A 114,204-nucleotide genomic window follows, 5' to 3' on the forward strand; every position below is an offset into this window, starting at 1 on the left:
AACGGCCGGTCTTCGGCGTGAGGAGCAGGATCGCGCCGCCTTCCTCGATGTACGTGGTGGCATCCACCAGCGCATCCGTAAGGTCGCCGTCGTCGTCACGGAACCACAGCACAACGGCGTCGGCCACGTCGTCAAAGTCCTCGTCCATCAGGTCGCCCTCGATGGCTTCCTCGATGGCCTCGCGGAGGTCCTGGGCGACGTCGTCGTCGTAGCCGATCTCCTGGACCACCTGCCCGGGCTGGAACCCCAGCCTGGCGGCAGGGTTCGTCCGCTCCTCCGCGTGGTCCGCGGTCGCGCTCACGGGTTGCCTCCTGATCATGTTTCGGATTGGGGGTACCCCCCTGCTCGTCAAGAGCTCGGGGGAGTCTCAGCCACGCGCGTGCGCGAAGCATTGGCCGTAGTCCACACGGGCGGGGCGGATCGCGCAAGTACCCGGCGGTTCGGACCGCCGAAACGGTGACGATCCGGGCCGTGTCGCCGCAACTCCAGGCATGCCGCCGAGAGCGATGGTGACCTACACCACACCTTTCTGCCCCGTATGTACGTTTGGGAATCATCCATGGGTACGAGATTCGCACGGCTCCGCGCCATCGGCTGACCAAGGAGTATTCGTTACCTCACGGTAGAGGTGACGTTTGCGGCCCCGAGGTACACGATGGTGAACGGTGCAGGCATACCGAAAACCCTCGATAATCGGCCCTCCGACAGGTAAGGAACAGCGTGGCTTCCGGATCCGATCGCAATCCGATCATCATTGGCGGCCTTCCGAGTCAGGTTCCTGACTTCGATCCCGAGGAGACGCAGGAGTGGCTCGACTCGCTCGACGCCGCCATCGACGAGCGCGGCCGTGAGCGGGCCCGCTACCTGATGCTGCGCCTGATCGAGCGGGCCCGCGAGAAGCGCGTGGCCGTGCCCGAGATGCGCAGCACGGACTACGTCAACACCATCCCCACCAAGAGCGAGCCGTTCTTCCCGGGCAACGAGGAGATCGAGCGCAAGATCCTCAACGCCACCCGCTGGAACGCGGCCGTGATGGTCTCCCGGGCCCAGCGCCCCGGCATCGGCGTCGGCGGCCACATCGCCACGTTCGCCTCCTCGGCCTCCCTCTACGACGTCGGCTTCAACCACTTCTTCCGCGGCAAGGACGAGGGCGACGGCGGCGACCAGGTCTTCTTCCAGGGACACGCCTCACCGGGCATCTACGCACGCGCGTTCCTGCTCGACCGCCTCTCCGAGCAGCACCTGGACGGCTTCCGGCAGGAGAAGTCCAAGGCGCCGTACGGCCTGTCCAGCTATCCGCACCCGCGGCTGATGCCGGGCTTCTGGGAGTTCCCGACCGTGTCGATGGGCCTGGGCCCGATCGGGGCGATCTACCAGGCGCGGATGAACCGCTACATGCACGCGCGCGGGATCGCGGACACCTCGAAGTCGCACGTGTGGGCGTTCCTCGGCGACGGCGAGATGGACGAGCCGGAGTCGCTCGGCCAGCTGACCATCGCCGCGCGCGAGAGCCTGGACAACCTCACCTTCGTCGTCAACTGCAACCTCCAGCGGCTCGACGGCCCGGTGCGCGGCAACGGCAAGGTGATCCAGGAGCTGGAGTCGGTGTTCCGGGGCGCCGGCTGGAACGTGATCAAGCTCATCTGGGACCGCACGTGGGACCCGCTGCTCGCGCAGGACCGCGACGGGGTGCTGGTCAACAAGATGAACACCACGCCGGACGGGCAGTTCCAGACGTACGCGACCGAGACCGGCGCCTACATCCGCGACCACTTCTTCGGCGACGACCACCGGCTGCGCGCGATGGTCGAGAACATGACCGACCACCAGATCCTGATGCTGGGCCGCGGCGGTCACGACCACCGGAAGATCTTCGCGGCGTACAAGGCGGCCGTGGAGCACAAGGGCCAGCCGACGGTGATCCTCGCCAAGACGGTCAAGGGCTGGACCCTCGGGCCGAACTTCGAGGGCCGCAACGCCACGCACCAGATGAAGAAGCTGACGGTCGACGACCTCAAGGGCTTCCGGGACCGCCTGCACCTGCCGATCTCCGACCGGGACCTGGAGTCCGGCGCGCCGCCGTACTACCACCCGGGCCGGGACTCGGAGGAGCTCCAGTACATGCACGACCGCCGCAAGTCGCTCGGCGGTTACGTCCCCACCCGCGTCGTCCGCTCCGAGCCGCTCGCGCTGCCCGGCGACACGACGTACGCGACTGTGAAGAAGGGCTCGGGCCAGCAGTCCATCGCGACGACCATGGCCTTTGTCCGGCTGCTCAAGGACCTCATGCGGGACAAGGAGATCGGCAAGCGTTTCGTGCTGATCGCGCCGGACGAGTACCGCACGTTCGGCATGGACTCCTTCTTCCCGAGCGCGAAGATCTACAACCCGCTCGGCCAGCAGTACGAGTCGGTCGACCGGGAGCTGCTGCTCGCCTACAAGGAGTCGCCGACCGGGCAGATGCTGCACGACGGCATCTCCGAGGCCGGCTGCACGGCGTCGCTGATCGCCGCGGGCTCGGCGTACGCCACGCATGGCGAGCCGCTGATCCCGGTGTACGTCTTCTACTCGATGTTCGGTTTCCAGCGCACCGGCGACCAGTTCTGGCAGATGGCCGACCAGCTGGCGCGCGGATTCGTCCTCGGTGCGACCGCGGGGCGTACGACGCTGACCGGTGAGGGGTTGCAGCACGCGGACGGGCACTCACAACTGCTCGCCTCGACGAACCCGGGCTGTGTGGCGTACGACCCGGCGTTCGGTTTCGAGATCGCCCACATCGTGCAGGACGGGCTGCGCCGGATGTACGGCGGATCTCAGGAGCACCCGCACGGCGAGGACGTCTTCTACTACCTCACCGTCTACAACGAGCCGATCCAGCACCCGGCAGAACCCGCGGACGTGGACGCCGAGGGCATCCTCAAGGGCGTGTACCGCTTCGCCGAAGGCACCTCGGGCTCGATCCCGGCGCAGATCATGGCGTCGGGTGTGGCGGTGCCGTGGGCCGTGGAGGCGCAGCGCCTGCTCGCCGAGGAGTGGGACGTGCGCGCCGACGTGTGGTCGGCGACCTCCTGGAACGAGCTGCGGCGGGAGGCCGTGGCGTGCGAGGAGCACAACCTGCTGCACCCGGAGGAGGAGCAGCGGGTGCCGTACGTCACGCGGAAGCTGAGCAGCGCGGAGGGGCCGTTCGTGGCCGTCTCCGACTGGATGCGGTCGGTTCCGGACCAGATCGCCCGGTGGGTGCCGGGGACGTACCAGTCGCTGGGTGCGGACGGGTTCGGCTTCGCGGACACCCGCGGTGCGGCCCGGCGCTTCTTCCACATCGACGCGCCGTCGATCGTGGTGGCGGTGCTGGCCGAGCTGGCGAGGGAGGGGAAGGTGGACCGGTCCGTGCTGAAGCAGGCGATCGACCGGTACCAGCTCCTCGATGTCGCGGCGGCCGATCCGGGGGCCGCGGGAGGCGACGCGTAGGCGTAGGCGTACGCCGGCTGCCACAGCCGGTTTCGGTCGCTTCGGCCGGTTTCGAGGGCGGTGAGGCCCGGGCCTCACCGCCTTCGCGCGTTCCTTACGATGCGGGCATGAAGGAGCAATCGGCACAGGTGCGGTGGGAGCGGCGTACTCAACGGCCGCTGCTGGCGCTGGCCGTCATGTTCGCCGCCGCCTATGCGGTGCCGATAGTGGACGGTTCGGCGGGGCGGACTCTGACGGCGGCCTGTCTGGTCGTGGAGTGGGTGGTGTGGGCGGCGTTCGCCGTCGACTACGTGGTGCGGCTGTGGCTGACGCCGGACCGGCGGGACTTCGTACGGCGGCACTGGCTGGACCTGTGCGCGGTGGCGCTGCCGCTGCTGCAGCCGTTGCGGCTGCTGCGGCTGGTGTCGACCCTGCTGCTGGTGGGGCGGCGGGCCCGGATGGCCTCGCAGATACGGCTGACGACGTACGTGGCCGGCGCGGTGGTGGGACTGCTGATGTTCGGGTCGCTGGCGGTGCTCTCGGTGGAGCGGGACGCGCCGGGCGGGAACATCCGGACGCTGGGTGACGCGGTGTGGTGGTCGTTCACGACGATGACGACCGTGGGGTACGGGGACCACGCGCCGACGACCGGGGTGGGGCGGTTGCTGGCGGTGGGGCTGATGCTGTCGGGGATCGCGCTGCTGGGTGTGGTGACCGCGAACATCGCCGCGTGGTTCATATCGCGGTTCGAGAAGGACGACGCGGAGGAGCGGCGGCAGACGGAGGCCATCACCGCGCTGACCGAGGAGGTGCGCGCGCTGCGGGCACAGGTCGCCGCGCTGTCGGGGCCGGTGGTGGTACCGGGCCCGGCGGAGGAGCAACGCACGTGACGGACACCGCCGTCGAGGCCCCCGACATGAGTGTGGGCCTCCGGCGGGACGCCGGAGGCCCATCCTCACTCCCCCCGGCTCAGAACATTCCGTAGCCCGGGGACATGGCCCCGGTCAGCCAGACGAGGGCCAGGAGGGTGTCGATCGCACCAAGGACAAGGGCTATGAGGGCCGGTACGGAGCGGGTGCCCGCCCAGGTGCGGCCCATGGCCAGCCAGCCGCATGCGATGGCCACCGGGCCCAGGACCATGCCCAGTACGAAGAAGCCTGCCACCGCGCAGATGGCGCCGATGATCCCGAGTTGCGCGCGATCCGGCCCGGTCCGTGACCACGTCCGGCCACGTGAGCGGGGGTACTTGCGCGTTCCTTGCCCAAAGCTCGCCATCATCAATTCATCAACTCCCTGAACCTCTCGGTTCTTTCGGGTCGATGTGGCGAGTACCCCCGCTGCGCGTTCCATGCCTGACGGCCTGCCGGCGCGCCGCCCCCCTCCGGCAGCGCGCCGCAGCCCTGGTCGCCCTCGTCGTCGTACGCGCGTGCCACGCGGACATGTCGTACGGAGGGCTTGACCCAATGTGACCTGCGGCGCGTGCCGGATGGGAGGGATCTTCGGGACTGTCACCCTGATAGGTGAGTTCCCGTCAGGTGTGCGCCCCGAGATGTGTTACTGGACGTGCGCCTAGATGTGCGCCGCTCCCGCGCCCGCCTCCGCGTTCTCGCCGCGCTTGGTCAGGAACGCGACGAGCACCGCCACGGCCGCGACGCCGGCCGCGACCAGTGAGGCCAGGCTCATGCCGGAGATGAAGGTCTCGTGGGCGACGTCCGTGATCTTCGCGGCGACGGCGTCCGGCGTGCCCGGCGGCACCGGCGCGACACCCTGCTGGACCGCCTCGGCGGCCTGCCCCTCCTGCGCCGGGGTGAGCGGCGGAAGTCCCGCGTCCGTCCAGTTGCCCGCCAGGTCGCCGTCGACCTTGGAGGCCATCACGGCACCCAGCACTGCCGTACCGAGGCTGCCGCCGATCTGCATCGCCGCCTGCTGAAGACCGCCGGCCACCCCGGAGAGCTCCATCGGCGCGTTGCCGACGATGACCTCGGTGGCGCCGACCATGACCGGCGCGAGGCCGAGGCCGAGCAGGGCGAACCAGAGCGACATGACGGCGCTGCCGGTGCCCTTGTCCAGCGTGGACATGCCGTACATGGCGAGCGCGGTGCAGGCCATGCCGAGGGCCAGTGGCAGCCGCGGGCCCGTCTTGGTGATCATCGCGCCCGCGAGCGGCGAGCCGACGATCATCATGCCGGTGAGAGGCAGCAGGTGCAGGCCGGCGTCCACGGGGCTGAGGCCGTGCACGTTCTGCAGGTAGAACGTCACGAAGAACAGGCCGCCCATGAACGCGATGGCCATGAGGACCATGAGGACGACACCCGCGGACAACGGGACCGAGCGGAACAGGCCCAGCGGGATCAGCGGCTCGCGGACCCGCTTCTCCCAGAGGGCGAAGAGCGCGAAGCCCACCACCGAGACGGCGATGAAGGTCCACGTCCGGCCCGCGCCCCAGCCCCACTCGGGCGCCTTGATCAGGGCCCAGACCAGGCAGAACATCGCACCCGACAGCAGGCCGACACCCAGCAGGTCGAAGGAGCGCGGGGCGTTCTTCGCGCGGTGGTCGGTGAGGATCACCATGCCCAGGACGAGGGCGAGGACGCCGACCGGCACGTTGATGAAGAACACCGACTGCCAGTTGACGTGCTCGACCAGCACGCCGCCGAGGATCGGGCCGCCGGCGGTGGAGGCACCGATGACCATGCCCCAGATGCCGATCGCCATGTTGAGCTTCTCGGCCGGGAAGGTCGCCCGCAGCAGGCCGAGCGCGGCCGGCATCAGCAGGGCGCCGAACAGGCCCTGGAAGACACGGAAGACGATGACCGCGGCGATGCTGTCGGACAGGCCGATGGCGCCCGAGGCCGCGGCGAAGCCGACCACGCCGATCAGGAAGGTCTGCCGGTGGCCGAAGCGGTCACCGAGCTTGCCCGCGGTGATCAGGGAGACCGCGAGGGCGAGGAAGTACGCGTTGGTGATCCACTGGACCTCGGCCCAGCTGGCCTTCAGGTCGGTGGCGATGGCCGGGTTGGCGATGGCGACGATGGTGCCGTCGAGGGCCACCATCATGACGCCCACGGCGACGGTGATGAGGGTGAGCCAGGGATGGCCGCGCAGGCCCTTGACCGGCGCCGGCTCCGACACGGCGGCTGGTGCCTCGTCCCCCGGCCCCGTCTTGTCGATGGTGGTCTGACTAGTCATACCTTCGAGGCTAATGACAGCCACTGACAGTTGACAAACCAATTCACAAGTCGGTAACTGTCACGACACTCACATATAGCCTGATCAGGCAGAACAGTTCGCGGGAGAGGCGCCATGGACACGGTCGGCAACACACGGTCAGGGCCGCGGCCGGGCCTGCGCGAACGCAAGAAGCAGCGCACCCGGGACGCGCTGCTGCGCGCGGCGGTGGAGTTGTTCACGACGCGCGGCTACGACCACACCACCGTCGACGAGATCGCCGCGGCCGTCGACGTCTCGCAGCGCACCTTCTTCCGTTACTTCTCCGGGAAGGAGGAGGCCGCCCTCGCCCTGGAGACGATGACGGTGGCGCACTTCGTGGAGGCGGTGCGCGCCCGCCCGCCGCACGAGCCGCCGATGGAGGCGCTGCGCCGCGCGGTGCTGGACGGCTGGGACCGGATCAGCGAGGTCATCGAGGCGGTCGTCCCGGTCGAGCAGTATCTGCGGATGTACCGGGTGATCGAGTCGACGCCCGTCCTGCTCGCCGCGCATCTGCGCCGGTCGGCGGAGACGGAGGAGCAGATGGCGCGGCTGATCGCCGAGCGGGAGGGCCTGGACGTGGACGCCGATCCGCGGCCGCGGGTGGCGGTGGCCGTCTTCGGCGGGGTCATCCGGGTGACCGAACGGCTCTGGAGCACGGGCCCGGACGTCAGCCTGGAGGCCATGCGGACGCTGGCGGCCGCGTACCTCGATCAGGTGGGACCGGTACTGGCGGGCGACTGGCGCAAGCGCTGAACCGGGCCCGGGCGACGGGCGGCACGGGGCCGTGCGGGGAGGCGGAACAGGCCCGCACAAAGGGGAGCAGTGGGGTCATCGCGCCTTGCGATCAGGTGACTTTCGTCAAACGTGATCCGCGACACACGGTTCACGCGAGACCCTCTCGTTCTCCTAGTGTGTCCTCCCAGTGACTTCCTTCGACGCCTCCCCCTCACTCAGCGTCTGGCGCGCCCTGCTCGCGCTGGCCGTGGTGTTCGTGATGCTGGCGACCACCGGCTGGACCGCCCTGCGCAACCAGCGGTCGGACACGCCGCTCCAGCTCTCCCTCTCCGCCTGGGAGCGCGGCCGTATCGACGGACACCGGCTGCCGGACCCGGACACCACGCCCGGCCGGCTCGCCGCCTTCTTCGCCACGCTCAGCGACGGGCAGCGCGCCCACCTGGCCCGCCGCTATCCGCTCGCGGTGGGCAACATGAACGGCGCCCCCGTCGAGCTGCGTTACCGGGCCAACCGCATCGCCCTCGACCAGGCCCGCACGATCGAGCGCGAACGTATGCACGACAGCCGGCTCAGTCCCACCGGACAGCACGAGGCGGGCCGCCGTATGCACCGCTTCGAGTCCCTGATGCACGCGGACCGGCACATCCTCGCCTTCGACCCCGACGGCTCGGGCCGGGTCGCCGAGGTCTTCGGCGACCTCGACCGCGCCGAGCGGGTCTCCGTCGTGGTCCCCGGCGTCGACACCGACCTGCTCACCTTCCAGCGCACCAACCGCCGCTACGCCGCCCCGGTCGGCATGGCGAAGTCCCTCTACGCCGCCGAGCGCGCCGCCAGCGCCTCGACGCGTACGGCCGTGATCGCCTGGGCCGACTACACCGCGCCCGGCGGACTCGGCATGGAGTCGGCCACCGCGATGCGCGCCGAGGACGGGGCGATCCGGCTGAACGCGCTGGTGCGCGCGCTGCCCGGGAAGGCGCCGGTCTCGCTGTTCTGCCACAGCTACGGCTCCGTGGTCTGCGGAGTCGCCGCGGGCGCCCTGCCCGCCCGGGTGTCCGACATAGCGGTGGCCGGGAGTCCCGGGATGCGCGTCACCAACGCCGTGCAGCTGGGTACTTCCGCGCGCGTGTGGGCGATGCGGGACGCCGACGACTGGATCCAGGACGTGCCGTACATGGAGTTCGGCGGCTTCGGGCACGGGGCCGATCCGATGTCCGCCGCGTTCGGGGCGCGCCTGCTGTCGGCGCGCGGCGCCCAGGGACACGCCGGGTATTTCGAACCGGGCACGGGCAGCCTCGCCAACTTCGCCCAGATCGGGGTTGGCGCGTACCGCGCGGTGGACTGCGCCGACGATGCGGGCACGTGCCGGGCGGGTTTGTCCGGCACGTCCACGGCCGGACGCGCGTAGAGGCGCAGAAACTGCGGTCTGCCCAGGGAGGGGACGAAAGAGAGCGTGCCGCATACGATGAGCCGCATGGGTGACGTACTGGCCGGATTTCATGCCGCCTGGGAGTTCGAGTCCGACTCCGTGCTCATCCGCTACGAACGGGGGATTCGAACACCCAAGCTCTTCCAGACGCTCGGCGAGCGGCGGGTGCCGCTGTCGGCGCTGCAAGGGGTGACGCTCTCCCCGGGGCGGCGCGGGACCGTCGTCCTGCGTGCGGAGCCTCGGCCGGGGGCCGATCCGCTGATCGAGGCGGCGGCGGGGCAGTTGAAGGAGAGCAGCGATCCGTATCGGCTGGTGCTGCCCGCCGAACGGGAGACGCTGGCGGAGTACTACGCGGACGAGCTACGGACGCTGTTGACCGAGGCGGGGCCGGTGGACCGGCATCTCGTGGCCGCGCCCGAGGTGCCGTTGCAGTTCAAGGCGTACGACGGGAAGGCCTCGTTCGACGGGACGTCGGTGGCGTTCCGGTGGTTCTGGACGGGGGCGTCGTCGGCGAAGTGGAAGGCCGGGGACCAGAATTTCGCCGTCGAGGATCTGAGCGGCGTGGAGTGGCGGTCACCGGAGGTGTTCGAGGGGCATCTGCGGCTGCTGCCGCGGGACGCCGGGGAGCAGCCGGCGCAGGCCGACCAGGATCCGGCGGCGGTCGTCTTCGGGCTGGGGTACGGGCCGGTGCACGAGTCGTTGCCGTTCGCGGCGGCGGTGCTTCACGCCGTGCGCTCGCGCACCGCGGCGTCGGCGGTGACCGTGGCCGCCGCCCCGCGGCGGGATCCGGCGGACATCGCGGAGCGGATCCGGCATCTGGGCGAGCTGCACCAGGCCGGGCTGGTGACCGATGAGGAATTCTCCTCGAAGAAGGCCGAGTTGCTCGCGGAGCTGTGATCGCGGGTGCGGGTTCGTGGCTGTTCGCGCAGTTCCCCGCACCCCTTGGAGACGTCTACTCCCGGCCCGCCGACGCGAACGTCATGTCCGCGTAGCGCGTGCCCGACACCTTCGCGGCCACCGGGTCGAGCAGGGCCAGTTGCTCCGGCGTCAGGGTGATCCGCAGTGCCGCCGTGTTCTCCTCGACGCGGGCCGGCCTGCGGGTTCCCGGGATCGGGACGACCGGGAGGTCGTGGACGGACGTCCGCTGCTGGACCCAGGCCAGGGCGATCTGGCCGAGGGTGGCCTCGTGGGCGGCGGCGACCTCGCGGATCGGCTCCAGGAGCGCCGCGTTCGCCGCCGCGTTGTCGCCGGTGAAGCGGGGCTGCTGGCGGCGGAAGTCGTCGGCCGTGAGGTCCTGGTCGGCGTTCACGAAGGAACCGGTGAGGAAGCCGCGTCCGAGCGGGGAGTACGGGACCAGGGCGACGCCCAGATCACGGGCGGCCGGCACGACGTTCGCCTCGATGTCGCGGCTGAACAGCGACCACTCCGACTGCACGGCGGCGACGGGGTGCACGGAGTGCGCGGTGCGCAGTTCGCCCGCGGTGACCTCGCTGAGGCCCAGGTACTTGACCTTGCCCTCGCGGACCAGGTCGGACATCGCGCCGACCGTCTCCTCGATCGGCACGTTCACGTCCCGGCGGTGCATGTAGTAGAGGTCGATGACGTCGACGTCGAGGCGCTTCAGGCTGGCCTCGACGGCCTGGCGGATGTACGGCGGGTCGTTGCGGACCACCCGCCGGGTCGGGTCGTCCGGCGGGATCGCCAGGGCGAACTTGGTCGCGATCACGACCTCGTCCCGGTGCGCCCGGAAGAACGGCGACAGGAACCGCTCGTTCTCCCCGGCGCCGTACGCGTCCGCCGTGTCGTAGAGCGTGACGCCCCGCTCCAGCGCCCGCTCCAGGGTCGCCCGGGACTCGTCCGCGTCGGCGGGGCCGTAGGCGAAGCTCATGCCCATGCAGCCGAGGCCCTGCACGCCGACCTCGGGTCCACCCTCGCCGAGCCGTGTCGTCGGGATCGTGGTGTCGGTCATCGGGCGCTCTCCCCTTCGTGCGAAGCGTGCGGCACGTGCGCGCGGCCGCGGTCGCCGTAGAAACTGATCTTGCGGTCGAGCACGGCGAGCGTGTCCCGTAGTTCGGCGATCCGCTCCAGGACGTCCTGGCGGGTCGTCTCCAGCAGCTCGCGGCGCTCCTCGTAGGTGGTGTCGCCCGCGCGCACCAGCTCCGCGTACCGCACCATGTCGGCCACCGGCATGCCGGTCAGCCGCAGCTTGCCGACGAGGTCCAGCCAGTCCAGGTCCCGGTTGCTGTAGCGACGCTGGCCCGTGTGCGAGCGGTCTATGTGGGACATCAGGCCGATCCGCTCGTACCAGCGCAGGGTGTGCGCCGACAGGCCGGTGAAGGCGACGACCTCGCTGATCGTATAGCGGTCCTGGCCGTCGGGGCGCGGGTGCCGGCGGGGCGCGGCGGAGCAGATGTCGGTGCGGGTGGCGCCGTCTTCGGGGGCCGCTTCCGGAGCCCGTTCCAGTGCCCGCTCGGTGGCTGCTGCCGTGGTCTGCATCACCGTCATGCGTCCCACGCTATGACCTTGGAGTGCACTCCAAGCAAGGGGGTCCGGAAAGAGGCGGTAAGAAAACGGCAGGACCGACGGGGGGTGCGGTCGTTAACGTGCGGGCCATGAGTCTCGTACGCCGTGCCCTGCCGGACGACGCCGGTGAAGTGCTGCGCCTGCGCCAGGTGATGATCGACTCGGTGCACCCGGGGAGCTCGTCGGTCACCGGGTGGCACGCCGAGTCCCTGCCCGTGCTGCGCGCGCGGCTGGCCGAGCCGGACGGGGACTTCGCGGCGTTCGTGGTGGACCATCCGGACCGGCCGGGGGCGCTGGCCGCGCTGGTGGCCGGGACGCTGGAGTACCGGATCGGCAAGGCGGGCAATCCGCACGGGCGGGTCGGCTTCGTCTTCAGCGTGGCCACGGACCCGGACGCGCGCAGGCGGGGGTACGCGCGCGCGTGCATGGCGGAGCTGCTGGAGTGGTTCCGTGAGCGGGAGGTGGGTCAGGTCGACCTGACCGCGTCCGCGGACGCCGAGCCGCTGTACGAGTCGCTGGGCTTCGCGCGGACCGGAGACCCCTTGATGCGGCTGATGCTCTGAGCGGGATTAAGGTCGAGGGCATGTCCTTGCAGAGCTTGGCGTTGATCGACAACTGGCCGGTGCCCACGGCCGCGGCGGGGGTCGTACGGGCCGACGGTGCGGTGCCGGGGGTGCGGGGGCCGGCCGATCGGCGGTTCCCGCTGGCCTCGGTGACCAAGCCGCTGGCCGCGTACGCCGTGCTGGTGGCGTACGAGGAGGGTGCCGTCGAGTTCGAGGAGCCGGCCGGCCCGCCCGGGTCGACCGTCCGTCATCTGCTGGCGCACACCTCGGGGCTGGCCTTCGACGAGCACCGGGTGACCGCGCCGCCCGGGAAGCGGCGCCTGTACTCCAACGCCGGGTTCGAGCAGCTCGGCGACCATGTCGCCAAGGCGACCGACATCCCGTTCGCGGAGTATCTGCGGCAGGCGGTGCTGGAGCCGCTGGGCATGACATCGACGTCCCTGGAGGGCTCCCCGGCGAAGGACGGCGTCTCGACGGTCGAGGACCTGCTGCGGTTCGCCGCCGAGGTCCAGGCGCCGCGGCTGCTCGACCCGCGCACGGTCGCCGGGGCGATGAGCGTGCAGTTCCCGGGGACGAAGGGCGTGCTGCCCGGGTACGGGCTCCAGAACCCCAACGACTGGGGGCTCGGCTTCGAGATCCGGAACTCCAAGTCGCCGCACTGGACGGGGGCTTCCTCGTCACCCCGTACGTTCGGGCATTTCGGGCAGTCCGGTACGTTCCTGTGGATCGACCCGGACGCGCAGCTGGCCTGCGTCGCCCTGTCGGACCGGGCCTTCGGGCCCTGGGCGATCGAGGCGTGGCCGCCGTTCACGGACGCGGTGCTGGCGGAGGCACGGGCGGCCTGACGGCCTGCCGTCCCTCAGGTCATCTCCCACATCAGCAGCTCCGCCCGCGTCACCCCCACCACCTCCACGTCCTTCGCGTCCGTGACCCGGGCCGCGTCACCGGGGCCGAGGCGCTCGGCGTCCAGCGTGACGTCGCCGTGGACCACATGGACGTAGACGTGCGGGGCGTCGGGGACCGCCGTGCGTTCGCCCGGCGCCAGCCGGCGCACATGGAGCATCGCGCCGGCCTCCGGGACCGCGTACGGCGTGGCGTCCGCGATGCCGTGGACGATCTCGTACGCCGGGTCGCCGCCCGGCGCGAGCGGAGCCAGCCACATCTGCACGAAGGTCAACGGGCCCTCGCCGTCGTTGCGTTCGACGTGCCGGACGCCGGACGCGGCGCTCAGCCGCTGTACGTCACCGGCGCGGACCACCGTCTCGTGCCCCGCCGAGTCGCGGTGCGTCAGCTCACCCTCGGCGACCCAGGTGACGATCTCGGTGTGGCTGTGCGGATGCTCCGCGAACCCGGCGCCGGCGGCCAGGCGCTCCTCGTTGCAGGCGATCAGGGCACCGAAGCGCAGGTTGCCGGGGTCGTAGTGGGGGCCGAAGGAGAAGGCGTGCCAGGACTCGATGCCGGCCTCCGCGTCGCCCCCGGGGTAGCGCTCACCGGCGCGCCGTACGTCCGTCACGGTCACCACCGTAGACCCGCGGGGACCGGCCGCGGACCGCACCGCGCAGCGCGGTGGCACACCGTCGTGATCGTCGCCGCCGAGCCGGCCCGGCCCGCCCCGGAGCGGGCCGGGCACCCCCTCGCACGGCGCGGCCGCGGACCCCGAGGCCGGCGGCCGCGCACCTCATCCCCACCCGGCGGCACGTGGCCGCGTCCGGATAAGGCAGTCTTGTCCCGTGCCCGAACCCGAAACCAGCAACGCCAGGACCACCACCCACGGCGTGCATCCGCACTCCGCGACCCTGAAGCGGCTGGAGAAGTCCTCCGGCAGTCTCGCCGCCCAGGCCATCGCGCGGATGGACGAGACGCTGCCGTGGTACCGGGCCATGCCCCCGGAGAACCGCTCCTGGATCGGGTTGGTCGCGCAGGCCGGTATCGCGGCGTTCACCGAGTGGTTCCGGCGCCCGGACGCCCCCCAGGCGATCTCCACGGATGTGTTCGGAACCGCCCCGCGCGAGCTGACCAGGGCGATCACGTTGCGGCAGACCGTGGAGATGGTGCGCACCACTATCGAGGTCATGGAGAGCGCGATCGACGAGGTCGCCGCCCCCGGCGACGAGCGGATCCTGCGGGAGGCGCTGCTGGTCTACGCCCGGGAGATCGCCTTCGCCACCGCCCAGGTGTACGCGCAGGCCGCCGAGGCACGCGGTGCCTGGGACGCGCGGCTGGAGTCGCTGGTCGTGAACGCCGTGCTGAGCGGCGAGGCGGACGAGGGCGCGGTGTCGCGGGCGGCGGCGCTGGGCTGGAACTCGCCGGAGCATGTGTGCGTGGTGCTGGGCACGGCACCCGACGGTGACTCCGAGCTGACCGTGGAGGCCATCCGGCGCGCGGCCCGGCATGCCAAGCTCCAGGTGCTGACCGGGGTGCTGGGCGACCGGCTCGTCGTCATCGCGGGCGGCAGCGACAATCCGCTCGCCGTCGCCAAGTCGCTGATCGGGCCCTTCGCCGCGGGTCCGGTGGTCGCCGGGCCGATCGTGCCCGACCTGCTGGCCGCGACCCGGTCCGCCCAGGCCGCCGCCGCGGGGCTGAAGGCGTGTTCGGCCTGGCAGGACGCGCCCCGGCCGGTGCTGGCGGACGACCTGCTGCCGGAGCGCGCGATCGCCTCGGACCCGAGCGCGCGTGAGCAGTTGGTGGAGGAGATCTACAGACCGCTGGAGGAGGCCGGCTCCGCGCTCCTGGAGACGCTCAGCGTCTATCTCGAACAGGCGAGCAGTCTCGAAGGCGCCGCCCGGATGCTCTTCGTGCATCCCAACACCGTGCGCTACCGGCTTCGACGTGTGACTGACGTCACCGGTTGGTCGCCATCCGATGTACGTTCCGCGTTCACGTTGCGGATCGCGCTGATCCTGGGGCGTCTGGCCGATGGGGATCTCCAGCTCTAGTCTTTTGTCGGGGGCCCACAAAACCCCCTGCCGTTCTTCGTCCTTGTCCCCACGGGCGGCCGTGCCCGTAACCAAGAGAGAGTGTGAGAGTGCTCGTACTCGTCGCTCCCGGCCAGGGCGCTCAGACGCCCGGCTTCCTGACCCCCTGGCTCGAACTGCCCGGTGCCGCAGACCTGGTCGCCTCCTGGTCGGACGCCATCGGACTGGACCTCGCCCACTTCGGCACGCAGGCCGACGCGGACGAGATCCGCGACACGGCCGTGGCGCAGCCGCTGCTCGTCGCCGCCGGGATCCTCTCGGCCGCGGCACTCGGTGACATCTCGCCGGGCGCGGTGGCGGGCCACAGCGTCGGTGAGATCACCGCCGCCGCCTTCGCCGGTGTGCTCGACGACACCGCCGCGCTGACCCTGGTGCGCAAGCGGGGCCTGGCCATGGCCGAGGCCGCCGCGGTCACCAAGACCGGGATGTCGGCACTGCTCGGCGGCGACCCCGAGATCACCGTGCCGCACCTGGAGAAGCTGGGCCTGACCCCGGCGAACGTCAACGGCGCCGGGCAGATCGTGGCCGCCGGCACGCTGGAGCAGCTCGCCGCGCTGAACGAGGACAAGCCGGAGGGTGTGCGCAAGGTCGTCCCGCTGAAGGTGGCCGGCGCGTTCCACACCGAGCACATGGCACCGGCGGTCGACAAGCTGGCCGCCGCGGCGCGGGAGCTGACGCCCTCCGACCCCAAGCTCACCTATGTGTCGAACAGCGACGGCCGCACGGTCGCGACCGGCGCCGGGATCCTCGAGCGGCTGGTCGGCCAGGTCGCCAACCCGGTCCGCTGGGACCTGTGCATGCAGACCTTCCAGGAGCTGGGCGTCACCGCGCTGCTGGAGGTGTGCCCCGGCGGCACCCTGACCGGCCTCGCCAAGCGCGCCCTGCCCGGCGTGAAGACGCTGGCCCTGAAGACCCCCGACGACATCGACGCGGCCCGCGAGCTCATCGCCGAGCACGTCTGACGCCCTGCTGACGCCTTAAGGAGCCGACTGCAACATGGCGAAGATCAAGCCCAGCAAGGGTGCCCCGTACGCGCGGATCCTCGGCGTGGGCGGCTACCGGCCCACCCGGGTCGTACCCAACGAGGTGATCCTCGAGACGATCGACTCCTCCGACGAGTGGATCCGTTCGCGCTCCGGCATCGAGACCCGGCACTGGGCGAACGACGAGGAGACGGTCGCCGCGATGTCGATCGAGGCGTCCGGCAAGGCGATCGCCGACGCCGGGATCTCCGCCGAGCAGGTCGGCGCGGTGATCGTCTCGACCGTCACGCACTTCAAGCAGACCCCGGCCGTCGCCACCGAGATCGCCGACAAGCTGGGCACGGCCAAGGCCGCGGCCTTCGACATCTCGGCCGGCTGCGCGGGCTTCGGCTACGGCCTGACCCTCGCCAAGGGCATGATCGTCGAGGGCAGCGCCGAGTACGTGCTGGTCATCGGCGTCGAGCGGCTGAGCGACCTGACCGACCTGGAGGACCGCGCGACGGCCTTCCTGTTCGGCGACGGAGCCGGCGCGGTCGTCGTCGGTCCCTCGACGGAGCCCGCGATCGGCCCCACGGTGTGGGGCTCCGAGGGCGACAAGTCCGAGACCATCAAGCAGACCGTGCCGTGGAACGAGTTCCGGGTCGGCGATGTCTCGAAGCTCCCGCTGGACAGCCAGGGAAACATCAAGTTTCCCGCCATCACGCAGGAGGGCCAGGCGGTGTTCCGCTGGGCCGTCTTCGAGATGGCCAAGGTCGCGCAGCAGGCGCTGGACGTGGCCGGGGTCGACCCGGCCGAACTGGACGTCTTCATTCCGCACCAGGCCAACGAGCGGATCATCGACTCGATGGTGAAGACACTCAAGCTGCCGGAGTCCGTCACGGTCGCCCGTGACGTCCGCACCACCGGCAACACCTCGGCCGCCTCGATCCCGCTCGCGATGGAGCGGCTCCTGGCGACCGGCGAGGCGAAGAGCGGCGACACCGCGCTCGTCATCGGATTCGGGGCGGGTCTCGTCTACGCAGCGACGGTCGTTACTCTCCCCTAGGCACTCCGTGAACGGATCTCACCGATCCGGCACGGAAGCAGCACCGCCACACCCTCTGGAACACTACGAAGGAGCGCCTGACATGGCCGCCACTCAGGAAGAGATCGTCGCCGGTCTCGCGGAGATCGTGAACGAGATCGCCGGGATCCCCACCGAGGACGTCCAGCTGGACAAGTCCTTCACCGACGACCTGGACGTCGACTCGCTGTCCATGGTCGAGGTCGTCGTCGCCGCCGAAGAGCGCTTCGACGTGAAGATCCCGGACGACGACGTCAAGAACCTCAAGACCGTGGGCGACGCGACCGAGTACATCCTCAAGCACCAGTCCTGAGGCCCCTTGGGCCGGGTGTCTCCGGCCCCGCCACCCGGCGGTGGCGCCGCTGAATCCTCGTATCCGTTGGAGAAAGAATTCCCGTGAGCCCGACCAATCGCACCGTGGTCGTCACCGGTATCGGCGCAACCACACCGCTGGGTGGCGACGCAGCCTCGACCTGGGAGGGCCTGGTCGCCGGACGTTCCGGCGTCAAGCCCTTGGAGCAGGAGTGGGCCGCCGAGCAGGCGGTCCGCATCGCCGCGCCGGTCGCGGTGGAACCCACCGAGTCCATCCCGCGGCCGCAGGCCCGCCGCCTCGACCGCTCGGCGCAGTTCGCGCTGATCGCCGCGCAGGAGGCGTGGGCCGACGCCGGCTTCACCGCCAAGGCCGGTGAGGATCCCGAGATCGACCCGGACCGGCTCGGCGCGGTCATCGCCTCCGGTATCGGCGGCGTGACGACGCTGCTCGACCAGTACGACGTGCTCAAGGAGAAGGGCGTACGCCGCGTCTCCCCGCACACCGTCCCCATGCTGATGCCGAACGGCCCCTCCGCGAACGTGGGCCTGGCCGTGGGCGCCCGGGCGGGCGTGCACACCCCGGTCTCCGCGTGCGCCTCCGGCGCCGAGGCGATCGGCTACGCCATCGAGATGATCCGCTCCGGCCGCGCCGACGTCGTCGTCGCGGGTGGCACGGAGGCGGCGATCCACCCGCTGCCGATCGCCGCGTTCGGCAACATGATGGCGATGTCCAAGAACAACGACGACCCGCAGGGCGCGTCGCGTCCCTACGACGTCGCCCGCGACGGCTTCGTCCTCGGTGAGGGCGCCGGTGTCGTCGTCCTGGAGTCCGCCGAGCACGCCGCGAAGCGCGGGGCGCGGGTGTACGCCGAGGCGGTCGGTCAGGGCATCTCCGCCGACAGTCACGACATCGTGCAGCCGGAGCCCGGGGGCCGTGGCATCGCGGCCGCCCTGCAGAACCTGCTCGACCGGACCGACCTGGACCCGGCCGAGATCATGCACGTCAACGCGCACGCGACGTCGACGCCGGCCGGTGACATCGCGGAGCTGAAGGCGCTGCGGAAGGTGTTCGGAGACGACGCCGACCACATGGCGGTGTCCGCGACGAAGTCGATGACCGGGCATCTGCTGGGTGGTGCGGGCGGTGTCGAGACGGTCGCGACCGTGCTCGCGCTGTACCACCGGGTGGCTCCGCCGACCATCAACGTCGAGAACCTCGACCCCGAGGCCGAGGCGAACGCCGATGTGGTGCGGGGCGAGGCGCGCAAGCTGGCCGTCGAGGGGCGGATCGCGGCGCTGAACGACTCGTTCGGATTCGGTGGGCACAACGTGGTGCTGGCGTTCCGGACGGTTTGATTCCTGCCTTACGGCGATGGCCCGAACCCCTTGCGGGGTTCGGGCCATCGCCGTTCGTGGTGCGTGATGTGCCGGGTGCGGGTTGTGGGTGGCGGGTCGCGCAGTTCCCCGCGGCCCTTCAGGGCGTCACCTGAGGGCCCCTCAGACCACCTGGTGGAGCCAGCGGACCGGGGCGCCCTCGCCCGCGTGGCGGAAGGGCTCCAGTTCGTCGTCCCAGGGCTTGCCGAGGAGTTTGGCGATGTCGGCCTCCAGGTCCGTCTCGCCCCGCTGGGCGCGGACCAGGGCCGCGCGCAGGCGGTCCTCGGGGATGAGGATGTCGCCGTGCATGCCGGTGACGGCGTGGAAGATGCCCAGGTCGGGGGTGCAGCTGTAGCGCTCGCCCTCGGCGGTGGGGCAGGGCTCGGCGGTCACCTCGAAGCGGAGCAGGTGCCAGCCGCGCAGCGCCGAGGCGAGTTGGGACGCCGTGCCGGGCGCGCCCTGCCAGGAGAACTCCGAGCGCCAGGTGCCGGGCGCGGCGGGCTGCCGGATCCAGTCGAGGTTGACGCGCGTGCCGAGCACCCCGGCGACGGCCCACTCGACGTGCGGGCACAGCGCGCGCGGCGCGGAGTGCACGTACAGGACTCCACGTGTCGTCACCGGGACCTCCGGGCTGAGCGGGCGTGTTGCGGCTGGCAGGGCGGTCGTGGCCGGTCGGCCTCGTTGATGGCGAGGCTACCGTGCGGCGGGGCGAGGAGTGTGACGTACCGTCGGTCCCAGGGCCCGGAAACTCCCGCCATTCACCCATGGGGACGCTTGTACGGGCGTAACCCGTTGCCCAGCGCGCGGGCGGGGACCCTCCCGGTTGTCATGGAGGGGAGAAGGAGAGCGAGGGGGAAGGCGGATGATGCGCAATACCGGACAGCGGTTGCGGACGATGACGGCCGTGCTCACGGCAGCTGTGGTGGGACTGAGCGGCTGCACCGTCGTGGGCGGCGACACGCCGGACGAGGCCGGGCTGGGCCGGCATCGGAAGGCGGCTCCGAAGGTGGTGTGGGACGCCGGTCCCGCCTCGATCGCCGCCGTCGGTGACTCCATCACCCGGGGTTTCAACACGTGCCTGGTGCTGTCGGACTGCCCGGAGGTGTCCTGGGCGACCGGCAGCAGCGCGGAGGTGAACAGTCTCGCCGTACGGCTGCTGGGGAGCGCGCGGGTGGCCACGCACAGCTGGAACTACGCGGAGAGCGGCACCATGATGACGGACCTGCCGGCGCAGATGGAGCGGGCGGCGGCGCGTGGACCGGAGCTCGTGACGGTGATGACGGGGGCGAACGACGCCTGCCGGTCCTCGACATCGGCGATGACGCCGGTCGACGACTTCCGGGCCGACTTCCAGAACGCGCTACGCACACTGCGCAAGGCTCTGCCCAAGACCCAGGTGTATGTGGCGAGCATTCCGAACTTGATGCGGCTGTGGTCCGAGGGCCGTACGAATCCGCTCGGCAAACAGGTGTGGAAGCTGGGCATCTGCCCGTCGATGCTGGGCGACGCGGACGCCCTGGACGCGGCGGCCAACGAGCGGCGGGCGACGGTGCAGCAGCGGGTCGAGGACTACAACGCGGTGCTGGCGGAGGTCTGCGGGGCGGACGACCGGTGCCGCTACGACGGCGGCGCGGTGTACGAGTACCGTTTCGGCACCGCGCAGTTGAGCCACTGGGACTGGTTCCACCCGAGCACCGACGGTCAGGCGCGGCTGGCGGAGATCGCCTACCGGAAGGTCACCGGCAACAAGCCTTAAAGTTCCGCTCATGAGCGAACACTTCGGGACACTTTCCGACGGTACGGCCGTGCATCGCTGGACCCTGGAGCGCGCGGGCGTACGGGTGCGGGTGCTGTCGTACGGCGGGATCGTGCAGTCGGTCCAGGTGCCGGACCGGGACGGGCGGACGGCGGACGTGGTGCTCGGGTTCGCCCGGCTGGACGGCTATCTGGAGCACCCCGGGCCGTACTTGGGCGCCCTGGTCGGGCGCTACGCCAACCGGATCGCGGGCGGCCGCTTCCCGCTCGACGGACTGACGTACGCCCTCGCGCAGAACGACGGGCCGAACTCGCTGCACGGCGGTGAGCGCGGCTTCGACAAGCGGGTGTGGGACGTGACGCCGGTCGAGCACGGCGTACGCCTCAGCCGGGTCAGCCGGCACGGCGAGGAGGGCTTCCCGGGGCGGCTGGAGGTCTCGGCGACCTACCTTCTCGACGCCACCGGCGCGCTGCGGATCGCGTACGAGGCCGTCACCGACGCCCCGACCGTGGTGAACCTGACGAACCACTCCTACTGGAACCTGAGCGGGTCCGGCAACGCGGGCGGGCACGAGCTGCGGATCGCCGCCGGGCGCTACACACCGGTGGACGGCGACGCGATCCCGACGGGGATCGCCCCGGTCGAGGGGACCCGGTTCGACTTCCGGTCGGTCCGCAAGACCGGCTCCGGCTACGACCACAACTTCGTCCTCGACAAGGGCGTGACCGGCACGCCGGTGGAGGTCGCGGAGCTGTCCGACCCGGCGTCCGGGCGGGTGCTGACGGTGGCGACCACCGAGCCGGGGCTTCAGCTCTACACCGCCGAGCACCTGAGCGGGCCGTTCGCGCCCGGGGACGGTGTCGCGCTGGAGACGCAGCACTTCCCGGACTCGCCGAACCGTCCGGAGTTCCCGAGCACCGTGCTGCGGCCGGGTGAGGTGTTCCGCTCGGAGACGGTGTACGGCTTCTCGGCGCGCTGAGCCCGCGGGGGCCCCTGAGCCCCGGCCCGGATGTCAGGTCCCGGACCGGGGCTGCTCTGCGGGACGAATCGTCCAGGATCAGACAGTAGTCGTCAGCGTGATCCTGCGGTCCGCGATCGAGCGGCCCGCCTGGATCTCGTACGAACCCTTCACAAAAGACCACGCGCCCCTCGCCTCGTCCCAGATCTCGAACGCCCGGCGCGGGAGCTCGACGACGGCCTCGGCGCTCTCCCCCGGCCCCGCCTCGACGCCCGCGAAGCCGGCCAGCCAGCGCGCCGGTCGCTCGGCTCCGGCGTCGGCGCCGGGACCGCGGGGGGCGACGTACAGCTGCACGACCTCCCGGCCGGGGCGCTCGCCGGTGTTGCGGACGCGGACCCGCACCGTCGTACCGTCGATCTCCAGGGACTCGTACGTCCATCGGGTGTAGCCGAGGCCGTGGCCGAAGGGGTACGTCGGTGTCCTGCCCGCCTTCTCCCAGGCGCGGTAGCCGATGAAGACGCCCTCCGCGTAAGGGAGTTCACCGTCGACGGGGACGACCTGGGTGACCGGGGCGTCCGCCAGCGGGCCCCAGGTGGTGGGCAGCCGGCCGCCCGGCTCGTGCGCCCCCGTGAGCACGTCGGCCAGGGCGGCGCCGCCCTCCTGGCCGGGGAACCAGGTCAGCAGCACCGCCGCCACCTGGTCGCGCCAGGGCAGTTCCACCGGGGAGCCGACGTTGACCACCACGACCGTGTGCGGGTTGGCGGCCGCGACGGCGCGCACCAGGTCGTCCTGGCGTCCGGGCAGGCGCAGGTCGGCGCGGTCGAAGCCCTCGGACTCGACGCGTTCGGTGGTGGCGACCACGACGACGGCCGTGTCGGCGGCGCGGGCGGCCCGGGCGGCCTCGGCGATCAGCTCGTCGGGGTCGCGCCGGGGCTCCTGGTGGGCGAGGGCGAAGGTGACGGCCTTCATGGGCACGCCCTCGGGGAGGTCGATGACGTGGGTGAGGGAGACCTCGACCGGCTCGCCCGCGGTGAGTTCGGCCCGGGCGCGCGGGACGGGGGCGCCGAAGAAGGCGCCGAAGGGGTCGCCGTCCTTGGCGGGGCGCTGGACGTCGTCGTAGTACGTGGTGCCGTCGACGGTGAGGGTGAACGCGCCCACGCCCTTCAGGCCGAACGTGTGCGTGCCGGTGTCGCGCGGGGTGAAGGTGCCGGTCAGTTCGACGGTGCGCAGGCGGTCGGGGGTGACGCCCTCGGGGAGGTCGGTGCCCATCCAGTGGATCTGGCCGTCCGGGGCGAAGGCCGTGCCGATGATCTCGCCGTCCGCGTCGCGGCAGATCGCGCGCAGGGTGAAGCCCTTCGAGGCGACGGCCAGTTCGGTGTTGGGGTCGGCGCCGACGGCGTAGCGCACCGAGCCCTCGGGGAGGGCGGCGGTGAGGCCGTCGAGCGGGGAGACGACATGGTCGGGGAAGACGGTGGCGGAGCCGCCGCCGAGCACGCGGGCGTCGCGGGCGGCGGCGCCGATGAGGGCGACCGTGCCGGGCCGGAGCGGCAGCGCGCCCTCGTTGCGGACCAGGACGAAGGAGCGGCGGGCGATCTCGCGGGCCAGGGCCGTGCCGTCGACGGGGGCCGGAAGGTCGGCGACCACCGGGTCGGCGCCGTCCAGGACGCCGACCCGGGCGGCGAGGCGCAGGACGTTGCGCACGGCGTCGTCGACCTTCGCCTCCTCGGCCCCGCCGTCCCGCACGGCCCGCGCGAGGGCCTCGCCGTAGACGGTCCGCGGGCCGGGCATGGCGATGTCGAGGCCGCCCCCGATGGCACCTGTGGTGGAGCGGGCGGCGGTCCAGTCGGAGACGTTGATGCCGTCGAAGCCCCACTCGCCGCGCAGGACCTCGTTCACGAGGTGGTGGTGCTCGGTCATCGTGGTGCCGTTGACCGAGTTGTAGGCGGTCATGATGCCCCAGGGGTGGGCGTTCTCGACGATCGCCTCGAAGGGCGCGAGGTAGAGCTCGCGCAGGGCACGTGCGCCGATGACGTTGTCCACCGTGAAGCGGTCGGTCTCGGCGTCGTTGGCGACGAAGTGCTTGACGGTGGTGGCCACGCCGCCGGACTGCACCCCCTGGACGTAGCCGCCGCCGATCCGCCCGGTGAGGTACGGATCCTCGCTGTATGCCTCGAAGTGGCGGCCGCCGAGCGGGGACCGGTGCAGGTTGACCGTGGGGGCGAGCAGGACGTGGACGCCCTTGCGGCGGGCCTCCTGGGCGAGCAGGGCGCCGGCCCGTCGGGCCAGGGCGGGGTCCCAGGTGGCGGCGAGGGCGGTGGGCGAGGGCAGGGCGACGGACGGGTCTCCGGCGGTCCAGTGCACACCGCGTACGCCGATCGGGCCGTCGGACATGACGAGGGAGCCGAGGCCGATCTCGGGGAGGGCGGCCAGGGTCCAGGAGTCCTGGCCGGCCAGGAGGCGCGCCTTGGCGTCGAGGTCCAGCTTGCCCAGGGCGGCCTCGACGGCTGCCTCACGGGCCTGGTCGGCCGGGGTGGTGCGCGGGGATCCCGCCATGGGGTGTGCCTCCTCGTTGAAGTCCGTGCGGTGGCTGACGTCCGTGCAGTGCCTCCATCGTGCATCGGTCACCTGGCGACCGGTAGGTTTTGTTATCTCTCCGTTATCTTAGGGCGGGGTCCATGTCGTACGGTGACGCCATGAGCGGTCGGGTCAGGAGCGAGGAACGGCGGGCCGAGATCGTGCGGGCCGCCCTGGAGGTGATCGCCGAGCGCGGATACCGGGGCGCGAGCCTGGCCGCCGTGGCGGAGCGGGTGGGGCTGACGCAGCAGGGGCTGCTGCACCACTTCCCGACCAAGGACGCGCTGCTCGTCGCCGTGCTGGAGGAGCGGGACCAGTGGGACGCGGTGCCGGACGGCCGGTGGCGGGTCGAGCTGCTGGCGTCGCTGGTCGAGTACAACGCGATGCGGCCCGCCATCATCCAGACCTTCTCCGCGCTGCTCGGCGAGAGCGTCACGGAGGGGCATCCGGCGCGGGCCTACTTCACGGAACGGTACGCACGGGTGCGGGAGAGCATGGCGGACGTGCTGCGTGCCGAGTACGGCGACCGGCTGCCGAACGGGCTCACGCCGGAGCGCACCGCGCCGCTGCTGGTGGCGGTGATGGACGGGCTCCAGTACCAGTGGCTGCTGGACCCGGAGTCGGTGGACATGCCGGGGGCGTTCCGGGACTTCCTGGCGATGCTGGGCGAGAAGTGACGGCGTGACCGCAGCCGCGGGCGCCCGTCGCGTCACACACCATGGCGTGGACCTCTTCCGTCACGGGATACTGCGACCGTTCCCGCACCCCACTGCGACGGAAGGACCCAAGTCCCCTTGAAACCCATACGTGTTGGTATCGGCGTTCTCGGATGTGCGCTCGTGGCGGGGCTCGTGGCCCCCGCCTCCGCGTCGGCGCGGCCGGCGGTCACGGTCGAGGAACAGCGGCTGGAGCGGGCCGCGCCGCAGGAGATCCTGCGGCGGTCCGGATTCGACGCGGTGGCACCGGAGTTCGCCGAGGCGCTGAACGGTGCCCGGTCCTACGGGCAGGCCCGCCGGATCGTCGTACGGGACGGGGCGGCGCTGTGGCGGCGGGCGGTGGAACGGGCGCAGGGGCGGGGGCCGGCCGCGGGGGATCTCAGCCGGGACGACGACCGGCCGCTGTACTGGGCCCGGTTGGGCATGACGCGGGAAGTACGGGGCTGGGAGCCGGCGTTCGGGCTGGGTGAGCGGCAGCGGACGGCGCTGCTGGACGCGCTGGAGCGGACTTCGCGCGGGCAGGACGACATCGCCTACCCGTCGCGCGGCAAGGGCATGAAGCGGATCCTGGTCACCGGGTTCGACCCGTTCACCCTGGACCGGGACGTGCGGATCTCCAATCCGTCCGGCGCCACCGCACTCGCCCTCGACGGCACGGTGATCCGGACCGCGGACGGGCCGGCGCGGGTGGAGACCGCCGTGTTCCCGGTGCGCTGGCGGGATTTCGCCGGGGGCACCTCCCAGGCGTTCGGCTCTGGGGAAGGCGTGGTGGAGCGGACGCTGCGGCCGTACCTGCCGAAGGTCGATCTCTTCACGACGGTGAGTCAGGGCCGGGTCGGGCGCTTCGACATCGAGCGGACCAACGGGGCCTGGCGGGGCGGCTTCGCGGACAACGAGAACATCGGCCGGACGGAGACGATCCCCGTCACCGACCCGGCCTCGCAGCCGCAGTGGACGTCGACGACGCTGCCGTACGCGGCGATCGTGGCGGCCGGCACCGGGCGCTTCCCCGTGTACGACAACACCTCCGTGACCGAGATCCCGGCGGGCGGCACCGAGGCCGTCGTACGGCCGGACGGGCCGACCCCCGGGTCGACGGCACGCGCCGGGGGCGGCGGAGACTACCTCTCCAACGAGATCGCCTACCGCGCGACGCTGCTGCGGGACCGGCTGGGGCTGCACGGCACGCTGCCGGGCGGGCATGTGCACACGCCGGTGCTCCAGTTCGCCGCGGACAACACCACGGAGGTCACCGACCCCGAGTTCGTCCGCAACCGGCTCGACATCATCGCGCAGGTACGGGCGATCGTGACCGCCGCCGTCGACGCTAGTGCGACGGGGCGAACGCGAGGCTGACGCCGAGGCCGGCCAGGGCGGCTCCGATCACCTTGTTGAGGACCTTCTGGCCGCACAGCGTCAGGGTGCGCATCCGGTCCTGCGAGAAGAAGACGGCGACGACGCCGAACCACAGCAGGTGGGCCAGCGACATGAACAGGCCGTAGCCCACCTGCTGGGGGATCGGCGTGCCGGGGCCCACGACCTGGGCGAAGGTCGAGACGACGAAGAGGGTCGTCTTCGGGTTCAGGACGTTGGTGAGGAAGCCGGCGCGCAGGGCCGCGAACGGGGTGAGGCCACCGGCCTGCTCGAGGTCGACCTGGAGCTCGCCCCGGCTGCGGAAGGTGCGCACGCCGATGTGGACGAGGTAGGCGGCGCCGACCAGCTTGATGACCGTGAAGAGGAAGGTGGACGAGGCGATCAGCAGACCGACGCCGAGCATCGTGTAGGTGACGTGCACCAGGACCCCGGCGGCGACGCCCACCGCGCCGAGCAGGCCGGTGCGGCGGCCGTGCAGATAGCTGTTGCGGACGACCATCGCGAAGTCGGCGCCGGGGCGATCACCGCGAGGACGGTGATGACGGCGACGGCGAGCACCTCGGTCACCGGGTGACCTCCCGGTCACCGTCCTTCTTCAGGGCCACCTCGGCGATCTCCTCGCCGCGCAGGTCACGGGCGAGCAGGGTGGCGCCCGCGACCGCGCCCGGCATCAGGAAGACGGCGACGAAGGGGACGAGGAAGGCGAGAGCGAGGGGTGTGCCGAAGCCCCAGATCAGGGTCTTGCGGGAGCGCAGGAGGGCGAGCCGGTCACGGAGTTCGACGCCGCGGCGCTGAAGGGCGACGGAGGTGAGTTCCTCGGTGAGGAAGAAGCCGGTGACGAAGAGGCCGATCACAGGAACGGCGGTCTGGCCGGCCACCGGGACGAAACCGAGGGCGAAGAGCAGCACGCCCCACATGGCGGCGCGGGCCAGGACGCGCAGGCTGTCGCGCGCCGAGATCCACAACTCCCGGTACAGGGGCAGGCCGGAGACGGGCGCGGTGCCGTCCGGGGAGACGTCACGGTCGACCGACTCGGACAGGGCCTCGTAGAAGGGCTGGCCGACCAGGAGCGTGACGGCCGTGAAGGTGATGACGGCCAGCAGCAGGGCGAGGGCGAACAGGACGGCCGTGAGGAAGCCGCGGAACAGGCCGAGCCAGGGGCTCGACCAGTCGTCGGCGAACGGGGTCGACCAGTCGACGAAGTCCTCGCCCCACCACGCCAGCGCCACCAGGGCCGCCGCGTAGAGGACGAGGGTGATAAGGCCGGGAAGCAGCCCGAAGCCGTACTTCTTGCCGTGCCGGGCCACCCATCGCTGGCCCTTCAGGAGATAACCGAAACCCACCCCGAGATCGCGCATGGGGGGAACTTTATCGGGGCGTGCGCCATCCGGGGCAACGGCGGGCATCGGCGACACCAAGACCCTCTTGTTGCGGTTGAGTCGAACAGGTACACCTCGCCGTACCGATCTCAGGAACCCCGGAGGAGGTACGCGTGCGCATCACGAGAACGACCTCTGCGAGAACCGTCCTGATTGCCGCTCTCGCCCTCGGCACGGCCGGCTCGCTCCTGCTGGCCGTCCCCGGCCCGGCAGGCGCGGACGACGACGCCGTCACCAGGGCGGACACGGAGGCCCCCGCCCTCGACTCCAGCCCCGCCAAGTCCCCGGCGAGCGCCGCCCGTCAGGCGTTCGCCGAGCCCGTTCCCGATCTGTCGGACACCTCCCGTGGCTACCCGCGCGAGCAGCAGCTCCCCGCGGACCCCGTGAACCCGGGCGACAAGTCCCTCAAGCTGGGCCTCATCCCGTACCACGCCATCGCGCCGAAGCTGAACGCGCTGCAGCGCCTGGGCGACCGGGTGAGCGTCGAGGTCGCGGGGCGCTCGGCCGGCGGCCACCGGCTCTATCTCGTCACCGTCACCGCCCTGGAGACGGCCCCTCAGACCCGCGAGCAGACGCGGCTGCGCGAGCTCATCGAGAACGCGCCGGCCACGGCCGCGAAGGACCCGCGCGTCAAGTCCTCCTACAAGACGCCCGTGTTCTTCAACAACAACATCCACGGCAACGAGTGGGAGGGCACCGACGCCTCCCTGAAGCTCGTCGAACGGCTCGCGACGGCGGACGACGCGCGCACCAGGGATCTGCTCGCGCACAGCCGCCTGTACTTCAACATCACCGCCAACCCGGACGGCCGGATCGCCGGAACCCGGACGAACGCGAGCGGGTTCGACCTCAACCGGGACCTCGTCACCGCCTCCCAGCCGGAGGCGCGGGCGATGCGGCAGATCATGGTCGACAAGCAGCCGGCCGTCCTGCTCGACCTGCACGGCTACGTCAACGGCACCCTCATCGAGCCCACCACCCCGCCGCACGGCGAGAACTACGAGTACGACCTCTTCCTGAAGCACACCTACGCCAACGCCCTCGGCATGGAGGCCGCCGTCAACGGCCTCGGCCACACGCCCGCGAAGGACGGCGTCGAGCCCGCGCAGATCCCGTTCCGGGACCAGGAGGAGGGCTGGGACGACTGGCCGCCCGTCTTCACCCCGCAGTACGGGGCCTTCCACGGCGCGGTCGCCGCGCACACGGTGGAGATCCCGCTCCAGGTGAACAACAGCGCCTACGACTCCCTGCCGCAGGCCGAGTTGCGCCGCCGGTCCGAGATCAACGTGGCCGTCGCGGGTGCCGCCCTCGACGCGACCCTGGACTACGTGCGCGACAAGCACCGCACGCTGGTCGCCGACCAGATCGAGGTCTTCCGGCGCGGCTTCGCCGGGGCCGCGCAGGTGCCGGTGTCCGAGGAGACCGTGCCCGGGGTCCCCGGCATCGGTCCCGAGGACGTCTACACCACCACTTTCCCCCGCGCCTACGTCATTCCGGTGGGCGGCGGCCGGCGCTCCCCCGCCGCCGCCTCCCGTCTGGTCGGCCATCTGCTCGCGGGGGACGTCCGCGTGGGCCGCGCGACGCACTCCTTCCGGCTCTCCGGCCGCTGGTACGCCAAGGGCTCGTACGTCGTCGACATGCGCCAGCCCAAGCGCGGTCTCGCCAACGTGCTGCTGGCCGACGGGCGGGACATCAGCGCCGAGGTGTCGACGATGTACGACATCTCCGGCTGGAGCCTCGGCCGGCTGTGGGGCGCCACCGTCGAGCCGGTGAGCGAGCTGTCCGCCGTACGGCTGCAACCGGTGCGCGAGGCAGCGCGCGTGGGGTACGTCGCCCCGCGCGGCGACCTGCGGCTGCGCCTCGACGATCCGCGCGAGGTCGCGGCCCTCAACTCCCTGCTCGCCCAGGGCGTAAGGGTCCGGCAGGCGGCCGACGGCAGCGCGCTCGTGCCGGGTTCGGCCCGGCGGCGGGCGACGGCCGCGGCCCGCGCCCACGACGTCGCCTTCGACGCCACACGGCTGACCGGCGGCACCCCGCTGACGCGGGTACGGGTGGCGGCGGCCGTCACCTCGGGTGAGCTGTTCGCGCTGCGCGAGATGGGCTTCGAGGTGACGCCGGTGTCGGCCGGGGTGCTGAACGCCGGCTTCGACTGGTCGGTAGTGAACGTGCTGTTCGTGTCCGCGGGGCTGGCGTACGACGACCTGAACCCGGCGGCGCGGCAGGCTCTCGGCCGCTTTCTCGACGGTCACGGTCTGGTCGGGCGCGGGGCGGCCGGGGCGGAACTCAACGCCGGGGCCGGGCTGCTGCCGGTCAAGCCCGTCGAGGGCAACGGGGACGCCAACGGGGTGGTGCGGGTGGTGAACGCGGGAGGCCGGATCACCGCAGGTGCGCCGGAGCACACCTTCGTCTACGCGCCGCTGTGGTTCACGGATCTCGGACCCGGGGTGCGTGTGGAACAGTCGTACGCGACCGGGAATCCGCTCGTGTCGGGTCACTGGCGCGCCCTGCCGGACGGCACCGGCGGCCCCGGGGCCGCGGCGGGACGGGCGTCGGTGATCAGTGGCCCGCACGCGGTGCTCTTCGGGACGGAACCACTCTTCCGTGATCACCCCAAGGGGGAATTCGCTCAGGTCGGACGGGCATTGTTCACCTTGGCGACCAGGTAGGCCACGGCACACACGCGAGCAGCGGACGGCCGAGGAGGCAAAGGGAGATCGGATGACGCAGGAGATCCACGGCACCGTCGCCGACGGCTACGAGGAGGTGCGCGCGGAGTTCGCCGCGTTCGTGGCCCGGGAGCGGGCGGACTACGAGGGGCAGTTGTGCGCCTACGTGCACGGGCGGCGGGTCGTCGACCTGTGGGCGGGTCCGGACGGCGCCTCGGCCGAGTCGCTGCACGGCGTCTTCTCGTCCACCAAAGGCGCCGCCCACCTCGTCGTCGCGCTCCTCGTCCAGGACGGCACGCTCGAACTGGACCGGAAGGTGACCTACTACTGGCCGGAGTTCGGCGCCGAGGGCAAGAGCGCGCTGACCCTGCGCGAGCTGCTCACGCACCGGGCGGGGCTGATCGGGCTCGACGCCGGGTTCACCGAGGAGGAGCTGGCCGACGACCGGATGATCGCCGAGCGGCTCGCGGACCAGCGGCCGTTCTGGCGTCCCGGCACGGCGTTCGGCTACCACGCGCTGGTGATGGGCGCGCTCGCCGGTGAGGTGGTGCGCCGGGCCACGGGCCGCACCCTCCAGGAGGTGTACGAGGAGCGGGTGCGCGCCCCCCACGGGCTGGACTTCTTCCTCGGGCTGCCCGCCGCCGAGGAGGTCCGCTTCCGGTCCGTGCAGCCGATGCTGCCGACGTCCGAACAGCAGGCCGTGCTGGACGCCCAGCCGACCGGGCCGCACACGCTCACCGCGATCGCCTTCAACTCGCATGTGGGCGACCCGGGCGAGCTGGTGGACCACGCCAACTCCCGCCTGGTGCGCGCCAAGGGACCGGCGTCGGCGGGCGGCGTGGCATCGGCGCGCGGACTCGCCGGGATGTACGCGGCGGCGATCAGCGAGGTGGCCGGGCGGCCGCCGCTGCTGAAGCCGGACACGGTCGCCGAGGTCGGCCAGATCCACGCCGTCGGCCACGACCTGGTGGCGCGGACCCACAAGGCGTTCGGTCTCGGCTTCCAGGCGACGGCGGAGAACTGGTACCCGTTCCTGGGCGCGGGCGCCTTCGGGCACAGCGGGGCCGGCGGTTCGCAGGCCTTCGCGGATCCACGCAGCGGGCTGGCGTACGGGTACACGCGGCGGCGCTGCGCGTTTCCGGGCGGGGCGGCACCGGAGAACGAACGGTTCGTCCGGGCGGCGCACCGGGCGGCCCTGTGAGGGTGGCTCCGGCCGCCTGACCCCGGTTCAGGCCGTCCGGCCCCGAAGGAGGAGCGAAGGCCGCACCCCTCGTCCTGGGGTGCGGCCTTCGTCGTGCGCGACGGGTCGCCGTCAGACGAGCGTCACGGTGATGTTCCCGCGGGTCGCCTTGGAGTAGGGGCAGACCTGGTGGGCCTTCTCGACCAGCGCCTTCGCGGTCGTCTCGTCGACGCCCGGGATGTCCGCCGAGATCTCGACGATGATCCCGAAGCCGTCGTCGTTCTTGCCGATGCCGACCTTCGCGGTGACGGTCGACCCGGAGATGTCGGCGTTCTCCTGCCGGGCGACGACGCCGAGGGCGCCCTGGAAGCAGGCGCTGTAGCCGGCGGCGAACAGCTGCTCCGGGTTGGTGCCGGAGCCGCTGCCGCCCATCTCCTTCGGCGGGTTCACCACGACGTCGAGCTTGCCGTCGTCGGTGGCGACCCGGCCGTCGCGGCCGCCCTGAGCGGTGGCGACGGCGGTGTACAGGACGTCGGACTGCTGAATGGGCATGCGGTGGTCTTCCTCCTCGGTCCGCCCGGGACTCGCGCCCACGATCCCTGACGATTTCGGAAAGAAGTTACCGCATATCGGAAATCCAGGGAAGAGTGAGGCGGGGAGGCACCGGCCTGGCTCCCCGGAAGTACGCCGGAGGTACGCCGGGGGTACGCCGGGGGCCGCGTCTCCCCCGAGGGGGTGAGATGAGGGATCACCGCGCAGAGGGACGTGGCCGACGATCTCCGCGACCTAGCCTCGGCTCCATGAATCGACCGCCTCGCGGCGTCGCCGCCGCGTTACTCGGACTGTCCCTCGCGCTGCTCGGCTCGGGGACCACGCACGCCGCGCCCGCACCGCCGGGCGCCTCGGAGCACGTCCGCCTCGAACTGCCGCGTCCCACCGGCCCGTTGTCCGTGGGCCGCGACACCCTGCACCTGGTGGACACCGGGCGGACCGACCCGTGGGTGGCGGAGGCCGGCGCGCGGGAGCTGATGGTGTCGCTGTACTACCCGGCGCGCGCCGGACACGGCCGGACCGCGCCGTACATGACGACCGAGGAGGCCCGGGCCTTCCTGGAGAGCCGGGACCTGGCCGAGGTGGTGCCCGCCCGGACGCTCGCCGGCACCCGCACGCACGCCCGCGCCGGCGCGCCGCCGGTGCGTGGGAAGTTCCCGCTGGTGGTGCTCTCCCCCGGGTTCAGCGTCGGTCGCGCCACCCTCACGCTGCTCGCCGAAGAGCTGGCGAGCCGGGGGTATGTGGTGGCGGCCGTCGACCACGCCTACGAGTCGGCGGGCACGGCGTTCCCGGGTGGCCGGCTGCTTGGGTGCGTGGCGTGCGAGAAGGCACCCGAGCGCGGGTACGCGGCCGTTGCCCGGGGCCGCGCCCAGGACGTCCCCTTCGTGCTGGACCGGCTGACCGACACCCGTCGGCCGGCCTGGCGGCACGCGGGCCTGATCGACCGGACGCGGATCGGCATGGCCGGCCATTCCATCGGCGGCGCGTCCGCCGCCTCCACCATGGCCGGCGACCAACGCGTCCGGGCGGGCGTCGACCTGGACGGCACCCTCTTCGACCCGGTACCGGCCGGCGGTCTGGACGGCAGGCCGTTCATGCTGGTCGGCGCCGACCGCGAGGACGACGCCTCGTGGGTGCGGGACTGGCCGCGCCTGGACGGCTGGAAGCGCTGGCTGACGGTGGCCGGCTCGGGGCACTTCACCTTCACGGACGTGCCCGTGCTGGGCGACCAGCTGGGGCTCCTGTCCCCGCAGGAGCCCCAGTCGGGCGAGCGCTCGCAGCAGATCACGCGCGCCTACGCGGCGGCCTTCTTCGACCTCCATCTGAAGGGCATCGCCCAGCCGCTGCTTGACGGCCCCTCACCGCGCCACCCGGAGGTGGCCTTCCACGAGTGACCGGCGCACGCCACCGGGGCCCTCGGCGCGCGAGCCCGCGCTCAGAGCTTGACGATCATCTTCCCGGTGTTGTCGCCGCGCAGGACGCCGAGGAAGGCCTCCAGGTTGTTCTCGATGCCCTCGACGACGGTCTCGCGGTACTTGAGGGCACCCGAGGCGACCCAGGGGCCGACCTCCTGGACGAACTGCGGCTGGAGGTCGTAGTGGTCGCCGACCAGGAAGCCCTCGATGCGGCCGCGGGTCTGGATCAGGCGGGCGAGGTTGCGCGGGCCGGGAGCGGGCTCGGTGTTGTTGTAGACCGAGATCATGCCGCAGATCGCGATGCGGCCGCCCTGGTTCAGGGAGCCGACGGCCGCCTCCAGGTGGTCGCCGCCGACGTTGTCGAAGTAGACGTCGATGCCGTCGGGGGCGGCGTCGCGCAGCTGCTCGCTCACCGGCCCCGCCTTGTAGTTGAAGGCGGCGTCGAAGCCGTACTCCTCGACGAGCAGTTTGACCTTCTCGTCGGACCCCGCGGAGCCGATGACCCGGGAGGCGCCCTTGAGCTTCGCGATCTGCCCGACCTGGCTGCCGACGGCACCGGCGGCGCCGGACACGAACACCACGTCGCCCTCCTTGAGGGCGGCGGTGCGCAGCAGACCGGCGTAGGCGGTGAGCCCGGTCATGCCGAGGACGCCGAGGTACGTCGACAGGGGCGCCGCCTGCGGGTCGACCTTGACGGCGTTCTTGGCGTCGAAGGCGGCGTACTCGCGCCAGCCGAAGAAGTGCAGGACGTGGTCGCCGACGGCGAAGCCCTCGGCGCGGGAGGCGACGACCTCGCCGACGGCGCCGCCCTGCATGACCTTGCCCAGCTCGTAGGGCGCGGCGTAGGACTTGGCGGCGCTCATGCGGCCGCGCATGTAGGGGTCGACGGAGACATACAGGTTCCGCACCAGGACCTGTCCCTCACCCGGCGTGGGCATCGGGGCCTCGACCAGGGCGAAGTCCTCGGGCTTGGGCCAGCCGACGGGGCGGGCGGCCAGGTGCCATTCGCGGTTGACGTCAGGGAGGGCGGGGGTGTCGGTCATGGGGGCACCTTTCCTGGGCTTCGGGCTCATGCGTCGGCACCGGATACTTCAGTACCTGAAACAACGATGCGCTTTGACATTTCATGCTGTCAAGTAACGGGGTACCCTGGACGGCATGGCCACACCTCACAGCACCCGCCCCGACGCGCTGACCATGGAGGTCGTCGACCTGATCGGCTCGGTCGTGGCCCGGTACCACGAGGAGTACGAGGAGGCGGCCGCCGACCACGCGCTGACCGGCGCCCAGGCGAAGCTGCTCAGCCTGCTCTCCCTGGAACCGCTCCCCATGCGCAAGCTGGCCCACAAGCTCAAGTGCGAGCCGTCGAACGTCACGGGCATCGTGGACCGCCTCGAATCGCGGGACCTGGTGGAGCGCCGCCCGGATCCGGCCGACCGCCGGGTGAAGCTGGCGGCGGCGACCGACGAGGGCCGCCGGGTGGCCCGCAGCCTGCGCGACTCGCTGCGCTTCGCCCGCGAGCCGCTGGCGGGGCTGAGCGAGCAGGAGCGGCGGACGCTGCGGGACCTGCTCCAGCGCATGGTGGCGGTCGACGGCTGAGCCTCGCCCGGCCTCGGGGGGGCGGGCATGGGCCGGGTGCGCTGCGCCATCACGCCTTCCGGGTGGCGGCGGGCGCGAACCGCCGCACGGTTGCTGGGCCGCGGACGCGGCACGTCCTTAGCCTCGGCGCATGGCGACCCTGTGGGACCTCATGCGCGACTGCATCCCCGACGACCACGCCCGTCAGGTCACGTCCCGCTACTACCTGGACGAGGTCATGACCTCGCCGGGCGCGCCGGACCGGGTGGTCGACCTCGGGTGCGGGCGGGGCGCGTCCGTCGCGCTCTTCCGCAGACACGATCCGAAGGTGCGATGGGTCGGCGTGGACATCCGGGACTCTCCGGAGTCCCGGCAGCACCGGCCCGGCGGGGATCCGCTGGTCCACTTCGACGGTGTCCGCCTGCCGTTCCGCTCGGACACCGTGCCGCTGATCTACTCGCACCAGGTCTTCGAGCACGTCTCGCACCCGCGTGAGCTGCTGGCGGAGATCGGCCGGGTACTGCGGCCGGGCGGGCTGTTCATCGGCAGCACGTCCCAGTTCGAGCCGTACCACTCCTTCAGCCTGTGGAACTACACGCCGTACGGATTCCGGGTGCTGGTCGAGGAGGCCGGACTGGCCCTGAAGGAGATCCGGCCGTCCCTGGACGGGGTGACACTGATCATGCGGTCCTACGGCAACGGCCCGAAGCAGGAGTACGGGCGGTACTGGAACGAGGAGTCCCCGCTCAACGTCGAGATCGACAGCTGGGCGGAGCAGACCGGACGGCGCACGGCGCTGGTGAACCTGCGCAAGCTGACGTTCTGCGGTCAGTTCGTGTTCCGGGTCGTCAAACCGGAGCGAGCGGCCTGAACCCGACGGGTCCGGCCGCCCGCCCGGACCCGTCAGCGGGACACCAGCAGCTCCGTCCAGTCCCGGGCGACCCGGCGCAGCGAGAACTGTTCCCGCACCTGGGTGCGGGCCAGTTGCCCGGCGTCCCGCCAGCCCTCCTCGCCCAGCCCGGCGAGAGCGTCCGCCATCGCCTGAGGGTCCTGGTGGATCCACCGCCGGTCGTAGATCTCGTCCGCCCCGGGCCACGGCAGCAGCGCGGGCACCGCGGCGGAGGCCATGCCCTCGGCCGGGGCGAGATGGAAGCTCTCGTCGTCGCTGGTGGACAGCACGTTCCCGACCCGGCGGAGCCAGCCGGCCACGTCCGCGCCGAAGTCGTCGAAGACCACCGCCCCGTCGAGCAGCGGCGAGGTCTGCATACGGCGCAGTACGGCGTCGTAGTGCGCGCGCTCCTCGGGCTTGTTCCAGATCCACCAGTACTCCCAGGGTGGCTTGGACTTGACGGAGAGGTGCCAGCGGCGGTCCCGGGCGCGCAGCGCCTCCAGCACGTCGAGGCCCAGGTCCATGCGCTTGCGGCTGGGCGCGATGCCGATCATGCCGAGCCGGAAGCGGGCGCCGGGCGCCTTGGGGCGGTCGAGCTGGTCGGTGTCCACCCAGTTCGGGATGACCGTCACCTTGGACTCCGGCCAGCCGGTCAGCTCCAGGGTGCGGCGGGCGTAGGAGGAGCTGACGCAGATGACCTGGTCGACGGCGTCGATGTCGACCTGCGCGGGCCACTCGGCGTCCAGTTCGAAGCGGTGCAGCCGGACGATCAGCCGGCTGTCCTGCCGCTTGTGGCGGCTGTACCAGACGGCGGCCGGGCCGCACCACTCGACGACCACGACGTCGGCCCACCCGGCGAGTTCCCGGCTCGCGGCCGGATCGTGCCGGGACAGCGCCGGCCAGGCGTCGACGCGTACGTCGAGACCGGGCACCGTGCGGAAGTGGTCGAGGAGCCGGGAGAGGAACTTCAGGTCGTGGCCCGCGACGCCGACCCGCAGGGGCCGCGGCCGGGCGGTCACGGCGGCCGGCGCCTCGGGGAAGGCCTGGTCGAGCTGGGCGCGCCAGCGTTCGGCGGCCGCCCGGAGCGTGTAGTGGGAGGCGGCCTCCCGGCAGCGTTCGGCGGCGAGCCGCCGGGCCTGCGGCTCGCGCACGGCACGCGCGACCGTCTCCACGGCGTCGTCGAGTCCGGCGTGCCCGGTCACGAACAGCGGATAGTCGCCGCCGAGCAGCGCCTCGTGGGCGGGGGTGCGGTTGAGCACGACGGGCAGCCCGAGGGCGCCGAACTCCAGGACCTTGGTGGACAGTTCGAGGCTCGCGTCCAGCGCGGGCTCGCGCCAGCCGAGGCCGAGGTCGCAGTCGGACGCGATGCGCATGGCCTCCTCGCGCGGCTGCCCGCCGTGGTGCTCGACCCCCGGCGTGACGGCCAGCGCGCGGGCCATGGCGTCCTGGAACTCCGGGTGCGAGGGGTCCTCGTGGATCTTGTCGCCGACGGTGTGCAGCTCGGCCCGGACACCCTGCTCGGCGAGCAGGGCCGGCAGCCGGGTCATGGGCAGGGTGTTCCACAGCGGGGCGAACTTGCCGGTGTAGACGAGCCGGAAGGGGTCGTGGGGGTGCTCGTGCTCCGGCAGCGGGAAGCCCGGCTCGGGTACGGCGGGCGGGCTGAGCACGCACTTGCCGCAGGCCTCGGGCACGGAGGTCTCCAGCAGGCAGCGCAACTCCTCGGTCTGGCACAGCAGACGCTGGGAGGCTTCGGCGATGCGGGTGAGTTCCGCGCGGGCCCCCTCGGTCATCTCGGCGGCCGACTGCGGGATGTCGGTGAGGTAGGCCCAGATCCGTCCCTCGAAGAGGCCCTCGGCGACCATGCGCCCGACCAGGCGCCGTCCGCGCAGCACCAGCAGGTCGCAGGGCTCGTCCTGGTCGAGCTGGGCGAGCGCCTGGGAGGCCTGCACGGGCGACAGCGGCCGGTCCGACAGCCCGGACAGCAGCCGTTCCTCGTGGGGGCGGACCACCGTGACCCCGGGGAGCCCGGCCAGCGGGTCGATCAGCCGGCTGGTGAGCACGGGGGCCTTGAGGACCAGCCGGGTCCGGCAGCCGGCCCGCGACAGTGCCTGCACCGTCGACTGGGCCCAGACGGCGGAACCGTCGATGAGATTGAGGTCAACGTCGCCGTAGACGAGCGCGTTCAGTGTCCGGCTCATGTCGGCTCCTTCCCGCACCAGGCGAACAGGCGGTGTCCCTGGCGCGCCCAGGTCTCGGGCGGCGCGCCGGAGGTAAGCAGCGACCGGCGCACCAGGAGGGGGCGCAGTTCGGGAACGAAGGTGTAGTCGTCGGCGGCGGGCGTGGAGCCCACCGCGTCGGCGCCGGAGTACTCCTGCGCGCACATCAGGTCGAGCAGCAGGGTGTCCGGGCGGTCCTCGGTGAGGTCCGTCCAGTCGGCGACCCAGGGCGCGAGGGGCTCACCGGTGCGTACGGTGACGCCGGCGGCGGCGAGTTCGTCGAGTCCGGTGGGATCGGGTACGACGACCTCGGCGGGCCGGTGGCGCTGGCTCAGCACCTGCTCGGTGAGCCGGGCGATGCCGGCCCGGTCCCGTGGGTCGGCCAGCACGCAGATCCGCCGCCGGTCCAGCGGGTCGGGGGCGCCGATCCGGCGGGCCAGCTGCGACAGGCGCACCCGGGAGCTTTCCGCCCGGAACACCTCGCGCAGCCGCTGGCGGCCGCCGGCTGCCGGGTCGAGGCTGGTCAGCCGCACACCGGCGTCGGCGTCCAGCACGACGTCCCAGGCGAGCCGGGTGAGGCCGGGGGCGGCGGAGACCGGGCCGTCCCGCCACAGCACGCAGCGGCGGCCCGCCGCCCGGGTCTCCGTGAGCAGTTCGGCCAGTTTCCGGTCGAGGTCGGGGGCGAGTCCGGTGCCGGTGAGCGACCAGGGGCCCCCGCCCGTGCAGGCGCTGAGCTGGACGACCAGGGCGTCCGGGTCGGTGCGCTGCACGATCAGCCGGCCGTCGTGCGGCAGCGCCCGGTTGACCACCGCGTCCGCGGCGAGGTCCGCGGCGGTGGCGTCGGTGAGCACACCGGCGATCACCATCCGGTCGCGGGGCGTCGAGGTGAACGCCCGGTGGGCGAGGTGCATCCGCCCGTCGGGCACCGCGATCTGGGGCGCGAGTCCGGACGACGCGGGACGTGACGTCACACGGCTCGCCGTGCCCGGGACCGCGGTGCCGGGCTTGAGCCGCCCGCGCCATCGTCCGTACAGCTCGCGCAGCCCCGCCTCCGTCGCCGCGCGCGAGGACGCGGACAGCGGACGCGACTTCACCCGCCCCCGCCACAGTCCGTACAGCTCGCGGGGCAGGCGTGGCGCCTCCTGCCGGGGTGAGCGTGCGGCCGACACCAGGGCCCGGCCCACCCGCAGGGAGGTCGAGCCCTCCAGCATGGCCACCCGCGCCTCCAGCAGGCCGACGCGGTCCCGTGCCCTGTGCAGGGCGGCCGCCAGCTGGTCCTTGTCGCGTGCGGCGACGGCCAGGCGCTCGGCGAGGCCCTCCTCGTGGACGGGGCCGCGGGCGCGTTCCGCCTCCTCGGCGTCGCGTTCGAGGTCCAGCACTCGGGCCCGCAGCGAGCGGGCGACGAGGTCGGCCAGGACGTACTCGTCGGCGATCCGCAGCGCGGTGGCGAAGCCCTCCGCCGGGACGGGCCGGCCGAACCAGTCGTGCGGCGGCTGGAGTTCGTCGGTGCGCACGAACACCGCGGCCGCGTGCAGATGCACGTAGTCGAGCGGGGCGGCGCGCAGCACCTGGCAGTGGTGGGCCACCAGGGCGTCGAGCACCCGGTGGTAGGGGAGTTCGGTGCCGCGGTGGCCGAAGAGGATCAGACCGCGGCCGCCGGGGCGCATGCGTCGCAGCACGGCGAGACAGTCGGTCTCGGTGCCGTGCAGCGCCGGGTCGGGGCCGAACGACACGATCACCAGCTCGTTCTCGCCGATGTCGCGTTCGCCGTGGTGCACGGCGACGTCGTCGGGCAGATGCAGATAGGGCTCCAGGTCGAGCCCGCCGTCGGTGGCGTCCACGACGGTGGTGACGCCGTCCAGGTGAGGGTGGAGCAGATCGGTCAGGCGCATCAGCGGGTCCTCGTGAAGACGTGGAAGCCGACCTCGTTCTCGCGGAAGCCGTACGGGGTGAACAGGGTGTGCCGCAGGCCGAGGGGTTCGAGCAGCGCGGCGTACTCGTCGGCCGGGCGGTGCAGGATGTAGTCGCCACGCGGCCGGCGGGTGCCGATGTCCTCGTCGGTCAGGATCAGCCGTCCGGTGATCCGCACCAGCGAGGCCAGGTTGCGCAGGCCGGCCGCCCACTCCTCGTCGTCGAGGACGTGGAAGAGGACGTCGAGGCAGAGCACGACGTCGTACGGCCACGGGCTGCGCCACTCGTCCAGGGCGGCGACGGCGTAGCGCGGGCCGCCGCCCTCGGCGTGGGCGTGCGCGACGGCCTCCTCGCTCGTGTCGAAGGCGTCGACGCGGTGGCCGCAGCGGGCCAGGGCGCGGGCGAAGTGCCCTTTGCCGCAGCCCGCGTCGAGCACGAACAGGGGGGCCGACTCGTCGGCCAGGTCGCCGATCAGCGGCAGCAGGGCGCCGAGCCGCCTGGCGTAGAAGATCTCGTTGCCCGCGCGGTCCAGGCCGATGTGGCCGCCCGAGGCGAGGTCGTCGTGCTCGCGGTGGCGGGTGTCCCAGTACAGGCGGGTGAGCTCAGACATGGTGGTCCAGCCGGCGGACGACCTCGGCGGCGATCCGGGCCCCGGCCCGGCCGTCCCACAGGGGCGGTCCCTCCTCGGGCGCCGGCTGCCCGCCGTCCAGCACCTTGCGCAGCGCGGGGACGAGTTCGGCGTGGCCGACGAGCCGGTTGGTGCCGTGGGTGACGGTGACCGGCCGCTCGGTCGTGGTGCGCAGGGTCAGGCAGGGCACACCGAGCACGGTGGTCTCCTCCTGGACGCCGCCGGAGTCGGTGATCACGGCGGCCGCGCCGCGCACCAGGCTCATGAACTCGACGTATCCCAGCGGGTCGAGGACGTGGACGCCCGGTGCGCCGTCGAGGCCGGCCTCGCCGAGTGCCGCCCGGCCGCGCGGGTGCAGGGGGACGGCGAGGTCGAGGAGCCGGGCCGCCTCGGTCAGGGTGCGGGCGGCCGCCTTGGCCGCCTCGGGATCGTCGACGTTGGCGGGGCGGTGCAGCGTGACCACGGCGTAGCGCTCGGGCAGTCCGTGGGCGGCGCGGGCGGCGGCCGGGTCGAAGTGGTCCACATGGGTGAGCAGTGTGTCGATCATGGGGTTGCCGACGAGATGCACCCGGGCGGGGTCGACGCCCTCGCGGGCGAGGTGGCCGATCGCCTCCGGGCTGGTGGCGAACAGCATGTCGGCCAGCTGGTCGACGAGGCGCCGGTTCACCTCCTCGGGCATCGTCATGTCGAAACTGCGCAGGCCCGCCTCCACATGGGCGAGGGGCATCCCCAGCTTGGCGGCGACCAGGGCGGCCGCCAGCGTGGAGTTGACGTCCCCGTAGACCATGACGAGGGCGGGATCGCGGGCGGTCAGCTCGCCCTCCAGGGCGACGAGCAGGTCGGCGGTCTGCCGGGCGTGACTGCCGGAGCCGACACCGAGATCGGTGTCCGGTTCGGGCAGGCCGAGTTGCCGGAAGAAGATGTCCGACATCCGTTCGTCGTAGTGCTGGCCGGTGTGCACGAGCACCTGGTCGCAGCCCGCCGTGCGCAGTGCGGCGACGACCGGGGCGGCCTTGACGAAGTTCGGTCGGGTGCCGACGACGTGAAGTATGCGGCCGTTCATGTCGTACTTTCTCCGCTCTCGCCGCCTAACGTGACGGCATGTCGCGTCATATCCCCCGTGCGCTCAGTCTGGCCGCATCCGTGGCGTGGGGCGAACTGCGCCATGACCCCCTGAGGGCCGCGCTGCTGGGGGTGCGGCTGCTGCCGTCGCCCGTGCGGCGCCGGGTCCGTGAGCTGGAACGGCGGCTCGCCGGCCGGGCCCGGACGGCGGGTCCGGCCGCTGCTCCATCCGGGGTACGGGTGCCCGCTCCGCCCGGTCGTGCGGTCCGGCCGGTGCCGGGCCGGGTGCTTCATCTGGTGACCAACGGACTGCCGTTCAAGCACGCCGGTTACACCGTGCGCACCCAGAAGATCGCCGCGGCGCAGCGTGCCGCCGGACTCGATCCGCATGTGGTGACACGCGTCGGGTTCCCGGTGGCGCAGGGAGTGCTGGACGCCCGTGCGGTGCAGACGGTGGACGGTGTGCCGCAGCACCGGCTGCTGCCGCCGTGGCTGCCGTACGGGCAGGCGGCGGTACTGGCCCGCAACGCCGAGCTGGCCGGGCGGCTGGTGGAGCGGCTGCGGCCCGCCGTGCTGCACCCGGCCACCGACCACGGCAACGGGCGCGTGGCGCTGGCCCTGCGCGCGGCCTACGGGCTGCCGGTGGTCTACGAGGTGCGCGGCTTCCTGGAGGACACCTGGCTGACCCAGGCCCCGGGGCGCACGGCGGCCGACCCGAGCTACCGGGCCCGGCGCGAGCTGGAGACGCACTGCATGCGGGAGGCGGACCTGGTGCTGACGCTGGGCGCGGCGATGAAGGCGGAGATCGTGGCCCGCGGAGTGCCCGAGGAGCGGGTGCTGATCGTGCCGAACGCGGTGGACGAGGAGTTCCTGACGCCCCTGCCGGACGGGGCGCCGCTGCGGGCCCGGCTCGGCATCGCGCCGGACGACGTCGTGGTCGGCACGGTCAGCAGCCTTACTCCACACGAGGGAATCGGCACATTGCTCCATGCGGGTGCCGAGCTGAGGCGCCGCGGAGTGCCGTTGCGGCTGCTGATCGTGGGGGACGGACCGGAGCGCCCCGCACTGCTGCGGCTGGCCGGCCGGCTGGGTCTCGACGACGGGACGGCCGTGTTCACGGGTCGAGTGCCGTACGGCCAAGTCCGGGATTTCCACGCGGTGTTGGACGTTTTCGCGGTGCCGCGCACCGATGCGCGCGTGTGCCGGCTGGTGACGCCGCTGAAGCCGGTCGAGGCGATGGCGAGCGGGCTGCCGGTGGCCGCCAGCGATCTCCCCGCGCTGCGGGAACTCGTCAAGCCGGGAGCGACCGGGCAGCTCGTTCCGCCCTCGTCCGAACAGGCTTGGGCAGATGCGATCGAATTCCTTCTTTACAGTCGAAAGCGGTCCGAATGGGGTACGGCCGCTCGCGAGATCGTGGCACGCGACCGCACCTGGACGCGGGTCGCCGCGACGACCCGGGAGGCGTACCGCGCCCTCGGCTGTCTCTGAGGAGCCGCCCGGCTGTCTCGGAGGAGCCACCCGGCTGTCTCGGAGGACCGGGCCGGACCGCACAACTTCAGATCCGAGTCCGCCCACGGGACGGGAGCAGCCCTATGCAGGTCGACGAGTCCGAACCGCTCGGGGACAAGAACGCACAGCTCGGGGAATCAGAAATGGCCGGCACCGCCGAACTCGCGGTGATCGGGCTCGGCTACGTCGGGCTGCCGCTCGCGCGGGAGGCGGCGGCGGTCGGCCTGAAGGTCGTCGGCCTCGACAAGAACCCCCGGATCGCCGCCGGGCTCAACGCCGGACGCTCCCACGTCGACGACGTCTCCGACGAGGACGTCCGCGGGATGCTGGCGGCCGGCTTCCGCGCCTGCACCGACGACGGCTGTCTCGCCCGCGTCCAGACCGTGGTGATCTGTGTGCCGACCCCGCTCAACGGGGACGGCGGGCCCGATCTCAGCGCGGTCACCGCCGCCGTCCGGGCGGTCGCGGGCCGGCTGCGGCCCGGACAGCTCGTGGTGCTGGAGTCCACCACCTACCCGGGCACCACCGAAGAGGTCGTACGGCCGCTGCTGGAGGAGGTCTCCGGGCTGCGCGCCGGGCAGGACTTCGCCCTGGCCTTCTCACCGGAGCGCATCGACCCCGGCAACACCGGGCACGGGCTGCGCGACACCCCCAAGGTGGTCGGCGGCTGCACCCCCTCGTGCGCCGCCCGCGCGGTCGGCTTCTACGGCAAACTCGTCGACACGGTCGTGCAGGCGAAGGGCACCCGCGAGGCCGAGATGGCCAAGCTGCTGGAGAACACCTACCGGCACGTCAACATCGCCCTCGTCAACGAACTCGCCGTCATCAGCCACGAGCTGGGCGTCGACCTGTGGGACGCGATCCGTTGCGCCGGCACCAAGCCGTTCGGCTTCCAGGCGTTCCGGCCGGGCGCCGGGGTCGGCGGCCACTGCATCCCCATCGACCCGAACTACCTTTCCTACAAGGTGCGTTCGTCGCTCGGCTACGAGTTCCGGTTCGTCGAGCTGGCCCAGGAGATCAACCGGCGGATGCCGGAGTACGTCGTCCGCCGCGCACAGGACCTGCTCAACCACGCCGGCCGGCCGCTGCACGGCTCCCGGGTGCTGATGCTCGGGGTCACCTACAAGCCCGACGTCGCCGACCAGCGGGAGAGCCCGGCCGTGCCGGTGGCCCGGCTGCTGCGGCAGCGGGAGGCCGAGATCTCCTTCCACGACCCGCACGTCGACGAGTGGTCCGTCGACGGTGTGCCGGTCCCCCGCGTCGACGACCCGATGGCCGCCGCCGCCGGGCACGACCTGACGATCCTGCTCCAGGACCACTCCTCCTACGACCTGCCCGCCCTCGCCGACGCGGCCCGCCTGCTCTTCGACACCCGGGGGCGGATATTCCGCCCCGGTGTCGAGGTGCTGTAGCGGGCCGGGCGGAGCCGAAAGGTGCTGCTCTGATGCGGATACTCGTGGTCACCGTCGTCCACCATCCGGAGGACGCGCGGATACTGCACCGGCAGATCGCGGCCCTGGCCGAGCGCGGCCACCGGATCGTGTACGCCGCCCCCTTCGGCGCCCGTGGGGTGGTGCCGCGCCCCGGTGTCGAGGGCGTGGACCTCCCCCGGGCCGCCGGCCGGGATCGCCGGGCGGCGCTGCGTGCGGCGCGCGCCCTGCTGGCGGAGCGCGGCCCGGAGGCGGACGTGGTGCTGCTGCACGACCCGGAGCTGTTGCTCGCCCTGCCCGGCACGCTGCGCCGGTGGCGGCGCGGCGGCCGGGCCCCGGTGACCGTGTGGGACGTGCACGAGGACACGGCGGCGGCGCTGACGATGAAGCGCTGGGTGCCGGCGACCCTGCGACCGCCGCTGAAGCTGGCGGTGCGGGCGGCGGAACGCCTGGCCGAACGGCATGTGCGGCTGCTGCTCGCCGAGGACGCCTACCGGGAACGGTTCCGCCGGCCCCATCCCGTCGTGCCGAACCTCACGGCCGTGCCCGCCGCGCCGCCCGAGCCGCCCGGCGCGGACCGGGTCGTGTACCTGGGGCATCTGTCCCGGGCGCGCGGCGCGCTCGACCTCATCGAGACGGCGCGGCTGCTGGCGCCGGACGTCCGGGTCGAGGCGATCGGCGCGGCCGACGTGGACGTGCGGGGCGCGCTGACCGAGGCCGACCGCGAGGGCGTCCTGAGCTGGCACGGCTATCTGCCCAACGACCGTGCGCTCGCCCTGCTCTCCGGCGCGACGGCGGGGCTGTCCCTCCTCCACGACCAGCCCAACTACCGCCACTCGCGGCCCACCAAGGTCGTCGAGTACATGGCCCACGGCGTCCCCGTCGTGACGACGCCGAACCCGCTGGCGGCGGCCCTGGTGAAGCGGCACCGCTGCGGTCTCGTCGTCCCCTACGGGAACCCGGCGGCGACGGCGGAGGCGGTACGGCGGCTGCGCACCGACGCGCGGCTGCGTCTGGACACGGCCGCTCGCGGCCGCACGGCGGCGCTGGCCGAGCTCGACTGGGCGGAACGGGCGGCCGAGTTCACGGACGTACTGGAGACCTGGGCGAAGGAGGCGGGCACCGACCGGGACAGGCCGGACCTGGGTGCACCACCACAGGAACCGGTCGCACGTCTCGGAAGGTGACGGCTGCGGGGCCGGCTCCGGCGTCGATGTCGATGTCGGGTCCGGGGCGGGCCGAGTCGGTGGGGTGGAGGCCGGCCGGCCCGGAGCGGCGGACCGCGAGAGCCGGTCGCCCGCCACGGCACGACCGGGCTAGTTCTAGGTGCACCACCACAGGAACCGGTCGCACGTCTCGGAAGGTGACGGCTGCGGGGCCGGCTCCGAGGAGGGCGGGTCCGGCGTCGATGTCGGCGTCGGGTCCGGGGCGGGTGGGGGCGCCGGGGCGGAGGCCGTCGGGCCCGGATCCGGGTCCGACGGGGCCGAGCCCTGTTCCTCCGTCGGGCTCGCCGACTCCTTGTCGTCCTTCTCGTCCTTGGCGGACTTGGACGGGGAGGGGGACGTGGAGGCGTCCGCGGAGGCCGTGCCCTTGCCGGGCGTGGCGCCCGCGGAGGCGTCGGTCAGGGGGTCCGTCGACTCGTCCGACTCGACCTCCGCGCCGCCGTCCGCCGAGGCGTCCCCGGCCGCGGCCGGGTTCGGGGCCGAACCGGGGGCGTCCAGGCCGAGTTCGGCGAGGCTGAGGGCACCGGCGGCCAGCAGGAACCCCGCCACGATCAGCAGGGTGCGGCGACGCCGGCGGCGGTGGGCCGCGGCCTTGCGGTCGCGCCGGCTGACGTTCGACTGACGGCGCCTGGACTCCCGCCCGGGGCGGTCGTCGTCGGCGTCGTCGAGGTCGTCGTCGGCATCGTCGTCCTCGGCGCCGTGCGGCTCGCCGGGCTCCGCGGCCCGGACCACCGTGACGACGTCCGTACGCACATCCGTCCGTACGACGGTGCGCACGACGGTTTCCTCCGCGTACGCGCGGAGGTGTTCGGCTGGTGTGCCGCACCCCGGGCAGGCGAGCGCGCCATTCAGGTGCCGTCGGCACGGGTGGCAGTAGTCCATGACGCGGGAAGGTTAAGTTTTTGATCGGTAACGTTCATAGTCGTTGCTGTGAAGGTTCTGTGCGGAACGACTTCTTCCGGCGCGTCGGCTTGAGAGCAACCCGCTCGCATCATCCCGAAACCGGCCAACAAAGGTCTCGAAACCGTTACCCGCCCACCCCATTGACACCCCCGCCGCCGCCTCCTTACTGTCACGCCAGCATTTCGAACGTGTGACGAAATATCGAACAAAGCCGAGCTTCACGAGGGGCAACTGCCGTGCGCATCACAGGAATCAGCACGCACGTGGTCGGGACGCCGTGGCGCAACCTGACCTATGTCCAGGTGCACACCGACGAGGGGATCACCGGAGTCGGGGAGACCCGGATGCTCGGCCGCACCGACGCCCTCCTCGGCTATCTGAGGGAGGCCGAGGGCAACCACATCCTCGGCTCCGACCCGTTCGCCCTGGAAGACCTGGTGCGCCGCATGAAGTACGGCGACTACGGGCGGGCCGGCGAGATCGTGATGTCGGGCATCGCCGTCGTCGAGATGGCCTGCTGGGACATCAAGGGCAAGGCCCTCGGCGTACCGGTGTGGCAGCTGCTGGGCGGCAAGGTCACCGACAAGGTCAAGGCGTACGCCAACGGCTGGTACACCACGGAGCGCACGCCCGAGGCGTACCACAAGGCCGCCCAGGAGGTCATGGCGCGCGGCTACCGGGCCCTGAAGATCGACCCCTTCGGGACCGGGCACTTCGAGCTGGACCACCGGCAGACGCTCTACGCCGTCTCCCTGATCGAGGCGGTCCGTGACGCCATCGGCCCCGAGGCCGAGCTGATGCTGGAGATGCACGGCCGCTTCTCCCCCGCCACCGCCGTCCGGCTCGCCCACGAACTGGCGCCCTTCAGGCCGGCCTGGCTGGAGGAGCCCGTCCCGCCGGAGAACCTCAAGGCCCTGGAGAAGGTCGCCGCCAAGGTGGACATGCCGGTCGCCACCGGCGAGCGGATCCACGACCGGATCGAGTTCCGCGAGCTGTTCGAGAGCCAGGCCGCCGACATCATCCAGCCGGACGTCGGCCACATCGGCGGCATCTGGGAGACCCGCAAGCTCGCCGCCACCGCCGAGACCCACTACACGCTGGTCGCGCCGCACAACGTCGGCGGCTCCGTGCTCACCGCCGCCTCGCTCCAGGTCGGCTTCACCACCCCCAACTTCAAGATCCTGGAGCACTTCAACGACTTCGCGGACGCGGAGATCAAGAAGGTCGTCAAGGGCGCGCCCCAGGTGGACCCGGAGGACGGCTGCTTCCACCTCTCGCACGCCCCCGGCCTAGGCGTCGAGCTGGACACCGACGCGGCCGCCGAGTTCCCGCAGCAGCAGGCCCGCTTCGACCTGTGGGCCGAGGGCTGGGAGCAGCGCAAGCCGAAGGCGACGCAGTGAGCACGGCCGTCGTCGTCGAGGCACCCGGGGCGCACCGGCTCGTCGCGCACACGCCCCGCCCGCCCGGCCCCGGGGAGGCGCAGGTCCGGGTGCACGCCGTCGGCATCTGCGGCAGCGACCGCGAGGTCTATCAGGGAAACCGGCCCGAGGGCTACGTCCGCTACCCGCTCACCCCCGGCCACGAGTGGTCCGGGACGGTCACCGCGACCGGCCCCGGTGTCCCGGCGTCACTGGCCGGGCGCAAGGTCGTCGGCGAGGGCTTCCGCAACTGCCAGGTGTGCGACCGCTGCCACGCGGGCGAGACCACGCTGTGCACGGACGGGTACGAGGAGACAGGCTTCACCCAGCCCGGCGCCATGGCGCCCACCCTCACCCTGCCGGCCCGTCTCCTGCACGTCCTCCCGGACGGCGCCGACCTGACCGCCGCCGCCCTGCTCGAACCCGCCGCCTGCATCGCCGCGGCGGCCCTGAAGGCGGGCGCGAGGCCGGGCGAGAGGGTCGCCGTCGTCGGCACCGGCACCCTCGGCATGTTCGCCGTGCAGTTCCTGCGGGCGGCCTCCCCGGCCGAGTTGTTGGTCGTCGGCACGCGCGGCGACCGCGCCGCCCTGGCGCGGGAGTTCGGCGCCACCGGCTTCCGTACCAAGGACCAGGAACTGCCCGGCGACTTCGACGTGGTGATCGAGACGGCCGGGTCGGCCGACGCCGCCCGGAGTGCGGCCGCGCTGCTGCGGCGCGGTGGCCGGCTGGTGCTGACGGGGATCCCGGCGCCGGGCGCCGACGGTCTGGACCCGACGGACCTGGTGGTACGGCAACTGGAGGTGCACACCGTCTTCGGGGCACCGCCGGGGGCGTGGGCGCACGCGGTGCGGGTGTTCGGTGCCGGGCTGCTGGATCCGCTGCCGCTGGTCACCCACGAGCTGCCGCTGACCGAGTTCTCGCACGCCATCGAACTGGTGGGAGCCGGCGACCCGAAGGTCGGCAAGGTACTGCTCCGCCCCTGACCGTACGCCGGTACGGGGGCGACCCGACGGCCGCCGTACCGGCGTACCCGGCCTCCGTGTCCCCGTCACTGCGAACCTCGTCCGATATACCGAACACTAAGGACAGCTTGTGACCGACGCTTCCGCCACGGCCGCCCGCAGGCCCGGTGAGCAGGCACTCACCGCGCTCGGCCTGGGTGTGCCCACCCCCGACCCCGCCGACGCCTCACCGCACAGCTTCCCGGGCGGTGGCCGCTGGCGCACCGAGATCCCCTCGTGCGAGGGTCCCGAGGCACTGACGGTCGTCCTCAAGGAGGCCTCGCGCCTGGACGTGCCGATCCACCGGATCAGTCAGGGCAGCGGGGTGTGGATGCTGACCGACGCCGAGATCACCGAGATGGTCGAGGCGAGCGGCGAACGGGACATCGAGCTCTGCCTGTTCACCGGCCCGCGCGGCACCTGGGACATCGGCGGCTCGACCCGCAGCGACTCCCGGGGCGCCGGGGCGCGGGCGCGCGGCCACGACGCCGTCGCCGGCTGTGTCGAGGACGCCGTGCGCGCGACCGAACTGGGTGTGAAGTGCCTGCTCGTCGCGGACGAGGGTGTGCTGTGGACGCTGCACCGGGCGCGCGCCCAGGGCATCCTCCCGGCCGACACCACGCTCAAGGTGTCGGCGCTGATCGGGCCCGTGAACCCGGCGAGCTACGCGGTGTACGAGCGGCTCGGCGCCGACTCCGTCAACGTGCCCAGCGACCTGACGCTGGATCACCTCACCGAGATCCGCCGGGTGTCCGGCGCTCCCATGGACATGTACATCGAGGCCCCCGACGACCTCGGCGGCTATGTGCGGATGTACGAGGTCGCCGAGCTGATCCGGCGCGGCGCACCGCTCTATCTGAAGTTCGGCCTCTCCAAGGCGCCCGGGATCTACCCCTACGGGCACCACCTGCGGGAGCTGGCCCTGGCCACCGCCAGGGAACGGGTGCGGCGCGGCCGGCTCGCCCTCGACCTGCTGGCCCGCCACGGAGCGGACGGCGACATGGCGCCGCTCGGCTCCCGACTGCCGGGCGAGCTGCGCCGGTTCGAGATCCCGTCATAACGTTCCGGAAAATTGCTTCTCAAAAGAAGACACAGCCGCGCACAATCCCACACACCTCGTCTCGGTTCCTCACCGCACACATCAAGGATGATGATCATGCGTAACCGCAGAGCCGCACTCACCGCGATAGCCGCGGCCGCCTCGCTCGCCCTGACCCTCTCCGCCTGTGGCCAGAGCGGCGACGGCGGCAGCAAGGAGGACTCGGGCGGCGCCGAGGGCGCCACCATCGGCATCGCGATGCCGACCAAGTCCTCCGAGCGCTGGATCGCCGACGGCAACAACGTCGTCAAGGACCTGGAGTCCAAGGGCTACAAGACCAAGCTCGTCTACGGCGAGGACGACCCCGACCAGCAGGTCTCGCAGGTCGAGAACCTCATCACGCAGGGCGTGAAGGCCCTGATCGTCGCGGCCATCGACAACAAGTCGATGAACAACGTCCTGCAGCAGGCCAAGGACGCCGACATCCCGGTGATCTCCTACGACCGCCTGATCCTCGGCACCGAGAACGTCGACTACTACGCCTCGTTCGACAACGAGAAGGTCGGCGAACTCCAGGGCGGCTACATCGTCGACAAGCTCGGCCTGAAGGACGGCGCGGAGAAGGGCCCCTTCAACGTCGAGCTGTTCGCCGGCTCCAACGACGACAACAACACCCGCTACTTCTTCCAGGGCGCGATGAACGTCCTGCAGCCCTACATCGACAAGAAGCAGCTGGTGGTCCGCTCCGGCCAGACCAAGCTGACCCAGGTCACCACCCTGCGCTGGGACGGCGGCACCGCGCAGAAGCGCATGGACGACATCCTGACCTCGGCGTACAAGTCCGAGCGGGTGGACGCGGTGCTCTCGCCGTACGACGGCATCTCCATCGGCATCCTCTCGGCCCTCAAGTCGGACGACTACGGCTCCAAGAGCAAGCCGCTGCCGATCGTCACCGGCCAGGACGCCGAGGTCGCCTCGGTGAAGTCGATCATCGCGGACGAGCAGGCGATGACCGTCTACAAGGACACCCGCGAACTCGCCAAGGTGGCCTCGAACATGGTCGACGCGCTCCTCAACGACAAGAAGCCCGAGGTCAACGACAGCAAGACCTACGACAACGGTGCGAAGGTCGTGCCCGCCTTCCTGCTGGAGCCGGTGAGCGTCGACAAGGCCAACTACCAGGAGACCGTGGTCGACTCCGGCTACATCAAGGAAAGCGACCTCTGAGCAAACCGCCGCACCTAGGGATTGGAAGGCACGACCATGGCGGGACCCGTCCTGGAAATGCGCTCGATCGTCAAGACCTTTCCCGGCGTCAAGGCGCTCTCGGACGTCACTCTGACCGTCCGGCAGGGCGAGGTCCACGCCATCTGCGGGGAGAACGGCGCCGGGAAGTCGACCCTGATGAAGGTCCTCTCCGGCGTCCACCCGCACGGAACCTACGAGGGGGAGATCCTCTTCGAGGGGGAGGTCTGCCACTTCAAGGACATCCGGGCGAGCGAGCAGCACGGCATCGTCATCATCCACCAGGAACTGGCGCTGGTGCCGTACCTGTCGATCGCGGAGAACATCTTCCTCGGCAACGAGCACGCCACGCGCGGGCTGATCGACTGGACCGAGACCCTCCGGCACGCCACCGAGCTGCTGCGCCGGGTGGGGCTGACCGACCACCCGGAGACCCGGGTCGCGGACATCGGCGTGGGCAAGCAGCAACTCGTCGAGATCGCCAAGGCGCTCTCCAAGAAGGTGAAGCTGCTCATCCTGGACGAGCCGACGGCCGCCCTGAACGACGAGGACAGCGGCAAACTGCTCAACCTGATCCTGGAGTTGAAGAACCAGGGCATCACCTCGATCATCATCTCGCACAAGCTGAACGAGATCCGCAAGGTCGCCGACTCGGTGACCATCCTGCGCGACGGGCGGACCATCGAGACGCTCGACGTGAAGGCCGCGGAGACCACCGAGGACCGGATCATCAGCGGGATGGTCGGCCGCGACCTGGAGCACCGCTTCCCGGAGCGCACGCCGCACCAGCCGGAGGAGGGTGCCGCGCCCGCGCTGGAGATCCGGGGCTGGACCGTGCACCACCCGATCGACCAGCAGCGCAAGGTGGTCGACGACGTGTCGCTGTCGGTGCGACGCGGGGAGATCGTCGGCATCGCGGGCCTGATGGGCGCCGGCCGCACCGAACTGGCGATGAGCGTCTTCGGGCGCACCTACGGCCGGTACGCGGGCGGTTCGGTCCTCAAGGACGGCCGGGAGATCCGTACGAAGACGGTGGCGGAGGCCGTGAAGCACGGCATCGCCTATGTCACCGAGGACCGCAAGCACTACGGCCTGAACCTCATCGACACCATCAACCGGAACATCTCGCTGACGGCGCTGAAGAAGGTCGCGAAGCGGGGTGTGGTCGACGAGCACGGGGAGCGGCAGGTCGCCGAGGGCTTCCGCAAGTCCATGAACATCAAGGCGCCTACGGTCTTCGAGCCGGTGGGCAAGCTGTCCGGCGGCAACCAGCAGAAGGTCGTCCTCAGCAAGTGGATCTTCGCGGGTCCGGAGGTGCTGATCCTGGACGAGCCGACACGCGGCATCGACGTCGGCGCCAAGTACGAGATCTACACGGTCATCGACCAACTGGCGGCCCAGGGCAAGGCGGTCGTCTTCATCTCCTCCGAGCTGCCGGAGCTGCTCGGCATGTGCGACCGCATCTACACGATGGCCGCGGGCCGGCTGACCGGTGAGTTCTCGCGGGCCGAGGCCTCCCAGGAAGCGCTGATGCGTCAGATGACGAAGGACAAAGAGGTAACGCGATGAGCACGGATGTGACCGCCAAGACCCCCGCCCCCGCGCCGGCGGGCAAGGGCGGAGCGGGCGCGGGGGGCGGCCTGCTCCAGATGGTGCTGGACGGGATGCGCCGCAACATGCGGCAGTACGGCATGCTGATCGCCCTCGGCCTGATCGTGGTGCTGTTCGCCGTGTGGACCGACGGCGACCTGCTGCTGCCGCGCAACGTCTCCAACCTGGTGCTCCAGAACAGCTACATCCTGATCCTCGCGATCGGCATGATGCTCGTCATCATCGCGGGCCACATCGACCTGTCGGTCGGCTCGCTGACGGCGTTCATCGGCTCGATGGCCGCCGTGTTCATGGTCAGGAACGACATACCGTGGCCGCTGGCGGTGATCCTCTGCCTGGCCATGGGCGCCGTGGCGGGCGCCGCACAGGGGTTCTTCATCGCCTACGGCGGCATACCGTCGTTCATCGTGACCCTCGCGGGCATGCTGATCTTCCGCGGTCTCACCGAGATCTTCCTGGAGGGCCAGACCCTCGGCCCGTTCCCGGAGGGCCTGCAGAAGGTCGCCAACGGCTTCCTGCCGGAGGTCGGGCCGAACACCAACTATCACAACCTGACCCTGTTGCTGGGCTTCGCGCTGATCGCCTTCGTGGTCCTGCAGGAGGTACGCGACCGCAAGCGCCAGCAGGAGTTCTCGCTGGAGGTGCTGCCGCGGAACTTCTTCCTGCTGAAGCTCGTCGCCCTGGTCGCCGCCGTCCTGGTCGCGACGCTGCTGCTGGCCAGCTACAAGGGCGCGCCGATCGTGCTGCTGATCCTCGGCGTCCTGGTCGTCGGCTTCGGCTACGTCATGCGCAACGCGATCGTCGGCCGGCACATCTACGCCATCGGCGGCAACCTCCCCGCCGCCAAGCTGTCCGGCGTGAAGGACAAGAAGGTCACCTTCCTGGTCTTCCTGAACATGGGCATGCTCGCGGCCCTGGCGGGTCTGGTCTTCGCCGCCCGCTTCAACGCGGCCTCGCCCAAGGCCGGCCTCAACTTCGAACTGGAGGCGATCGCGGCCTCCTTCATCGGCGGCGCGTCGATGAGCGGCGGCGTCGGCACGGTGCTCGGCGCGATCATCGGCGGTCTGGTCCTGGGCGTGCTGAACAACGGTATGAACCTCGTCGGTATCGGCACCGACTGGCAGCAGGTCATCAAGGGCCTGGTGCTGCTGGCGGCGGTCGGCTTCGACGTGTGGAACAAGCGCAAGGTCGGTTCGTAGGCCATCCGGGCCCCGCCGCGAGGCGGGGCCCCTTCCCTTGCAGGAGCCGCACATGGAACTGAACAGACGTACAGTCCTCGCCGGAGCGGCGGCCGTGGGTCTCACCGCCGCCACCGCCGGCGGCGCCGCGCACGCGACGGGAGACGGGAAGCCGGTGAAGTCGCTCTTCGGGAAGCTCGCCGACGGGACGAAGGTGTACAGCTGGGCGCTGGAGAACGGCGGCACCCGGCTGAAGGTCCTCTCCTACGGCGGGATCGTGCAGTCCCTCGAGATCCCGGACCGGCGCGGGCGGTACGCCAACGTCTCCCTGGGCTTCGGCACCCTCGAGGACTACGTCGCCAAGAGCCCTTACTTCGGCGCCCTGATCGGCCGGTACGGCAACCGCATCGGCAAGGGCCGCTTCACCCTGGACGGCAGGACCTACCAGCTCTCCGTCAACGACGGCGAGAACAGCCTGCACGGCGGCGCCCAGGGCTTCGACAAGCGCGTGTGGGACGTGGAGCCGTTCACCAGGGGCTCGGACGTCGGCCTGCGCCTGTACCGCACCGGCGTCGACGGCGAGATGGGCTACCCCGGCACGCTGCGGACCAAGGTCACCTACACCCTCACCCGGCACGGCGACTGGCGCATCGACTACGCGGCCACCACCGACAAGGCCACGGTCGTCAACCTCACCAGCCACGTCTACTGGAACCTGGCCGGCGAGTCGAGCGGCACGATCCACGACCACGAGCTGACCATCGCCGCCTCGCGGTACACGCCGGTCGACTCGGGGCTGATCCCCACGGGAGAGCTGGCGCGGGTCCCGGGCACCCCGTTCGACTTCCGCCGCGCCAAGACCGTCGGCGAGGACATCCGCGTGGCGCACCCGCAACTGCTGTACGGCCAGGGCCTCGACCACAACTGGGCCCTCGACAAGGGCCTCACGGCGCGGCCGGAGCACATCGCCACGCTGCGGGACCCCTCGTCCGGCCGCACCCTGCGGATCGCGACCACCGAGCCGGGCCTGCAGTTCTACTCCGGCAACTTCCTCGACGGCACCCTCGTCGGCTCCGGTGGCACCGTCTACCGGCAGGGCGACGGGCTCTGCCTGGAAACACAGCACTTCCCGGACTCGCCGAACCAGCCGTCGTTCCCGTCGACGGTACTGCGGCCGGGGCAGACGTACCGCACGACGACGGTGCACTCGTTCAGCGCGTGACTACTCCACACTTCCGTCACATGAATTGAACGCAGCCACCGCAGCCTCCGTATGTATGGGCGGCCCGTGCTCCCCCGCACGGGCCACCCATACGACGGACCCGGTCCTCCCCGCCGGGTCCGCCCCAACCGGAGGTCTCCTTGCCTGACAACGTCACCTCGCTGTTCCGCAGCACTGCTGCGCACAGCCCGTCGATGGCGGCGTTGACGCGGGAGAGCGACGGGTCGGGTCCGGTGGACTTCTGCATTCCCTGCAACCCGTACTTCCCCACGCCGGCGATGTTCGACGAGATGGCGGACAAGCTGCGCGAGATCGTCACGTACTACCCGAGCAGCGCCGACACCATCACCGCCGAACTGTGCAGCCTGCTCCGGCTTCCGCCGCAGTGCGTGGCGATGGGCAACGGCTCGACCGAGCTGATCACCTGGATCGACCATCTGCTCGTCCGGGAGTCCCTCGCCGTCCCCGTCCCCACCTTCGGCCGCTGGACCGACCAGCCCATGGAGACCGGCAAGCGGGTCGACATGTTCCCGCTCCAGGAGTCCAGCGGCTTCGCCCTCGACCTCGCCCAGTACGCCGAGTTCATCCGGGCCCGGGGCACCCGGGCCGCCGTGATCTGCAACCCCAACAACCCCGACGGCGGTTTCGTGCACAAGCACGCGATCGTGCAGTTCATGGACGCGATGGCGGACCGGGATCTGGTCATCGTCGACGAGTCGTTCCTGGAGTTCGCCGACGCGGAGGCCGAGCCGAGCGTCGTGCAGGAGGCGATGATCCGCCCCAACGTCGTCGTGCTGCGCAGCCTCGGCAAGAACTTCGGCCTGCACGGCATCCGCTTCGGCTACCTGGTCGCCAACCCGGCCCTGGCGGGCCGGATCCGCTCCATGCTGCCCAAGTGGAACCTCAACTCCTTCGCCGAGCACGTGGTGTTCATGCTGAAGGAGCACGGCCAGGAGTACGCGCAGAGCCTTCAGCAGGTCCGCCGGGACCGCCTGGAGATGGCCAGCCAGCTCTCCTCTCTGCCCGGCCTCACGGTCTACCCCTCTCAGGGCAACTTCCTCTTCGTGCGTCTCCCGGTCGGCGCCGAGGGCACCGTGGTCCGGGACCGGCTGCTCACCGAGCACCGGATCCTGGTCCGTGAGTGCGGCAACAAGATCGGATCCTCCAGCCGCTTCCTGCGTCTCGTGGTGCGCCCCCAGGTGGATGTGCGTCGCCTGGTGTCCGGCCTGGAACAGGTGCTCTACGGGACCAGGAGGGGAGCCGCCGTGCCCGAGCCGAGCACCGGGACCAGCTACAGCTCGGGCACGGCGGCGGTGGACCGGCTGGTCGGCGCCACCAACGGGGCCGGCATGCCGGGCCTCGCCGCGCAGGCCGTCGCGGCAGGGGCGCCGGGCACCGGCGGCGGCATGCCGATGCCGGCGGCGGCGCAGGCGTATCCCCAGCCGCACCAGCAGATGCCGCAACCGCAGCTGCCCCAGCAGATCCCGCAGCCGCAACTCCCGCAACTCCCGCAACAGATCCCCCAGCCGCAGTTGCCCGGGCAGATCCCCCCACCACAGCTCCCGCAGCAGATGCCGCAACCGCCGATGCAGCAGCCCCCCGTACCGCAGCCCGCGATGCCCCCGCCGGCCATGCCCCAACCGGCGGTGGCCCAGGCGATCCCGCAGCCCGCGCCCTCTCCCACCCCGCCCGGCGTCCCCGCACGCGGCGGCCTCACCGCGGCCCAGGTCCGGGGCACCACGGGCCCGGTCCCGCCGGGCGGCCTCTCCCCCGCCGCGGCCACGGGCTGGCCGGGCACGACGAACTGGCCGAACGCGGCGGGGATGGGGCAGGTGGGGTGACGGTCACACGCGTCCCGTGACCGTCAGGCCCGGAGCAGACGGAGCCAATCCAGTACGTCCACCTCCGCCCGCACGGTCTTCCCCGGCGCCGGACCTCGGTCCAGCACCTCTGGACGGTCCCACGCAGCTGTCGGAAACGGCGGAGAACACGTGGTTCGCGTACTGCGAGGGGCAGCGAGGCGGCCTGCTGATGTGTGACTCGAATGAGGTGAGCGCCCTTCAGGGGCGGGCCCCCGACCGACCGTCTCCCCCGCCGTGTGGGACGACTTCCTCGGCCACCTCACGAAGTGACCCTCGCACCCGCGGCGCGGAGTGCCTCCGCCGTCTCCGGGTGCGGGCCGCGCAGCGCCCACTCCAACGGCGTGAGGCCCGTGCCGCCGTCCTCACGGAGGCCGGCGTCCGCACCGTGGGCGAGGAGTTCGCGGACCGTCCCGGTGTGGCCCCAGCACGCCGCCGCGCACAGCGGTGTGCCTTCCGCGCCGACGCCCGCGCTCTCCGCGTCGGGAGCGGCGCCGGCCTCCAGCAGGGTGCGCACGACGTCGGTGGCGCCGTGGACCGAGGCAGCGTAGAGCGGGGTCGTGCCCTCGAAGTCCGCGGTGTTCGGATCGGCCCCCGCGTGCAGCAGGGCCTCGACGTCGGTGTGCTCGCCGCACATCGCGGCCGTCACGAGGCGGGCCGTCAGCTTCTTCTGTCGCCGTCTGTTCATCGCGGCCGAGGGTAGCCGCGGTGCCCCTTCCTTCTGCGAGGCACCCGGAAAGCGATGCACGGTCGGTGCAAGTTGTAGCCCCCTGGTAGCGGGTCCCACCGTGACTGCCGAGACGACGAAGGAGTAACGCTCGGCTGAGGGGGCCACGCAGTATGTACGCACAGCGGATCGTCGACGAGGACCTGGCGGCGCGGTTCGCCGAAGGGGACGAGGACTGCCTGGCCGCGGTGTACCGGCGGTTCGGGCCGCTGGTCCACGCGCTGGCCAGCCGTTCGCTCGCGGACCGGGGCGAGGCGGAGGACGTCACCCAGGCGGTGTTCCTGGCGGCGTGGCGCGGCCGGGCGGGCTTCGCTCCGGAGCGGGGCGCGCTGTCCGCCTGGCTGGTGGGCATCACCCGGCGCAAGGTCGCGGACGCGCTCGCGGCCCGTTACCGGCGTACCGAGCTCGCCGAGGTCGCCGGGTCGCTGCTGGCCGGCCGGGCCGCGCGGGCGGCGGTGGAGCCGGAGGCGGCCATCGACCGGGTGCTGGTGGCGACCGAGCTGGCGAAGCTGTCCTCACCGCAGCGCCAGGTGCTGCGCCTCGCCTTCTACGACGACCTGTCCCAGGCACAGATCGCCGACGTCACCGGCTGGCCCCTGGGCACGGTCAAGAGCCACGCCCGCCGCGGGCTGCACCGCCTCGCCCACTGCCTGCGCGAGGACGCGGGCACGGCGAACGCGTGAACTCCGTCCGGCGGTGCATCCAGGAGCGGGTCCGGCGCGGAAGCAACAGCATCATGAGTACGCGCCCCGGGACAGCGCCCCGGGACCGGCACGGCCGCGAGGGAGCCTTGGTGCGGGACGCAGACGTAGTCGTCATCGGTGGCGGCGCCGCGGGGCTGTCGCTGGCGCGGCGGCTGACCGCGCCCCGGACGCGGGCCCGCCGTCCCCTGACGGTCGCTCTGGTCGAGGCCCCGCCCGGCGCGTTACGGCCCGGGCCCCGGACCTGGTGCTTCTGGGAGGCGGCCGGCGGCGAGTACGACGGCGCCGTCCGCGCCGACTGGGGCCGCCTGCGCGTCACCGGCCCGGACGGCGCGGCCGTGGTGCGCGATCCCGCCCCGCTGCGCTACAAGATGATCCGGTCCCCGGACTTCGAGCGGTGGGCTGACGCCGAGCTGGCCCGGTCCGGATGTCTCCGGCAGGAAGCCGTCGTCGAGAGCGTGCGGGACGTTCCCGGTGGTGGCGAGGTGCGCGGCCATGACGCGCGGGGTGCTCCCGTGCGGCTGCGGGCCCGCTGGGTGTTCGACTCCCGGCCGCCGGGGCGGCCGGGACCGGCCCGGACGACGCTGCTGCAGCACTTCCGCGGCTGGTTCGTGCGCACCGCCCGCCCCGCCTTCGACCCGGGCGTCGCCGACCTGATGGACTTCCGCACCCCGCAGCCACGGCACGGGCTCGCCTTCGGCTACGTCCTGCCGCTCGGCCCGTGCGAGGCCCTGGTCGAGTACACGGAGTTCTCCGCCGCGGTCCTCGACGGCGACGCCTACGACCGGGCGCTCGGCCAGTACGCCACCGAGGTGCTGGACATCGGCGACTTCGAGGTCACGGCGGTCGAGGAGGGCGTCATCGCGATGACCGACGCCCGGTTCCCGCGCCGTACCGGCAGGTCCGTCTTCCCGATCGGGGTGGCGGGCGGGACCACGCGCCCCGCGACCGGCTACTCCTTCGCGGCAGCCCAGCGCCAGTCGCGGGCGATCGCGGCGGCGCTGGCCGAGGGCCGTACGCCGCTCGCCCCCGCCCCGCACGCGGCGCGGGCCCGCGCCATGGACGCCGTGCTGCTGCGTGCCCTGGACACCGGACGGGTGGACGGGGCCGCGCTGTTCACCGGGCTGTTCGGGAGGGTGCCGGCGCCGCGGCTGCTGCGCTTCCTCGACGGCCGGACCAACGTGCTGGAGGACCTCGCGGTCGGGCTGCGCACCCCGGCGCGGCCGATGCTGCGCACCGCCCTGGAACTGCCCTTCCTGCCCCGGCGCCCGGCCGGATCATGACCCGTCCCGCCCCGGCACCCGGCCGGATCACGCCCCCCTTCCCCGGCTCTCCACCGCCGTACCGAGGAGCACCCCCATGTCACTGCTGCGCGATGCCGAACTCTCGGCCGCGTTCGATCACGCCGCGCCGTCCTACGACTGGATGGTCGCCGCCAACCCCGGGTACCACGGCCAGCTGCGCCGCTCCGCCCGCCGGCTGGCCCTGCCCGACGGCGGCAGCGGCCTGCACCTGCTCGACCTCGGCTGCGGCACCGGCGCCTCCACGGCCGCCCTGCTGGCCACCGCGCCGCGCGCCCGGATCACCGCGGTGGACGCGTCGCGGGGCATGCTCGCCAGGGCGCGGAGCAAACGCTGGCCGGCCCGGGTCGACTTCGTGCACGCCCCCGCCGAGGGGCTGGCCGCGGCCGGGGTCACCGGCCCGTTCGACGCGGTGTTCGCCGCGTACCTGTTCCGCAACGTCGCCGACCCGGACCGGGTCCTCGCGGACGTGCGGGACGTGCTCCTGCCGGGCGGGCGGCTCGCGGTGCACGAGTACAGCCTCACCGGGCGGGCGGCGCACCGCGCGGTGTGGACGGCCGTGTGCAAGGGCCTGGTGCTCCCGGTGGCACGGCGCACCGGGGACGACGCGCTGTACGCGCATCTGTGGCGCAGCGTCGTCGAGTTCGACACGGCGAGCGCCTTCGCGGCGCGCCTGGAGCGGACGGGGTTCGCCGCTGTCCGGACGCTGCCGCTGACCGGCTGGCAGACCGGGATCACCCACACGTTCGTGGCGCGGGTTCCCGCCGTACGAGAGGGACAGGCATGAGGAGGACGGGCTTCGTGGGCGAGAGCTCCTCCGCGGGTGGCGGCCACGGACGGGACCGCAGGGCACGCGTGCTGACGGACCGCAGGGGCGTTCCGCGTCTGGAGGGCCTCGGGCCGTCGGTCGCCGTGGTCGGCGGCGGCATCGCGGGGCTCGCGGCGGCCACCGTCCTCGCGGAGCGCGGGGTACGGGTGACGCTGCTGGAGCGCGAGTCCGACCTCGGCGGGCGGCTCGCGGGGTGGCAGGTGCGGCTGGCCGACGGGTCGACGGGCACCATGACGCGCGGCTTCCACGCGTTCTTCCGGCAGTACTACAACCTGCGTGCGCTGCTGCGGCGGACCGACCCGGGCCTGCACGGGCTGACCCCCCTGCCCGACTACCCGCTGCGCCACAGCGCCGGGCTGCTCGACAGCTTCGCCCGTGTGCCGCGCACTCCCCCGCTGAACGCCCTCGGGTTCGTGGCGCTGAGCCCCACGTTCGGCTGGCGGGACCTGATGACCATGAACGCGCGCTCGGCGCTGCCGCTGCTGGACGTCCGCGTACCGCGGATCTACGAGCAGCTGGACGGCGTCAGCGCGCACGACTTCCTGGCGCGCATCGGCTTCCCGGCGGCCGCCCGGCATCTCGCGTTCGAGGTGTTCTCGCGCAGTTTCTTCGCGGACCCGAGGCAACTGTCGGCGGCGGAACTGGCGCTGATGTTCCACATCTACTTCCTGGGCTCCAGCGAGGGCCTGTTGTTCGACGTGCCGCGCGAGCCGTTCCCGCAGGCGCTGTGGGAGCCCCTCGGGGACTACCTCCAGGAACGCGGGGCGACGATCCTGCTGTCCAGCCCGGTGGAGGCGGTGGCCCCGGGCGCGGACGGCACGGTGCGCGTCACCGTCGCCGGCGGGACGCGGTCCTACGACGCCGTGGTGCTGGCGATGGACGTGGCCGGCCTGCGGCAGGTCGCGGCCGCCTCGCCCGACCTGGTCGACCGGGCCTGGCGCACCGGCGTCGCGGGGCTGCGCACCGCCCCGCCGTTCCTGGTGTCCCGGCTCTGGCTGGACCGGCCGGTGCACCCGGACCGCCCCGCGTTCCTGGGCACCAGCGGCTATGCGGAGCTGGACAACATCAGCGTCCTGGACCGCTGGGAGGGCGAGGCCCACCGCTGGGCGCTGCGCACCGGGGGGTCCGTGGTGGAGCTCCACGCCTACGCCGTCCCGCAGGGCGCCGACCGCAAGGAGGTGCGGGAGCGGCTGGTGAGCCAGTTGCACCGGGTGTATCCGGAGACCCGCGACGCGGGGGTGATCGACTCCCGCGACGAATGGCGCGAGGACTGCCCGCTGTTCGCGGTCGGCGGTTACGACCGCCGCCCGCGCGTGCGGACGGCGGACCCGGCGGTCGTCGTGGCCGGTGACATGGTCGCCACCGGCCTTCCGGTCGCCCTCATGGAACGCGCCGCGACCAGCGGATTCCTGGCCGCCAACGTGCTCTTGCGCAGGTGGGGGGTACGGGCCGAACCCTTGCGGACGGTACCGAACCGCGGCCGCTCGACGGCGCTGCGCGGCCTGACGACCCTCCTCACCGACCACTGACGCAAGGGCACGGGCGGGTGGCCGACGGTTGTGGGTGCTCCGGCCACCTGATCAGCCCAGGCGAAGCCGCACCGCATCCAAGCGGGCCGCCCGCGTGGAAGGTATCCCGGACGCGCCGAAACGGAGGAACGACCATGGACCAGCACGCCACCGAACCGGGGCCGCACTGCCTCGTCACCGGTGCCACGGGGTACATCGGTGGGCGGCTCGTCCCGGAACTGCTCCGAACCGGGCACCGGGTGCGCTGTCTGACCCGGTCGCCGGACAAGCTGCGCGACCACCCCTGGGCGGGCGAGGTCGAGGTGGCGCGCGGCGACGTCACGGACGCCGCCTCGGCCGCCGAGGCACTGCGCGGGATCGACGTCGCCTACTACCTGGTCCACGCGCTCGGCACGGGCGGCGGATTCGAGGAGGCCGACCGGCGGGCCGCGCGCGTTTTCGCGGAACAGGCCCGGGCCGCCGGGGTGCGCCGCATCGTCTACCTCGGCGGTCTGATCCCCGCGGGCGTCCCCGACAGCGAGCTGTCGCCGCACCTGCGCTCCCGCGACGAGGTCGGGCGCATCCTCCTCGCCTCGGGTGTGCCGACGACCGTGCTGCGGGCCGCCGTCATCATCGGCTCGGGCTCCGCCTCCTTCGAGATGCTGCGCTATCTCACCGAGCGGCTGCCGGTGATGGTCACGCCCAGCTGGGTGCACACCCGGATCCAGCCCGTCGCCGTGCGGGACGTGCTGCGGCTCCTGGTGGGCAGCGCCTCGATGCCGGCCTCGGTGAACCGCGCCTTCGACGTCGGCGGCCCGGAGATCCTGACGTACCGCGACATGATGCTCCGGTACGCGGCGGTCGCCGAGCTGCCCCGGCGGCTGATCCTGCCCGTGCCGGTGCTGACGCCCCGGCTGTCCAGCTACTGGGTCGGACTGGTGACGCCGGTCCCGCCGTCCCTCGCCCGCCCGCTCACCGAGTCCCTGCGCCACGAGGTGATCTGCCGCGAGCACGACATCGCCGAGTACGTTCCCGACCCGCCCGGCGGGCCGGTCGGCTTCGACGAGGCGGTACGGCTGGCCCTCCAGCGCGTCCGGGACGCCCAGGTCACCACGCGCTGGTCCTCCTCGGCGCTGCCCGGCGCGCCCAGCGACCCCCTGCCCACCGACCCCGACTGGGCGGGCGGCAGCCTCTACCAGGACGAGCGGGCGGTGCCCGTGGCCGCCTCCCGCGAGGCGCTGTGGCGGATCATCGAGGGCATCGGCGGGGAGAACGGCTGGTACTCCCTCCCGGTGGCCTGGTCGGTGCGCGGCTGGCTGGACCGGCTGGTCGGCGGCGCGGGACTGCGTCGGGGGCGGCGGGACGCGAGCCGGCTGCGGGTGGGCGACGCCGTCGACTTCTGGCGCGTGGAGGACGTCGAGCCGGGCCGTCTGCTGAGGCTGCGGGCAGAGATGCGGCTGCCCGGCCTGGCCTGGCTGGAGCTGTACGCCGAGCCGCTCGGCGCCGGCCGCGCCCGTTACCGGCAGCGCGCCCTCTTCCACCCGCACGGCCTGCTCGGGCACCTGTACTGGTGGAGCATCTCCCCCTTCCACGCGGCCGTCTTCGGCGGGATGGCCCGCAACATCGCCCGCGCGGCGGCGAAGGCCCCGGCCGCACCCGGCGAACCGGCACCACGAACGACACCCGCACGGGGCGGTGAGTCCCGGTGATCCGGCCCGGCCCGAGGTCCTCCAGGCGCCGGAGGTCGACGGCGTCACCTCCTCGCGGTCGGCGCCGTCGGCCGGCACCCGCGGCGTGCCCGCCGCGCTCCTCGTCCCGCGCCCTCATCCCTGGAGCACGCCCATGAACGTGTCCGTCGTTCTGTTCACCGCGGACCTGCGGCTGCACGATCACCCACCGCTGCGCGCCGCCCTCGACGGCTCCCGTCAGGTGGTGCCCCTGTTCGTCCACGACCGGGGTGTGGCGGACGCCGGATTCGCCGTGCCGAACCGGATGGCCTTCCTGGCCGACTGTCTCGGCGACCTGGACGCCGGTCTGCGGGCCCGCGGCGGGCGGCTGGTGGTGCGCTCCGGCGACGTCGTGCGCGAGGTCTGCCAGGTCGCCGCCGAGGCCGACGCCGACGAGGTGCACATGGCGTCCGACGTCAGCGCCTACGCCCACCGGCGTGAGGAGCACCTGCGTGCCGCGCTGGAGGCGGAAGGCCGACGGCTGCACGTGCACGACACGGTCACCACCGCCGTGGCGGCCGGCGCGGTCACCCCGGCCGGCTCGGACCACTTCGCGGTCTTCACGCCGTACTTCCGCCGCTGGTCGGACGAGAAGCTGCGCGGCCCGCTCGACGCCCCGCGCTCGGTGGGAGTCCCCACCGGCGTCGGTTCCGAGCCGCTGTCCTCCCGCCGCAAGGTCACGGGAGTCTCCCCGGGCCTGGCGCGCGGCGGCGAGACGGACGGCCGCAAGCGCCTCACGGCCTGGCTGAACGGGGCCGTCCGCGGCTACGAGGACCGGCACGACGACCTGGCGGGCGACGCCACCTCCCGGCTGTCGCCGCACCTGCACTTCGGTACCCTCTCCCCCGTCGAGATCGTCCACCGGGCCCGCAAGGCGGGCGGTGCCGGGGCCGAGGCCTTCGTACGGCAGCTCGCCTGGCGGGACTTCCACCGCCAGGTCCTGGCCGCCCGGCCCGACGCGGCCACCGCCGACTACCGCGACCGCGCCGACCGCTGGCGCGACGCCGACGAGGCCCACGACGACATCGAGGCCTGGCGCGAGGGCCGTACCGGCTACCCGGTCGTCGACGCCGCGATGCGCCAGCTGAGCCACGAGGGCTGGATGCACAACCGCGGCCGGCTGCTGACGGCGTCGTTCCTGGCCAAGACGCTCTACGTCGACTGGCGGGTGGGCGCCGAGCACTTCCTGTCCCTGCTGGTCGACGGCGACCTCGCCAACAACCAGCTCAACTGGCAGTGGGTGGCCGGGACCGGCACCGACACCCGGCCCAACCGCGTCCTCAACCCGGTCGTCCAGGCCAGGCGCCACGACCCCGACGGGACGTACGTGCGGCGCTGGGTGCCCGAACTGGAGGGCGTCGAGGGCCCGGCCGTGCACGAGCCCTGGAAGCTGAAGGGTCCCGAGCGCTCCGCGCTCGACTACCCGGAGCCGCTGATCGGCCTCTCCGAGGGGCTCGCCCGGTTCAAGCAGGCCCGCGACCGCGGCTGATCGGCGTGAGTACGAGTGTCGCGCACCGGCCGACGTACCCCATTGGCGCATCCGTTCCGGTCGTTCGCGCGGAAGGCATGGACACAGTGCCGCGCCACCGAGGAGAGGACCCCGGCATGCGTGCCAGCCATCCCACGGACCGCCGTGCCGACGCGGCCCACCCGACCGGACCGCCCCCCGCGGCTCCGGCCGACCGGCATGAGCCGTGCCCGGCGGACGGGTTCCGGCCGGCCGCCGTCGACCGGGACGTCTCCGCCGCCGTCGGCCGGGTGCTGGCGCAGGTCCTGGCCGAGCACCTCGCCCGCGCCCGCGCGCTGGACCCGCTCTTCGCCCGCGACGTCGCCGACCGGGTCGCCCGCTTCACGCTGGACGGCGGCAAGCGGCTGCGCTCCCGGCTCGTGTGGTGGGCGATGCGCGCCTGCGGCGGCCGGGACGACGTCGCCGCGCGGGCGGCGCTGCGGACCGGGGCCGCCCTCGAACTGATCCAGACCTGCGCGCTGGCCCACGACGACCTGATGGACGGCGCGGGCACCCGGCGCGGACGGCCCGCCCTGCACGCCTCCGTCGCCGCCCAGTACCGGCGGACCGCGCCGGACGGCAGGGCCGAACGGCTCGGCGAGGCCGCCGCCGTACTCGCCGGGGACCTGGCGCTGGCCTGGGCGGACGATCTGATCGCCGACACCGTGGTGCCGGAACGCGGGTCCCGCCGGGTGCGGGAGCTGTGGCGGGACATGCGCACCGAGATGGTGGCCGGGCAGTATCTGGACGTCCAGGGACAGGCCACCCGCTCGCACGCCGTGCCGCAGGCGGTCCGGGCCGCCACCCTCAAGAGCGCCCTGTACTCGGTGGAACGGCCGATGGCACTGGGCGCCGCACTCGCGGGCGCCGACCCGGCCACGACGGCGTCGCTGTGTGCCGCCGGGCGCTGTGCGGGCCTCGCGTTCCAGCTGCGCGACGACATCGACGACCTGTACGCCGACCCGGACCGCACCGGGAAGCCGCCGGGCGGCGACCTGCGCAACGGCAAGCCCACGTACCTCTTCACCGTCGCCCGCGCGTGGGCCGATGCGGCCGGTGACCTCAATGCCCTCGCGGTGCTGGACGAGGCGCACGGCCGCGCCGACCTGCCGGAGTCCGCCCTGGACCCGGTGCGGCGGGTCCTCGTCACCACGGGTGCGCTGCGGGCCGTGGAGGACAGGATCGGGCGGCTGGCCCGGTGCGCCGTCGGACAGCTGAGAAGTGCCCGCCTCGAACCGACGGGCGGCGCCGAGCTGGAGCGGCTGCTGCTGCGCGTGGCGGGTCTGCCCACCTCGCGGCCGGCCGCCGGGCCGCTGTCCGCGGCCCCCGTCGCCGAGACCGAGGAGAGCGGCCGATGACACGCACCGTGCCGGGACGTACCGACCACGTAGTGGTCGTCGGCGCCGGTCTGTCCGGCCTGTCGGCGGCCCTGCACCTGCTCGGCGCCGGGCGCCGGGTCACCCTCGTCGAGCGCGACGCGCTGCCCGGCGGGCGCGCCGGGCGCCTGACGCGCGCGGGCTACCGCATCGACACGGGCCCCACGGTGCTGACGATGCCGCACCTGGCGGACGAGGCCTTCGCGGCGGTCGGGGACCGCCTCGCAGACCGGGTCGAGCTGATCGAGCTGCGGCCCGCCTACCGCGCGTGCTTCGCCGACGGCAGCGCGCTGGACGTGCACACCGACGGCCCGGCGATGGAGGCCGAGGTCGAACGCTTCGCGGGCCCCGCCGAGGCGGCCGGATACCGTCGGCTGCGCCGCTGGCTGGAGCAGGTCTACCGGGCCCAGATGCGGCGCTTCATCGACCGCAACTTCGACTCGCCGTTCGAACTGCTCACCTGGGACCTGGCACGTCTCGCCGCCCTCGGCGGCTTCGGCAGGCTGGAGCCGGCCATCGGCCGCCATCTGCGGGACGAGCGGCTGCGCCGGGTGTTCTCGTTCCAGGCGCTGTACGCCGGTGTCCCGCCCCGGCGCGCGCTCGCCGCGTACGCCGTCATCGCCTACATGGACACCGTCGCCGGCGTGTACTTCCCGCGCGGCGGGATGCACGCCCTGCCGCAGGCCATGGCGGACGCCGCCGCCGCGGCGGGCGCCGAGTTCCGGCACGGCCAGGAGGTCGTCCGGCTGGAGCGGCGCGGCAGCCGTGTGACCGCGGTGGTGACCGCCGACGACCGGATCCCCTGCGACGCGGTCGTCCTCACCCCCGACCTGCCCGTGGCCTACCGGCTGCTGGGGCGCACGCCCCGCCGCCCGGTGCGGCTGACGCACGCGCCGTCGGCCGTCGTCCTGCACGCGGGCACGGATCGCACCTGGCCCCAACTCGCCCATCACACCCTGTCCTTCGGCGCCCGATGGCACGGCACCTTCGACGAACTCACCCGCGCCGGCAGCCTCATGTCGGACCCGTCCCTGCTGATCACCCGCCCCACCACGACCGACCCGGGCCTCGCCCCGCCCGGCCGCCATCTGCACTACGTCCTCGCCCCGTGTCCCAACACCGACATCGGGCCGGGCGCGGCCGACTGGCATGACCTGGCCCCCCGTTACCGCGACCGGCTCCTCACCGAACTGGAACGCCGGGGACTGACCGGTCTGGCCGCGGCCATCGAGGAGGAGTGCCTGGTCACGCCCGCCGACTGGCAGGCGCAGGGGCACGCGGCGGGCACGCCGTTCTCGGCCGCCCACACCTTCCGCCAGACCGGCCCCTTCCGGCCGCGCAACCTCGTGCGCGGCACGGACAACGCCGTTCTCGCGGGCTGCGGCACCACTCCCGGCGTGGGCGTCCCGACGGTGCTGCTGTCCGGCAAACTCGCCGCCGCCCGCATCACCGGCGGCCCGGCACCGACCCCGCGCCCGCGCACCGACCGCCAGACGACCGAAGGGATCCCGTCATGACCGGCCGAGAGCTCGACGCGGCGGGCATCGCCGACCCGGACCTGCGCTCCGCCTACGCCCGCTGCCGCACCCTCAACGCCCGGCACGGGAAGACGTACTTCCTCGCCACCCGGCTGCTGCCCGTGGCCCGCCGGCCGGCCGTGCACGCCCTGTACGGGTTCGCGCGCTGGGCGGACGACATCGTGGACGCCCTCGGCACCGGCGACACGCGCGGCGACCGGGCACGGCAGCTCGCGCTGCTGGAGGGCCGGCTGGAACGCGGGCTCAGGGAAGGGCACAGCACCGAACCCGTCGTCCACGCGCTCGCGGACACCGCCCGCCGCCACGCCATCGACCATCGGCACTTCACGGACTTCATGGCCGCCATGCGCAGCGACCTGGACGTCACGGACTACGCCACCTACGCCGACCTGCGCGCCTACATGCACGGTTCCGCCGCCGTGATCGGGCTCCAGATGCTGCCCGTCCTCGGCACCGTGGTGCCGCGCACCGAGGCCGCCCCGCACGCCGCCGCCCTCGGCGTGGCCTTCCAGCTCACCAACTTCCTGCGGGACGTCGGCGAGGACCTCGACCGCGGCCGCGTCTACCTCCCCGCCGACCTGCTCGCCGCGCACGGCGCCGACCGCGAACTGCTGCTCTGGAGCCGGCGCACCGGCCGCGGCGACCGGCGGATCACCGACGCGCTGCGGGCCGCCGAGGACCTCGTCCGTGGCGTCTACCGCGAGGCCGCGCCCGGCATCGCGATGCTCGACCCGGCGTCCCGCCCCTGTATCCGTACCGCGTTCGTGCTCTACGGAGGGATCCTCGACGCCATCGCCGAGGGCGGGTACACGGTGGTCCACCGGCGTGCGGTGGTGCCGCTGCGGCGGCGGCTGACGGTGGCCGGCGACGGTCTCGTCCGCGTGCTGCGGGCCCGGGTGGCGGCGGGCGCCGCCGCCCCGCCTGCGCCCGTGAACCCGGTGGTGCGGGCCGCCGCGGTTTCCGAGGAGACCCGGTGACCGCCGGTCGTCGGGGGCGGTTCCCGCTGCGGCTGCGCAGGAACCCGGTGGCCTGGACACACCAGCGGCCCACCTGGCGGGAGGCCCGCCCCGCCGTGATCGCCGGCGCGCTGAAGCGGGCGCAGGCGCGGCCGTCCGGCAACTGGTACGTCGTCGGCGCCACCGCCGACCTCCCCCGTGACCGGCCGCTCGCCCGGACCGTGGCGGGGCGGGAAGTGGTCGTGTGGCGCGACCGCGTGGGGCGGCTGGTGGCCGGGCCCGGCAGCTGCCCGCACCTCGGGGCGCCGCTGGGCGACAGCCCCGTGCGCTGCGGCACCCTCATCTGTCACTGGCACGGCCTGGCCCTGGACGGCGGCCCGGCGGCGGGCTGGGAGCCCCTGCCCGCGCACGACGACGGAGTCCTCGTCTGGGTCCGGCTGGACGACGCCGGCGGCGAGACGCCGCGCGAGGCCCCCGCGGTGCCCGCCCGGCCCGCGCTCTCCGGCGCCGTGCACGCCGTGTATACCGGCATCGGCGTCTGTGAGCCCGAGGACGTGGTCGCCAACCGACTCGACCCGTGGCACGGCGCCTGGTTCCACCCGTACTCCTTCGTGGACCTCACCGTCCTCGACGTGCCGGGTCCGGACGGCGGGGGCGTCGACGGCGACGGTTTCGCCGTCGACGTGTCGTTCAAGGTCGCCGGGCGACTGGTGGTGCCGGTACGGGCCGTGTTCACCGCGCCGGGGCCGCGCACCGTCGTGATGCGCATCGTCGAGGGCGAGGGCGAGGGATCCGTCGTCGAGACCCATGCCACGCCGCTCGGCCCGGACGACCGGGGCAGGCCGCGCACCGCCGTGATCGAGGCGGTCGTGGCAGCCTCCGACCGCCGCGGCTTCGCCGTGGCCCGCGCGCTGGCGCCCGCGCTGCGCCCGCTGGTGCGCGCCGCCGCCGGGCGGCTGTGGCGCGACGACCTGGCGTACGCCGAGCGCCGGTGGCTCCTGCGTTCGACCGGCCGTTTCCCCGGCTGACCCGGCGCCAGCGCCGTAGAGTTCGCACATGGCACGGGAGAGGGAGCCGGTCCCCGAGGTGGGTCTGACGACCGGCGCCCTGGCCCGGCGGCTCGGCGTCTCGCCGACGACTCTGCGCTCCTGGGACCGCCGGTACGGGGTGGGCACGGAGGTACGGACCGAGGGGCGGCATCGCCGCTGGTCACCGCGGGACGTGGCGGTACTGGAGGCGATGTGCCGGCTGACGTCGGCGGGAGTACCGCCCGCGGAGGCCGCCCGTGCCGCGCGCGCCGGCGCCGGCGTGTCCGCGACGGCAGCCGTGTCCGCAACCGCACAGGACGGCCCGGACGGCGGGAGTCCCGACGGCGACGGCCGCTCCCATGCCGCCGGTGCCCTCCCGCTGGGCGACGTGCGTCAGGAGTGCCGCGGCCTCGCCCGGGCCGCCGTACGGCTGGACGCCCCGGCGGTGGACGACCTGCTGACCGCCGCCGTCGACCGGCACGGCGTCGTCGGCGCCTGGCACGACGTCATGATGCCGGTGCTGCACGCCGTGGGCCGCAAGTGGGAGACGTCGGGCGACCGGTACGTCGAGGTCGAGCATCTGCTGTCCTGGCACGTCTCGACCACGCTACGCCGGGCCACGCGGCGGGTGAACCCGCCCGCCCCGCCGCCGGAGGCGGTCCCCGCGACCGCCCCGGGTCCGGTCGTGCTGGCCTGCGTGCCCGGGGAGCAGCACACCCTCGCTCTCGAAGCCCTCACCGCGGCGCTGAGCGAGCGCGGCGTGCCCACCCGGATGTTCGGCGCGGCCGTGCCGGCGGAGGCGCTGACCGCGGCGGTGCGACGGCTCGGCCCTCCCGTCGTCGTCCTGTGGGCGCAGGCCCGCAGCACGGCGAGCACCCCCCTTGCGGCGCACGTCGCCGGGACCCGCTGGGGTGCCCGCGGCGCCCGCCGTCGTCCGCTGGTCGTGCTCGGCGGCACCGGGTGGGCCGGTTCCGCGCCGTCCGGGATGCCGAGGCCGGGCGGTCTCGGCGAGGCGCTGGAGCTGGTGTCCGGCGGGTACTAGGGCCCGTCGTCGACCCCCGGGTGGGCTCAGGTGGGGTTCTCCCAGGACGCCGGTTCGGCCGCCAGTTCGCGTACCGGCTCCGGGAGCGCGTTCGCCGCGATGTCCGCGACCGTGACCCCTTCGAGGATCTTGCGCACGTTCGCCCGCAGCGCGATCCACAGCGGCAGCAGCGGCTCCGCCGAGCCCTGGTACGCCAGCCCGGTCGGGCGCTCGCCGCGGACCGACACGATCGGGCCGTCGACGGTCCGGATGATGTCGGCGACCGTGATCGCCGACGCCTCGCGCGCCAGCCGGTAGCCGCCGCTGCCGCCGCGCCGGCTGTCGACGATCCCGCCGCGCCGCAGATCTCCGAGGATCCCCTCCAGGAACTTGTGCGGGATGTCCTGCGCGGCGGCGATGGCCTCCGCCTTCACCGGTTCGCCGCCCTGCCGTACGGCGAGTTCGAGTACCGCCCGTACCGCGTAGTCCGCCCGTGCCGAGATCCTCATACATCCATTGTGACCGCCGCTACGCCAGCCGGATCACGTTCCAGGACGGCGGCTCCGGTGCGGCCGTCAGCCGGCCGTCCGCGAGGGACGTGCCGGTGACGGGGTGCGGGGTGACGCGGTCGGGGTCGGTGAGCGTGTCGCGGGCGTCGGGGTCGGCGTCCGCGAGCGCGCTGTGCTCGAGGACCTCGCCCCGGCCGTGCCGCGACGCCTGCCGCCCGGAAACGCGAACAGGACCGTATTTTCGGAGGAGTTGCGCGTCAACGGTGCGCGGCGATGGGTCGCGCACGACTTTCGGCGCCCGGTGATCGTTCTCGGTTGAAACAACGGTCGCGGGACCGCATGACGCGGACACATCCGGCCGCGTAGTCTCGAACCGCTCGTCGATCGGTGGTGAGGGGGTGCGATGGATCTCGCTGCGCTACGGCGCCGGCGGCGCGGCTCGGCCATGCGCGCGCTGGCCGCCGAACTCGGCACCGCCCTGCGGACCCGCCCCCGTCCCCCCGCCGACATGCACGAACTGTGCCGGGCGCTGTGCGAGGCGATGAGCACGCTGCGCGGCGGGCGCCCCGTCGAGTTGCGCTTCGAGCGGTTCCCCGACGAGATCGAAGTGACCGGGCTGTGGGTGGAGTTCGAGGACTTCGACCTCGTCATCGTCGAGGAACGCGCCGAGGCGGTTCAGCAACTGGTCATTCTCGGCCATGAGTTGTGGCACATGTACGCCGGGCACGGTCATCAGCACGTCGTCGGGGCGGCCGCCGCGCACGCCCTCGCGGACCGCTCCGGCCGGCAGGGCACCGCCCTCGTGGTCGCCGCCCGCAACGGCTCGCGCCGACGGGAGGAGGCCGAGGCCGACGAGTTCGGCCACCGGCTCGCCGCGCTGTTGCGGCCCCTCGCCGGCGGCGACCGCGGCGGCAGCCACGACATCGGTTCGCTCGACCCCGTACAGCGTTCCATGGGCTACCGCGGACGAAGGGGTGCGCAGCGGTGACGAACGCCTACGGCGTCGCCGGCGGTCCCCCGCGGGTGATCTCTTCAGCGAGGTGCACATGACCTTCTGGCTGCCGGCCCTCGTACTGACCGCGGCCCTGGCGATCAAACTGCCCAGCATCATCAAGATGTGGCGGGACCCGCTGCTGCGTGCCGTCGGTGGTCTGCTGCTGTTCGCGTGCGCCGTGTTCGTCTTCGCGGCCCCGAAGACCATCGCCTGGACGAACCGCGTGACCGGAGTGCCCAACATCTCCGCGCCCTGGGTGTACTCCCTGCTCACGGCGCTCTGCGCGTCCTGGCTGCTGCTGATCATCGCCTGGCGCAACGGCCTGACCGACCGCGCGAACCGCACACGCCGCGCGGTCCGTTGGGTCGTCGCCGTCTACGCCGGCGTGATCGTCGCCCTGTGGGTGCTCTTCTGGCTGGCCGACGCGCCCGTGGAACGCCTGCGCGACCTGGACACGTACTACGCCACCACCCCCTTCATGCGCGAGCAGATCATGCTCTACCTGACCGCGCACACCGTGGCCTGCGCGATCACGGCCCGGCTGATCTGGAACTGGATCCGCACCGAAGGCCTCGACGCCTGGCTCCGCTGGGGCCTGCGGCTGCTGGGCGTCGGCTACGCGACGAACCTGTTCTTCGACGCGTCCAAGCTCACCGCCATCGTCGCCCGCTGGACCGGCCACGACCTGGACCGGCTGAGCACCGACGTCGCGCCGGTGGCCGCCTGCGTCTCCGCCACCCTGGTCGCGGTCGGCTTCATCGTCCCGCACGCCGGCCAGTACCTCCAGGAGCACTGGCGTGTCCGGGCCCGCCACCGGCAACTGCGCCCCCTGGGCCTGCTGATGCGTTCCGTCACCGACGGCCGCGAGCCCTTCGCCCCGCACGCCCCCGCCGAACTGCGCCTGATCCGCCGTGAGACGTTCATCCGTGACGCGCTGCTCCAGCTCTCCCGTCATCTCGACGAGGACCTGCGCGCACGGGCGTACGAGGCGGCCCTCGACCTCGGGTTCGAGCGCGGCCGGGCGCAGGCCCTCGCCGCCGCCGTGACGATCCAGGACGCCGTCGCCGCCCGGGAACGGTCCCGGGACCACTGCCGGAGCGCCCCTCCCTCGGAGCCGGACAACACCTACCTCCTCCGGGAGATCCACGCCGTGTCCCAGGCCCTTCGCAGTTCCGACGAGATCAAGGCGGTCCGCGCCCGCGCCGCCGCCCCGGCAGAGAGTGTGTCCGCGCATGACTGAACCGTCCCTCCCCGCCAGAACCGCCGTCGTCCTGGGGGGATCCCACGCCGGCATGCTCGCGGCGCGCGCGCTGGCGGAGTTCGCCGACCGGGTCGTCGTGGTGGAGCGGGACGTGCTGCCCGAGGGACCCGCGCCCCGCAAGGGCCTGCCGCAGGCGCGGCACGCCCACATGCTGTGGTCGGGCGGCGCGCGGGCGGTGGAGGCCCTGGTGCCGGGTGTCACCGAGGCCCTGCGGGAGGCCGGGGCGCGCCGGCTGCCCGTCACGACGGACATGGTCGCCCTGTCCCGGCAGGGCTGGTTCCGCCGCTGGCCCGAGTCCCACCACGTGGTCCTGGCCGGCCGGGACCTGCTGGACGCCACGATCCGCGCGCACGTCCTCGCGGACCCCCGGGTCGAGGTCCTGCAGGGCACACAGGTGGTGGGACTTGAGGGCACCGCGGCGGCCGTCACCGGGGTCCGGGTGCGGGGACGCGACGCCGGCGAGGAGCGGGTCGTCGGGGCGGGCATGGTCGTCGACGCCACCGGGCGCGGCTCGACGGCCGCCCGCTGGCTGACCGACCTGGGACTCCCCACGGCCCGGCAGCGCAAGGTGGACCCCGGCCTGGCGTACGCCAGCCGGCTCTACCTCGCCCCCGAGGACGCCCGTTCCGGCTTCCCGGTCGTCAACGTGCAGTCCGACCCGCGGGACGGCGGGCCGGGCCGGGCGGGCTTCCTGCTGCCCATCGAGGACGGCCGGTGGATCGTCACCCTGTCCGGCACCCGTGGCGGCGAACCCTCCCCGGCGACCGGCGACTTCGCGCGGTTCGCCCGCGAGGACCTCCGGCACCCGCTCATCGGCGATCTGCTGGAACGGGCCGAGCCGCTGTCCGAGGTGTCGTTCACCCGCGCCACCGTCAACCGCCGCTACTACTACGAGCGGATGCGGGCCTGGCCCGAGAACTTCACCGTCCTCGGCGACGCGCTCGCCTCCTTCAACCCGGTCTACGGGCACGGCCTCGCGGCCGCCGCACAGAGCGCGCTGCTGCTGCGCGACCTGACGCGGCGCCACGGCTGGGCGGCACCCGGGCTGTCCCGCCGGGTCCAGAAGGCGCTGGCACGGCCGGTCGGCGCCGCCTGGGACCTGGCCATCGGCCAGGACGTGTTCTACCCCGGCGCCACCCCGGACGGCCCCACGCTGAGGGACCGGCTCGTGGCCTCGTACGTCGACCGGCTGATGTACACGGCCACCGGCAACGGCCGGATCGCCCGCCGGGTGACCGACGTGACCTCGCTGGAGCGGCGCTCGGAGGTGCTGCTCGCCCCGTCGGTCCTGCTGGCGGCGGCGCTGGGGCCGCTGCAGCCGGCCCTCCCCGGCCCCCCGTTGACCAGCGAGGAGCGGAAGGCCGCGGGGCTTCCCTAGGCCCTGACGGTCCCGCGGGCCGGGCTCGTGCGCCGGTAGCCGGACTCCAGTTGGGAGCGGTGACGAAGGACGGAGCGCTGCTCCCATTCTGGTGTGGTGGTCATCGCCACAGCTTCGCTGAAACACCCGTTCCCACCAAGCGCGTTCGGGCACGCCCGGGGCGCAAGCCGAACTTCCCACGCGCGCCCGGCCCCATGAACTCCCTTTGCCGGGACGCTTCCCACCTCACGCAGGCGTGCTGGGCCGGCCCCGGGCGCATCCCGCCCCTAGCCCGCGAACGCCGGCTGGGCCACGCCGGATCCGGTGTCGGGGAGGACCAGCAGTGAGCCGGACAGGGGGGACGGGGCCGTCAGGCCGGTGCGGGCCGTGGTGACGTACAGGTCCGTCAGGTTCGCGCCGCCGAAGGCGCAGGCCGTGGGGCGGGGGACGGGGAGCCGGAGTATCCGGTCCAGCTCGCCGGCCGGCGTGTAGCGGCGTATCGCGCCCCCGTCCCACAGGGCCACCCACACACAGCCGTCGGCGTCGACCGTGAGGCCGTCGGGGAATCCGGCGCCCTCCTCGATCCTGACCAGGGTGCGGCGGTGCGACACCCGTCCGTCGGCGTGGTCGAAGACGTCGATCCGGCGGGTCGGGGAGTCGACGTAGTACATGAGGCGGCCGTCGGGGCTCCAGCCGGTGCCGTTGCTCACCGTCACGTCGTCGAGGACGACCTCCACCGAGCCGTCGGGCGCGACCCGGGCCAGCGTGCCGCCGCCCGGCGCCTCGTCGTAGCGCATGGTGCCCGCCCACAGCGCGCCGTCGGGCGCCACGGCGGCGTCGTTGGCGCGGCGGCCGGGGACCGGGTCGTGATGCAGCCGGCGGAAGGTGCCGTCCGGGTCCAGCAGGCCCACTCCGTCCCGGAGGTTGAGGACCAGTCCGCCGCCCGCGCGGGGCTTGGCCGCGCCGATGTGCTGGTGCGTGGTGCGGGTCGCGCGGCGGCCGGTGGCGGGGTCGTAGGTGTGCAGCCGGCAGCCCAGGATGTCGATCCAGATCAGCCGCCCCTCCCGCGCGTCCCACGTCGGGCCCTCGCCGAGCGTCGCCTCGGCCCGTACCGCCACCTCGTAGGCGGTCATACGGCGCTCCGGTGGCCCAGCCGCTCCGACAGCTCCGCCGCGCCCTTCACGGCGAGCTGCTCCAGCTCGGCGCGGCGTTCGTCGCTCCAGCGGATCATCGGCACCGAGATGGACAGGGCGGCCACCACCTGGCCGGTGCGGTCGCGGACCGGCGCGGCGACGCAGGAGACGTCCGGGTTGGACTCCCGGCTCTCCACGGCGACGCCCCGCTGCCGGATCCCGGCGAGGGCCTCGCGCAGGGCCGCCGGGTCGGTGATGCTGTTCCGCGTCATCGCGGCCAGCTCGGCGCCGTCGGGGACGCGGGCCGCGAGCTCCGGCTCGGGCAGGGAGGCCAGCAGCATCTTGCCGACGGAGGTGCAGTGGGCGGGGAGGCGACGGCCGGCCGCGGAGACCATGCGCACGGCGTGCGTGGAGTCGACCTTGGCGATGTAGATGACGTCCGTGCCCTCCAGGATCGCCACGTGCACCGTCTCGTCGCAGGTCTCGGCGACGGACCGGGCGACCTGCTGACCCTCGGCGGCGAGGTCGAGCTGCTCGGCGTAGCGGCTGCCGAGCTGGTAGGGCCGGACGCCCAGCCGGTAGCGGCCGGGCTGGCCGGGGACCTGCACGATGTACGACCGGGCGGCGAGCGTGGTGACCAGCTCGTGCACGGTGGTGCGCGGCAGCTGGAGCTTGCGCACGATGTCGGGGGCGGAGAGCGTGCCGTCCCCGTCGAGGAAGAGCTCCAGGATGTCGAGAGCCCGGGTCACGGCAGGTACGAGGCGTCCCACGGCCGGCTCCCTCCCTTGCGTTCTGAGACTTGCGTCTGCGGCTTACGGCTGGGTGTGCTGTTGGCTTGAGCGGTGCGTCGTCCCGGGCCGCGTGTTCGAAATTTCAACATGCGGTCGGAATGGCGAACACAGGCTACTCATGGAGTGTTTGCCTGGGCAATGGCCTTGCAGGGGCCGATGGCCTTGCAGGGGCCGGGTGGGGTGCCGGGGACTCAGCCCGTGCGCAGGTGACCGAAGGCGGTGCGCAGCAGCTCCTCGGCGACGGCCAGGGTGCGCTCCCCTTCCGGCAGGGCCGCGTACGCGAACAGCGCCGACCGGATCGCGCCGACCGCGGCCCGCGCGAGCACCGCGGCGCGCAGGGACGATGCGGCGTCGGGCTCGTGGCGCGCGAGCCGCTCCCGCACGGCCTGCGCGAGCTCGGTCTCGAACTGGCCGAGAACCGGCAGGAACTGACGCACCGGCTGGCCGGGGAAGCGCTGCGGCGGGCCGCTGAACATCAGGCCCACACCGCCGTCGGAGACGAGATCGAGGGCCGCGCCCAGCACGGCGGCGTAAGGGTCCTCCTCGGCGGGCCGGGCGATCACCCGGGCCCGCATGACCGGGGCGAGGTCCAGCGTCTCGTCGAGGACGAGGTCCTCCTTGGAAGGGAAGTAGCGGAAGAACGTCCGCTCGGTGACCCCGGCCGCCGCCGCGATGTCCCGCACCGTGGTCCGGGCGTACCCGCGCTCCTCGAACATGCGGTGCGCCGCCTCCTGGAGCGCCCTGCGCGTGGCCGCCTTGTGCGCCTCGCGCCGGCCGCGAGGCTCGGCGTGGGGAGTGTCGAGGGTTGCCATGTGAGGAGTATCGCAGGCGGAAAACCGACGGTACAGAATCTGTCAGTCATGACAGTTTGGCTATGCTGTCAGTCATGACACTTTTTCGCAGGGGGCGTACGGTCCACGCGGGGACCTCACGGCGGGCCCGGCTGGTCGCCCTGGGCGTGGCCGCGGCGGTGCTCGCCGCGGCGGGCGTCGCCGAGGCGGTGGCCCGCGACCGGGCGGCCGACCGGCTCGCGGACCGTATGGAGCGCCGGCTGCACACCACGCTGGACGTCGACTTCGGCCCGACTCCCGTGATGGTGCAGCTGGCCCGCGGGGCCTTCCCCCGGGTCGAGGTCTCCGGCGAGGGCGCGACCTTCCGCCGGTTCACCGGGGTGGATCTGCACGCGGAGCTTGACGACGTGGTGCGCACCGGCGGCGGACTGTCGGTGGCCGACTCCCGGGTGAGCGCCGAACTGACGGACGCCGCCCTCGCGGACGCCGTCGCCACGATGACCGGCGGCGCGCTCGGCACCGCCGCCGTCACCCCCGATCCCGGCGCGGGCGAACTCGTCGTGCACGCCGGGCCGGCCGGTCGGATCTCCGTCGGTTTCCGGCCGGTACTGAGGGAGCGGGGCATCCGCATCGAGCGCACCGCGGTGAAGGTCGGCGACCGCACGATCCCGGACGCGCTCGCCGCCCAGTTCCTCGGCGGGGCCCCCCGGGAACTGGACCTGTCCGGGCTGCCGCTCGGCCTGAAACCGGAACGGCTCGCCGTGACGTCGACCGGGCTGCGGCTGGAGCTGACGGGAGGCAGTACGACCGTGAAGGCCTGAGGCCCACCCGTCGTAGCCCTTCACCGAAGCCCCCGCCCTCCCCCACCGCACTGCCACTACTGCACGAGGAGCATCTCCGTGGCGACTTGGCTCTATCGGCTCGGCCTCGGCGCGTACCGCCGCCGGCGGCTCGTCCTCGCGGCCTGGCTGGCCGTGCTGGCCGGTGCCGTCTGCGCGCTGGTCGTCGTGGGCGGCAAGCTCGACAACGAGTTCACCATTCCCGGCTCCGAGTCCCAGCGGGCGCAGGACACGATGGCCGAGGACTTCCCGGCGGCGGCCGGGACCAGCGCGCAGATCGTGTTCACCGCGCCCGAGGGACGCAAGGTGAGCGAGCCTCGCACCGCGCAGGGCATCCAGCGCACGCTCACCGCCGCGCAGGACGCGCCGCAGGTCGCCGCGGTGATCCCGCCGGACACGGCCGGGACCGTGACGCCCGACGGGCGGACCGCGCTGGCGCAGGTCAACTACGACGTGAGCCGGTCCGCCCTGGACGACGGCACGCTCGACGCGCTGGAGGAGACCACACGGGCCGCCGAGGAGGCGGGACTCGAGGTGTCCGTCGGCGGTCAGGCCTACGGCAACGGGGTGCTGACGCCCAGCGTTCTCGAACTCCTCGGTGTGGTCGTCGCGTTGGCGGTGCTCGCCCTCACCTTCGGCTCGCTGCTCGCCGCCGGGATGCCGCTGCTGACCGCGTTCGTCGGCGTCGGCACCGGGCTCGCCGGACTCCTCGCGGTGTCCTCGGGGGTGACGGTGTCGTCGACCGCGCTGAGCCTCGCGCTGATGCTGGGGCTGGCCGTGGGGATCGACTACGCCCTGTTCGTGCTCTCCCGGCACCGCACGCAACTGGCCCAGGGGATGGACCCGCGGGAGTCCACGGGGCGGGCGGTCGGCACGGCGGGCAGCGCGGTGGTGTTCGCGGGAACGACGGTCGTCATCGCGCTGGTGGGGCTGCTGGTCGTCCGTATTCCGTTCCTGACCGTCATGGGCCTGAGCGCGGCGGCGGCCGTACTCATCGCGGTGCTGGTCGCGGTGACGCTGCTGCCGGCCCTCTTCGCCCTCGCGGGATCCCGGCTGACGCCACGCCCTGACTCACGGGCGGCGCGGCGGGCCGCGGCCGCGGCGGGCGGCGCCGCGAGCCGGCGCGGAGAAGGAGACACACGCGGCGACGCGAGCGGCCGGGGCGGGGAGCGCGAGCACGCCCCGCTCAGCGGCGCCTCCGTCGACGGCGCCTTCGCCGACGGCCCCTCCCCCGGCGAGCCCCCGTCGGTCATGGGCCGACGCTGGGCCCTTCTCGTCACCCGGCGCCCCCTCCTCGTCGTCCTCGCCTCCGTCGCCGCCCTGGTGACCCTCGCCGTTCCCGCCGCCGATCTGCGTCTCGCCCTGCCCGACAACGGCAGCGCGGCGCACGGGACGTCGCAGCGCGAGACCTACGACACTGTCGCCGGGACCTTCGGGCCGGGATTCAACGGGCCGCTGCTGGTGCTGGCCGAGGCGGACGTCCGGGGTGAGGCCGGGCGGCGGCAGGCAGCCGCCGTGGGCGGGCGGTTGGGACAACTGCCCGGGGTGGTGAAGGTCGGGCAGCCGCAGTACGCCCCGCGGTCCGGGCGGGCGGTGATCCAGGTCGTGCCGGACGGCGGCCCGCAGGACGAGTCCACGCAGGAGCTGGTGGACGCCATCCGCGGCGACGCCGCCACGATCGAGCGGGAGACCGGCGCCGCCGTCTCGGTCACCGGCACCACCGCGATCGGCATCGACGTCTCCGACCGGCTGAGCGCCTCCCTGCTCCCGTTCGCGGCCGTGGTCGTGGGCCTGTGCCTGGTGCTGCTGCTGCTCGTCTTCCGGTCACTGGTCGTGCCCCTCAAGGCGACGGCCGGTTTCCTGCTGTCGGTGGCGGCGTCCTTCGGCGCGGTCGTGGCGGTGTTCCAGTGGGGCTGGCTCGCGGGCGCCCTGGGTGTGGCCAGTACCGGACCGGTCGTCAGCTTCCTGCCCATCGTGCTGATGGCGGTGCTGTTCGGACTGGCGATGGACTACGAGGTGTTCCTGGTGTCCGGCATGCGCGAGGAGTGGGTGCGCACCGGGCGCGCCCGGGACGCGGTGGTCGACGGCGCCGGGCACGCCTCACGGGTGGTCACGGCGGCGGCGCTGATCATGTTCTTCGTCTTCGCCAGCTTCGTGACCACGGAGGACGCCATCGTCAAACCCATCGCCTTCTCCCTGGCGTTCGGCGTGCTGGTGGACGCCTTCGTGGTGCGGATGACGCTGGTGCCGGCGGTTCTGGCCATGGTGGGCCGCGGCGCCTGGTGGCTGCCACGGCGACTGGACCGGCTGCTGCCCGACCTCGACATCGAGGGAGCCCGGCTGCGCGCCGACCCGCACAGAGAACCCGTACGCCCACTGACCGAAATCAAAGCCGGCTCTGGCTGAGATACCCGGGATAAAAACCGGCACCGGCCTGCCTCTCGCGTTCACCGAGAGGCAGGCCGATTATTTTCGTCGTCAATTGTTTCCGCCGAAGAAATTAGCGGCGGAATATTTGATTCCAGTGAAGCGCATGTGCTTGACTGAAGGCATCGAATCGACATGCGGTTCGAACGGGGGAGAGCTGACCACTCTTTCTTCAGTCTTCGTACGCCCTGACGGCGTACTTCACCGAGCGCCACTCCGACGGTCTGGCCTGCGCAAAGACGCCCGGGCCGACCGCACATCGGCACGCACGATTCCCTCTCCCGTCATTCGCCGGAAGCGGCCGTTTTCCGCTGCCCGAAGCTGGACCGAAGCTGACCCGAAACAAAGGAATCAGGCATGCATATCGAAGAGAAAATCGCTCCTGCTCGTCGCGCGATGCGTACCGCCGCCCGCCCGGTCATCACCGGCTCCTCACATTCTTTTCCAGGTGCCCCGAGCAGCCAGGACGAGCTGTGGCAGGACTTTTTCCTGGAGCACTACGACGGTTTTCCGCTGGCCCGCCGGATATTCGAGAATTCCGGTATCAGCTCCCGCTCCACGGCCGTGGACCCGCGCGCCGAGAAGGAGGTGTCCGGCTGGAGCACCGGACAGCGCATGAACCGCTACATCGAGGAGGCCGTCCCGCTCGGCAGGCGCACGGTCGCCCACGCCCTGGAGTCCGCCGGCCTGGCCCCGCAGGACGTGGGCCTGCTGGCCGTGGCGTCCTGTACCGGCTACACCACGCCCGGGCTGGACTTACGCCTCGCCGACGAGCTCGGCATGAGCAGCAAGGTCCAGCGGCTGTTCATCGGCCACATGGGCTGTTACGCCGCCGTCCCGTCGCTGGGCGCGGTCTCCGACTTCGTCGCCTCCCGAGGCCGCCCGGCCGTGCTGCTGTGCCTCGAACTCACCTCGCTGCACGTCCAGCCGCCCACCCGCGACATCGAACAGATCGTGGCGCACGCCCTGTTCGCCGACGCGGCCGCCGCCGTCGTCCTGGAGCCCGACGCGGACAGCGGCTACGAGGTGATCGACGTCGTCGCGGTCACCGACCACTCCACCGCCGACCACATGAGCTGGCAGATCACCGACCTCGGCTTCAAGATGGGCCTGTCGCCCAAGGTCCCGGACGTGCTCGCGCAGCACGTCGGCGAGGTGGTCCGCGACCAGCTGCTCGCCCCGCACGGGCTGACCCCCGACGAGGTCACCGGCTGGGCCGTGCATCCGGGCGGCAAGCGGATCCTGGAGGTCGTCGGCGAACGTCTCGACCTGCCGGCCGGCGCGCTGGACGCGTCGTACGGCGTCCTCGACGAGTGCGGCAACTGCTCCTCGCCCACCGTCCTTATGGTCCTCGAGCGGCTGCCCCGCACCGACGGCCCCGTGGTCGCCATGGCCTTCGGCCCCGGCCTGACCCTCTACGCGGCCCTGCTGCGCCGCACCTGACGCCTTCGACGCACCTTCCCGGCACGACCCCACGGACACCACCCCAAGGACGCACGGAAGGAACAGCTGCACATGCCCACCGCGACCTCACCGGCCCCGGGCCAGGTCTTCGTCACCGGCACCGGACGCTGCGGCTCCACCCTGGTCTCCGAGCTGCTGCGCGAGCACCCGCAGGTCCTCAGCCTGTCGGAGCTCTTCAACCACCTCACGGACATGTACCGGATCACCGCCCGGGTCTTCCCCGAAGGCCCCGTGACGGCGGCGGAGTTCTGGCGGATCCTGTCCTCCCGCAACACCGTCAACAAGCTCCTGACCGCCCACGGGCTCGCCCCCGAGGAGGTCCTCTACCGCACCGCCCCCGGCACCCGCTTCCAGGCCGCCGACGGCGTCCCGGCGATCCTCCTCACCACGCTGCCCCACCTCACCGGCACCCCCGACGAGCTGTACGACGAGCTGGAGGCGGCCGTCGCCCGGTTCCCCGACGCCGGGGCCGGCGCGCACTACCACCGCCTCTTCGGCTGGCTGTGCACCCGCTTCGGCAGGTCCCTGTGGGCGGAGCGCAGCGGCGGCTCGCTGATCCTCGCCTCGCAGTTCCGTCAGCACTTCCCCGACGCCCGGTATCTGCACATCGTGCGCGACGGCCGGGACACCGCCCTGTCGATGAGCCGGCACACCGGCTTCCGGATGGCCGCGGTGGTGATGGCACTGCACCTGACGCTCGGTCACGATCCGTACGCCGAGCAGCCTGCCCTCGACGCCGAGCGGGACCTGGGCTTCGTGCCGGAGGAACTGCTGCCCTTCCTGCCGGAACGTTTCGACGCCGACGCGGTGCGCGACTACCGGGTCCCGGTCCCGCTGTTCGGCACCTACTGGGCGGACGAGATGCGGCGCGGCATGACGGCGATGTCCGCGCTGCCCCGGGAGAACGTGCTGCACCTGTGGTACGAGGACCTGCTCGCCTCACCCGAGGAATCCCTGCACCGCATCGGCGAGTTCCTCGGCGACGGTTTCCTGGACGAGGACTGGGTGGGCCGGTGCGCGGCCAAGGTGGGCGCGCCCTCGTCGTCCTGGCGGGATCTGCCCGGCGCCGAGCGGGAGGAGCTGGAGCAGGCGTGCGCCCCCGGCTTCTCGGTGCTCGCCGCGCACGGGGTCGCCCCCCTGGCCGGCGCGGCGGCCCCGGCGGCGAGGAGCGGCGCATGAGGACCCCGCCGACCCAGGGCGCCACGGTCTGGCTGACCGGGCTGCCCAGCTCCGGCAAGACGACCCTGGCGCAGGCGCTGGCCAGCCGGCTCACCCGAGAGGGACATCGCGTCGAGGTGCTCGACGGCGACGAGATCCGCACCTTCCTCAGCGCCGGCCTCGGCTTCACCCGCGAGGACCGCGACACCAACGTGCAGCGCATCGGACTAGTCGCCGAGGTGCTGGCCCGCAACGGGATCCTGGTGCTGGTCCCGGTCATCGCGCCGTACGCCGACAGCCGCGAGGCGGTCCGCAAGCGGCACGAGGCGAGCGGAACGCCGTATCTGGAGGTGCATGTCGCCACCCCGCTCCAGGTGTGCGCCGTGCGCGACGTGAAGGGCCTGTACGCGCAGGCCCGTGCCGGGAGGCTGTCCGGGTTGACCGGCATCGACGACCCCTACGAGCCTCCGCGGTCGCCGGACGCGAAGGTGGAGACGCAGCTCCAGTCCGTCGCCGAGTCGGTGACCGTCGTGCACGGGCTGATGACGCGGCGGGGGCTGCTGTGACCGCCGTGGCCGCCCGGCTCACGCACACCGACGTGCTGGAGTCGGAGGCGGTGTACATCTTCCGCGAGGTGGCCGGTCAGTTCGAGAAGCCGGTGCTGCTGTTCTCCGGCGGCAAGGACTCCGTCGTGATGCTGCACCTGGCGCTGAAGGCGTTCGCGCCGGCGCCGCTGCCGTTCGCGCTGCTGCATGTGGACACCGGGCACAACTTCCCGGAGGTGCTCGCCTACCGGGACCGTGTGGTAGCCACCCATGGGCTCACCCTCCATGTGGCCTCCGTACAGGACTACATCGACCGGGGTGTGCTGCGCGAGCGGCCCGACGGCACCCGTAATCCGTTGCAGACGCTTCCGCTGCTGGAGGCGATCTCCGGCGGCGGCTTCGACGCGGTGTTCGGCGGCGGGCGGCGCGACGAGGAGAAGGCCCGGGCCAAGGAGCGGGTGTTCTCGCTGCGCGACGAGTTCGGTACGTGGGACCCGCGCCGCCAGCGGCCCGAGCTGTGGCAGCTCTACAACGGCCGCCATCTGCCCGGCGAGCACGTGCGGGTCTTCCCGCTCAGCAACTGGACCGAGCTGGACGTGTGGCAGTACATCGCCCGCGAGGCCGTCGAGCTGCCGTCCCTCTACTTCGCGCACGAGCGCGAGGTGTTCCTGCGCTCCGGCATGTGGCTGGCCCCCGGCGACTGGGGCGGCCCCAAGAACGGCGAACCGGTGGAGAGGCGCCGGGTGCGCTACCGCACCGTCGGCGACATGTCCTGCACCGGCGCGGTGCTGTCCGAGGCGTCCGGCGTCGACCAGGTGATCGTCGAGATCACCGCCTCCCGGCTCACCGAACGCGGCGCGACCCGCGCCGACGACCGGCTGTCGGAGGCCGCGATGGAGGACCGCAAGCGCGAGGGGTACTTCTGAGATGACCGCCGATCTGACGGCTTTCGGCCACCCCCCGCATGTCACCGCCGCCCTGATGATGCGCGGCATCTTCCAGGAGGCCCGGTCCCGGCTGAGTGCCGGGGCCGGAGCACAGGAGGGACACATGAACCCCACGCCCACCTCCCGGCCCGACGAGGCGCCCGTGGCCGAGGCGGATCTGCTCCGCTGGGCCACCGCCGGCTCGGTGGACGACGGAAAGTCCACCCTCGTGGGACGGCTGCTGCACGACTCCAAGTCGGTCCTCGCCGACCAGCTGGAGGCCGTCGCCCGCGCCTCCTCGGGCGAGGGACCCGACCTGGCCCTGCTCACCGACGGGTTGCGCGCCGAGCGCGAGCAGGGCATCACCATCGACGTGGCGTACCGGTACTTCGCCACCCCGCGCCGGCGGTTCATCCTCGCCGACACCCCGGGGCACGTGCAGTACACCCGGAACATGGTCACCGGCGCCTCCACCGCCACCCTCACCGTGATCCTCGTCGACGCCCGCAAGGGCGTGGTCGAGCAGACCCGCCGGCACGCCGCCGTGGCGGCGCTGCTGCGGGTGCCGCACGTGGTCCTCGCGGTCAACAAGATGGACCTCGTCGGCTACGAGCGGTCCGTGTTCGAGGCGATCGCCGGGGAGTTCACCCGGCTCGCGGCCGGCCTCGGCATCCCCGACGTCACCGCGATCCCGATCTCCGCGCTCTCCGGGGACAACGTGGTCGAGTCCTCCCCGCGCATGGACTGGTACGGCGGCCCGACCGTCCTGGCGCATCTGGAGAGCGTACCGGTCACCGAGGAGGCCGCCGACGCCCCGGCCCGTTTCCCGGTCCAGTACGTCATCCGCTCCGGTGACACCCGCCTGTACGCCGGTCAGCTCGCGAGCGGTGCAATGCGGGTGGGCGACCGGGTCACCGTGCTGCCGTCCGGGCGGACCACCACCGTCACCGGCGTCGACCTGCTGGGCTCCCCGGTCGAGTCGCTGCGCTCCCCGCAGTCGGGCGCGCTGCGGCTGGCCGACGACCTGGACGTCTCCCGGGGCGACCTGATCGTCCCGGCGGCGGCGCTGCCCGTGGTGTCCCGGGACGTCGAGGCGGCCGTGTGCCATCTGCACGAGAAGCCGCTGCGGCCCGGGGACCACGTGCTGCTGAGGCACACCACGCGCACCGTGCGCGCGGTGGTCCGGCGCATCACGGGTGCCGAGCGGCTGGAGCTGAACGAGATCGGGCGGGTCGCGCTGCGCACCGCCGAGCGGCTGGCCTTCGACCGGTACGAGGACAGCAGGCGCACCGGCTCCTTCGTGCTGATCGACCCCGCCGACGGGGCCACGCTGACCGCGGGCATGGCCGGCGCGACCGTTCCGGGGACCCCCGATGCGGCTGCCTGAGCGCCGCCGTGGGCCCCGCCGCTCCCGGCGTCCGCTCCACGCGGCCCTGACGCTGCTCCTGCTGCTGGCTTGCGCGGCGGGCTGCGGCTACGGGTCCCGGGCGCCGGGTGCGGCGGCCGCACCGGCCGTCGGCACGGGTCCGCCGCTGTCGGCGGAGTCGGTCTCCGTCGGCTACTTCGCCAACGTCACCCACGCCACCCCGCTGGCCGCCGTCCAGCAGGGCTTCTTCACCCGGGAGCTGGGCGGCACCCGGCTGCGCACCCAGGTGTTCCACGGCGGCCCTTCGGCGCTCGAGGCGCTCAACGCGGGCGCCGTGGACATCGCGTGGATGGGCCCGTCGCCCGCGATCAACGGCTTCCTGCGCTCCGGCGGCCGGGGCCTGCGGATCGTCTCGGGCGCCGCCTCCGGCGGGGTCGCGCTGGTCGTCGACGCGGACGCCGCGGTGCGCGGCAGCGACGTCCGGGGGCTGCGGATCGCCACGCCCGAGGCGGGCAACACGCAGGACGTGGCCCTGCTGCACTGGATCCGGGAGCAGGGCTGGGAGGTCGACCCGCGCACCGGGCGCGGGGACGTGACGGTCGTACGGCAGTCCGTCAAGGAGATCCCGACCAGTTTCCGGCGCGGCGCCATCGACGGGGCGTGGGTGCCGGAGCCGGTGGCCGCGCAACTCGTCGCCCACGGCGGGCGGGTGCTCGTCGACGAGGCGGACCTGTGGGACGGCGGCACGTTCGTCACCGCCCTCGTGGTGGTGAACCCCTCGTTCCTGAAGGACCATCCGGACGTCGTCGAGGCCGTGCTGCGCGGCGCGGTGCGCACCAACGCGTGGCTGCGCGGCCGCCCCGTCGAGGGCCGGGCGGCCGTGAACCGGGCCATCGAGTCGCTGACCGGACGCCCGCTGCCGGAGCGGGTCCTCGACGCGGCCTGGCGGCACGTCCGTCTCACCGACGACCCGCTCGCCGCGACCCTCGCCGAGGAGGCCGAACGGGCGGCACGGCTGGGACTGCTCGGCGGGAGCCGTACGGCCCTGGACGGAATCTTCGATCTGCGCCCCCTCAACCGGGTCCTCGCCCGGCGCGGCGAGGCGGCCGTGGACGACGCCGGGCTCGGTGTCGTGGCCGCTCCGGCCCCCTGAACCAGAGAAGGATGTGATCCCCATGGCAGAAACGGCCCTGCACACCGGCGCACCGGCCCGTCCCGTCCCGGTGGCCGAGGCGGAGCGGCCCGCCGTACGCCTCACCCATGTCTCCAAGTGGTTCGACACCGGCGGGCGCCGTCAGACGGTGCTCGACGACATCGGACTGACCGTCGGACGCGGCGAGTTCGTCTGTGTGCTGGGCGCCTCCGGCTGCGGCAAGTCCACGCTGCTCAACCTGGTCGCGGGCCTGGACCGGCCGTCCACCGGCGCCATCGACGTGTCCGGCGGGGGGCGGCCGGCGCTGATGTTCCAGGACCACGCCCTGTTCCCGTGGCTGAGCGCCGGGCGGAACGTCGAACTCGCCCTGCGGTTGCGCGGGGTGCCCCGGTGCGACCGCCCCGGCGAGGCGCGGCGGCTGCTCGACCTGGTGCGGCTGAAGGACGCGTACGGCAAGCGGATCCACGAGTTGTCCGGCGGGATGCGCCAGCGCGTCGCCCTGGCCCGCGCGCTGGCCCAGGACGCCGACGTGCTGCTGATGGACGAGCCGTTCGCCGCGCTCGACGCCATCACGCGCGACGTACTGCACGAGGAACTCCTGCGTGTCAGGGCCGAGAACGACCTCACCGTCCTGTTCGTCACCCACAACGTGCGCGAGGCCGTGCGGCTCGGGCAGCGGGTCGTGCTGCTGTCCTCCCGGCCGGGCCGGATCGCCCGCGAGTGGACCGCCGACGGCACTCCGGAGGCCGCCCTGACGGCCCTGGTCACCGACGCGTTACGGGAGGAGATCCGCCGCCATGGCCGCCGGTGAGACGGTCACCCGCAAGGTGCGCGAGAGCGCGGCGGTCGGGGCGGGCCTGGACGCGCTGGACAGCGCGCCCGCCGGCTCCGCCCGGAAACCCGTCGGGCGGCTGCTGCGGCAACGGGTGCTGCCGCCCCTGGTCGCCGTCGCGCTGGTCCTGCTCGCCTGGCAGGCCGCGTACGAGGCCGAGCTCAAGCCGGACTACCTGCTGCCCTCCCCGGCCGACGTGGGGCGGGCCCTGTCCGGCCAGTGGTACGAGGGCACGCTGTTCTCGACGGTGTGGACGAGCATGGAGCGGGGCGCGCTCGGTTTCGCCGCGGCCGTCCTCCTGGGCACCGCGATGGGGCTGACGCTGGGCGCGGTACGGCCGCTGCGGGTCGCGGTCGGGCCGGTGCTGTCCGGGTTGCAGTCGCTGCCGTCGGTGGCGTGGGTGCCGGCCGCGGTGGTGTGGTTCGGGCTGACCGACGCGACGATCTACGCGGTGATCCTGCTCGGTGCCGTGCCGTCCGTCGCGAACGGGCTGCTGGCCGGGGTCGACCAGGTGCCGCCGCTGTATCTGCGGGCCGGCCGGGTGCTGGGCGCCACCGGGGCGGCACGGGTGCGGTACGTGCTGCTGCCGGCCGCGCTGCCCGGCTATCTGGCCGGCCTCAAGCAGGGCTGGGCGTTCTCCTGGCGGTCGCTGATGGCGGCCGAACTCATCGCCGCCTCACCGGAGCTGGGGCTCGGGCTCGGCCAGCTCCTGGAGAACGCCCGCTCCTACCAGGACATGGCGCTGGTCCTGGCCACCATCGGGGAGATCCTCGTCGTCGGCATCGCGGTGGACCTGCTGCTGTTCGCCCCGCTGGAGCGGCGGGTGCTGCGGTCCCGGGGCCTCACGGGGGCCCGTTGACGGGGGCGCCGGTGCCGGCGGCATCTGCTGTACCGGCCGGGTGAGCGGGTCGTCGTGGTTGCTGCGGCTGGTGCCCTCGGCGGCGCCGCCGGAACCGGTGTGCTCGCCCGAGACCCTGGCCGCCGCGCGGGCGCCGCTGGGGCCGGGTCCGGTCGGCTGGGCCGTGGAGACCGCCCGGGACATGACGGCGCACATCGTGCGGCAGGTACCCGAGCACGGCGGGCCGGGCGCGTACCCGCCGTTCCACCGGGCGGTGGAGGCGACCGTGCTCCAGGCGCTGCGCGGGCTGCTCACCGAGCCGGAGCCGACGGGTGCGCTGGTGGTGCCCGAGGCCGTGGCGGGCAACGCCGAACTGGTCCGCCGCAACGTGCCGTTGGAGCGGGTGCTGCGCGGGGTGCGGCTCGGGCACGCCTATCTGCACGGACGGCTGATGGAGGCGCTCGACAAGGAGCCGGACGACGTCCGGATCCAGGAGAGCCACCGGGTCAGCGAGCTGCTGTTCGTCTACGCCGACGTGCAGGCCAGCCGGCTCGCCGAGGAGTACGTCGCGGAACGGGACCGCTGGCGGCGCGGCCGGGAGGCGGTGCGTCGCAGGATCGTGGACGACCTGCTGGCCGGACGGGTGGTCGGCGGGGCGGTCGCCGCGCGCACGCTCGGCTATGAACTGGCCCGCCACCACGCGGCGTTCATCGTCACCGCCGGCTCGTCCGACGCCTGCTCGCCGGACGAACTCCGGCTCCTGGCCGCCGAGCTGGGCCGGGCCGCCGGGGCGGAGAACCTGCTGACCGTGGCGGCGGGCAGCGCCGAGCTGTGGGCGTGGGCCTGCTGGTCGGCGGCGCCGCCGAGGGACGCCCTGACCCGGCTGCCCCGGCTGGTCCCCGAACGCCGACCGCTGCGGGCCGCGCTGGGACCGGTGGGGTACGGCGCCGAGGGCTTCCGGCGCAGCCACCGCGGCGCCCGTGAGGCCCGGCGCATGGACCGCCTCGGCCACACCGGCTGGCTGTGCGACTACGCCGACGTGAGCACGGCGGCCCTGCTCACGGCGGACGTGGAGCACGCCCGGTGGTTCGCCGCACGCGTCCTCGGGGAGCTGGGTGGCGAGGATCCGCGGGTGCGGGAGCTGCGGGAGACGCTGCGGGTGTACCTGGCGGAGGGGCGCAGTCCACAGGGGGCGGCCGAGCGGCTGTTCGTGGCGCGGAACACCGTGACGTACCGGGTGCGGCGCGCGGAGCGGCTGCTGGGGCGGCCGCTGGAGCAGGACGCGCTGGAGCTGCGGATGGCGTTGGAGATCGTGCGGCTGCTGGGGCCCGGGTAGGGGCGATGCGCCGGCCGCGCTGCGGGCGATCGGCTCCGGCACCGTCGCGGCTGGTCGCGCGGTTCCCCCCGCCCCCCCCCAGGGCGCATGGGGCCCGGGTCCCAAAGACCCGGCGGAGTTTGGGGCGCCGGACCAAAGCCCGCACGGCCCTGCGGCCGTTGACTGCTTGACAGGCCAAACTCCCGGGCCCGGCAGGGCGACGGGAGATCGACAGTGCCCGGCCTCGCCCCACCGCAGCGCACCCGCAGCCCCGTACCCCTCCTCAGCCTCCGGGACCCGCCATGCCCGCATTCCCCGAGCCCACTCGCCGCACCGTCCTGCGTACCGCCGCCGTCGCGTCCGGCGTCGGCGCGGTCGCCGCGCTCCCCCTCCGCCCGGGCCCGGCGTCCGCAAGGCCGCCCGGCGCGGGCACCCAGCTCGTGCTGCTCGGCACCAGCGGTGGTCCCGTCCCCATGCACGGGCGGTCCGGCATCTGCTCCGCGCTGGTCGTCGACGGGCGGGTCTACCTCGTGGACTGCGGGCCGGGCACGTTCGCCCGGTACGCGGAGGCCTGGCTGACGCCCGAGCAGCTCACCGCGGTGTTCGTCACGCATCTGCACTCGGACCATCTGTCGGACCTGTACCCGCTGCTGTGGCTGCGGTTCGGCGGTTTCCAGCCGCTGGGCGGCCCCGTGCACATCTACGGGCCGCCGTCCGCCGGCACGCTCCCCGCCGTCCACCCCGCCGGGCGCGCCGTGCGGACCGTGTGCCCGTCCGCGCCGGCGCCGGGCACCGAGGACCTGATCGCAGGGCACATCGACGCCACCGCCTACGACATCAACGTCCGTATGCGCAGCGAGGGCTGGCCCGACATCCGGGAGCTGATCGTGCCGCGCGACATCCGGTTCCGCCCGCCGAGGGGCGCCGGGCCGCGCAAGCTGATGGCGCCGCCGATGGAACCGTTCGAGGTGATGCGTGACGAGCGGGTGCGGGTCACGGCGGTGCTGGTGGAGCACCCGCCGGTCTACCCGTCCTTCGCCTTCCGCTTCGAGACCGCCGACGGCTCCGTGGTGTTCAGCGGCGACACCGCCCCCTGCGCGAACGTGGCCCGGCTGGCGCGCGGCGCGGACGTCCTGGTGCACGAGGTGATGGACCTGGACACCCTCGCCCTGGGCGGGCTGAAGCCGGCGCAGCGGCGGCACATGGAGATCAGCCACACCGACGCCACCCGGGTCGGCCGGCTCGCCGAACGCGCCGGTGTGCCCACGCTGGTCCTCAGCCATCTGGTGCCGGGCGCCACCAACCTCGTCCCGGACGCCACCTGGTACGCCAAGGCGAGCCGCGGCTACTCCGGCCGTGTCGTCGTGGGCCGCGACCTCGCCCGCCTGCCGGTGGGCGCCACCCGGCGGGACTGAGCGCCGCCGCGCCCGATCTCGCCGCGCAACCGCCGGGCACGCAGCACCAGTTCCAGTTCGAAGCGCCGGTCGGGGTCGTCGATCTCGTCGCCCCACAGCTCCCGTATCTGCCGCAACCGGTACCGGACGGTCTGAGGATGCACACCGAGCCGCTCCGCCACCTCGGGCGCCCCGCCCCGCGTCTCCAGCCAGCCCAGCAGGGTCTCCGCGAGCCGCCGCGCGTGCGCGGGCCCGCAGTGCGCGAGCGGCGCGAGGCAGCGCAGCGCCAGGTCGTCGAGGAGTTCCTCGGGCTGGAGCAGCACCAGGGCCTCGGTGTGCTCGGTGCAGAACAGCACCTCCCCGGCGGGCAGCAGCCGCCGTTCCATCAGGCGTACGGCGGCCTCGGCCCAGCGCAGCGACTTCGCGGCGTCGGTCAGCGGCACCGGCGGCCCGATGGCGCCCGCCCAGCCGGTGAGCGCGCGTTGCAACAGCTCGGGACGCCCGGCGGCGTCCGGTTCGGGCACGACCATGCGGGGCTGCTCGTACTCCAGGTCGAGCAGCACGCCCTGCCCGACGGCGGGCGCGACCGCCTCCCGTGCCGGGCGCAGCAGCACCCCGACGGCGACCTTGTCGGGCAGCTGCCAGCCGATCCGGGCGGCGCGTTCGGCGAGGGCGTCGGCCGGGTCGCCGCGGTGGCGTTCGGCGAGCAGCAGCTCCATCAGACGGCGTTGCAGGCGCAGCCGTTCCCCGGCCTGGCGGGCGGCGGCCTCGGCGTAGCCGCGCACGGACTGGTCGACCAGGCCGTCGAGGTACTCGTAGCCCGCGTCGACCAGTTCGTACATCGCGGGTGGCGGGATCTCCACCCGCTGGCCGATGTCGGCGAAGCGGCGCCAGGCCAGCCGTACCCCCATCCGGTAGATCGCCTGGAGCGAGTCCAGGGTGCGGCCGTTGAGTCCCTCGCCACGGCCGAAGTCCTGGAAGACGCCGGGCGGCACGGTGGGGCGGCCCGTCGAGTAGTCGGCGTGCTCCAGGTGCTGCACGAACACCTCGATGGCACGCCGGATGCCGACCAGCGCCATCGGCTCGCCGTTCTCGTCCAGCACGAGCGGCAGGTGCGGGTATTCGCGGCGGATCTCGCGCAGGATCTCCTCGGCCAGCTCGGGCGCCTCGGCCTTGGCGATCGCCGCGAACCGGCGTACCTGGAGCCGGGGCACCTCGTGCCAGGCTGAACGGGCGGCGCCGGTCGCGGCGGGCGGGGTGACGGTTGCCGGCTGGGCGGTCACCGGTCAGCTCCCCTGGCCCGCTTGTTCGTACGTGATCAGAGGGCTGTTGGGCTGTTCGGGAGTGGCTTCGAGCAACGCGACGACGCCGAACGCGGCGCCCACGGCGAGGGCGGCCGCGACCACGACGGTCACGGTGGCTGCGATCAGTCTGGACATGCGGGGTCAGCCTCTCTGCTCCGGAGGTCGTCCCACCCCGGTGCCCGCCGCTGCCCGTCGGCCCAGTGTCTGCGCGGCCCGGGACGCCGTCAAGGCCCGGGATCGGACCGACGCTCACGTTGTGACGTGACGTCAGGTACAACAAGCCCCGAAATTGTCATGCGCGTGAGTAGCCGTGACGAACGCCTCGGCGAAAACTGTCCAACCCCACCCCGCGCACATCCCGTCCACAGGCCCCGCTCAGGACAGGCGTAGAAGCCCTCCCTTCCCCAGGCAGTCCTCCCTTCCCCGCAGGCGACCCTCCTTTCCCCCACATCGAGTACCGCACCCCGAGACGAGTTGGAGCACCCATGCCCCAGCACGTACCGCCGCTGCGCACCGCGCTCCCCCGGCCGCAGCAGCACCCCCCGGCGCTCCCCCCACCCCCGCGCCGCATCGTCTTCCTCGCGCACCGGGACCTCGGCAACCCGGCCGCGGGCGGCTCCGAGCTGCTCGTCGACCGGCTGGCCGACGGCCTGACCCGGCAGGGGCACCAGGTCACACTCCTGTGCGGCGGCCCGGCGGCCTTCCGTGACTACCGGGTCGTCTCGGCCGGCGGCCCCTACGGTCACTATCTGCGCGCCCGCTCGGCCTTCGCCCGCCGGATCGGCGACTGCGACCTGCTGGTCGAGGTGTGCAACGGCATGCCCTACCTCGCCCCGCTGTGGCACCGCGGACCCACCCTCTGCCTGGTCAATCACGTCCACTCCGACCTGTGGGGGATGCGCTTCGGCGGTCCGCTCGCGCCCGCCGCCCGGATCGGCCGCCGACTCGAACACTGGGCGCTGACCGGCCCGCAGTCCCGCGGTCTGCTGGTCGCCGTCTCCCCGTCCACCGCCCAGGCGCTGCGCGCGCTCGGCGTGGCACGCGAGCGGATCCGGGTCGTCCACAACGGCGTCGAGGAGCCCGGCCCGCGCACCGACCGCTCCCCCGAGCCGCTGTTCGTGGCGGTCGGCCGGCTCGTCGAGTACAAGCGCGTCGACCTGCTGCTGCGGCTGTGGGAGCGGGTCCGTCCGGTCACCGGCGGCCGTCTGGTGATCGTGGGCGACGGCCCCGAACGGGAGCGGCTCGCCGCGCTGGCCGGTTCCGGAGTCGAGTTCACCGGGCACGTCTCCGAGGCGGAGAAGCACCGGCTGCTGTGCGCGGCCTGGCTGCTGCTGCATCCGTCGGCGGTGGAGGGCTGGGGTCTGGTGGTGACGGAGGCGGCCGCCCGCGGGACCCCGGCGATCGGCTTCGACGTGCCCGGACTGCGGGACTCCGTCGTCGACGGCGAGACCGGCGTCCTGGCGGCCGGCGAGTCCTCCTTCGCGGCGGCCTGGTGCACGCTGGCCCTGTCGGGACACCGCCGGGAACTGATGGGCAAGGCGGCCCGGGAACACGCCGCGCGGTACCGGTGGGACCGTACGGTGTCGCAGTTCCGCGCGGTGGCCGCGGAAGCGGTGCGGGGCTCGTCGTGACGCGGGTCGTGCGTGGCTGGTCGCGCCCACGCGGCGGTGGCCGCACATCGACGACAGCCCCGCGCCCCTCCACGGCGTCACCTCACCGAGGGTTCAAGGACCCCTCCTTCCGGCGTTCCCTCGCCCTGTTCCGCGCCTTCCTGTGCGAGCAGGACGACCCGGACGCCTGCTACTCGCTGCTCGCCAGGGACGCCGCCGACCAGGTCGAGGCGTACGACGGGCCGGTGGCCGGGCGGGTGGTCGTGGACGTCGGCGGCGGCAGCGGGCACTTCACCGAGGAGTTCAGGCGGCGCGGCGCGCACGCCTACCTCTTCGAGCCCGACGTGCGCGAACTCGGGCAGAAACCGCCCGACGGCACGGTGGTCGCCGACGGCTATCTGCTGCCGCTGTCCGACGGGGCCGCCGACGTCACGTTCTCCTCCAACGTCCTGGAGCACGTGGCCGATCCGCAGACCTTCCTCAGCGAGCTGGCACGCGTGACCCGGCCGGGCGGTCTGATCTACGTGTCGTTCACCAACTGGCTCTCGCCCTGGGGCGGCCACGAGTGGGCGCCCTGGCACTACCTCGGCGCCGAGCGGGCCCGCGCCCGCTACCGCCGCCGTACCGGGAAGTCAGCCAAGCACACCCTCGGCGAGAACCTCTTCACCGTGCACATCGGCCCCACCCTGCGGCAGGTGCGCGCCCGTCGCGACGTCACGCTCGTCACGGCGCGCTCCCGCTACTGGCCGTTCCTCACGCAGGCCGTCGTCAAGGCGCCCGGCATCCGCGAGGTGGCCACCTGGAACCTTCTCCTCATCCTCCGGCGGTGTCCCCCATGACGACCACGGTCCAGGCCCCTCCCCCTGCAGCCGTCCCCACCACCGTGACCGCCGCGGGCCCCCCGGAGGGCCCGCGGTCGCGGCGCTGGCTGCTGGGGTTCTGGGCCGTGGTCCTCGTGCTGTTCCTGGTGGTGCGGCCGGGCCGGCAGACCTTCGACACCAAGCTCGGGGTGACCGTCGACCCCGGTCGTTTCCTCGCCGACCTGGGTCAGTTGTGGCACGACCGGGGCGGCTTCGGCGGCATCCAGGACCAGTACGCCGGCTACCTGTGGCCGATGCTCCCCTTCCACTGGCTGTGCCGCGCGGTCGACCTGCCGGTGTGGCTGGCGGAGCGCCTGTGGATGTCGCTGGTCGTGTCCGTCGCCTTCTGGGGCGCGCTGCGGCTGGCCGAGCGGCTGCGCGTCGGCAACGGTGCCTCCCGGCTGCTGGCCGCGGTGGCGTACGCGCTGTGGCCGCTGTTCACGATCGTCGTCGGCTCGACGTCGGCCGCCGCGCTGCCCGGCGCCTTCCTGCCATGGGTGCTGCTGCCGCTGACCGGTGAGCGCCACAGCGCCCGCGTGGCCGCGCTGCGGTCGGCGCTGGTCATCCCGTTCATGGGCGGTGTGAACGCGGCCTCGACGCTGGCATCCCTGCTCCCGGTGGGCCTGTATCTGCTCTCCCGCCCGGCCGGCCCCCGGCAGCGCAAGCTGATCGCCTGGTGGGTGCCGGGCGTGCTCGTGGCGACCGCCTGGTGGTGGATCCCGCTGCTGCTGCTCGGCGCCTACGGCGAGAACTTCCTTCCGTACATCGAGAGTGCACGGACGACGACGGACACCATGGCGGCCACCGAGGCGCTGCGCGGCGCCGGGAACTGGGTGGCGTATCTGCACTTCGGCGAGGCGTGGCTGCCGGCCGGCTGGACCGTGGTGTCCTCGGCGCTCGTGGTGGTCTGCTCGGCGCTCGCCACCGGGCTGGGGCTGGCCGGGCTGGCGCGGCGGGACATGCCGGAGCGGCGGTGGCTGGTGCTGACCGCGCTCGTGACCGGACTGGTCCTGCTCGCCGGGTACGGCGGCGCGTTCGGGGCGCCCTTCCACGAGACCGTGCAGGCCTGGCTGGACGGCCCGCTGGCGCCGTTCCGGAACATCTACAAGTTCCAGACCGGACTGGCCCTCGCCCTGGTCCTCGGGCTCGCCCACCTGGTGGCGGTGGCCGCCGAGCCGCGCGGCGCCCGACGGGTACGCGGCCGCCGGTTCGCCCCGCTGGTCGCGGCGGTGCTGGTGCTGCCGGGGCTGGTGTGGCCGTACGTCAACGGATCCCTCCTCAACGCGGGTTCCTTCCAGGAGCTCCCCAAGTACTGGCAGGCGACCGCCGACTGGCTGGAGAAGTACTCCCCCGACTCCCGTGCCCTGGTCGTCCCGGCCACCGCGCACGGCATCCACACCTGGGGCTCCACCATCGACCAGCCCCTCGACGTGCTGGCCGGATCCCGCTGGGCCCAGCGGGACTACGTCCCCTTCGGCACGCCCGGCAACCGCCGCGCGATGGACGCCGTGGAGCAGGCCCTGCTGACCGGCGCCGAGGTCCCGGGCCTGGCCGACTTCCTGAGCCGCGCGGGCATCCACTACGTCGTCGTGCGGGGCGACCTCGACCCCGACCGGATCGGCGCCGTCCCGACCACGACCGTCAAGCGCACGCTGGAGCAGTCCGGCTACCGGCGGGTGACCGGGCTCGGCCCGGTCATGACCGGCGGCCGGATCGCGGACGACACCCCGCTCCAGGTCGAGGGCCTGTACCCGCGCCAGCGGGCGGTGGAGATCTACCGGCCGGGCGGCGAGGACGTCACCCGGCCCGGACAGGCCGCCCTGTACCCGATCGCCGACACGGCGGTCGTCTCCGGCGGCCCCGAGTCGCTGCTGCCGCTCGCCGCCACGCTGCGCGGCCGGGCGACCGTGCTGTCCGGCGACAACCACCCCGGGCTCGGCAGGCCGCAGCTCCAGGTGACCGGCGACGGGCTGCGCCGCGCCGACACACGGTTCGGGCTGGTCGACGCCAACACCTCGTACACGTACACCCGCGACGAGCGGAACGCGCCCGACGCCCACCAGGACGCCGGCGAGCCGCCGCACCAGATCCTGCCGACGACGGGTGTGCGCCATCAGACGGTGGCCGAGCTGCGCGGGGCGCGGTCGGTGACGGCGTCCTCGTACGGCAGCTGGCTCTTCCATCTGCCGCAGTTCGACCCGGTGGGCGCCTTCGACGGCGACCCGGCCACCGCGTGGGCGGAGGGGTCGGCCGACTCACCGAACGGGCAGTGGCTGCGGATCGAGTTCGCGGGCACGGGCGACGGCGGAAGCGACGCCGGGGCCGAGTACGACATGCCGTCGTCGTTCGAGGTGACACCGCTGCCGCAGGGGAGCGTGCGGGCCGCCGCCACGCGGGTGCGGGTGGAGACGGAGCGCGGATCGGTGACGAGCTTCCTCCAGCCGAACGGCATGACGCAGCGCGTGAAGGCCCCGGCGGGCGCGACCGGCTGGATGAAGCTGACGATCACCGACTCGGTGGCCCGCAGGACCGGGCTGACCGGGGCGGGCTTCGCCGAGATCCGGCTGCCGGACGTGCAGGTGACGCGTCTGCTGCGACTGCCGTCGGACGTCTCGGCGACGGCCGCCGAGATCGTCTCCCTGCACCGCGCGGCCGACCCCACCGGCCTCTCCCCGACCGGCACCGAGGCGGGGCTGCACCGCCGCTTCGAGACGACCGGGACCGGGACGTACGAGGTGAGGGCGAGCGCGGTGCCGGTGCCCGGCGAGGAACTGGACCGGCTGCTCTACGAGATCGCGCCCGAGCAGCGAGAGCGCATCACCGCCACCGCCGACTCCACGGCCCGGCTGGGCGCGGGCCTCGGCGCCCGCAACCTCACCGACGGCGACCTGACGACGGCGTGGATCGCGGGCGACCGGCCCACGGTCCATCTGCGCTGGGAGGGCAAGCAGCCGGTGAGCGAGCTGGTGCTGGCCGCGGCGGGCGGGCTGTCCAGCCGCCCCACCGAGGTGCGCATCAGCTCCCCCGACGGCGCCACGAGCGCCGGCGTGGACGAGAACGGCTGGGTGCGCTTCGAGGCGATCACGACCGACCGCCTGGACATCACGGTCACCGAGACGGCCCCGCTCACCCTCCACAACCCGGTCGTCGACGAGGACCTGCAACTGCCGGTGGGCCTGACCGAGGCCTACCTGCCCGCCCTCGACAGCTACCGCACCCCGCAGCCCCGCCCCGACCGGGAGTTCTCCCTGCCGTGCGGCCGGGGACCGCTGCTGGCGGTCGACGGCGAGCTGTACCGGACCGGCGTCTCGGGCACCGTACGGGACCTGACGGAACGCCGGCCGGTGGAGGTGACCCTCTGCCCGGAGGGCGGTCTGGAACTGCCCGAGGGCGCGCACCGCGTCGAGGCGGGCGACGCCGGCCCGCTGGTCCTGACGGACGTGACGCTGACGCGCGGCACGGTGACCGACCCGGTGTCCCCCGGCCGTGACCTGCGGATACGGGACTGGCTCGGCGACCGCCGCGAGGTGACGGCCGGCGCGGGCGCCGCCTCGTACCTGACGACGTACGAGAACTTCAACGACGGCTGGCGGGCCACGCTGAACGGCGAGGAACTCACGCCGGTCCGGCTGGACGGCTGGCAGCAGGGCTGGCGCCTGCCGGCCGGAGCGGGCGGCACGGTCGAGCTGTCGTACGAGCCGTCGACCACGTACGAGGCGGGGCTGATCGGCAGCGGGGTCGGACTGGTCGTGCTCGTGGGCCTGGTGGTGTGGCGCCGGCGCGCGCCCAACCCCGACGCGCCGCAGCCGGTGCCCCCGGCGCCCGGGGTGTGGCTGGGCGCGGTGGCGCTGACGCTGGTGGGCGTGGTGATCGCCGGGTGGTTCGCGCTGCTGGTGCCGGCGCTGGCGGTGCTGGCGTACCGACGGCACGCGCTGCTGGTGCCGATCGCGTTCGGGGCGCTCGCGGCAGCGGGCGTGGTGGCCGCGATCGGGGCGGGCGAGCCGCCCGGCCAGGGCACGGGCACCTTCTCCCCCGTGGCCCAACTGCTGGCGCTGATCGGCCTGTTCGCGGCACTGGTGGGCGTTCGGGAGCGGGCCGGCGATCCGGGTACGACGGCGGTGCTGCCGCCGGTGGCCCCGGAACCGGCCACCACGGCGGGCCTGCCGCCGACGACCCCGGGGACGGCCCCGACGCGACCGCTGCCCCGGCGCCGGGGGCCCGCGCAGGACCCGTTCCCGCGCGCCGAGGCCGGACCGCCCGTCTCGGCACGCGGTCCCGGCAGCCCGGAACCCGAGGGGGGAGACGACAGCCGATGACCGCACTCGACGACGTGACGCCCCGCCCGGCGCGGCGGATCCCGTTCCCGGTCGTGGACGAGGTGGCCCGCCACTGCCAGCAGGACGAGGAACCGGAGACGGTCCACATCGAGGTCCGCCTGCCCGGCCCGCTGGACCCGACCCGCCTGCGCAGCGCCTTCGTCGAGGCCCTGCACCGGCACCCGCGCGTACTGATGCGCGAGGCCCCCGGCCCCTGGTGGCGGCGCCGCTACGAGTGGGAGCTGACGGCGGACCCGGACGTGGAGGTGGTGAGCTTCGCGCGACCGGGGCGGGACGCGCTGCGGGACGCGAGGGCGCGGGCCCTGACCCAGCCGCCGCCGCTCTCGCTGTCCCCGCCGATCCGCCTGGAGGTCGTCGCGGCCCTGCCCGACGAGGGCACGGCCCTCGTCGTCACCATCAACCACACCGCGCTCGACGGCCCGGCCTGCCTACGGGTCCTGGCCACCGCGGCGGAGCTGTACGGCGGCAAGGACAACTCCCCGACGGCCCCGCCCGTCCGCACGGCGACCGCCGGACCGCCCGCAGAGGCCGCCCCCTCCCACTGGTCCCCACCGGCCCGGGTGGCCCCCGGCACGCCGGGCCCCTCCCCCGGCAACGGCGTGCTCGTCACCGAACTCCCCCTGCCGCACCGCCCCAAGGTCTCCCCCTACACGGTCAACGACCAGCTCATGGTCGCCACCGCCCTGACCGTCGCCCACTGGAACCGCGAGCACGGCGCCCGTCCCCGCCCCCTGCGCATCACCATGCCGGTCGACGACCGCCCCCGCGACACCACCATGCCCATCGGCAACGGCACCCGCCTGGTCGAAGTCGCCTTCACTCCCGACGAGTTGGGTCGGGCCACGACCGACATGCCCGCCCTGCTGCACCGCACGGCCACCCGCACCCGCGCCCTGAAGTCCCTGCCCCGCCCCCAACTGGGCCACGGGGCCGCCCTCCTGGCCACGCCCGTCCTGCCCGTCCCCTGGCGCGCAGCTCTCGCCCGCACGCTGCGCCGGGCCGCCGCCCCCTGGACCTCCACCACGCTGCTGAGCAACATCGGCCGCATCCCGTACTCCCTGGACTTCGGCGACGTGGCGGGACGCGCGCACGCGGTCTGGTTCTCGGCGCCGGCCCGGATGCCCCGCGGCCTGACCTTCACCACCGCCTCCACCGCCGGCCGCCTCCATCTGGCCGTGCGCTGGTCGCACGCCCTCCTCGGGCCCGGCGACGGCGCGCGTCTGCGGGACCTGTTCGAGCACCACCTGCACGCGACGGAGGTCCCCCGATGACGACCACCGCACCGCCGGGGGGCCTGCGCGACTTCTACGAGGACCCCGCCGTCCCGGTCGCCTCCGGAGCCCCCCGCAGCCTCCGCCAGGCCCGCATGCTCGCCGCCGCCCTGAGCGGGAGCACCGCGCCGGGCCTCGTCCTCGACATCGGCTGCGGCGACGGCACCGCCGCGGCGACCGCCGCCCCCCTGCTCACCGGCCACCGTGTCATCGGCGTCGACTGGTCCCAGGACGCCCTCACCCGGGCCCGCCCCCGCCTGTCGTACGCCGTCCGCGGCGAACTCACCGACGGCGGGCTGCCGTTCCGTACGGCTGCCGCCGACGCCGTGCTGTTCAGCGAGGTGATCGAGCACCTCGTCGACCCGGACGCCGCCCTCGACGAGCTGCGCCGCGTGCTGCGCCCCGGCGGCCACCTGATGCTCTCCACCCCCAACCTCGCCGCCTGGTACAACCGGGTCCTCCTGTTCGCCGGCGTCCAGCCCGTCTTCTCCGAGGTGAGCCTGCGCGCCGTCCACGGCCGCCCGGGCCGGGAGGTGGTGGGACATCTGCGGCTGTACACCGCCCGCGCGCTGCGGGAGTTCGTCGCGGCGGCCGGCTTCGAGGTCGTACGGCTCGAAGGGGCCCCCTTCCACGGCGTGCCGCGTCCGCTGCGGGCGCTGGACCGTCTCGCCTGCGCCCGGCCGCCCCTGGCCTCGATCCTGCTGCTGCACGCGCGAAGGACGTAGGCCGTGTGGTGGGGAGTGGCCGCGGCCCTGCTGGCGAACGTCCTGTACAGCGGCGGGTTCGTCCTGGAGAAACGGGCCCTGGCCGCGTTGCCCGAGGTCACCGTCCGCCGCCCGGGCCGCCTGCTGCGCCTGGTGCTCGGCAGCCCGCTGTGGATCGGCGGCTCGCTCGCCCTCGGGGCCGGCTTCGCCGCCCAGCTCGTCGTCTACCGCACCCTGCCGATCGCCGCCGCGCAGGGCATCTTCGTCTCCGGCCTGGTCCTGCTCGTCCTGCTGTCCGCCCGGCTGCTGGGCGAGGAGACCACCGGGCGCGAGCGGTACGCGCTCGCCGCGATCCTCGCCGCGCTGCTGATGGTCGTCCTCTCCCTGGAAGAGAGTTCGGACACCGTCGGCCGAACGGCGCCCTACCCGCTCGTCTGGCTGCTGTGCGTGCCGTCGCTGGCGTGCGGGGTCTGGCTGTACCGCGCCGCCGAGCGCCGCACCCTGCGCCGGCACCGGATGCCGACGACGGGCGTCGAGTACGGGGTGGCGGTGGGCCTGCTCTACGGGGTCAGCTCACTCGCCATCAAGGGCGTCTCCGGCTACTGGACGGGAAGTGACCTCGGCGGCGCGCTGCTCGGCGTACTGCGCTCGCCGTATCCGTATCTGCTGGTGTTCACCGGCGCGTTCGGCCTGGTCATGTCGCAGGCGGCGCTGCAACGCTGCCGGGCCTCGCTGATCGTGCCGGTGTGCACGACGGTGACCTGCCTGTACACGGCGGTGCTCGGCACGCTGTCGTTCGGCGAGGCGCTGCCGGACGACCCGCTGCGACTCGGCCTGCGCCTCGCGGGCACGGCTCTGGCGGTCACCGTGCTGCTGATCATGCCCAAGCATGACAAGGCTCCCCAAGCACCCACGCCAGTCAAGGAGTTGACCCCGCCATGAGCTCCTCCACCGGCCCCGACGAACAGTTGCTGAAGATCCTCGCGTGCCCGCTCGACAAGGGCCCGCTGCACCTGCTGCCGCCGGACGGGTCCGTGTCCTCGGCCCAGGCCCTCTACAACCCGCGCCTGCGCCGCCGCTACCCGATCGTCGACGGCATCCCCCAACTGCTGCCTTCGTCCGGCGAACAGGTCTCCGACCACGAGCACGAGCAGTTCCTCAAGCGCCTGGCCCTCTGACGGAAGGCCTCGGGACCACTCGGCGCCCCAGGCCCCCACGACCGGAAACGGATGGCCCCATGACCACGCTCGCCGCCCGCCTCGCGCCCTTCCTGCCGGCCCGCCTCGTCGCGGCGACCGCCCGCGCGGTCTACCCCCGCTTCGAACCCGAGCTTGCCAGGATCACCGACCTGTGCCCGCCCGGCTGCGGCACGGCGGTGGACGTCGGCGGCTGGTACGGCCCCTGGACCCGCCGCCTGTCCGGCCACGCCCGCCGGGTCGTGACCGTCGAACCGGTCCCGCACCTGGCCCGCCTGCTGACGGCGACCGCCCCGCCCAACGTCCGGGTGATCCAGGCCGCCGCCTCGGACCGCCCCGGCACGGCCCGCCTGTGGCTGCCGGCCGACGACACCGGGAACCGGGGCGTGTCGTCCCTCGTACGGCGGGACATCCACGCCCACGCCGTGGACGTCCGCTGCGTCGCACTGGACGATCTGAACCTGCGGGACGTCGGCTTCGTCAAGATCGACGTGGACGGCAGCGAACTGGCGGTCCTGCGCGGCGGGACGGCCCTGCTGACCCGCGACCGCCCGGCCCTGTTCGTCGAACTGGAGTCCCGCATCCAGCCGATCTCGCCCGTCCTGACGTATTTGGGGTTGCTCGGATATGACGGCTGGGTGCTCCCCGGGGACCACTGGATCCCCCTCGCCGACTTCCCCCTGGAGGCGCACCAGGCAGCCACTTCGCACGTCGCCTCGCACGGGCTGGTGCGGCGCGTGCTCCCATTACACGACCGGATCAGATACGTCAACTCCGTACTGTTCCTTCCGGACGGACGGCGCCCTGGAAGGCCCCGAATGGGCGACGATGGTCCGCATGCCGTCCTCCGCAGAGAACCCCACTAGCTCCTTCACCCCCGTCGAATTCCAAGTGGTCCTGCTGCGCCGCATGGCCGACCACAACGCCGACCTGGTCGAGGACGCCCGCCGAGAACTGGGCGTCTCCGTCAACCGTATGCAGGACGCGAACCGGCGCTGGCAGATGCTGCTCCGCTCACCGCGCGTCCGTGCCGCCCGGAGCAGGCACCGGGCGATCCTCGGCGCACCGGAGTGGACGACCAACCGCCGCATCGGTGACCTGGACTGCGAGGCCTGGCAGTGGCCGGTCCCTCTCTGGCCCGACCTGCGCTTCGAGGTGCTGCTCGCCCCGGGCGGCGCGGTCTGGAACGAATGGCTGGTCCGCGCCCCCGACGCCAAGCCCGCCGAGCTGCACACGGTGGAGGACCTCTACCCGTGGTCCTGCACGGTCGATGACGCGGCCCGGGCCTTCGCCCCCGCTCGCCCCCTGGAGGGCACGGCCCCCACGCGGTGGGGCCTCGCGTTCGGCGCCCAGGACACCGACGGCCGGCGCCACGAGGTGACGGCGGAGTTCACGTGGGGCCTGCTCCAGCGCACGATGATCGGCGGCCGAAGGATCCTGTGAACCCCCGGACCGGGCGTGCCGGCCGTTCCTCCGGCACGCCCCCAGGTCACCCCGTCACCGCCCGGCCGCCGCCAGCACGGCCTCGACGACCCTCGGCACGGAAGCGGCGTGCAGCGACAGGAACAGATTCGGCTCGACCAGCTCCAGCTCCATCACCCGCGGCTCCCCGCCCTCCCCGTCGACCAGGTCGACGCGGGCGTACAGCAGCTCGGGAGCACCGGGCACGGCACCCAACGCCCGCTGGGCGACGGCCAGTTCCTCCCGCGTCGGCTCCCAGACCCGCAGCCCCGGATGGGCGACCTTCCGCTCGTCGTACGCCGTTCCCCGCGCCAGCACGGCACCCTTCCCGCTGGCGTGCAGCAGGCGGCCTCCGAAGAACTGCAACGCCCGCTCCCCGCTCACGTCGATGCCCGCGACGTACGGCTGCACCATCGCGGTGAAGCCCTCGGCATGCATGCGATCGAGATGCCGTACGGCACTCTCGTGCTGGTCGGGCGTGTACCGGGCGGCGAACCGCGCTCCCGCCCCCGAGGTCGGCTTGACGACGAACTCACGGTCGCGCGGCAGCTCGGCCGCCTCACCCGGCGCGACATACCGGGTCGGCACCACCGGCACCCCGGCCGCCGCCAGCTCCCCGAGGTAGCGCTTGTCGGTGTTCCACCGCACCACGTCCGCCGGGTTGGCCAGCCGCGTGACCTTCCCGCAGGCCGTCACCCACTCCAGGAACTCCCCGGCCCGCCAGCTGTAGTCCCAGGTCGACCGGATCAGCACGAGATCGAACCCGCCCCAGTCGACGCCGTCCCGGTCCCACTCCACGGCGACCGCCTCGGCCCCCGCCTCCTCCAACGCCGCCACCAGCACCGGCAGATCCGGGTCAGCACTGACCTCGGGACCCGGACGGCAGGTGGCCAGGGCTATCCGCACCACGACGTCTTCCCTCCTCGTACGGACGTGGCCGGCACACACGTTCCCGCAGCCGGTCGCCCGCAGGCTAACAACCCGGACGGTCAGCGGTCCTCGGCCGGGTCCCAGGACAGCAGGCGGACCGACTCGGTGCGGCTCTCCGCGATCTGGTCGGCGATGGGCGCATGAACTCCGTGAGGATGCCGCTGTGCACGGCCGCCGCCTCACGGGCCTCCAGCACGTCGGGCGGGCGCCTGCGGCGTTCGACGAACGGGGCGCTGGTCCTGGCCGCGGCACCGGACGCCGTGAACGTTTCTTCCGGCAGCTGATGGTGTACGGAGGAATCGTGGTGGCGGCGGTCCCGCGGTGGTGTGGCTGGTGATGGTCGTGCCCGGCTTCGGGTAGCTCTCCCAGGCCACCTGGCCATGGCACCCTGCCATCGGCGGCCACCGGCGACGGCCGGGACCACGACCGACGACCTGCACCAACCACGACCGCCGACCTGCACCAGACCCGCCCGACCCCCGGTACCTGACCCGCCCGACCCCGACGACGACCAAGGAGTACGCCGCGTGTCCCCACTCTTCCCGGCCCTCGCCCAAGGACCGGCCGAGCAGCCCGCCCTGACCTTCGGCGACCGCTCCCTGACGTACGCGCGACTGGCCGCCGCGTCCGGTGCCGTCGCCGAACGGATCGGCACCGCCGGCCGCGTGGCGGTCTGGGCGACCCCGGATCTGGAGACCGCCGTCGCCACCGTCGGCGCCCTGGCCGCCCAGGTGGCCGCGGTGCCGCTGAACCCGAAGTCCGGCGAGAAGGAACTCGGGCACATCCTGGCCGACAGCGCCCCGGACGCCGTACTCACCGCGCCCGGCGCCGAACTCCCCGCCGCGCTCGCGCGCCTGCCCCGCGTCGACGTCGACGTGCGGGCAGCCGGCACCCTCCCGGAGGACCGCGCCGACGACGCCGCGCCCGCCCTGATCGTCTACACCTCCGGCACCACCGGCCCGCCCAAGGGCGCCGTGATCCCGCGCCGCGCGATCGCCTCCACCCTCGACGCGCTCGCCGACGCCTGGCAGTGGACCGGCGACGACGTGCTGGTGCACGGCCTGCCGCTGTTCCATGTGCACGGACTGGTCCTCGGGATCCTCGGCCCGCTCCGGCGCGGCGGATCCGTCCGCCACCTCGGCCGGTTCAGCCCCGAGGGCGTCGCCCGGGAGCTGGGGTCCGGCGCAACCATGCTCTTCGGCGTCCCGACGATGTACCACCGCATCGCCGAGGCACTTCCCGCCGACCCCGAGCTGGTCAAGGCGCTGGCCGGGGCGCGCCTGCTGGTCTCGGGCTCGGCCGCCCTGCCCGTGCACGACCACGAGCGGATCGCGTCCGCCACCGGCCGCCGGGTCGTCGAGCGGTACGGCATGACCGAGACGCTGATGAACACGGCCGTCCGCGCGGACGGCGAGGCCCGCGCGGGCACCGTCGGCGTCCCGCTGGCCGGCGTGGAGCTGCGATTGGTGGAGGACGACGGGACACCCCTCGCGGCGTACGACGGCGAGAGCGTGGGCGAGATCCAGGTGCGCGGCCCGAACGTGTTCACCGAGTACCTCAACCGCCCCGACGCCACCACCGCCGCCTTCACCGCCGACGGCTGGTTCCGCACCGGCGACATGGCGGTGCGCGACCCCGACGGCTACGTCCGCATCGTCGGCCGCAAGGCGACCGACCTGATCAAGAGCGGCGGCTACAAGATCGGCGCCGGTGAGATCGAGAACGCGCTCCTGGAGCATCCCGGGGTGCGGGAGGCCGCCGTCACCGGGGAGCCCGACCCCGACCTCGGCGAGCGGATCGTCGCCTGGATCGTCCCGGCGGACCCCAAGTCCCCGCCCGGCGTCGACGAACTGGCCGATCATGTCGCCCGCCGGCTCGCCCCGCACAAGCGGCCACGGGTCGTCCACCACCTCGACGCGCTCCCCCGCAACGACATGGGGAAGATCATGAAGCGGTCCCTGGGCAGCCATGCCTGAGCGTCCCTCCGCCCGCGCGGCCCTCGCCCTCGTCACCGACGACTTCACCGAACTCCGCTACCCCGCCGGGCGGTCCAGGGCCGACGGTCCCCTGACCTGGCAGGGTTACGACGCCTCCCGTGCCCGCGCCGCCGAGCGCACCGGCGAGGAGGAGTCCGTCGTCTGCGGCACCGCCCACGTCGAGGGCACCCCGGCCGTGCTGATCGCCTTCGAGTTCGGCTTCCTCGGCGGCTCGCTCGGCGAACGCACCGGCGACCGGCTGGAGGCGGCGTACACCCACGCCCGCGCCCACCGGCTGCCGGTCGTCGCGCTGATCGCCACCGGCGGCAGCCGCATGCAGGAGGGCATGGTCGCGCTCACCCAGCTCCAGCGCGTGGCGCGGCAGTCGGCGCTCACCCGCGAGGCCGGGCTGCCGCAGCTCGCCGTGGTGCGGGACCCCACCACCGGCGGCGGCTGGGCCACGCTGGGCGCGGGCGCCGACGTGATCCTCGCGCTGCCCGGCGCCCAGGTCGGCTTCGCGGGATCCCGGGTCCGTCCGGCCGACGCGGACCCTGCGGCGTACACGGCGGAGGCCCAGGTGGCGGCGGGCGCCGCCGACGCGGTCGTGGCCCCGCAGGAACTGCGGCCGGTGCTCGGGCGTTGGCTCCAGCTGCTGACCGCCCCGTCCAGCGCACCGGCACCACCGCCCCGCCCCCTGGGCGCGACCGGCCTGCCCGCCTCCGGCTGGGAGGCGGTCCTGCGCGCCCGCGCACCGCGGCGCCCGCGCGCGCGGAGCTACCTGGACGCCTACTTCACCGAGCGGGTCGCGATCAGCGGCGACCGGTGCGGCGGCACCGACGAGGGGATGCTGTGCGGCTTCGGCGTCCATGAGGGCCGCACTGTCGCGTACGCCGCCCAGACCGGGACGGCGACCCGCCCCGCCGGTTACCGCACCGCGGCCCGGCTGATCCGGCTCGCGGACCGGCTCGGCATCCCGGTGCTGACCCTGGTGGACACCCCGGGCGCCGCGAACGACGCGGAGGCGGAACGGCAGGGCGCGGGGGCGGCGATCGCCGACGTGTTCGGCGCGGTGGCCTCGGCCCGTACGCCGGTCACGACCCTGGTGATCGGCGAGGGCGGCTCCGGCGGCGCGCTCGCCCTGGCCGCCCCGGGCAGCACCTGGGCCACGCCCGACAGCTACTTCTCCGTCATAGCTCCCGAACTGGCCGCCGCGATCCTCAAACGGCCACCGGAGGAGGTGGAGTCGACGGCCGGTCAACTCCGCGTACGGCCACAGGACTTGGCAGATCTGGGCGTGGCCCGAACAAGCGAGCAGTTGTTCCCTGGAGCAGGTGATCGCCACCCGTGAGAGCGACTGGGGCAGGTGCGCCGGGCGATACTCACGGTGCTCCCCGTCCCAGGGGGGTGGCGCCGTCCGCGTCAAGCTTGCCGGGCGCGGCGCTCCGAACGACCACCCGTACAGCCGCACCCCGCCCGGCCCCCTCCAGAAGGCGCCCCCTGTCCGACCCCCCGCACGATGCAGAAGAGGGCCCGCCGACCGGCGGCACCTCGGCTCGTACGCTCGGGAGGACCGCCATGACCGCCAGTCTGGAGCAGCTGCGGCGCTGCCACTTCGCCGTCGACCTGGGGGCGGCGCGGACGCGGGTGTACGTCAGGGGCGCCGGGCTCGTCGTGGACCAGCCGTCGGCGGCCGCCGTCAACACGCGTAGCGGAGCGCTGATCGCGGTCGGTGAGCTCGCCGAGCAGATGACGGGACGTACACCGGACTACATCCGGGTCGTGCGGCCGGTGTCCGGCGGCACGGTGGTCGACATCGAGATGGCCCAGCGGATGCTGCGCCATCTGCTCGGCGACAAGATGCGCCGGCACCTGCGCCGCAAGCCCCGGCTGCGGGCCGCCGCCTGCACCCCGCACGACGCCGATCCGCTCGCCCAGCGCGCGACCATCGAGACGCTGGTGGGCCTCGGGGCCCGGCGCGTCGAGCTGGTCGACACGCTCATCGCCGCCGCCGTCGGCTGCGGGCTGCCGGTCGAGCAGCCCGAGGCGACCATGGTGCTGGTGTGCGGGGCGGCGGCCACACAGGTCGCGGTGCTCTCCCTCGGCTCCATCGTCACCGCCGTGCGGATCCCGGTCGGCGGTGAGGCGGTGGACCACGCGATCGTGCAGCACCTGCGGCACGAGCACGAACTCGTGCTGCCCAGCCAGTCGGTCCGTCCCCTGCAGATCGCCCTCTCCGGCAACGGCCTCACCCCGCAGGGACCGGCCTCCACGGAGATCCACGGACGCGACGTCGCCACCGGCCTCGCCCGCAGTGTGCGGATCGACACCGCCGCCGTGCGGGACGCCATCCAGACGCCGCTGACCGCCGTGCTGGACGGTATCGGCAAGGTGCTGCGGGACTGCCCGCCGGACCTGGTGGCCGACCTCGCCGACCGGGGGATCATGATGGTCGGCGGCAGCGCCCTGCTCCCCGGCTTCGACCAGATGCTGCGGCAGGCCACCGGCATGCCGGTGCACATCGCCGAGCGGCCGGACGTGTGCGCCGTCCAGGGCCTCGGCACCATGCTGGAGGGCCGGATCGAACCGCTGGAGCTGGACCCGCTGGGCAACTGAGCCGCCCCACGAGCCACCGGGGCGGACATGCCCGACGTCCCCCGCCTTCCCGCGCTCCTCCTCGGAGCCGTCCTCGGTGTCGGCGCCGACCTGGGCCTGCGGGCCACCCTCCAGCGCATCGTCGACGGCGCGGCCGAACTGACCGGCGCCCGCCACGCCGCCCTCCGCCCGCGCGACCCCGGCCACGACGGCCTGGACGAGATCCGCGGGACGGGTTCGCCCACCCCGCCGCCGGGCGCCCCCACTCTCGACGTACCGATCCACGTCGACGACGAGGAGTTCGGCCGCCTCCAGCTCGCCGGCAAGCACGGCGGCGGGCCGTTCACCGCCGAGGACGAGCAACTGCTGCACGTCCTCGCCACCCAGGCCGGCATCGCCCTCGGCAACACCCGGCTGTACGAGGCGGCCCGGCAGCGGGAGCGCTGGATCGAGGGCGCGGCCGCCGTCACCACCGCGCTGCTCGGCGGCGAGAGCGCCGACGACGCCCTGACGACGGTCGCGGAACGGGCCCGCCTCCTCGCCGGCGCCGCCGCGGGCATCATCCTGCTGCCCACCGAGGCGGGCGGCATGGAGATCGTCGCCGCCGCCCACGAGGACCCCGCCGACCTCGTCGGCACGACCATCGCGCCCGGCAGCCCCGTCCTTGAGCAACTGCTCGGCGGGGAACCTGTCTTCGTCGACGACTCGGCGACCGACCCGCGCATGACCACGCCGGTACGGCACCGGTTCGGCCCCAGCATGCTGCTGCCGTTGCAGTCGGGCGGCCGGCTGATCGGCACCCTCGCCCTGCCCCGCCTGCGCGGCGACCGCCCGTACACACCCCTGGAACGGCTGCTGGCCGGCCAGTTCGCCTCACAGGCCGCGCTCGCCCTGGTCCTCGCCGACGCCCGGCACAGCCGCGCCCGCCTCGCGGTCTACGAGGACCGCGACCGGATCGCCCGTGACCTGCACGACCTGGTGGTGCAACGGCTGTTCGCCACCGCGCTGATGCTGGAGAGCGCGCAGCGCCGCGCCGAGGCGGGTGCCGTCCACGAGAAGCTCGGCCGGGCCGTGGACGAGCTCCACGCGACCATCGAGGAGATCCGCGCCACGATCCTCACCCTCCAGCAGCCCCCGGCGTAGGCGCTTCAGAGGGAGAACCAGCAGCGCACCGTCGTCCCGGCCTCGCCGGTGTGCACCCGGACGAGATCGGCGACCATGTTCACCAGCAGCAGCCCCCGGCCCCCGCGCTGGTCACGGGAGGCCGGGCGGCGGCCCGCCAGCGGATCCGTCAGCCGTCCCTCGTCGCGCACCTCGCACACCACGTGCCCGTCCTCGGCCCACAGCCGCAGCACGCCCGAGCCGCCGCCGTGCACCACGCTGTTGGTGGTCAGCTCGGCGGTGACCAGCGCCAGGTCCTCCAGCCGGGTACCGGCGAGCCCGAACCGCGCCGCCTCCCCGGTGGCCGTGTGCCGGGCCACCGGAAGCGTGTCCGCGGCGAAGGCGAAGGCCGTCGCGTCCGGCACGACGGGCAAGGGCTGGTTGCAGCGGCCGACGACACCCTCCCAGTCGTACGCCGGGCTGCTCCGCTCCCGGCCCGAGGAGATGACCGTGGGGTGGGTGGCGTAGGCGTCGGCGAGCACCTCGTCGTCCAGGGCGCCGGCGTCGTACGGGCACAGGACGGTCATCCGGCGGCCCGTGAACGCCGCGTTGATCAGTGCCTCGTGCTGGGCGCAGGCCGGGTACTCGGTGGGCGTGCGGCCCGCCCAGACCGGCTCGCCGACGATCCGCACCCGGCGGCCGGCCGGCTGGGCGTCGGCGAACGCGCGGAGGACGCCGGGGATGATCCGGCCGGGGTTGCGCCCGGCCTCGCACATGTCGAGCAGCCGCACCGCGTCCGCCAGGTCGCCCAGCCCGTCCCGGACCAGGGCCAGGTTCCAGCCGGGCACGGCCACCGCCACCGGCTCCCCGGCGGCGAGCCCCTCACGGACGAAGGGAAGGACACCGTCGAGGTACTCCCGCTCGCCCGTGTAGAACAGGGCGGGGTGGACGAAGGGTTCGGGCCGGGCCGAAGGGCCGGGGGAGTCGTGGGGCTCCAGGGCGTCGCGGGGCCCCACGGTGTCGTGGGACCCGACGGAGTCGGAGGACTCGGCCGGTGCACTCATGACGTCGTCACCTCGATCGCCGACAGACCGGGCCAGAACAGTTCCAGTGTCCGGCACAGGGCGGGCGGCGGCCGGTGCAACACGATCCGCCGGCCGACGGGCAGCCGACGCGCTGCGTCCACGAGCACGTCGGCGCCCGCGACGTCCACGAACGTCACGGCGGACAGCTCCAGATGGCACACGTCGCGGCCGTCCCGCACCACCTCGTCCAGTGCGCGTTCCCAGATCCGACGCGTGGTCAGCCCCACTTCCCCCACCGCGCGCACGCCGAACCGCTCGGCCAGCGGTGCGACGGTCAGCCGCGCCGCCGTGCCGCCGGAGCCGTTCGGAACGCGGTAACGGATGGTCACTGCCGACTCCCCATACTCCTGGACATCGTCGCTCGTACCCCGACGCGTTCCGGTCAATCCACGAACCTGGGCGGTCGGGGGGTGTAGGGCGCCACACCCCGGGAAGGCGCACGTTCAGCATCGGGGCGGCGGGGGGCTCCACACAACATCGGGAAACGTGAAGAGCCGTGGGCAGAAGTGACGTCGTACCAGGACGTCGACGGCCGTCCACGGCTTCGGGGACCACGAAGGCGGTGACATGACCCCAGTGGCACCACCCTCTCTCGCGGAGCGGTCGCATCCACTCACCATCGACGGCAGCGCGGACGGCAGCGGCCGGGCCGTGCTCCGCGCGCGGGGTGAGCTGGTCCAGGGGTGCGATGCCGTCCTGGCCGAGGCGCTGGCCGAACTGCCCGCCCGCGTCGGCCGGGTGGAGCTGGACATGGCCGGCGTGATCTTCATGGACACGGCGGGACGGCAGTTCCTGGACACCCTGCGCGACTACGGACGACAACACCTGATCCCGGTCTCCGCCACCAACTGGCACGGCCAGCCGCGCCGCATCCTGGAGCTGATCGGCTTGGACACCTCCGACCCCCTGCGCCCCGTGGAACCGAACCCACCGGTCCTGCCCTCGCCCGCCCCGCTGCCCTCCCCCGTGTCCCTGGAGCGCGCGGAACAGCTCCACGAACTGCGCGAGGAGATCGAGCACCTGCGCCGGGCCATCGCCTCCCGCCCGGTGATCGACCAGGCCCGCGGCATCCTCATGGCCACCCATTCCTGCACCTCCGACGAGGCCTGGCACATCCTCCGGGAGGCCTCCCAGCTGTCCAACACCAAGCTCCACACGGTCGCCGCGGCCATCACCTGCGGCGCGGAGAGCGACGGCCCGCCTCCGCCCGGCGAGGTACGCGAGGCGCTGCGCCGGGCGCTGGCGCGACGGGGGCGATGAGACGGGAGCGACGGGACGGCTCCTACGAGCCCGTCCCCGGCGTGCCGCCGCTGCCGAACGCCCGCTCGAACCGCTGGAAGGCGGCCTCCTGCCGCCACTGGA

General features: G+C 73.2%; 99 protein-coding genes and 3 pseudogenes (2 of these 102 running past the window's edge). 73 read left to right on the forward strand and 29 right to left on the reverse strand.

The window, feature by feature from the left end:
* A protein-coding gene (locus ACFV6X_RS12480; RefSeq protein ID WP_365445614.1) for a DUF3052 domain-containing protein crosses the window boundary here: on the reverse strand, window positions 1-301 show its 5' portion. The gene continues 137 nt to the left of window position 1, outside the view; the window shows 301 of its 438 coding nt (coding positions 1-301); the start codon lies at window positions 299-301; its stop codon lies beyond the left edge, outside the window.
* A gap of 419 nt (window positions 302-720) precedes the next feature.
* On the opposite strand from ACFV6X_RS12480, the gene aceE reads away from it, so the two are divergent.
* Together aceE and ACFV6X_RS12490 are read left to right on the forward strand one after the other, a co-directional pair.
* Window positions 721-3,468 (forward strand): pyruvate dehydrogenase (acetyl-transferring), homodimeric type, encoded by a 2,748-nt coding sequence (gene aceE / locus ACFV6X_RS12485; RefSeq protein WP_385381554.1) that lies wholly within the window; start codon window positions 721-723, stop codon window positions 3,466-3,468.
* Between the two features lie 107 nt (window positions 3,469-3,575).
* A complete protein-coding gene (locus tag ACFV6X_RS12490) occupies window positions 3,576-4,337 on the forward strand; it encodes a potassium channel family protein (RefSeq protein ID WP_385381557.1) in 762 nt (253 codons plus the stop codon).
* Between the two features lie 79 nt (window positions 4,338-4,416).
* Here the strand turns inward: ACFV6X_RS12490 and ACFV6X_RS12495 are convergent, their stop codons facing one another.
* A complete protein-coding gene (locus tag ACFV6X_RS12495; RefSeq protein WP_385381560.1) occupies window positions 4,417-4,725 on the reverse strand; it encodes a small hydrophobic protein in 309 nt (102 codons plus the stop codon).
* Between the two features lie 291 nt (window positions 4,726-5,016).
* The gene (locus tag ACFV6X_RS12500) at window positions 5,017-6,636 is read right to left on the reverse strand and encodes an MFS transporter (protein WP_385381563.1); all 1,620 of its coding nucleotides are present in this window, start codon (window positions 6,634-6,636) and stop codon (window positions 5,017-5,019) included.
* Between the two features lie 114 nt (window positions 6,637-6,750).
* On the opposite strand from ACFV6X_RS12500, the gene ACFV6X_RS12505 reads away from it, so the two are divergent.
* From ACFV6X_RS12505 to ACFV6X_RS12515, 3 genes are all read left to right on the forward strand, one after another.
* Entirely contained in the window at window positions 6,751-7,410 is a 660-nt protein-coding gene (locus tag ACFV6X_RS12505; RefSeq protein WP_365445629.1) for a TetR family transcriptional regulator, read from the forward strand.
* 169 nt (window positions 7,411-7,579) lie between these two features.
* Window positions 7,580-8,797 carry an alpha/beta hydrolase gene (locus tag ACFV6X_RS12510; protein WP_385381565.1) on the forward strand — a complete coding sequence of 406 codons (1,218 nt, stop codon included), beginning with the start codon at window positions 7,580-7,582 and terminating at the stop codon, window positions 8,795-8,797.
* Window positions 8,798-8,863: 66 nt separating this feature from the next.
* Complete coding sequence (locus ACFV6X_RS12515) at window positions 8,864-9,715, forward strand: DUF4429 domain-containing protein (RefSeq protein WP_385381568.1); 852 nt, start codon at window positions 8,864-8,866, stop codon at window positions 9,713-9,715.
* A gap of 55 nt (window positions 9,716-9,770) precedes the next feature.
* Here the strand turns inward: ACFV6X_RS12515 and ACFV6X_RS12520 are convergent, their stop codons facing one another.
* Window positions 9,771-10,787, reverse strand: coding sequence for an aldo/keto reductase (locus ACFV6X_RS12520; protein WP_385381571.1), 1,017 nt, complete (start codon window positions 10,785-10,787; stop codon window positions 9,771-9,773).
* On the reverse strand, window positions 10,784-11,323 hold the full coding sequence (locus ACFV6X_RS12525; protein WP_385381573.1) for a MerR family transcriptional regulator: 540 nt from the start codon (window positions 11,321-11,323) through the stop codon (window positions 10,784-10,786). The genes ACFV6X_RS12520 and ACFV6X_RS12525 overlap by 4 nt, the downstream gene beginning before the upstream one ends.
* Before the next feature lie 107 nt (window positions 11,324-11,430).
* Between ACFV6X_RS12525 and ACFV6X_RS12530 the strand changes: the two genes are divergently transcribed.
* Entirely contained in the window at window positions 11,431-11,904 is a 474-nt protein-coding gene (locus ACFV6X_RS12530; protein WP_385381576.1) for a GNAT family N-acetyltransferase, read from the forward strand.
* Between the two features lie 20 nt (window positions 11,905-11,924).
* The gene (locus tag ACFV6X_RS12535; protein ID WP_385381579.1) at window positions 11,925-12,749 is read left to right on the forward strand and encodes a serine hydrolase domain-containing protein; all 825 of its coding nucleotides are present in this window, start codon (window positions 11,925-11,927) and stop codon (window positions 12,747-12,749) included.
* A gap of 14 nt (window positions 12,750-12,763) precedes the next feature.
* Here the strand turns inward: ACFV6X_RS12535 and ACFV6X_RS12540 are convergent, their stop codons facing one another.
* Complete coding sequence (locus ACFV6X_RS12540) at window positions 12,764-13,417, reverse strand: pirin family protein (protein ID WP_385381582.1); 654 nt, start codon at window positions 13,415-13,417, stop codon at window positions 12,764-12,766.
* Window positions 13,418-13,634: 217 nt separating this feature from the next.
* Here ACFV6X_RS12540 and fasR point away from each other — a divergent pair, with 217 nt between their 5' ends.
* The 5 genes from fasR (at window position 13,635) to ACFV6X_RS12565 (ending at window position 18,593) form a co-directional block, all read left to right on the forward strand.
* Window positions 13,635-14,840 carry a fatty acid biosynthesis transcriptional regulator FasR gene (fasR, locus tag ACFV6X_RS12545; protein ID WP_385381585.1) on the forward strand — a complete coding sequence of 402 codons (1,206 nt, stop codon included), beginning with the start codon at window positions 13,635-13,637 and terminating at the stop codon, window positions 14,838-14,840.
* A gap of 89 nt (window positions 14,841-14,929) precedes the next feature.
* Complete coding sequence (locus tag ACFV6X_RS12550) at window positions 14,930-15,841, forward strand: ACP S-malonyltransferase (protein ID WP_385381587.1); 912 nt, start codon at window positions 14,930-14,932, stop codon at window positions 15,839-15,841.
* A gap of 34 nt (window positions 15,842-15,875) precedes the next feature.
* Window positions 15,876-16,907: a ketoacyl-ACP synthase III gene (locus ACFV6X_RS12555; RefSeq protein WP_385381590.1), complete on the forward strand. Its 1,032-nt coding sequence runs from the start codon at window positions 15,876-15,878 to the stop codon at window positions 16,905-16,907.
* Window positions 16,908-16,989: 82 nt separating this feature from the next.
* Window positions 16,990-17,238: an acyl carrier protein gene (locus ACFV6X_RS12560; protein ID WP_141312265.1), complete on the forward strand. Its 249-nt coding sequence runs from the start codon at window positions 16,990-16,992 to the stop codon at window positions 17,236-17,238.
* An 83-nt stretch (window positions 17,239-17,321) separates the two neighbouring features.
* Window positions 17,322-18,593, forward strand: a complete 1,272-nt coding sequence (locus ACFV6X_RS12565; RefSeq protein WP_385381593.1) for a beta-ketoacyl-[acyl-carrier-protein] synthase family protein — start codon at window positions 17,322-17,324, stop codon at window positions 18,591-18,593.
* A gap of 141 nt (window positions 18,594-18,734) precedes the next feature.
* Here ACFV6X_RS12565 and ACFV6X_RS12570 read toward each other — a convergent pair whose 3' ends face one another.
* Complete coding sequence (locus ACFV6X_RS12570; protein WP_385381595.1) at window positions 18,735-19,229, reverse strand: DUF3145 domain-containing protein; 495 nt, start codon at window positions 19,227-19,229, stop codon at window positions 18,735-18,737.
* Between the two features lie 247 nt (window positions 19,230-19,476).
* On the opposite strand from ACFV6X_RS12570, the gene ACFV6X_RS12575 reads away from it, so the two are divergent.
* Window positions 19,477-20,367 carry an SGNH/GDSL hydrolase family protein gene (locus ACFV6X_RS12575; RefSeq protein WP_385381830.1) on the forward strand — a complete coding sequence of 297 codons (891 nt, stop codon included), beginning with the start codon at window positions 19,477-19,479 and terminating at the stop codon, window positions 20,365-20,367.
* A 10-nt stretch (window positions 20,368-20,377) separates the two neighbouring features.
* Window positions 20,378-21,346 (forward strand): aldose epimerase family protein, encoded by a 969-nt coding sequence (locus ACFV6X_RS12580; RefSeq protein WP_385381597.1) that lies wholly within the window; start codon window positions 20,378-20,380, stop codon window positions 21,344-21,346.
* A 78-nt stretch (window positions 21,347-21,424) separates the two neighbouring features.
* Here the strand turns inward: ACFV6X_RS12580 and ACFV6X_RS12585 are convergent, their stop codons facing one another.
* A complete protein-coding gene (locus ACFV6X_RS12585) occupies window positions 21,425-23,878 on the reverse strand; it encodes a glycoside hydrolase family 3 protein (RefSeq protein ID WP_385381833.1) in 2,454 nt (817 codons plus the stop codon).
* A 122-nt stretch (window positions 23,879-24,000) separates the two neighbouring features.
* On the opposite strand from ACFV6X_RS12585, the gene ACFV6X_RS12590 reads away from it, so the two are divergent.
* Window positions 24,001-24,576: a TetR/AcrR family transcriptional regulator gene (locus tag ACFV6X_RS12590; RefSeq protein ID WP_385381600.1), complete on the forward strand. Its 576-nt coding sequence runs from the start codon at window positions 24,001-24,003 to the stop codon at window positions 24,574-24,576.
* Between the two features lie 117 nt (window positions 24,577-24,693).
* Window positions 24,694-25,971 carry a pyroglutamyl peptidase gene (locus ACFV6X_RS12595; RefSeq protein WP_385381603.1) on the forward strand — a complete coding sequence of 426 codons (1,278 nt, stop codon included), beginning with the start codon at window positions 24,694-24,696 and terminating at the stop codon, window positions 25,969-25,971.
* Here the strand turns inward: ACFV6X_RS12595 and ACFV6X_RS12600 are convergent.
* Both ACFV6X_RS12600 and ACFV6X_RS12605 read right to left on the reverse strand, forming a co-directional pair.
* A pseudogene (locus ACFV6X_RS12600) lies at window positions 25,943-26,556 on the reverse strand (LysE family transporter). The gene ACFV6X_RS12595 and the pseudogene ACFV6X_RS12600 sit on opposite strands and share 29 nt — an antisense overlap.
* Complete coding sequence (locus ACFV6X_RS12605) at window positions 26,553-27,347, reverse strand: EI24 domain-containing protein (protein ID WP_385381606.1); 795 nt, start codon at window positions 27,345-27,347, stop codon at window positions 26,553-26,555. The pseudogene ACFV6X_RS12600 and the gene ACFV6X_RS12605 overlap by 4 nt, the downstream one beginning before the upstream one ends.
* 134 nt (window positions 27,348-27,481) lie before the next feature.
* On the opposite strand from ACFV6X_RS12605, the gene ACFV6X_RS12610 reads away from it, so the two are divergent.
* Together ACFV6X_RS12610 and ACFV6X_RS12615 are read left to right on the forward strand one after the other, a co-directional pair.
* Window positions 27,482-30,034, forward strand: a complete 2,553-nt coding sequence (locus tag ACFV6X_RS12610) for a M14 family zinc carboxypeptidase (protein WP_385381609.1) — start codon at window positions 27,482-27,484, stop codon at window positions 30,032-30,034.
* Between the two features lie 52 nt (window positions 30,035-30,086).
* A complete protein-coding gene (locus ACFV6X_RS12615; RefSeq protein ID WP_385381611.1) occupies window positions 30,087-31,235 on the forward strand; it encodes a serine hydrolase domain-containing protein in 1,149 nt (382 codons plus the stop codon).
* Between the two features lie 111 nt (window positions 31,236-31,346).
* Here ACFV6X_RS12615 and ACFV6X_RS12620 read toward each other — a convergent pair whose 3' ends face one another.
* Window positions 31,347-31,766 (reverse strand): organic hydroperoxide resistance protein, encoded by a 420-nt coding sequence (locus ACFV6X_RS12620; RefSeq protein WP_385381614.1) that lies wholly within the window; start codon window positions 31,764-31,766, stop codon window positions 31,347-31,349.
* 248 nt (window positions 31,767-32,014) lie between these two features.
* On the opposite strand from ACFV6X_RS12620, the gene ACFV6X_RS12625 reads away from it, so the two are divergent.
* Complete coding sequence (locus ACFV6X_RS12625) at window positions 32,015-33,160, forward strand: alpha/beta hydrolase family protein (RefSeq protein ID WP_385381617.1); 1,146 nt, start codon at window positions 32,015-32,017, stop codon at window positions 33,158-33,160.
* Between the two features lie 41 nt (window positions 33,161-33,201).
* On the opposite strand, the gene ACFV6X_RS12630 is transcribed toward ACFV6X_RS12625, so the two are convergent.
* Window positions 33,202-34,224, reverse strand: coding sequence for an NADP-dependent oxidoreductase (locus ACFV6X_RS12630; protein WP_385381620.1), 1,023 nt, complete (start codon window positions 34,222-34,224; stop codon window positions 33,202-33,204).
* A gap of 115 nt (window positions 34,225-34,339) precedes the next feature.
* Here ACFV6X_RS12630 and ACFV6X_RS12635 point away from each other — a divergent pair, with 115 nt between their 5' ends.
* Both ACFV6X_RS12635 and ACFV6X_RS12640 read left to right on the forward strand, forming a co-directional pair.
* Entirely contained in the window at window positions 34,340-34,780 is a 441-nt protein-coding gene (locus ACFV6X_RS12635) for a MarR family winged helix-turn-helix transcriptional regulator (RefSeq protein ID WP_385381622.1), read from the forward strand.
* Window positions 34,781-34,910: 130 nt separating this feature from the next.
* On the forward strand, window positions 34,911-35,630 hold the full coding sequence (locus ACFV6X_RS12640) for a class I SAM-dependent methyltransferase (RefSeq protein WP_385381625.1): 720 nt from the start codon (window positions 34,911-34,913) through the stop codon (window positions 35,628-35,630).
* Between the two features lie 32 nt (window positions 35,631-35,662).
* Here the strand turns inward: ACFV6X_RS12640 and ACFV6X_RS12645 are convergent, their stop codons facing one another.
* The 4 genes from ACFV6X_RS12645 to wecB are packed head-to-tail and all read right to left on the reverse strand — an operon-like array spanning window position 35,663 to window position 41,466.
* A complete protein-coding gene (locus tag ACFV6X_RS12645) occupies window positions 35,663-37,846 on the reverse strand; it encodes a glycosyltransferase (protein ID WP_385381628.1) in 2,184 nt (727 codons plus the stop codon).
* The gene (locus ACFV6X_RS12650; protein WP_385381629.1) at window positions 37,843-39,756 is read right to left on the reverse strand and encodes a hypothetical protein; all 1,914 of its coding nucleotides are present in this window, start codon (window positions 39,754-39,756) and stop codon (window positions 37,843-37,845) included. Before ACFV6X_RS12650 ends, ACFV6X_RS12645 begins: the two co-directional genes overlap by 4 nt.
* A complete protein-coding gene (locus ACFV6X_RS12655) occupies window positions 39,756-40,385 on the reverse strand; it encodes a class I SAM-dependent methyltransferase (protein ID WP_385381631.1) in 630 nt (209 codons plus the stop codon). Before ACFV6X_RS12655 ends, ACFV6X_RS12650 begins: the two co-directional genes overlap by 1 nt.
* Entirely contained in the window at window positions 40,378-41,466 is a 1,089-nt protein-coding gene (gene wecB / locus ACFV6X_RS12660; protein WP_385381633.1) for a non-hydrolyzing UDP-N-acetylglucosamine 2-epimerase, read from the reverse strand. The genes ACFV6X_RS12655 and wecB overlap by 8 nt, the downstream gene beginning before the upstream one ends.
* A gap of 38 nt (window positions 41,467-41,504) precedes the next feature.
* Between wecB and ACFV6X_RS12665 the strand changes: the two genes are divergently transcribed.
* The 3 genes from ACFV6X_RS12665 (at window position 41,505) to ACFV6X_RS12675 (ending at window position 45,591) form a co-directional block, all read left to right on the forward strand.
* A complete protein-coding gene (locus tag ACFV6X_RS12665) occupies window positions 41,505-42,953 on the forward strand; it encodes a glycosyltransferase family 4 protein (protein ID WP_385381636.1) in 1,449 nt (482 codons plus the stop codon).
* A 164-nt stretch (window positions 42,954-43,117) separates the two neighbouring features.
* Complete coding sequence (locus ACFV6X_RS12670; protein WP_385381836.1) at window positions 43,118-44,386, forward strand: nucleotide sugar dehydrogenase; 1,269 nt, start codon at window positions 43,118-43,120, stop codon at window positions 44,384-44,386.
* 32 nt (window positions 44,387-44,418) lie between these two features.
* Window positions 44,419-45,591 carry a glycosyltransferase gene (locus ACFV6X_RS12675; protein ID WP_385381638.1) on the forward strand — a complete coding sequence of 391 codons (1,173 nt, stop codon included), beginning with the start codon at window positions 44,419-44,421 and terminating at the stop codon, window positions 45,589-45,591.
* 135 nt (window positions 45,592-45,726) lie between these two features.
* On the opposite strand, the gene ACFV6X_RS12680 is transcribed toward ACFV6X_RS12675, so the two are convergent.
* Entirely contained in the window at window positions 45,727-46,404 is a 678-nt protein-coding gene (locus ACFV6X_RS12680; RefSeq protein WP_385381641.1) for a hypothetical protein, read from the reverse strand.
* Window positions 46,405-46,766: 362 nt separating this feature from the next.
* Here ACFV6X_RS12680 and ACFV6X_RS12685 point away from each other — a divergent pair, with 362 nt between their 5' ends.
* From ACFV6X_RS12685 to ACFV6X_RS12720, 8 genes are all read left to right on the forward strand, one after another.
* Complete coding sequence (locus ACFV6X_RS12685; protein ID WP_385381643.1) at window positions 46,767-47,930, forward strand: mandelate racemase/muconate lactonizing enzyme family protein; 1,164 nt, start codon at window positions 46,767-46,769, stop codon at window positions 47,928-47,930.
* The gene (locus ACFV6X_RS12690) at window positions 47,927-48,931 is read left to right on the forward strand and encodes a zinc-binding dehydrogenase (RefSeq protein ID WP_385381646.1); all 1,005 of its coding nucleotides are present in this window, start codon (window positions 47,927-47,929) and stop codon (window positions 48,929-48,931) included. Before ACFV6X_RS12685 ends, ACFV6X_RS12690 begins: the two co-directional genes overlap by 4 nt.
* Window positions 48,932-49,040: 109 nt before the next feature.
* Window positions 49,041-50,009 carry a hypothetical protein gene (locus tag ACFV6X_RS12695; RefSeq protein WP_385381649.1) on the forward strand — a complete coding sequence of 323 codons (969 nt, stop codon included), beginning with the start codon at window positions 49,041-49,043 and terminating at the stop codon, window positions 50,007-50,009.
* A 96-nt stretch (window positions 50,010-50,105) separates the two neighbouring features.
* Complete coding sequence (gene chvE, locus ACFV6X_RS12700) at window positions 50,106-51,215, forward strand: multiple monosaccharide ABC transporter substrate-binding protein (protein ID WP_385381652.1); 1,110 nt, start codon at window positions 50,106-50,108, stop codon at window positions 51,213-51,215.
* A gap of 36 nt (window positions 51,216-51,251) precedes the next feature.
* Window positions 51,252-52,802, forward strand: a complete 1,551-nt coding sequence (gene mmsA, locus ACFV6X_RS12705; protein ID WP_385381655.1) for a multiple monosaccharide ABC transporter ATP-binding protein — start codon at window positions 51,252-51,254, stop codon at window positions 52,800-52,802.
* Complete coding sequence (gene mmsB / locus ACFV6X_RS12710) at window positions 52,799-54,043, forward strand: multiple monosaccharide ABC transporter permease (RefSeq protein WP_385381658.1); 1,245 nt, start codon at window positions 52,799-52,801, stop codon at window positions 54,041-54,043. Before mmsA ends, mmsB begins: the two co-directional genes overlap by 4 nt.
* Before the next feature lie 52 nt (window positions 54,044-54,095).
* On the forward strand, window positions 54,096-55,244 hold the full coding sequence (locus ACFV6X_RS12715) for an aldose epimerase family protein (protein ID WP_385381661.1): 1,149 nt from the start codon (window positions 54,096-54,098) through the stop codon (window positions 55,242-55,244).
* 140 nt (window positions 55,245-55,384) lie between these two features.
* The gene (locus ACFV6X_RS12720; protein WP_385381664.1) at window positions 55,385-57,085 is read left to right on the forward strand and encodes a pyridoxal phosphate-dependent aminotransferase; all 1,701 of its coding nucleotides are present in this window, start codon (window positions 55,385-55,387) and stop codon (window positions 57,083-57,085) included.
* A gap of 280 nt (window positions 57,086-57,365) precedes the next feature.
* On the opposite strand, the gene ACFV6X_RS12725 is transcribed toward ACFV6X_RS12720, so the two are convergent.
* A complete protein-coding gene (locus ACFV6X_RS12725) occupies window positions 57,366-57,791 on the reverse strand; it encodes an ankyrin repeat domain-containing protein (RefSeq protein WP_385381667.1) in 426 nt (141 codons plus the stop codon).
* Window positions 57,792-57,943: 152 nt separating this feature from the next.
* Between ACFV6X_RS12725 and ACFV6X_RS12730 the strand changes: the two genes are divergently transcribed.
* From ACFV6X_RS12730 to ACFV6X_RS12780, 11 genes are all read left to right on the forward strand, one after another.
* Window positions 57,944-58,513, forward strand: a complete 570-nt coding sequence (locus ACFV6X_RS12730; RefSeq protein ID WP_385381670.1) for a sigma-70 family RNA polymerase sigma factor — start codon at window positions 57,944-57,946, stop codon at window positions 58,511-58,513.
* Between the two features lie 110 nt (window positions 58,514-58,623).
* Window positions 58,624-59,814, forward strand: coding sequence for a lycopene cyclase family protein (locus tag ACFV6X_RS12735; protein ID WP_385381673.1), 1,191 nt, complete (start codon window positions 58,624-58,626; stop codon window positions 59,812-59,814).
* A 76-nt stretch (window positions 59,815-59,890) separates the two neighbouring features.
* Window positions 59,891-60,619, forward strand: a complete 729-nt coding sequence (locus ACFV6X_RS12740) for a class I SAM-dependent methyltransferase (RefSeq protein WP_385381676.1) — start codon at window positions 59,891-59,893, stop codon at window positions 60,617-60,619.
* A complete protein-coding gene (locus tag ACFV6X_RS12745) occupies window positions 60,616-62,190 on the forward strand; it encodes an FAD-dependent oxidoreductase (RefSeq protein ID WP_385381679.1) in 1,575 nt (524 codons plus the stop codon). Before ACFV6X_RS12740 ends, ACFV6X_RS12745 begins: the two co-directional genes overlap by 4 nt.
* 134 nt (window positions 62,191-62,324) lie before the next feature.
* The gene (locus tag ACFV6X_RS12750; protein WP_385381682.1) at window positions 62,325-63,878 is read left to right on the forward strand and encodes an SDR family oxidoreductase; all 1,554 of its coding nucleotides are present in this window, start codon (window positions 62,325-62,327) and stop codon (window positions 63,876-63,878) included.
* A gap of 133 nt (window positions 63,879-64,011) precedes the next feature.
* The gene (locus ACFV6X_RS12755; RefSeq protein ID WP_385381684.1) at window positions 64,012-65,385 is read left to right on the forward strand and encodes a cryptochrome/photolyase family protein; all 1,374 of its coding nucleotides are present in this window, start codon (window positions 64,012-64,014) and stop codon (window positions 65,383-65,385) included.
* 116 nt (window positions 65,386-65,501) lie between these two features.
* A complete protein-coding gene (locus tag ACFV6X_RS12760) occupies window positions 65,502-66,761 on the forward strand; it encodes a polyprenyl synthetase family protein (RefSeq protein WP_385381687.1) in 1,260 nt (419 codons plus the stop codon).
* Entirely contained in the window at window positions 66,758-68,296 is a 1,539-nt protein-coding gene (locus tag ACFV6X_RS12765) for a phytoene desaturase (protein WP_385381690.1), read from the forward strand. The genes ACFV6X_RS12760 and ACFV6X_RS12765 overlap by 4 nt, the downstream gene beginning before the upstream one ends.
* Window positions 68,293-69,294 (forward strand): phytoene/squalene synthase family protein, encoded by a 1,002-nt coding sequence (locus ACFV6X_RS12770; RefSeq protein ID WP_385381693.1) that lies wholly within the window; start codon window positions 68,293-68,295, stop codon window positions 69,292-69,294. Before ACFV6X_RS12765 ends, ACFV6X_RS12770 begins: the two co-directional genes overlap by 4 nt.
* Window positions 69,291-70,301: a DUF5914 domain-containing protein gene (locus ACFV6X_RS12775; RefSeq protein ID WP_385381696.1), complete on the forward strand. Its 1,011-nt coding sequence runs from the start codon at window positions 69,291-69,293 to the stop codon at window positions 70,299-70,301. The genes ACFV6X_RS12770 and ACFV6X_RS12775 overlap by 4 nt, the downstream gene beginning before the upstream one ends.
* A 28-nt stretch (window positions 70,302-70,329) precedes the next feature.
* Window positions 70,330-71,343, forward strand: a complete 1,014-nt coding sequence (locus ACFV6X_RS12780; RefSeq protein WP_385381699.1) for a MerR family transcriptional regulator — start codon at window positions 70,330-70,332, stop codon at window positions 71,341-71,343.
* 26 nt (window positions 71,344-71,369) lie between these two features.
* Here the strand turns inward: ACFV6X_RS12780 and ACFV6X_RS12785 are convergent, their stop codons facing one another.
* A complete protein-coding gene (locus ACFV6X_RS12785; protein WP_385381702.1) occupies window positions 71,370-71,831 on the reverse strand; it encodes an RrF2 family transcriptional regulator in 462 nt (153 codons plus the stop codon).
* 19 nt (window positions 71,832-71,850) lie between these two features.
* A pseudogene (locus ACFV6X_RS12790) lies at window positions 71,851-72,018 on the reverse strand (alpha-N-arabinofuranosidase); the annotation flags it as partial.
* A gap of 216 nt (window positions 72,019-72,234) precedes the next feature.
* Here ACFV6X_RS12790 and ACFV6X_RS12795 point away from each other — a divergent pair.
* The 3 genes from ACFV6X_RS12795 to ACFV6X_RS12805 are packed head-to-tail and all read left to right on the forward strand — an operon-like array spanning window position 72,235 to window position 75,464.
* A complete protein-coding gene (locus ACFV6X_RS12795; RefSeq protein WP_385381705.1) occupies window positions 72,235-72,819 on the forward strand; it encodes a toxin-antitoxin system, toxin component family protein in 585 nt (194 codons plus the stop codon).
* Between the two features lie 58 nt (window positions 72,820-72,877).
* The gene (locus tag ACFV6X_RS12800) at window positions 72,878-74,065 is read left to right on the forward strand and encodes an MAB_1171c family putative transporter (RefSeq protein ID WP_385381708.1); all 1,188 of its coding nucleotides are present in this window, start codon (window positions 72,878-72,880) and stop codon (window positions 74,063-74,065) included.
* Window positions 74,058-75,464, forward strand: a complete 1,407-nt coding sequence (locus ACFV6X_RS12805) for an NAD(P)/FAD-dependent oxidoreductase (RefSeq protein WP_385381711.1) — start codon at window positions 74,058-74,060, stop codon at window positions 75,462-75,464. The genes ACFV6X_RS12800 and ACFV6X_RS12805 overlap by 8 nt, the downstream gene beginning before the upstream one ends.
* Before the next feature lie 266 nt (window positions 75,465-75,730).
* Here ACFV6X_RS12805 and ACFV6X_RS12810 read toward each other — a convergent pair whose 3' ends face one another.
* The 3 genes from ACFV6X_RS12810 to ACFV6X_RS12820 form a co-directional block, all read right to left on the reverse strand.
* Window positions 75,731-76,576, reverse strand: coding sequence for an SMP-30/gluconolactonase/LRE family protein (locus ACFV6X_RS12810; protein WP_385381714.1), 846 nt, complete (start codon window positions 76,574-76,576; stop codon window positions 75,731-75,733).
* Window positions 76,573-77,346: an IclR family transcriptional regulator gene (locus ACFV6X_RS12815; protein WP_385381717.1), complete on the reverse strand. Its 774-nt coding sequence runs from the start codon at window positions 77,344-77,346 to the stop codon at window positions 76,573-76,575. Before ACFV6X_RS12815 ends, ACFV6X_RS12810 begins: the two co-directional genes overlap by 4 nt.
* A gap of 212 nt (window positions 77,347-77,558) precedes the next feature.
* Complete coding sequence (locus ACFV6X_RS12820) at window positions 77,559-78,179, reverse strand: TetR family transcriptional regulator (RefSeq protein ID WP_385381720.1); 621 nt, start codon at window positions 78,177-78,179, stop codon at window positions 77,559-77,561.
* A gap of 74 nt (window positions 78,180-78,253) precedes the next feature.
* Here ACFV6X_RS12820 and ACFV6X_RS12825 point away from each other — a divergent pair, with 74 nt between their 5' ends.
* From ACFV6X_RS12825 to ACFV6X_RS12880, 12 genes are all read left to right on the forward strand, one after another.
* Window positions 78,254-78,979 (forward strand): DUF2993 domain-containing protein, encoded by a 726-nt coding sequence (locus tag ACFV6X_RS12825; protein ID WP_385381722.1) that lies wholly within the window; start codon window positions 78,254-78,256, stop codon window positions 78,977-78,979.
* Between the two features lie 78 nt (window positions 78,980-79,057).
* Complete coding sequence (locus tag ACFV6X_RS12830) at window positions 79,058-81,403, forward strand: MMPL family transporter (protein WP_385381724.1); 2,346 nt, start codon at window positions 79,058-79,060, stop codon at window positions 81,401-81,403.
* A gap of 378 nt (window positions 81,404-81,781) precedes the next feature.
* On the forward strand, window positions 81,782-82,867 hold the full coding sequence (locus tag ACFV6X_RS12835; RefSeq protein WP_385381727.1) for a type III polyketide synthase: 1,086 nt from the start codon (window positions 81,782-81,784) through the stop codon (window positions 82,865-82,867).
* A gap of 72 nt (window positions 82,868-82,939) precedes the next feature.
* Window positions 82,940-84,067 carry a sulfotransferase family protein gene (locus ACFV6X_RS12840; RefSeq protein ID WP_385381729.1) on the forward strand — a complete coding sequence of 376 codons (1,128 nt, stop codon included), beginning with the start codon at window positions 82,940-82,942 and terminating at the stop codon, window positions 84,065-84,067.
* A complete protein-coding gene (gene cysC / locus ACFV6X_RS12845; protein ID WP_385381732.1) occupies window positions 84,064-84,612 on the forward strand; it encodes an adenylyl-sulfate kinase in 549 nt (182 codons plus the stop codon). Before ACFV6X_RS12840 ends, cysC begins: the two co-directional genes overlap by 4 nt.
* Window positions 84,609-85,517: a sulfate adenylyltransferase subunit CysD gene (cysD, locus tag ACFV6X_RS12850; protein WP_385381735.1), complete on the forward strand. Its 909-nt coding sequence runs from the start codon at window positions 84,609-84,611 to the stop codon at window positions 85,515-85,517. The genes cysC and cysD overlap by 4 nt, the downstream gene beginning before the upstream one ends.
* A gap of 124 nt (window positions 85,518-85,641) precedes the next feature.
* Complete coding sequence (locus ACFV6X_RS12855) at window positions 85,642-86,904, forward strand: sulfate adenylyltransferase subunit 1 (RefSeq protein WP_385381839.1); 1,263 nt, start codon at window positions 85,642-85,644, stop codon at window positions 86,902-86,904.
* The gene (locus ACFV6X_RS12860) at window positions 86,891-88,036 is read left to right on the forward strand and encodes an ABC transporter substrate-binding protein (protein ID WP_385381737.1); all 1,146 of its coding nucleotides are present in this window, start codon (window positions 86,891-86,893) and stop codon (window positions 88,034-88,036) included. The genes ACFV6X_RS12855 and ACFV6X_RS12860 overlap by 14 nt, the downstream gene beginning before the upstream one ends.
* Window positions 88,037-88,058: 22 nt before the next feature.
* Entirely contained in the window at window positions 88,059-88,847 is a 789-nt protein-coding gene (locus ACFV6X_RS12865; protein ID WP_385381740.1) for an ABC transporter ATP-binding protein, read from the forward strand.
* Complete coding sequence (locus ACFV6X_RS12870; RefSeq protein WP_385381743.1) at window positions 88,834-89,727, forward strand: ABC transporter permease; 894 nt, start codon at window positions 88,834-88,836, stop codon at window positions 89,725-89,727. Before ACFV6X_RS12865 ends, ACFV6X_RS12870 begins: the two co-directional genes overlap by 14 nt.
* A 40-nt stretch (window positions 89,728-89,767) precedes the next feature.
* Window positions 89,768-91,042, forward strand: a complete 1,275-nt coding sequence (locus ACFV6X_RS12875; protein WP_385381746.1) for a PucR family transcriptional regulator — start codon at window positions 89,768-89,770, stop codon at window positions 91,040-91,042.
* A 281-nt stretch (window positions 91,043-91,323) separates the two neighbouring features.
* Window positions 91,324-92,436 carry an MBL fold metallo-hydrolase gene (locus ACFV6X_RS12880; protein ID WP_385381749.1) on the forward strand — a complete coding sequence of 371 codons (1,113 nt, stop codon included), beginning with the start codon at window positions 91,324-91,326 and terminating at the stop codon, window positions 92,434-92,436.
* On the opposite strand, the gene ACFV6X_RS12885 is transcribed toward ACFV6X_RS12880, so the two are convergent.
* Together ACFV6X_RS12885 and ACFV6X_RS12890 are read right to left on the reverse strand one after the other, a co-directional pair.
* Window positions 92,367-93,698: a PucR family transcriptional regulator gene (locus ACFV6X_RS12885; RefSeq protein ID WP_385381752.1), complete on the reverse strand. Its 1,332-nt coding sequence runs from the start codon at window positions 93,696-93,698 to the stop codon at window positions 92,367-92,369. The two genes, ACFV6X_RS12880 and ACFV6X_RS12885, sit on opposite strands and share 70 nt — an antisense overlap.
* A 3-nt stretch (window positions 93,699-93,701) precedes the next feature.
* On the reverse strand, window positions 93,702-93,854 hold the full coding sequence (locus tag ACFV6X_RS12890; RefSeq protein WP_385381754.1) for a hypothetical protein: 153 nt from the start codon (window positions 93,852-93,854) through the stop codon (window positions 93,702-93,704).
* Between the two features lie 350 nt (window positions 93,855-94,204).
* On the opposite strand from ACFV6X_RS12890, the gene ACFV6X_RS12895 reads away from it, so the two are divergent.
* The 9 genes from ACFV6X_RS12895 to ACFV6X_RS12935 are packed head-to-tail and all read left to right on the forward strand — an operon-like array spanning window position 94,205 to window position 105,140.
* Entirely contained in the window at window positions 94,205-95,350 is a 1,146-nt protein-coding gene (locus ACFV6X_RS12895) for a glycosyltransferase family 4 protein (RefSeq protein ID WP_385381757.1), read from the forward strand.
* Complete coding sequence (locus tag ACFV6X_RS12900; protein WP_385381760.1) at window positions 95,347-96,168, forward strand: class I SAM-dependent methyltransferase; 822 nt, start codon at window positions 95,347-95,349, stop codon at window positions 96,166-96,168. Before ACFV6X_RS12895 ends, ACFV6X_RS12900 begins: the two co-directional genes overlap by 4 nt.
* Window positions 96,165-100,505, forward strand: coding sequence for an alpha-(1->3)-arabinofuranosyltransferase family protein (locus ACFV6X_RS12905; RefSeq protein ID WP_385381763.1), 4,341 nt, complete (start codon window positions 96,165-96,167; stop codon window positions 100,503-100,505). The genes ACFV6X_RS12900 and ACFV6X_RS12905 overlap by 4 nt, the downstream gene beginning before the upstream one ends.
* The gene (locus tag ACFV6X_RS12910; RefSeq protein ID WP_385381766.1) at window positions 100,502-101,797 is read left to right on the forward strand and encodes a condensation protein; all 1,296 of its coding nucleotides are present in this window, start codon (window positions 100,502-100,504) and stop codon (window positions 101,795-101,797) included. The genes ACFV6X_RS12905 and ACFV6X_RS12910 overlap by 4 nt, the downstream gene beginning before the upstream one ends.
* On the forward strand, window positions 101,794-102,522 hold the full coding sequence (locus tag ACFV6X_RS12915; protein WP_385381769.1) for a class I SAM-dependent methyltransferase: 729 nt from the start codon (window positions 101,794-101,796) through the stop codon (window positions 102,520-102,522). Before ACFV6X_RS12910 ends, ACFV6X_RS12915 begins: the two co-directional genes overlap by 4 nt.
* A 15-nt stretch (window positions 102,523-102,537) precedes the next feature.
* Window positions 102,538-103,443, forward strand: coding sequence for a hypothetical protein (locus tag ACFV6X_RS12920; protein WP_385381842.1), 906 nt, complete (start codon window positions 102,538-102,540; stop codon window positions 103,441-103,443).
* Complete coding sequence (locus ACFV6X_RS12925) at window positions 103,440-103,679, forward strand: Trm112 family protein (protein WP_385381772.1); 240 nt, start codon at window positions 103,440-103,442, stop codon at window positions 103,677-103,679. Before ACFV6X_RS12920 ends, ACFV6X_RS12925 begins: the two co-directional genes overlap by 4 nt.
* A gap of 59 nt (window positions 103,680-103,738) precedes the next feature.
* Window positions 103,739-104,563 (forward strand): FkbM family methyltransferase, encoded by an 825-nt coding sequence (locus ACFV6X_RS12930; RefSeq protein WP_385381775.1) that lies wholly within the window; start codon window positions 103,739-103,741, stop codon window positions 104,561-104,563.
* Complete coding sequence (locus ACFV6X_RS12935) at window positions 104,526-105,140, forward strand: hypothetical protein (protein ID WP_385381778.1); 615 nt, start codon at window positions 104,526-104,528, stop codon at window positions 105,138-105,140. Before ACFV6X_RS12930 ends, ACFV6X_RS12935 begins: the two co-directional genes overlap by 38 nt.
* Window positions 105,141-105,194: 54 nt before the next feature.
* Here ACFV6X_RS12935 and ACFV6X_RS12940 read toward each other — a convergent pair whose 3' ends face one another.
* The gene (locus ACFV6X_RS12940) at window positions 105,195-106,067 is read right to left on the reverse strand and encodes a RimK family alpha-L-glutamate ligase (RefSeq protein ID WP_385381781.1); all 873 of its coding nucleotides are present in this window, start codon (window positions 106,065-106,067) and stop codon (window positions 105,195-105,197) included.
* 161 nt (window positions 106,068-106,228) lie between these two features.
* On the opposite strand from ACFV6X_RS12940, the gene ACFV6X_RS12945 reads away from it, so the two are divergent.
* The 5 genes and pseudogenes from ACFV6X_RS12945 to ACFV6X_RS12965 form a co-directional block, all read left to right on the forward strand.
* The gene (locus tag ACFV6X_RS12945; RefSeq protein ID WP_385381849.1) at window positions 106,229-106,372 is read left to right on the forward strand and encodes a hypothetical protein; all 144 of its coding nucleotides are present in this window, start codon (window positions 106,229-106,231) and stop codon (window positions 106,370-106,372) included.
* Between the two features lie 243 nt (window positions 106,373-106,615).
* The gene (locus ACFV6X_RS12950) at window positions 106,616-108,064 is read left to right on the forward strand and encodes an acyl-CoA synthetase (RefSeq protein WP_385381784.1); all 1,449 of its coding nucleotides are present in this window, start codon (window positions 106,616-106,618) and stop codon (window positions 108,062-108,064) included.
* Window positions 108,057-109,412 carry a carboxyl transferase domain-containing protein gene (locus ACFV6X_RS12955; RefSeq protein ID WP_385381787.1) on the forward strand — a complete coding sequence of 452 codons (1,356 nt, stop codon included), beginning with the start codon at window positions 108,057-108,059 and terminating at the stop codon, window positions 109,410-109,412. The genes ACFV6X_RS12950 and ACFV6X_RS12955 overlap by 8 nt, the downstream gene beginning before the upstream one ends.
* A gap of 227 nt (window positions 109,413-109,639) precedes the next feature.
* Window positions 109,640-110,677 carry a rod shape-determining protein gene (locus ACFV6X_RS12960; RefSeq protein ID WP_365455835.1) on the forward strand — a complete coding sequence of 346 codons (1,038 nt, stop codon included), beginning with the start codon at window positions 109,640-109,642 and terminating at the stop codon, window positions 110,675-110,677.
* Between the two features lie 27 nt (window positions 110,678-110,704).
* Window positions 110,705-111,796, forward strand: a pseudogene (locus tag ACFV6X_RS12965) (GAF domain-containing protein); the annotation flags it as partial.
* A gap of 8 nt (window positions 111,797-111,804) precedes the next feature.
* Here the strand turns inward: ACFV6X_RS12965 and ACFV6X_RS12970 are convergent.
* Window positions 111,805-112,821 (reverse strand): anti-sigma factor RsbA family regulatory protein, encoded by a 1,017-nt coding sequence (locus ACFV6X_RS12970; protein ID WP_385381791.1) that lies wholly within the window; start codon window positions 112,819-112,821, stop codon window positions 111,805-111,807.
* A complete protein-coding gene (locus ACFV6X_RS12975) occupies window positions 112,818-113,165 on the reverse strand; it encodes an STAS domain-containing protein (RefSeq protein ID WP_385381844.1) in 348 nt (115 codons plus the stop codon). Before ACFV6X_RS12975 ends, ACFV6X_RS12970 begins: the two co-directional genes overlap by 4 nt.
* Window positions 113,166-113,409: 244 nt before the next feature.
* Between ACFV6X_RS12975 and ACFV6X_RS12980 the strand changes: the two genes are divergently transcribed.
* Window positions 113,410-114,102, forward strand: a complete 693-nt coding sequence (locus ACFV6X_RS12980; RefSeq protein ID WP_385381794.1) for an ANTAR domain-containing response regulator — start codon at window positions 113,410-113,412, stop codon at window positions 114,100-114,102.
* Window positions 114,103-114,124: 22 nt separating this feature from the next.
* Here ACFV6X_RS12980 and ACFV6X_RS12985 read toward each other — a convergent pair whose 3' ends face one another.
* On the reverse strand, window positions 114,125-114,204 hold the 3' portion of the coding sequence (locus ACFV6X_RS12985; RefSeq protein WP_385381847.1) for an adenosine deaminase. Its footprint extends 1,489 nt past the window's final position; only the last 80 of its 1,569 coding nucleotides appear in the window; its start codon lies beyond the right edge, outside the window; it ends in the stop codon at window positions 114,125-114,127.

Origin of the sequence: Streptomyces sp. NPDC059861 (genome assembly GCF_042731435.1) — a bacterium.
In the GTDB taxonomy this organism is placed as follows: Bacteria; Actinomycetota; Actinomycetes; order Streptomycetales; family Streptomycetaceae; genus Streptomyces.

Coding starts and splice junctions, on each gene's coding strand:
- ACFV6X_RS12490 (WP_385381557.1), top strand. CDS start 3,576: ATGAAGGAGCAATCGGCACAGGTGCGGTGGGAGCGGCGTACTCAACGG.
- ACFV6X_RS12495 (WP_385381560.1), bottom strand. CDS start 4,725: ATGATGGCGAGCTTTGGGCAAGGAACGCGCAAGTACCCCCGCTCACGT.
- ACFV6X_RS12500 (WP_385381563.1), bottom strand. CDS start 6,636: ATGACTAGTCAGACCACCATCGACAAGACGGGGCCGGGGGACGAGGCA.
- ACFV6X_RS12505 (WP_365445629.1), top strand. CDS start 6,751: ATGGACACGGTCGGCAACACACGGTCAGGGCCGCGGCCGGGCCTGCGC.
- ACFV6X_RS12515 (WP_385381568.1), top strand. CDS start 8,864: ATGGGTGACGTACTGGCCGGATTTCATGCCGCCTGGGAGTTCGAGTCC.
- ACFV6X_RS12520 (WP_385381571.1), bottom strand. CDS start 10,787: ATGACCGACACCACGATCCCGACGACACGGCTCGGCGAGGGTGGACCC.
- ACFV6X_RS12525 (WP_385381573.1), bottom strand. CDS start 11,323: ATGACGGTGATGCAGACCACGGCAGCAGCCACCGAGCGGGCACTGGAA.
- ACFV6X_RS12530 (WP_385381576.1), top strand. CDS start 11,431: ATGAGTCTCGTACGCCGTGCCCTGCCGGACGACGCCGGTGAAGTGCTG.
- ACFV6X_RS12535 (WP_385381579.1), top strand. CDS start 11,925: ATGTCCTTGCAGAGCTTGGCGTTGATCGACAACTGGCCGGTGCCCACG.
- ACFV6X_RS12555 (WP_385381590.1), top strand. CDS start 15,876: ATGGCGAAGATCAAGCCCAGCAAGGGTGCCCCGTACGCGCGGATCCTC.
- ACFV6X_RS12560 (WP_141312265.1), top strand. CDS start 16,990: ATGGCCGCCACTCAGGAAGAGATCGTCGCCGGTCTCGCGGAGATCGTG.
- ACFV6X_RS12575 (WP_385381830.1), top strand. CDS start 19,477: ATGCGCAATACCGGACAGCGGTTGCGGACGATGACGGCCGTGCTCACG.
- ACFV6X_RS12580 (WP_385381597.1), top strand. CDS start 20,378: ATGAGCGAACACTTCGGGACACTTTCCGACGGTACGGCCGTGCATCGC.
- ACFV6X_RS12585 (WP_385381833.1), bottom strand. CDS start 23,878: ATGGCGGGATCCCCGCGCACCACCCCGGCCGACCAGGCCCGTGAGGCA.
- ACFV6X_RS12590 (WP_385381600.1), top strand. CDS start 24,001: ATGTCGTACGGTGACGCCATGAGCGGTCGGGTCAGGAGCGAGGAACGG.
- ACFV6X_RS12605 (WP_385381606.1), bottom strand. CDS start 27,347: ATGCGCGATCTCGGGGTGGGTTTCGGTTATCTCCTGAAGGGCCAGCGA.
- ACFV6X_RS12615 (WP_385381611.1), top strand. CDS start 30,087: ATGACGCAGGAGATCCACGGCACCGTCGCCGACGGCTACGAGGAGGTG.
- ACFV6X_RS12620 (WP_385381614.1), bottom strand. CDS start 31,766: ATGCCCATTCAGCAGTCCGACGTCCTGTACACCGCCGTCGCCACCGCT.
- ACFV6X_RS12625 (WP_385381617.1), top strand. CDS start 32,015: ATGAATCGACCGCCTCGCGGCGTCGCCGCCGCGTTACTCGGACTGTCC.
- ACFV6X_RS12630 (WP_385381620.1), bottom strand. CDS start 34,224: ATGACCGACACCCCCGCCCTCCCTGACGTCAACCGCGAATGGCACCTG.
- ACFV6X_RS12635 (WP_385381622.1), top strand. CDS start 34,340: ATGGCCACACCTCACAGCACCCGCCCCGACGCGCTGACCATGGAGGTC.
- ACFV6X_RS12640 (WP_385381625.1), top strand. CDS start 34,911: ATGGCGACCCTGTGGGACCTCATGCGCGACTGCATCCCCGACGACCAC.
- ACFV6X_RS12645 (WP_385381628.1), bottom strand. CDS start 37,846: ATGAGCCGGACACTGAACGCGCTCGTCTACGGCGACGTTGACCTCAAT.
- ACFV6X_RS12650 (WP_385381629.1), bottom strand. CDS start 39,756: ATGCGCCTGACCGATCTGCTCCACCCTCACCTGGACGGCGTCACCACC.
- ACFV6X_RS12655 (WP_385381631.1), bottom strand. CDS start 40,385: ATGTCTGAGCTCACCCGCCTGTACTGGGACACCCGCCACCGCGAGCAC.
- wecB (WP_385381633.1), bottom strand. CDS start 41,466: ATGAACGGCCGCATACTTCACGTCGTCGGCACCCGACCGAACTTCGTC.
- ACFV6X_RS12665 (WP_385381636.1), top strand. CDS start 41,505: ATGTCGCGTCATATCCCCCGTGCGCTCAGTCTGGCCGCATCCGTGGCG.
- ACFV6X_RS12670 (WP_385381836.1), top strand. CDS start 43,118: ATGGCCGGCACCGCCGAACTCGCGGTGATCGGGCTCGGCTACGTCGGG.
- ACFV6X_RS12675 (WP_385381638.1), top strand. CDS start 44,419: ATGCGGATACTCGTGGTCACCGTCGTCCACCATCCGGAGGACGCGCGG.
- chvE (WP_385381652.1), top strand. CDS start 50,106: ATGCGTAACCGCAGAGCCGCACTCACCGCGATAGCCGCGGCCGCCTCG.
- mmsA (WP_385381655.1), top strand. CDS start 51,252: ATGGCGGGACCCGTCCTGGAAATGCGCTCGATCGTCAAGACCTTTCCC.
- mmsB (WP_385381658.1), top strand. CDS start 52,799: ATGAGCACGGATGTGACCGCCAAGACCCCCGCCCCCGCGCCGGCGGGC.
- ACFV6X_RS12715 (WP_385381661.1), top strand. CDS start 54,096: ATGGAACTGAACAGACGTACAGTCCTCGCCGGAGCGGCGGCCGTGGGT.
- ACFV6X_RS12725 (WP_385381667.1), bottom strand. CDS start 57,791: ATGAACAGACGGCGACAGAAGAAGCTGACGGCCCGCCTCGTGACGGCC.
- ACFV6X_RS12730 (WP_385381670.1), top strand. CDS start 57,944: ATGTACGCACAGCGGATCGTCGACGAGGACCTGGCGGCGCGGTTCGCC.
- ACFV6X_RS12740 (WP_385381676.1), top strand. CDS start 59,891: ATGTCACTGCTGCGCGATGCCGAACTCTCGGCCGCGTTCGATCACGCC.
- ACFV6X_RS12745 (WP_385381679.1), top strand. CDS start 60,616: ATGAGGAGGACGGGCTTCGTGGGCGAGAGCTCCTCCGCGGGTGGCGGC.
- ACFV6X_RS12750 (WP_385381682.1), top strand. CDS start 62,325: ATGGACCAGCACGCCACCGAACCGGGGCCGCACTGCCTCGTCACCGGT.
- ACFV6X_RS12755 (WP_385381684.1), top strand. CDS start 64,012: ATGAACGTGTCCGTCGTTCTGTTCACCGCGGACCTGCGGCTGCACGAT.
- ACFV6X_RS12760 (WP_385381687.1), top strand. CDS start 65,502: ATGCGTGCCAGCCATCCCACGGACCGCCGTGCCGACGCGGCCCACCCG.
- ACFV6X_RS12765 (WP_385381690.1), top strand. CDS start 66,758: ATGACACGCACCGTGCCGGGACGTACCGACCACGTAGTGGTCGTCGGC.
- ACFV6X_RS12770 (WP_385381693.1), top strand. CDS start 68,293: ATGACCGGCCGAGAGCTCGACGCGGCGGGCATCGCCGACCCGGACCTG.
- ACFV6X_RS12780 (WP_385381699.1), top strand. CDS start 70,330: ATGGCACGGGAGAGGGAGCCGGTCCCCGAGGTGGGTCTGACGACCGGC.
- ACFV6X_RS12785 (WP_385381702.1), bottom strand. CDS start 71,831: ATGAGGATCTCGGCACGGGCGGACTACGCGGTACGGGCGGTACTCGAA.
- ACFV6X_RS12795 (WP_385381705.1), top strand. CDS start 72,235: ATGGATCTCGCTGCGCTACGGCGCCGGCGGCGCGGCTCGGCCATGCGC.
- ACFV6X_RS12800 (WP_385381708.1), top strand. CDS start 72,878: ATGACCTTCTGGCTGCCGGCCCTCGTACTGACCGCGGCCCTGGCGATC.
- ACFV6X_RS12805 (WP_385381711.1), top strand. CDS start 74,058: ATGACTGAACCGTCCCTCCCCGCCAGAACCGCCGTCGTCCTGGGGGGA.
- ACFV6X_RS12810 (WP_385381714.1), bottom strand. CDS start 76,576: ATGACCGCCTACGAGGTGGCGGTACGGGCCGAGGCGACGCTCGGCGAG.
- ACFV6X_RS12820 (WP_385381720.1), bottom strand. CDS start 78,179: ATGGCAACCCTCGACACTCCCCACGCCGAGCCTCGCGGCCGGCGCGAG.
- ACFV6X_RS12825 (WP_385381722.1), top strand. CDS start 78,254: ATGACACTTTTTCGCAGGGGGCGTACGGTCCACGCGGGGACCTCACGG.
- ACFV6X_RS12835 (WP_385381727.1), top strand. CDS start 81,782: ATGCATATCGAAGAGAAAATCGCTCCTGCTCGTCGCGCGATGCGTACC.
- ACFV6X_RS12840 (WP_385381729.1), top strand. CDS start 82,940: ATGCCCACCGCGACCTCACCGGCCCCGGGCCAGGTCTTCGTCACCGGC.
- cysC (WP_385381732.1), top strand. CDS start 84,064: ATGAGGACCCCGCCGACCCAGGGCGCCACGGTCTGGCTGACCGGGCTG.
- ACFV6X_RS12855 (WP_385381839.1), top strand. CDS start 85,642: ATGAACCCCACGCCCACCTCCCGGCCCGACGAGGCGCCCGTGGCCGAG.
- ACFV6X_RS12860 (WP_385381737.1), top strand. CDS start 86,891: ATGCGGCTGCCTGAGCGCCGCCGTGGGCCCCGCCGCTCCCGGCGTCCG.
- ACFV6X_RS12865 (WP_385381740.1), top strand. CDS start 88,059: ATGGCAGAAACGGCCCTGCACACCGGCGCACCGGCCCGTCCCGTCCCG.
- ACFV6X_RS12870 (WP_385381743.1), top strand. CDS start 88,834: ATGGCCGCCGGTGAGACGGTCACCCGCAAGGTGCGCGAGAGCGCGGCG.
- ACFV6X_RS12880 (WP_385381749.1), top strand. CDS start 91,324: ATGCCCGCATTCCCCGAGCCCACTCGCCGCACCGTCCTGCGTACCGCC.
- ACFV6X_RS12890 (WP_385381754.1), bottom strand. CDS start 93,854: ATGTCCAGACTGATCGCAGCCACCGTGACCGTCGTGGTCGCGGCCGCC.
- ACFV6X_RS12895 (WP_385381757.1), top strand. CDS start 94,205: ATGCCCCAGCACGTACCGCCGCTGCGCACCGCGCTCCCCCGGCCGCAG.
- ACFV6X_RS12905 (WP_385381763.1), top strand. CDS start 96,165: ATGACGACCACGGTCCAGGCCCCTCCCCCTGCAGCCGTCCCCACCACC.
- ACFV6X_RS12910 (WP_385381766.1), top strand. CDS start 100,502: ATGACCGCACTCGACGACGTGACGCCCCGCCCGGCGCGGCGGATCCCG.
- ACFV6X_RS12915 (WP_385381769.1), top strand. CDS start 101,794: ATGACGACCACCGCACCGCCGGGGGGCCTGCGCGACTTCTACGAGGAC.
- ACFV6X_RS12925 (WP_385381772.1), top strand. CDS start 103,440: ATGAGCTCCTCCACCGGCCCCGACGAACAGTTGCTGAAGATCCTCGCG.
- ACFV6X_RS12930 (WP_385381775.1), top strand. CDS start 103,739: ATGACCACGCTCGCCGCCCGCCTCGCGCCCTTCCTGCCGGCCCGCCTC.
- ACFV6X_RS12935 (WP_385381778.1), top strand. CDS start 104,526: ATGGTCCGCATGCCGTCCTCCGCAGAGAACCCCACTAGCTCCTTCACC.
- ACFV6X_RS12945 (WP_385381849.1), top strand. CDS start 106,229: ATGAACTCCGTGAGGATGCCGCTGTGCACGGCCGCCGCCTCACGGGCC.
- ACFV6X_RS12955 (WP_385381787.1), top strand. CDS start 108,057: ATGCCTGAGCGTCCCTCCGCCCGCGCGGCCCTCGCCCTCGTCACCGAC.
- ACFV6X_RS12960 (WP_365455835.1), top strand. CDS start 109,640: ATGACCGCCAGTCTGGAGCAGCTGCGGCGCTGCCACTTCGCCGTCGAC.
- ACFV6X_RS12970 (WP_385381791.1), bottom strand. CDS start 112,821: ATGAGTGCACCGGCCGAGTCCTCCGACTCCGTCGGGTCCCACGACACC.
- ACFV6X_RS12980 (WP_385381794.1), top strand. CDS start 113,410: ATGACCCCAGTGGCACCACCCTCTCTCGCGGAGCGGTCGCATCCACTC.